We start from the raw sequence: 87,165 nt of genomic DNA, 5'->3' as shown, positions 1-87,165 counted from the left end.
CCCCCATGCTTGGGGCTTACCGCGCGGACCCGGCGCGCCCTTCCCTGCGCCGCGCTGCTCAGGCGCGGTGCGGCCGGCTGCCGGCGACGAACCTCCACCACTCTCCCCGCTATCCCGTCTGCGGCGGCCCCGGGCTCCCTGCCCTCCGCGCCAGCCGCCGGGCGTTCTGCGTGGCCGGAGCGGAGCGGCAGCGGAGTGCAGGCCGCGCGCCCTGGCGGCGGCGCGTGCGGCCCGTCTCGGGCCGCCTTGAAGACGTACAGAAACTTTGCACAACATCGCCGGCAGTCCGGCTGTCCCGTCACGGGAGATGCTTTACATCTGCGTCCCACCAGATGCTTGACATGATCGACTTCGGGAACCGTAGGTCAGAACAATCGGAGGCCGTACCCTGCCGACGTGATCACCCGCTTCCTCGCAGCCGCAGGGCGTCGCCGCCGGGCCATCCTGATCGTCGCCCTGGTCCTGTCCGTTGGTTACCTTCTGGTCCACGTCTGGGTGCCGTCCCTGGGACAACGCACGTTTCCGGCGATGGCGGCCGCTTCCGCGGTTTTCCTGATGCTGGGGATCGTCGCGTCGGCCTGGGACCGGCCGAAGGCCTTCCTGGTCCAACCACGCGTGCCGGCATTCAGCGCTCCGCCACAGCCCGCACTCGTCTTCATGGCGCTGGCTTTTCTCCCGATTGCCACCGGCATGGTTGGCAACGTCATCCGCGACTGGGGATCAGAGCCATTCCTGCCAGACCAGCTGCTCGAGCTGAGCTGGGCGGCTGTCCTCGTCCTGTGGATCGTCATCGCGTGGCGTGACACGAGCGTGCAGATTCGGCCCGACGGCCTGCGGCAGCGCGGCATCACGGGCTGGCTCGTCGTCCGCTGGGACGCCGTACCGACCGTCCCGACGCTGCCGCCATCCCCGACGGCCCGCACCGTGCGCCTGAACTACGGTCGGCCCGAGCTGGTGCGTCGACACGGCCTTCACGTGTACCGGCAACGGTTGCGCAGCGACGACATAGACCCACGGTTTCTCTGTGCCGCCATCCGGTACTACCTGGCCCATCCTGAGCATCGACCTGCGATCGGGACACAGGCTGAGTACGACCGCGTCGTGCCACACCTCCTTAACTCACTCGACTGGTCACCGTCATGCATGGCGACTGCGGAACCTGACTCCTAGGCCAACCGTCAAGCGACAGCTGGGACGGATCCGTCAAGCATCAGGTGGGACTAGACACGCCGGCAGTCCGGCCGTCATCGGCCCGGCTCTGGCTACTGAGCGATGCGCGCCGAACGGCGCGACACGGTCTGGTGAATCAACCGCGCCGCCTGATCTGGGGGGCAAGCCGCAGTGTCGATATAGACATCGGCCTGGTCGAGCGGCCGGGTCTGATCCCACGCCTTCATGCGGTCCTCTAGGTCACCCGTACCTCGGTCACGGGCGCGCTTCTCTGCTACCTCCCGAGGGCACCAGAGGGACGCTACGGTCCAACTCGTCGAGGGGTCGAAGGATCGGATGGCGTCAACCGCCTCGGCCTGGCCGAGGTGCACCACGGGAACATGCCGCGCTAATTCATTGATGAGGCCCGGTTGGTCAACGGCGTAGACAGCACCGTACCGACGGTTCTCCCACAGCAACTGTCCGGTTGCACGGAGAGCCGCTAGGTCCGTATCGGTGGTCATGCGGTAGCCCTCTGTCCGCCCCGGTCCGACTTTCAGCCGTTGGAACAGCCTGTACCGAGAGCCGAGCAGGTAAAGCGCTACGGTAACCGTGTCCTTGCCCGATTTATCGGCCCTGGCAGCGGCCTGCTATGCAGGTCAGAGGCCATGCCGTCGCTACTTCCAGCGGAAGTGGACGAAGAGTCGGCCGAAGTTCTTGGAGTCCTTCTCCACGCGGTGGTAGAGCTGCTTGACGTCCTTCTGGTCGAGGAACCGCAGCACCCGCTTCTTGAGCTGGCCGGAGCCCTTGCCAGGGATGATCTCGACGAGGGTGGCCTTCTTCGCCACCGCCTCGTCCATGATCCCGCGCAACGCGCGGTCGATGTCCTGGCCCTTGTTGAAGATCTCGTGCAGGTCCAGCTTGAGCTTCATGCCGCAGCCCCCGGCCGGTCAGGTCCCATGTCCGCCATCCTAGGCATGTCCGATGGGCCACCTGCCGGACGACGAAGGGGCGGCCCCGAAGGACCGCCCCTCACACGTCACCGCTCACGCTCAGCGTGTGCCGCCCACGCGGGTTTCCACCCGCTCCAGCGCGGTCCGGTAGTCGTCGTTTGTCGCGTACATGGCGGCGGCGATCCGCAGGTGCCGCAGCGCGTCGGTGTGTCGGTTCAGCCGCTCCAGCGTCCGACCGAGCACGTGGTGCGCGTAGTGGTCGCTCGGGTCCCGGTCGACCAGCTCCCGCAGGTGTTCCTCGGCCCGGTTGAGCTGGGCCGACTGGAAGTACGCCCGGGCCAGCAACTGCCGGACCGCCGCGTTACCGGGTTCGGCGTCGACGATCGGCTCCAGCAGTCGGGCCGCTCCGCTCGGGTCACCGGTTTCGAAGAACATGGTCGCCCGCCGGTAGTCCGCCAGAAGATCCATCTGCCCACCTCCTCGGGTCGCACCGTCACCTGTTCCGACGCTGGCACAACACTGGGCGTTTGGCGACTGTTCCCGGGAGTCGAGATCGGGTCAGTTCCGGCCGCGACGGGTTCAGGCGCGGGCGTCCCGACGTCCCACGGAGAGCTCCCAGGCGCGAACACCGCCGACGATCCCGGCGGTGTTCGGCACCACCACCACGTCGTCGCCCATCCGCGCCAGTTGCTCGGGCCGGATCAGTCGGGAGTTGCCCCCGCCCAGATAGAGCCGGTCCCAGCGGAACACCGGGCGAAGCCCGTCCACCACCTGCCGGATCCGGCGGGACCAGAAGGCGTCGCCGAGCCGCCGGCGTTCCGGCTCACCCACGTACGTGTCGTAGGTGGTGCCCCAGCGCACCGGCGCGTGGGACAGCTCCAGGTGCGGTGCGAGCACCCCGCCGTCGAAGAGCGCGCTGCCCAGCCCCGTCCCCAGGGTCAGCACCAGCTCGCAGCCGGTGCCGGCGACCACCCCGGCGCCGTGCACCTCGGCGTCGTTGAGCACCAGCGCCGGCACCCCGAACGCATCGGCCAGCGCGCCCCGCGCATCCCAGCCGGACCACTCGGCGAGCAGGTCCGGATCGACCCGGGTGCGTGGGCCGTTGCGGGTCACGTAGTGCGGTGTGGTCACCACCACCCCGTGCCGGATCATCCCGGGTACGCCGACCGTCAGCCGGTCCGCCGCCGGCAGCCGCCCACCCAGGTCCAGCAGGGTCCGGACGAACAGCGCGGGCGGCAGCGGATACGGGGTCGGCACCCGCAACGGCCGGGCCCGCATCGTCCCGGCCTCGTCAAGCACCGACGCCTTGATGCCGCCGCCGCCGCAATCGATCGCCAGTGTGGTCACCACGTCGTTGAGTCTGCCCGCTGCCGGCCGGTCGTATGCGGGCGGCCGGATAGGCTGCCGTCCTGATGAGCGCCACGATGATCGTCAAGGACCTGGCCGCCGGGCACGGTGACCGCCCACTCTTCGCCGGATTGGACCTGGTGGTCGCCCCCGGCGACGTGGTGGGGCTGGTCGGGCCGAACGGAGCCGGCAAGTCGACGCTGCTGCGTACCCTCGCCGGGTTGCTCCCGGTCGAGGCCGGCAGCGTGCGGCTCAGCCCGCCCACCGCGAGCGTCGGGCACCTGCCGCAGGAGCCGGAACGGCGGCCGGGCGAGACGGTACGCGACTTCCTGGCCCGGCGGACCGGCGTGACCGCCGCGCAGGCGGCGTTGGACGCGGCGACCGAGGCACTGACCGCCGGCGCCGCGGGCGCCGACGACGCGTACGGCGACGCTCTGGAGCGCTGGCTCGCCCTCGGCGGCGCGGACCTGGACGAACGCGCCGAGCAGGTGAGCGCCGACCTGGGGCTCGCGGTCGACCTGGACCACCCGACGACCGGGTTGTCCGGCGGCCAGGCAGCCCGTGCCGGGCTGGCGTCGCTGCTGCTCAGCCGGTACGACGTGTTCCTGCTCGACGAGCCGACCAACGACCTGGACCTGGCTGGGCTGGATCGGCTGGAGGAGTTCGTCACCGGGCTGCGGGCCGGCACGGTGCTGGTCAGCCACGACCGGGAGTTCCTGACCCGCACGGTGACCCGGGTGCTGGAGTTGGATCTGGCGCAGCAGCAGGTGCACCACTACGGCGGTGGCTACGCCGCCTACCTGGAGGAGCGCGAGGTGGCGCGGCGGCACGCCCGCGCGGACTTCGAGGAGTACGCCGACACCCGGGCCGGCCTGGAGGCGCGCGCCCGCACCCAGCGTGGCTGGATGGAGAAGGGCGTGAAGAACGCCCGTCGCAAGGCCACCGACAACGACAAGATCGGCCGCAAGTTCCGCAGCGAGTCGAGCGAGAAGCAGGCGGCCAAGGCCAAGCAGACCGAACGCCTGATCGAACGGCTCGACGTGGTCGAGGAGCCCCGCAAGGAGTGGGAGCTGCGGATGGAGATCGCCGCCGCCCCCCGCGCCGGCGCCGTCGTGGCCACGCTGCGAGGTGCGGTGGTACGCCGAGGCGGGTTCACCCTCGGCCCGATCGACCTCCAGATCGACTGGGCGGACCGGGTCGCGCTGACCGGGGCGAACGGCTCGGGCAAGTCCACGCTGCTGGCCGCGCTGCTCGGCCGGCTGCCGCTGGACGCCGGCACCGCCTCTCTCGGGCCCGGGGTGGTGGTCGGCGAGGTGGACCAGGCACGAGGGCTGTTCCTCGGCGACGCGCCGCTGATCGACGCGTTCGAGGCGGCCGTACCCCACTTGACGCCGGCGGACGCACGGACCCTGCTGGCCAAGTTCGGGCTACGTGCGGCGCACGTGCCCCGGCCGGCGGCCACCCTCTCCCCCGGTGAGCGGACCCGCGCGGCGCTGGCCCTGCTCCAGGGGCGCGGGGTCAACCTGCTGGTGCTCGACGAGCCCACCAACCACCTGGACCTGCCCGCCATCGAGCAGCTCGAATCGGCGCTGGCCAGCTACCCCGGAACGCTGCTGCTGGTCACTCACGACCGACGGATGCTGGCCGCCATCGAGACGAACCGACGGCTGCGGGTCGACGCCGGGCGGATCGCCGAGGATTGATCCGTGCCGGCGGGCCAGCGCGGGGTGAGAATGTCGCCATGCTCAAGTGGGAGTACGCCCTACTGGTCCGCCGCCGTCAGGCCGCGACCAACGACCTCGGCTGGGAGGTCGTCTTCGTCTGGTACGGCCCCGACGGCTCAATGGTCGACGTGACGCCGTACGGCGACACCGCGTTGGCCCACCTGAACCGGGCCGGCGACCAGGGCTGGGAGTTGGTCGCCATGAGCGAGGACCCGTCCCTGCCCGGCAACCATGAGCTGCACCGCTATCACCTCAAACGGCCGAAATCCGCCGCTCCGCCACCCCGCCAGCGGATGCGTGGAGGCCGCCGTACCCTCTCGGGCTGACCCGACCGCTCCAGGCACCCCGATGCGGCGCTGCCCTTGCGGCGCTGCCCTTGCGGCGCTGCCCTTGCGGCGCTGCCCTTGCGGCGCTGCCCTTGCGGCGCTGCCCTTGCGGCTCCGGCACGAGGCTTCGGCTCGGGGCCTGGCCCTCGCGGGTCCGGCACGGACCGGGCAGGGACCGGTGTCTCCGGTGAGACTTATGCCTGTGAGTCATTTTTATGCCTCACAGGCATCATGCTCGTCGAGGACCTGCCCCCGCCCACCCGCCGATCCCGCCCGATCCCGGCGGTCGTCGCCCTGGTTGGTGCGCCCGCGCCTGCTGCGACACGCCCAACAACGGCCACGCCGAGCGACCGACGAGGTCGACGAGGCGGGGCATACCGGGCGCGATTGCGGGTATCGCGCGGCGGGAGGTGGCCCGAATGGTCGCTTTGGCACAGACTCCGCCCTCGGCCGACCGGCTGCGGGCGATCGACGATTTCCTCGCTCGCGCATGGTCAGAGCAGGTCCGGCACGACGACCGGCTGCGGGACCTGGCGATCGAGGTGCGGTTCGACCGGGGGGTGGCCCATCTGAGCGGGGACGTCGCCGAACCCGCGCAGTTGCGGCTGGTACGGGACCTGGTGGGGCGGATGGCCGGCGTCTACGGCGTCTGGTGTCGAGTTGGCATCGACGGGCGGGCGCCGGTGGTCGTGGACCTCGGTTGCGGGCCGACCAAGCAGTGGTCGAGCAATCTGGGGCTGGACATCTACCCGGCGCCGGGGGTGAACGCGGTCGCGGACCTGTCCGGTTCGCTGCCGCTCGCCGACAACTCGGTGGACGTCCTCTTCGCGGTGCACATCCTGGAGCACCTGATCGACTTCCTGCCGCTCGTGGACGAGTGCCACCGGGTGCTCCGTCCGGGTGGCGTACTGCACGTGATGAGCCCCTGGTGGGGGCACGTGAACGCGGTGGCCGACCCGACCCATGTCCGGCTGATGGACGTGCAGACGTTCAAGGGGATCTGCCAGGGCCGGCCACCGGGCATCCCACGGTGGTACCCATTGCACGCCGGCTGCGACGGTGCCTCGATCTTCGCTGACCTAACCCCCCTACCCCCCGACGAGGACCCGGCACCCCAGTCCCACCTAGCCCGCTTCTTCGACTAACCCCGGACCGGACCGTTGATCATGAAGTTATTGCGGCGACACGCCGGCATCGAGGGCAATAACTTCATGATCAACGGCAGGTCGGGGCGGAGGGGGGCCAGGGGGGTGGGGGTTAGGAGGGTGGGGGTTAGGGGGTTTGGGTTGATTCGCGGAGTTCTAGGCGGTAGGGGGCGGAGAGCGCTTTGGCGGGGGCGGTGCGGTCGCCGTCCAGGCGGTTGGCGAGGAGCTCGACGGCCAGGCGGGCGATCTGCTCCTTGTCCGGGGCAACTGTGCTCAGGGTGGGGATGGAGAAGCGCCCGTCCTCGATGTCGTCGAAGCCGACCACCGCCACGTCCTCGGGCACCCGCAGGCCGGCCTCGTGCAGAGCACGCAGGGCGCCCAGGGCGAGCGTGTCGTTGAAGCAGAAGACGGCGTCGGGGCGTACCCCGGAGGTGAGCAGGTCCCGCATGGCGGCCGCGCCGTCGGCGCGATGCCAGGCCAGCGCGGGCGCCACCAGGGCCTCGTCGTAGTCGAGCCCGGCGGCGCGCAGCGCGTCGGTGTAGCCGGCCAGGCGCAGTCGGGCGCTGGCGCCCTCGTCGGTGCGCTGCGAGCCGATGGCCGCGATCCGCCGGCGGCCGAGCTGGATCAGGTGGCTGGTGATCTCCCGGGCCGCCGTCACGTTGTCGATCACCACGCGGTCGGCGGGGCCATGTTCGACCCGCTCGCCGAGCAGCACCATGGGGGTGCCGTCCAGGCCGGCGAGGTCCTCCGCGGTGAGCGCCAACGGGCTGAAGATGAGCCCGTCGATCAGGTGGTCGGTGATGCCGGACGCGACCACCCGTTCCTGCTCGCGCCGACCGCCGGTCTGGTCGATCAGCACCGTCCAGCCGTACTCGGCGGCGGCGGTGACCACGTAGCGGGCCAGCTCGGCGAAGTACGGAATGTCCAGTTCCGGCACGGCCAACGCGATCACCCCGGTGCGGCCCTTGCGCAGGTGGCGGGCGGAGAGGTTGGGCCGGTAGTTGAGCTCGGCGATCGCTTCCTCGACCCGCGCCCGGGTGTCCGGCCGAACGTGCACATAGCCGTTCACGACGTTGGAGACGGTCTTGACCGACACGCCGGCCCGTTCAGCCACGTCCTTGAGCCTTTGTCGCACTCCGCAACCTCCCCGATGTAACTGAGCGCACCATACCTCGTCAGCAACCCTTTACAACGTTGCCTACAACGTTGTAGAAACGTGGACACCGGGTGAACGGTGACTGCGCTCACCCGGCATCGGCACTGAGGAAAGGTGGCACCCTTGCGGACCGCGCAGCTGACGATCGACCCGGCCTTCTCCATCGGCCCGGCCGACCGACGCCTCTTCGGCTCCTTCGTCGAGCACATGGGGCGGTGCGTCTACGGCGGCATCTACGAGCCCGGCCACCCCAGCGCCGACTCCCGCGGCCTGCGCCGCGACGTGCTGGATCTGACCCGTGAGCTGGGCGTCTCGGTGGTCCGCTACCCGGGCGGCAACTTCGTCTCCGGCTACCGCTGGGAGGACGGGGTCGGCCCGGTCGGCGACCGGCCGCGCCGGCTCGATCTGGCCTGGAAGACGATCGAGACCAACGCGTTCGGGCTGGACGAGTTCATGACCTGGGCCGCCGAGGCCGACGTCGAGCCGATGATGGCGGTCAACCTCGGCACGCGCGGCGTCCAGGAGGCACTGGACCTGCTGGAGTACGCCAACCACCCGGGCGGCACCGAGCTCTCCGACCTGCGGCGCAAGCACGGCGCGGAGGACCCGTACGGGGTGCGGCTGTGGTGCCTGGGCAACGAGATGGACGGCCCGTGGCAGGTCGGCCACAAGACCGCAGACGAGTACGGCCGCCTCGCCGCCGAGGCCGCCCGCGCGATGAAGATGATCGACCCCTCGATCAGCCTGATCGCCTGCGGCAGCTCCAACCGGCGGATGCCCACGTTCGCCTCGTGGGAGGCGACCGTGCTGGAGCACACCTACGAGCACGTCGACTACATCTCGGCGCACACCTACTACGACCCGTCCGACGGCGACCAGGCCAGCATCCTGGCCTCGGCCGTGGACATGGACAACTTCATCACCGAGGTCGTCGCGACCGCCGACCATGTGGCCGCCAAGCAGCGACACAGGCGCAAGCTGAAGATCTCCTTCGACGAGTGGAACGTCTGGTACGAGTCCCGCCTCCAGTCCGACCTGGACCGGCGCGGTTGGGTCGAGGCTCCGGCGCTGATCGAGGACGACTTCACCGCGGTCGACGCCGTGGTCGTCGGCGACCTGCTGATCACCCTGCTGCGCCACGCGGACCGGGTCGGGGTGGCCGCCCAGGCCCAACTGGCCAACGTGATCGCGCCGATCCGCACCCGCAACGGCGGCCCAGCCTGGCGGCAGAGCATCTTCCACCCGTTCGCGCTGACCGCTCGGTACGCCCGGGGCACGGTGCTGCGCACCGACCCGGTGTCGCCGCGCTACGACACGAAGAAGTACGGGGACGTGCCGGTGCTCGACACGGTCGCCGTACACGATGAGCAGACCGGCGAGCTGACCGTCTTCGCGGTCAACCGCGACTCCACGGACCTCGCGTTGGACCTCGACCTGCGCGGCCTGCCAGGGCTGTCCGGTCTGTCCTTCCTGAGCCTCGCTGCCGGATCTGATCCGTCGGCGACGAACACCGAGGCCGAGCCCGATCGGGTGACGCCGCAGGAAATGCCCACCCCCACCCCCGACGGCGGCCGGTGCACCGTGCGCCTGCCCGCCGTGTCCTGGAGCGTGCTGCGCTTCGGCCCGCCCAGCGCCTGAATCCGCACCGGGTTTGACCAGGCACAATTCATTCCGTCCCCCTGCAAGGAGATACAGCATGATCCAGAACGACATGAGCCGGCGGCGCCTGCTCGGCCTCGGTCTCGGAGTCGGTGCCGCGGCCTCGCTGACCCTCGCCGGTTGCGGCGGCGGCGATGACAGCACCTCCGGGCCAGCTGCCGGCAACGGCGGCAAGGAGTACACCGGCCCCAAGGTGGACCTGAAGCTGTGGAACGGCTTCACCGGCGGTGACGGCGACATCTTCAAGGCGCTGGTGAACCAGTTCAACACCGAGCACAAGAACATCGCCGTGTCGGTGGCCACGTACCAGTGGGAGGACTACTACAACAAGCTCCCCGGTGCGGCCTCCAGCGGCAACGGCCCGGACATCGCGGTCATGCACATGGACCAGCTCGCCACCTTCGCCGCCCGCGGCGTGATCACCGAGCTGGACGACGTGGCCAAGAACCTGGAGCTCGCCGAGGGCGACTTCGCCCCCACGGTGTGGAAGGGCGGGCTCTACAACAACAAGCGGTACGGCATCCCGCTGGACATGCACCCGCTGGGCTTCTACTACAACAAGGCCGTCATGCAGAAGGCCGGCCTGGACCCGAACAAGCCACCGGCGACCAGGGAGGAGTACACCGCGGCGCTGACCGAGTTGAAGAAGGCCGGTGTGCAGGGCTTCTGGGTCAGCCCCTTCCAGTTCACCGGCGGCATGACCTTCTACTCGCTGCTCAACCAGTGGGGCGCCACCCTCTTCGACGCCGAGGTGGCCAAGGCCACGTTCAACTCCGACCCGGCGGTCGAGGCGTGCACCTGGCTGGTCGACATGGTCAAGCAGGGCTTCTCACCCGCCAATGTCGGTCAGGACGCCGACTACCTGGCCTTCAAGAGTGGCAAGAACGCCTTCACCTGGAACGGCATCTGGCAGATCAACGATCTGAAGAAGAGCCCCGAGGTCCAGTGGGGCGTCGCCCCGCTGCCGCAGATCGGTAGCAAGCCGGCGGCGTGGGCCAACTCGCACAACTTCACCATCGTGAAGCAGCGGGCCAACGACGCCAACAAGGTCTCCGGCGCGAAGGTCTTCATCAACTGGCTCAGCGAGCACTCGCTGGACTGGGCGAAGGGCGGCCAGATCCCGGCCCGCAAGGCGGTCCGCGAGGGCGCCGAGTTCAAGGCGCTGCCGGAGATCTCGTCGCTCGCCCCCGAGCTGGAGTACGCGGCCTTCCCGCCGGCGGCGCCGGGTCTCGGCGAGGTCATGACGACCTTCTACAACTCCTTCAACGAGGCCGCGCTGGGCAAGAAGTCGCCCAAGCAGGCGCTCGACGACGGTGTGGCGAAGGCCAACAAGCAGCTTGAGGACAACCGCAAGAAGTACGGGAGCTGATAACCCGTGGCGGACGTGATCGAGGTCGGGGCGGCGCGCGATGACGCGCCGCCCTCGGCGGCCAAGGCTCCCCGCCGGGGTGCCTCGGCGGGCCGGACCGGACGGGCGACGCCGTATCTGTTCCTCGCCCCCTACCTGATCCTGTTCGGGGTGTTCGGCCTTCTGCCGATCATCGTGGGCCTGTGGCTCAGCGTGCACCAGTGGGACTTCCAGCTGCCCAATCGGCCGTTCGTCGGGTTGGACAACTATAAGGAGCTCTTCTCCAGCGAATCCGCCGTCTACGGCGACTGGTGGGAGAGCATCCGGGCCACCGCGATCTTCACGGTGCTGTCGGTGCCGCTGCTGGTGGTCGTACCCCTCGGGTTGGCGCTGTTGCTGAACCGCTCCTTCCCTGGTCGGACCTTCTTCCGGGCGATCTACTTCGCGCCGTACGTGCTGGGCGTCGCGGTGATCGGCCTGCTCTGGCGGTTCCTGTTGGACGCCAACCTGGGCCTGGTCAACCGGCTCCTCGGCGCGGTCGGTCTACCGGCGGACACCCCGTGGGTGACCAACATGCCGTGGGCGTGGATCTCGCTGGTCGGGGTCACCGTCTGGTGGACGTCCGGCTTCAACGCGGTGATCTACCTGGCCGGCCTGCAGGACATCTCGCCGGAGCTGTACGAGGCAGCCCGGATGGATGGCGCCAACGCCTGGCAGCGGTTCCGCAACATCACCCTGCCCGGGCTGCGCCCGGTGCTGCTCTTCGTGATCACCACGACCGTGCTCGCCTCGGCGAACATGTTCGGCCAGTCGTTCCTGATCACCCAGGGGACGCCCGGCACGGAGACCCGCACGGTGGTGTGGTTCATCGTCGAGACGGGGCTGCGTAACAACAACGCCGGCAAGGCGGCCGCGATGAGCATCGTGTTCGCCCTGATGCTGGCCGTCGTGAGCATCGCCAACTTCCGCCTCTTCCGCTACAAGGAAGACTGAGGGGACCGCCATGACGACGCCCACGCGGACTTCCCGCGGTTCCACGGCCGCGAGCCGGGTCGTGCTCTACGCCACCCTGGTAGCGCTGGCCCTGATCTTCCTGATCCCGCTGGTGTGGATGGTCATCACCTCGCTGAAGACCTACACCGCCGCCCAGCAGATGCCGCCGAGCTGGCTGCCGAACCCGATTGCGGGCTACGGCTACGAGCAGGTCCTCAACAACACGGCCAACCCGGTGCTGCGCTGGTTCCTCAACAGCATGCTGGCCGCCACGCTGCACTCCCTGCTGGTGCTGGTGACCGCCTCGATGGCCGCGTACGCGCTGGCCCGGCTGAAGTTCCGGGGGCGCGGGGTGAGCTTCGCGCTGATCGTCGGAACGCTGTTCATCCCGCCGACCTCGCTGATCATCCCGAACTTCCTGATCGTCGACCAGCTCAACTGGATCGACACCCTCGCCGTGGTGGTGGTGCCCGGCGCGGCCAGCGCGTTCGGGGTGTTCTTCCTGCGGCAGTTCTTCCTCTCACTCCCCAACGAGTTGGAGGAGGCCGCCACGCTGGACGGCGCCAACCAGTGGCAGATCTTCTTCCGGGTGGTGCTGCCGCTGTCCAAGCCGGCGCTGGCCACCCTGGCCGTGCTGTCGTTCCTCACCAACTGGAACGACTTCCTCTGGCCGATCTTCGTGCTGTTCAGCCCGGAGAAGCTCACCCTGCCGCCGGGCCTGGGCCTGCTCCAGGGCTCGTACGTCACCGACTACCCGGTGATCATGGCGGGGGCGGTGCTGGCCAGCGTGCCGGTGCTGATCCTCTTCGTGCTCGCGCAGCGGCACATCATCCAGGGTGTCTCCCGCAGCGGTCTGAAGGGATGACGCGCACCACCACCCGGCGACGCGGCGCGGCGGCGATCATCGCCGCCGCGTTGCTCGTCGCGGGCTGCACCGAACCCACCCCCACGAGCAGCGGGAGCGACTCCAGCATGTTCACCAACCCGGTCGTACGCACCGACGCCCCTGATCCGCAGTCGATCCAGGTGGGCGACACCTGGTACCTGTTCCACACCAACTCGGGCGGCCGAAACGTCCCGGTGCTCACGTCGACGGACCTGGTCGACTGGGCCGAATCCGGGGATGCCCTGCCGGCGCTGCCGGACTGGGCGGACGCCGGCAAGACCTGGGCGCCGGAGGCGATCCAGTTGGCACCGGACCGCTTCCTGCTCTACTACACGGTCGCCGGGCGGGAATCCGGGCGGCAGTGCGTCGGCCGGGCGGTGGCCAGTGCGCCACAGGGGCCGTACCGGGACGACGCGGCCGGCCCGCTGATCTGCCAGGCCGACCTGGGCGGGGCGATCGACGCCAGCCCGTTCCGGGACACCGACGGCAGTCTCTGGCTGCTCTGGAAGAACGACGGCAACGCGATCGGGGTGGACACCTGGCTCTGGTCGCAGCGCCTCTCCGAGGACGGCCTGACCCTCGTGGGCGAGCCGACGAAGCTGCTCAAGCAGACCGAGCCGTGGGAGGGCACCCTGATCGAGGGGCCGTTCTTCCACCGCCAGGACGGTCGGCTGCTCCTCTTCTTCGCCGCCAACGCCTACGACCGGGCGGAGTACGCCGAGGGCTACGCGATCTGCGAGAGCCCGACCGGCCCGTGTGTGAAGGCCGCCGAGAACCCGATCCTGAAGAGCACCGAGGCCGCCTCAGGCCCCGGCCACGCCTCGATGGTGGTCAAGGACGGCCGGACCTGGCTGCTCTACCACGCGTGGCCACCCGGCCAGGAGGGCAGCACCGACCCGGGCCGGCAGGTCTGGCTCGACGAGGTGACCTGGGTCGACGGCAAGCCAGTGGTCAAGGGCCCAACCGCCACACCCCAACCCCGCCCCTAACCCTGCCCCCACCGCGTGCCCCTCACTCCCCGCCGCGTCGATCTAGGGCATATCGTCGCTAGTGGATCTCTGATCACGACGATATGCCCTAGATCGACGACGTGGGGGGCGGGAGGGGAGAGGGCGAGGGGGGTCAGCTGTCGGCGGACGGCTCGCGGGGTGCCGGGGCGACGGCGGGCTCGTGTTGGGCCAGCCGGTTGCGGCGGTAGCCGTAGCCGAAGTAGATGAGCGCGCCGAGCAGCATCCAGGCCAGGAACCGTAGCCAGGTCTCCACCGATAGGTTGAGCATCAGGTAGAAGCAGGCGAGCGCGGAGACGACCGGCAGCACCGGCGAGAACGGCACCCGGAACGGCCGCTCCAGGTCCGGGCGCTTGCGGCGCAGGATCGGCACCGCCATCGAGACCAGCACGAACGCGCAGAGCGCGCCGATACTGACCAGGTCGGCCAGCGCGGACAGCGGCAGGAAGCCGGCCAGCAGCGCGACCGCCACCGTCATGATCGCCGAGATCCGGTACGGGGTGCCCCAGCGCGGGTGCACCTTCGCGATCGAGGGAGGGATCAACCCGTCCCGGGCGATGGCGAAGCCGATCCGGCCCATCGCCACCAGGTCGACCAGGATGACGCTGGTCAGACCGGCGACCGCGGCGATGGAGACGAGCACGGCCGCCCAGCCGGCGCCGACCGCCTCGAAGGCCGACGCGATCGGGGCACCCCGATCGATCTCGCTGTACGGCACCATGCCGACCAGCACCAGCGAGACGCCGACGTAGAGCACGGTGGAGATGAGCAGCGTGCCGAGCAGACCCAGGGTGAGGTCCCGCTTGGGCTTGCGCGTCTCCTCGCCCAGGTTGGCGACCGCCTCGAACCCGGTGTAGGCGAAGAAGACCACGGCGGCGGCGCTGAGCACCCCAACGAAGCCGAAGACCGACGGTTCCAGCCCGAAGAGCGCCTGCGTGACCGGTTGCTTGATGCCGTCGTCGCCGCTGCCCGCGGGCTCGGCCGGCGGGATGAACGGGGTGAGGTTGGCGGCCTTGACGAAGAACAGCCCGGCGACCACCACGAAGACGCAGATGGCCACCTTGACCAGCACCAGGAGGTTGGTGATCCGGGCGGACTCCCGGATGCCGACGATCGCCACGACGCCGAGGATCAGCACGATGGCGATGGCACCGACGTTGACGGTGCTGCCCTCCTCACCGAACCACCGGGTCGGCAGGTCGAGCAACTCGGCCAGGTAGCCGGACCAGCCGCGAGCCACCACAGCCGCGCCGAGCGCGAACTCCAGCAGCAGGTCCCAACCGATGATCCAGGCGACGATCTCGCCCATCGTGGCGTACGCGTAGGTGTAGGCGCTGCCGGCGGTCGGCACGCTGGAGGCCAACTCGGCGTAGCAGAGCGCGGCGAGCAGGGCCACCACGCCGGCGATGGCGAAGGAGATCACCACGCCCGGTCCGGCGCTGTCCCGGGCCTCGATTCCGGTGAGGGTGAAGATGCCGGTGCCGATCACGATGCCGATGCCGAAGCCGGTGAGGTCGACCGCGCCGAGCCGTCTCTTCAGCCCCAGCCCGCCGTCGGTGCCGTCCGCCTCGCTCTGGGCTATCACGTCCTTGATCGGTTTGGTTCGCAGCACGGACACGCGGTCACCCCTTCCACCGTGCGACCACCCGCGTGGCCGCCGGTAGCCGGCGTTGCTACCCAGCGGCGGTAATGGTCAATCGCATCGATCGGGCGCGAACCCTTGCGGCAGTGACCCGAGTGTGAAAATTTTCTACCTGCGGCCGACAGTCAGCGACGAATCTTGCCGGCAGTGCCGTGCTGAACACCGGTAGCCCCAACGAAGGGACACACCGCATGAAGGCCATACGACTCGGAGCCGCCGGGCTGGTCGCAGTCCTGCTCGGCACACTCGTCACCATCACCCCCGCGAGCGCCGCGCCCAGCGCGGCCGGCACCACCACCGCCACCTGCACCACCGACCCGGCCACCCCGAAGCGGCAGTTCCGGGCCATGTGGATCTCGTCGGTGGTCAACATCGACTGGCCCAGCAAGGCGTCCCAGACCAGCCCGGATCGGGTCGCCGCCCAACAGGCCGAATACCGCGGCCTGCTCGACCTCGCTCAGCGGCTGAACCACAACGCCGTCGTGGTGCAGGTCCGGCCGACCGCGGACGCCCTCTGGCCCTCGCCGTACGAGCCCTGGTCGGAATACCTGACCGGCGTACGCGGCCAGGACCCAGGCTGGGATCCGCTGGCCTTCCTGGTCGAGGAGGCACACCGACGCAACCTGGAGTTCCACGCCTGGTTCAACCCGTACCGCGTCTCCATGCCGGCGCCCGGCGGTGCCGGCGCCGACCTCAACCTGCTCGCCCCCGGCCACCCGGCCCGGCAGCATCCGGACTGGACCTTCGCCTACCCACCGGCCGGCGTGGCCGGCAGCCGGCTCTACTACAACCCCGGCATCCCGGAGGTCCGCGAGTTCGTGCAGACCGCGATGATGGACGCGGTCAGCAGGTACGACATCGATGGCGTGCACTTCGACGACTACTTCTACCCCTACCCCAGCGGCAGCCACCAGGTGCCCGACGACGCCACCTTCGCGGCCCACAACCGGGGCTTCACCGACCGGGCGGACTGGCGGCGGGACAACATCAACCTGCTGGTCCAGGAAATGAACGGCAAGATCAAGGCGGCCAAGCCGTGGGTGAAGTTCGGGGTCAGCCCGTTCGGCATCTGGCGGAACAAGGCCGTCGACCCGCTGGGCTCGGACACCACCGGCAGCCAGTCGTACGACATCATCTCCGCCGACACCCGCAAGTGGGTCAAGGAGGAGTGGATCGACTACGTGGTTCCGCAGCTCTACTGGTACATCGGCCAGTACCCGGCGGCGGACTACGCGCGGCTGGTCCCGTGGTGGGCCGAGACGGTGCGCGGCACCCGCGTCCAGCTCTACATCGGCCAGGCCGACTACAAGAGCGGCGATCCGGCGTACGGGCAGTTCTGGCAGAACCCGAGCGAACTGTCCGACCACCTGACGCTCAATCGGGCGTACCCGGAGGTGCAGGGCAACGTGCACTTCTCCGCCGTCCAGGTGCGGGCCAACCGGCTCGGCGCCACCGACACCTACGCCGCCGAGCACTACTCCCGTCCGGCGCTCGTGCCGGCGATGTCGCACCTGCCGGCCCGCCCACTGCTCTTCCCGGTGGTCACCAAGGCAGCGCGGCAGGCCGACGGAGTACGGCTGACCTGGCGCCAGCCGGCTGACGGCGTCGGGCCACTGGGCGCTGCCGCCTCGTACGCGATCTACCGGTTCGATGGCACCACGCTGCCCGGTCGGTGTGGCACCGCGGACGCCGCCCACCTGGTCGGCACCGTCCGGGCCACCTCCGGCGGCGCCCAGTCGTGGGTGGACACGTCAGCCGAGCCCGGCCGGCGCTACACCTACCAGCTCACCGCACTGGACCGGTTGGCCAACGAGAGCCCGACGAGCCCACCGGCCTTCGTCCTGCGCTGACCCGTCCACCCTGCATCGAATGCCCCGGGCGCCCCGCGCGTCCGGGGCATTCGTGTGTTTCGACGCATGTCATCAATAGTTGGCGATACGCATACCGCCTAGTTGATCAGTTGATCGAGACTCATCGACATCCGGTAACCCGCCGGTAACTTCCGTCCCACCCGCTCACCCCGCGGAGGTAACCCGTGCCCCGACGTCTCGCCACCCTGATCGCCTCGGGCGCGCTCGCGCTGCTCGCCACCCTCGCCATCGCCTCCCCCGCCGCCGCCGTCACCCCCGCACAGCGACTGTCGGTGCTCTCCAGCTGGACCCAGACCAGCGCGTCCAGCTACAACTCCTGGAACAACGCCCGGGTCAACCGGGCGCCCTGGGCCGAGTACAACTTCAACTGGTCCACCGACTACTGCTCGTCGAGCCCCGACAACCCGCTCGGGTTCACCTTCAACCTGGGCTGCTACCGGCACGACTTCGGCTACCGCAACTACAAGGCGGTCGGCCAGTTCCCCGCCAACAAGTCCCGACTGGACAGCGCCTTCTACGAGGACCTGAAGCGCGTCTGCACCACGTACAACGCGGTCGTCCGGCCGGCCTGCTACAGCCTGGCCTGGACCTACTACCAGGCCGTCAGCATCTTCGGTTCCGTGGCGGCCGTGCAGCAGGCCGACATCGACCGCGCCGCCCAAATGAAGGCCAAGGCCGAAGCCGCAGCCGCCGCCCGCACCTAAACCCCAACCCCAACCCCCGCCCCGCCCCGCCCCGCCCCGCCCCGCCCCGCCCCGCCCCGGTTGATCATGAAGTTATTGCCCGCCCGCCCGGCGTGTCGGAGCAATAACCTCATGGTCAACAACGGCGGTGGTGGTGGTGGGGCAGGGGTGGGGTGCGGTTAGGCGCGTTCGGTTCTGGTGGCTGGGTGGTGTTCCGGGTCGGCGGGGCGGCGGGGGATTGGCTGGGACAGGCCGGTGCTGAAGCGGGTCGAATCCGCCGCCAGGTCCGGATGTTCCACGTCCAGTGCCAGCGCCGCAGCCTCGTCCAGCCCCAACTCGGCACCCTCGCCGTACGCGTCGTCGAAGGCCGCGTCGCCCAACGCCGCACGCAACTCCACCTGCTGATCGGCCCAGTAGCCGCCGAAGATGCCCGGCGTCGCTCGCATGCTCGCCCGGGTGGCCTGTGCCGCCCCGAACAGCCGGGCGGCGGTCAACCGGTCCCCTCCGATCGCGCAGCGGACCGCGACCGCGTTCAACGTGTCGCACGCCCGACCGTGGTAGCCGTGGCCCATCCGGGAACGCAGCGCCACCAGCAGGTGCTCGTGTGCGGCGATCACGTCGCCCCGGGCCAGCGCGACCATCCCGAGCAGCATGTCCACCGAGCGCCGGCCCCGCTCCACCGGCCGGGCCGCCTCCACCGGACGGACCGCCCCCAGCAGATCCGCTGCCTCCTCCAGGGCGCCGCGCCGCCAGAGCAGCTCGGCCAGGCTGAACACCGCGAACAGCGCGTCGCCGACCACGTCCTGCCCGTGCGCCCAGTCGATGACCTCTCGGCACACCCGCTCGGCCTCGACGAACTGCCCCATGTCCACCAAGGGCGCGGCCCGGCCGGCGAGCACCCGGGCCAGCAGCCCGGCATCACCGGCCTGCCGGGCGGCCGCCTCCGCCCGCTGGGAGTAACGCAGCTCCTCGGCGAACTCGCCGTCTGCGCCGGCGTGCAGGGAGTGCATGTGGTAAACCGCCGCCAGCTCCGCCTCGGGGATCCGCTCGCCCGTTTCAGCGATCCGCCCGTACAACCGGAACAGCCACAGCCGCCCCTCCCGGGCCAGGCCCCGCTCAAGCCACCACTGGTCCAGGCCGCCAGCCAGGCCGAGACCGGCGCGGGCGCTGCCCCCGGTGGCGCACCACCGCAGCGCGGCGCGCAGCTCCCCGGCCAGTGGGTCAAGGGCATACAGCGACAGCGTCACCGGCCGGCCGTCCTGGCCCAGGTGTGCCCGGTCCAGTGCGTGCGCCGACCAGGCCACATGCCGGTTCCGGGCGGCCTGTTCCTCGCCCGCCTCGGCCAACCGCCGCGCCGCGTACGCCCGGATGGGGTCAAGCATCCGGTAGGTGCTGCCGGCAGCACGCGGCTCGGCCAACACCATCGACTTGTCCACCAGCACCGAGAGCGGATCCAGCGGGTCGTCGCCCAGCAGCCACTCCACCGTCGCCAGGTCCACCGGCCCGGCGAAGACCGCCAGCCACCGCAGCAGGCGGGCGGCCCGTGGCCCCAGCGTCCGGTACGACCAGGTGACGGTGGCCTGCATGGTCAGGTGCCGCTCGGTGGCCGAGCGCTGCACCGCCCTGCTCGCCGGGGTGGGCGGCGACGACCCGGCCGCCGCGGCGACCAGGTCCACGGTGTCCTGCTGGTTGCCGGACCAACCCCGCTCCACCGGCGGCGGCTCCGGGTCCTCCCGGCCTGCGTCCAGTGTGCCGAGCACATCGTCCAGCCGCTCGGCGAGCTGGCCGACCGAGAGCACCCGCAGCCGGGCGGCGGCCAGCTCGATGGCGAGCGGCAAGCCGTCCAGCCGCTGCACCACCCGGCGCAGATCGGCCGACTCGGCCGGGTCCGGTTGCCGGCCGCCGCGCGCCGCCGCCGTACGGTCCAGCAGCAACGCCACCGCGTCACTCTCCGCTCCGTCCGCCCGCGGGTCGACCGAGAGCGGCGGGATCCGCCAGACCACCTCGCCGGGCAGGCTGAACGACTCACGGGTGGTCGCGACGACCCGCACGCCGCCCCCGCCGGACAGCAACCGCGCGATCACCTCCGCACAGGCGGCCGGCTGCGTGTCACAGGTGTCCAGCACGACCAGCATGCGGCGACCGGCCGCGTACTCGACCAGGGTGTCCAGCATCGGCCGGCCCGGCTCGGGTCGCAGGCCGAGCACCGCGGCGATCGCGAACGCCACCAGCCCCGGGTCGGTCACCGCGGCGATGTCCACGAACCAGACCCCGTCCGGGTACGCCTCGACCACCCCGCTGGCCAACTCCACCGCGAGCCGGGTCTTGCCCGCGCCGCCCGCGCCCAGCACCGTGACGAGGCGGTGCTGTTTCACCAACAGGCCCAGCTCGACGCGCTCGGTCTGCCGACCGACGAACGAGGTCACCTGGGTTGGCAGGTTGTGCGGCACCGCGTCGGCGGTACGGGGTCGGGGGAACTGCCGCTCCAGGCCCGGCGCGACCAGTTGGAACAGTCGCTCCCGGTCGTCGAAGCCGCGTAGCCGGTGAAGGCCCAGGTCGAGCAGGGTCGCACCGGGCGGCAACGGCTCGGCCCGACGTGCGGTGGACGCCGAACAGAGCACCTGCCCGCCGTGCGCGGCGGCGGCCACCCGGGCGGCCCGGTGCACCTCGGGGCTGATGTACTCGCCGTCGCGCGGCTCGGCGTAGCCGGTGTGCAGGCCCATCCGTACCCGGGGCGCGGCTTCGGTGGTGGGCCAGTCGTGGCTGGACAATGCCCGCTGGGCGGTCAGGCACGCGGTCAGCGCCGCCGCCGCGTCCTCGAAGGCCAGGAAGAACGAGTCGCCTTCGGTCAGCAGCTCCGCGCCACCCGTGCTGGCCAGTGTCCGGCGCAGCAGCCGGCGGTGCTCGGCGAGCACCGGCCGGTAGTCCGGGCCGAGCAGCTGGGCCAGCCGGGTCGAGCCCTCGATATCGGTGAAAACGAAGGTCACCCAACCGCTCGGGAGCTGGATCCGTGGCGACATGCGTGGAACCTCCGCCCGTGACGTCGGATTCATGCTGCCTGAGTCCGAGCGGTCACGCATCGTGAGAACGGCCGGGCAGGTGCCGCCTCAAGGTGCCACTCGGACCCGCTCCCGGCAAGGCAAGCCCACCAGGCGGCGGCGAGTTGGCCCGATCAGCAGCCGCAGGCGCCGCCGCAGCACCCACCACCGGCGGGTGCCGGGGCACCACCGGTGGCACCACCCCGCCCGGTGACCGCGACCGCGGAGAGCAGCTTGACCGTGTCGGCGTGTCCCTGTGGGCAGGCAGCCGGCTCACCGGCCGCCGCCATCGATCGGTTGACCTCGAAGGTGTCGCCGCAAGCGCGGCAGCGGAACTCGTACCGGGGCATGGCACCCAGACTACGTGGATCTGGCGTCCGGCGGAGTATGGGTGATACTCGACGGGTGGTGGACGGCGAGGACGACACGCGTGTGCAACCGTTACGACCGGCCGCGCCGATGGACGGGCCACTCGAAGGCCCGGGGGCGGCGCCGGACCCGGTGCGCGCGGTGCCCCGCCCCCGCCGACCCTGGCTGAGCGGCCGATCCGGGACCAAGCCGACCACACCAGCGGAGACGGCCACCCCGACCACCCCCGCCGGCTCCGATCCGGACGCGAGCGCCACCGCCCCGGCCCCGTCCGATCCGGACGCGAGCGCCACCGCCCCCGGCACGAACCCTCCGACCGAGCCCGAGTCGTCCCCGACTGCCGACGCGTCGGTTGACGATGCGAAGACCGTCACCGTGGTCGACGCCGCGGATCTGACGAAAACCACTGTGGATGAATTGACCGTCGTGCCGGCAGCCGACCCCGCCCGGCGACGGCGGATGCCGTTCGCGCACGCGGTACGGCTGCCGCCGCGTCAGGCAGCAGCCTCCGCCGCCCGCGCGACCCGCGCCTGGGCTCACCGGCCAAGTGGCCGGCTCACTCTGCCCGGCGTCTTCCTGCTGGCGATGGTGGCCGCGACCGCAGCGGCGGGGGCGCTGCTCGTGCCGGCCACGATCCGCGCACCCCGCACGGTCGCGGCCGACTCCTCCGCCACGCCGACCGCAGTCGCACCGCCGGCGGTGCCGTCCGGCCTACCCACCGGCCCGCTGCCCACCGGGCCCGTCCCGACCGGCCCGGTGCCCGGCGGCGGGCTGCCCACCGGCGGGCTACCCACCAACGGGCTTCCGACCGGGCCGGTGATCGGAGGTCGGCCGTCGGACGCCCTGGCCGGCTGGGCTCAGCAGGTCGGCTCCAAGGTCGGCGTCCCCGCTGTCGCCATGCAGGCGTACGGCTATGCCGAGCTGGTGCTCGCCCAGACCAACCGCAGCTGCGCGCTGAGCTGGACCACGCTGGCCGCGATCGGTCAGGTCGAATCGGGGCACGGCTCGGCCAACGGCGCGCGGCTGGGGCAGGACGGCAAGGCGCTGCCAAAGATCATCGGACTGCCGTTGGACGGGAAGGACGGCCGGATGCGGATCATCGACACCGACCGTGGGGTGCTTGACGGGGATACGACCCTCGACAAGGCGATCGGGCCGATGCAGTTCATCCCGACCACCTGGCAGGAGATCGGCGCGGACGCGGACAACGACGGGGTCAAGGACCCGCACGACCTGGACGACGCCGCCCTGGCGGCGGGCAACTACCTCTGCAAGGGCGGCCGCAACCTGAGCATCCCGGGCGACTGGTGGAACGCGATCCTGTCGTACAACGACGTGCGACGGTACGCCCAGGAGGTCTACGACACCGCGAACCGGTACGGACGGGCCAGTCGCCCGTGAAGTGATCGTTTAGATACGTTGGAGAACTGGACACTTCCCCCGGGCAGCTGTTAGCGGCAAGCTAGACGGGTGATGGTGCGCGAGTGGGACCCCAGGACCGCGTCGTCCGCCGAGATCGCGTCGCTGGTGGCCACGCTGAACGCGGTCCTGGCGGCCGATCTGCCGCAGGACCCGCCGTGGCGGGAGACCTCGCTGCGGGAATACCTCGCCGAGGTGATGCCCGGCGAGCGGCGGATCTCCTGGATCGCTCAGGCCGAGCCGACCGCCCCTGGCGACCCGGGGGCGGTGCTCGGCCAGGTTCACGTGCTGCTCCTCGGTGACATCGGCGTGCTCGAGGTGCTGGTGCACCCGTCCGTGCGGCGCAGCGGCCTCGGCCGTGACCTGGTGTTGCGTGCCGCCCGCCGGGTCTACCAGGAGGGCTTCCGGTCGATCGGGGTCGAGGTGGTCGGCGACACGCCGGCGGTGGCCTTCTACGAGGCGCTCGGCTTCACCCGGGAGTACGTGGAGACGCGCAGCGTGCTCGACCTGACCTCGGTCGACTGGGCCGAGCTGGCCCAGATGGCCACCGGCATCGGGGCGGGCTACCACCTGGAGTTCTTCCCCGGTGGGCCACCGGATGACCTGATCGAGGCGTACGCACGGGCCAAGGCCGAGGTGCGCGACGTCGACGATGGTGAGCTGCGGCCCAGCTCCTACGACCCGGAGCGGCTGCGCGACAGCCTCGACACCCTGCACCGGCGGGGCATGAACCCGTACATCGTGCTCGCCCAGCACGAGCAGAGCGGCGAGGTGGCCGGCCTGACCGAGGTGGTGGTGCCGGCGCAGCACCCGACCCGCGCCGACCAGTACGACACGATCGTCGCGCAGGACCACCGGGGCTACGGCATCGACCGGGCGATCAAGGCCAGGATGCTGCTGGAGCTGCGTTCCGCCGAGCCGGAGCTGATCGAGGTGCAGACCTGGAACGCGCAGGCCAACGAGGCGATGCTGAAGGTCAACGCGGAGCTGGGCTACCGGCCCGACCGGGACTGGTGCGAATACAGCGTCGACGTCGCTGAGCTGGTGCACCGCCTCGACCCGCCGCGCTGAGGAATTCACGAAACTGTCCATTAGGGGATGGACGGTGGACAGTCGCGCACCTTAACGTGCGTTGACCCCATCCACCCATCGTGGAGGCCCTATGCGCCCGCGCCGCACAATCGCCGCGCTCGCGACCGCCACCGCCGCCGTGACCATCACGGCGCTCGGCGTCGCTCCCACCGCGGCCAGCGCCGCGCCCACCGACCTGTTCATCTCGGAGTACGTCGAAGGGTCGTCGAACAACAAGGCAATCGAGCTGTTCAACGGCACCGGTGCCCCCGTCGACCTCACCGCCGGCGGCTACCAGCTCCAGCTCTACTTCAACGGCTCCACCACGGCCACCGCGATCGCGCTGAGCGGGACGGTGGCCGCGGGTGACGCGTTCGTGTTCGCCAGCGCCTCGGCCGGGGCCGCCATTCTCGCCCAGGCCGACCAGACCACCGGGGCGAGCCTGTTCAACGGTGACGACGCGATCGTGTTGCGCCGGGGCACCACCGTGCTCGACTCGATCGGGCAGGTGGGCGTCGATCCGGGCACCGAGTGGGGTGCCGGTGCCACCAGCACCGCGGACAACACGCTGCGCCGACTGCCGACGGTGGCCGCTGGCGACACCGACCCGTCGGACGCGTTCGACCCTGCCGCGCAGTGGGCTGGCTTCCCGGTCGACACCTTCGACGGGCTCGGCACGCACACCGTGGACGACGGCGGCCCCGTCGACGCGCCGGCCACGCTGACCTGTGGCGGCCCGCTGGTCACCGCCGCGGGCACGGCGGCGGCCCGGGAGGTCACCGCCACCGACCCCGATGACACGATCGTCGACCTGGCGGTGACCGCGGTCAGCCCGACTCCGGCCACCGGCTCGATCACCCGCGACGCGTTCACCCCCGCCGAGGGCGTGGGCGGCACCGCCCGCGCCACGGTCGGCGCGAGCGCCGACCTCTCCGCCGGGGCGTACACCGTCACCGTCACCGCGACCGACGCGGGCGGCGGCACCGCCAGCTGCGCGCTGGTCGTGCAGGTGACCCGGGAGTTGACCGTCGGTGAGGTGCAGGGCCCGACCACCGACGCCGAGTCCGGTCCGAGCGACCGCTCACCGCTCGCCCCGGCGAGCGGCAACGGCACGAGCAGCACGCTGTACGACGTACGCGGCGTGATCACCCAGTTGACCCTGGCCCGCACCTCGGCCGGGGCGGAGCAGCACGGCTTCTTCCTGCAGAGCCGGACCGGCGACACCGACGGCGACCCGACCAGCTCCGACGGCATCTTCGTGTTCATGGGCGCGTTCACCTCGCTGATCGGCGGCTACGTCCCGACGGTTGGCGACGAGGTCGTCCTCCGGGCCCGGGTGTCGGAATACTTCACCTTCACTCAGCTCTCCGGCGCCTCGCTGGTCCGCCGGATCGCCACCGGCCTGGCCGTGGACACCGCAGTCGAGGTGGCGGACGCGGTGCCGCCGGTTGAGTTGACCGACGCGCAGCGCTTCTGGGAGCGGCACGAGGGCAGCCGGATGCGCGTAGGCGCGGGCAGTGGCGCGGTGAGCGGACGGGACGTCTTCTCCTCCACCGCCGACGCCGAGCTGTGGGTGGTCGACCGGGACGACCCGCTGCTGGACCGCGCCGACCCGTACGCCCGGCGGGTCTTCCGTGATTCGCACCCGCTGGACAACGACCCGACCCGCCGCTTCGACGACGGCAACGGCCAGCGAGTGCTGCTCGGCAGCATGGGCGTGAAGGCCACCGCCGGGGACAGCACGGCGCTGCTCCCGCCGGCACACACCTTCGACACGCTGCGCGCGGACGCGCTGGGCGCGGTCTACTACTCGTTCGAGAAGTACGGCGTCCAGGTCGAGCGGGCGGAGTTCGACGCCGGGGCCGACCCGTCGAAGAACAACCCGCCCAAGCCGGCCGACCGGTCGCAGGAGGTGGCGGTGGCCACCTACAACGTGGAGAACCTGTACGACTACCGGGACGACCCGTTCGACGGCTGTGACTTCGCCGGCAACGCCGGCTGCACCGGGGTCAGCCCGCCCTTCGACTACGTGCCGGCCAGTGAGGCGGACTACCGCGAGCACCTGACCTCGCTCGCCGACCAGATCGCCAAGGACCTGCACGCACCGGACCTGATCCTGGTGCAGGAGGCCGAGGACCAGGACATCTGCGCGGTCGCCGGAACGGCACTGACCTGCGGTGCCACGGACAACGCCGACGGCGCTCCGGACAGCATCCAGGAGTTGGCGCTCGCGGTGGCGGCGGCCGGCGGGCCGGCGTACGCCGCTGCCTATGACCGGACCGGCGCGGACGCCCGCGGTATCACCGCGGCCTTCCTGTACCGCACCGACCGGCTCTCGCTGGCCACGGCGACGGCCACGGACCCGCTGCTCGGCTCGGCGCCGACCGTCCAGTACCGGGCTCCGGGGTTGCCGGGCAACGCCGACGTGCAGAACCCTAAGGCGCTCAACGCGGTGCTGCCGGCGGACGTGGACACATCGACCGGCAAGGACGGCAACAACGTCTTCACCCGCGCTCCCCAGCTGGGCAGGTTCAGCGTGGCCGCGGCGCCCGGCTCGGCCGAGCGGTTCACCCTGTACGCGCTCAGCAACCACTACTCTTCCGGGCCGGACAGCCGGGTCGGGCAGCGGCGGGAGCAGGCGGCGTACGGCGCGGCGATCGTCACCGCGATCGAGGCGGCGGACCAGACCGCCCGGGTGGTCTACGGCGGGGATCTGAACGTCTTCCCCCGCCCGGACGATCCGTTGCCCTTCGGGAACCAGCAATTCAGCGCCACGGGCAGCCAGCCGACCCCGTCGGACCAGTTGGCCCCGCTCTACCAGGCGGGTCTGCACAACCTGTGGGACAACCTGGTCGCGGACGTGCCCGCGTCCGCCTACTCGTACAGCTTCGAGGGGCAGGCGCAGACGCTCGACCACCTGTTCGTCAACGAGGCGCTCTACGGCGACCTGGTGCAGGTACGGGCGGCGCACATCAACGCCGACTGGCCGGCGGAGTTCACCGGTGACGGGTCGCGGGGTTCCAGCGACCACGACCCACAGGTGGCCCGGTTCCGTTCTCGGGCGTCGCTGACCGTCGCCGACACGACGGTGGTCGAGGGCAACCAGGGCCCGCGGCAGCTCACCTTCACCGCCACCGTGTCCCGTCCGCTGTCCCAGCCGGTGCTGCTCTGCGCCGCCACCGTCGGCGTCACGGCGGAGGCTGGCTCGGACTTCGACCCGTACGCCGGCTGCAAGGTGCTGGCCGCCGGGCAGACGTCGGTCGTCTTCCCGGTGACGGTGCGGGGTGACCGGAAGCGGGAGTCGGACGAGAAGCTGACGCTGCTGGTGGCAGGCGTGCCCGGGTTGCGACTGACCGATCCGCTGGCAGTCGGCACGATCACCAACGACGACTGACCCTTCGGCCCTCCACGGGTGTCAGCGGCCCACCGTCCAGGTTTCCCGGACGGTGGGCCGCTGCCCTTCGCCCTCGGCCGCACCCCGCCCGGGTCAGTAGTAGTGGTGGCTGATCGGTGGTGGTGGCAGATGGCGGTGCTGAGCTACCCGCACCTCCCACTGGCTGCGTCGGCGTCGCGCCTCCCGATCTGCCGAGTCGCGGTGGTAGGTCTCCGGGGGCCGAGCCAGCCCGTAGACGTCCCCCCACCACTCCCCCGGCTCCGGGTCGAGGATGGTGTCGAGGTGTGACGGGTAGCGGCGGCCGGCACCGTCGTGAATGTCCTCCCGATCGGCCATCGGGTGGATGACCCGGCCGTCCTGGTCGACCACAACCAGATAGAGCCCGGATGCGGCGAGCAGGCGCTGCAGCACGGCCACACTTGGCGTCAGACTGCCCGCCTCAACCCGCCCCACTGTCGAGGGTGTGACTTTGGCAAACCGGGCCATCTGGCGCTGGCCCAACCCCTTCATGCGCCGGGCCCGACGAACGAGACCGGCGATGGGGAACGGACCGATGGTGGGACCCACAGAGGGAGGAGGATCGAGCGCCGAAGCCATGCGTCCACGATCCTCGGCCCGGACACGCGGCTCAATCCCTGTGGCAAAACCTGTGGATAACTGGCGGGGTCGGAGGCCAAGGGTGTCCCACGCCCCCTTTGCTCTGCTTCAACGGACGCAACAGTTCAGGGCTCTGAGTGTTGCGTCCGTTGAAGCAGAGCAAAGGGGGGAAAGGGCACCCGACTGCCTCCCTTGAGGCACACAGCGTAGAGACCCCGGGCATGGCCGAGGAGCGCGCAGGGAACGGCTCAGGAAGCGCAGGCTACGGACAAACGAGACCAGGCGCGACGGCCGGCGATGACCGTCAGTAGCGCTGGCGGAGCAGCCCGGCGGCCTCGACGGCCCAGTAGGTGAGGATGATCTGCGCGCCGGCCCGCTTGATCGAGGTGAGCGTCTCCAACATCACCCGCTCCCGGTCGATCCAGCCGTTCGCAGCGGCCGCCTCGACCATCGCGTACTCGCCGGAGACCTGGTAGGCAGCGACCGGGACGTCCACCGCGGCCCGCACCGCCGCCACCACGTCGAGGTAGGGCAGCGCCGGCTTGACCATCACCAGGTCGGCGCCCTCGGCGACGTCGAGCGCCACCTCGCGCAGCGACTCGCGCAGGTTGGCCGGGTCCTGCTGGTAGGTGCGCCGGTCGCCCTCCAGCGCCGACTCCACGGCGTCGCGGAACGGGCCGTAGAAGGCGGAGGCGTACTTCGCGGCGTACGCCAGCACGGCCACGTCCTGGTACCCGGCGGCGTCGAGCGCCCGGCGTACCACGCCCACCTGGCCGTCCATCATCCCGGACGGCCCGACCATGCCGACCCCGGCGGCGGCCTGGGCCACCGCCATCTCGGCGTACGCGGCCAGGGTGGAGTCGTTGTCGACCTCGCCGTCTGCGGTGAGCAGCCCGCAGTGCCCGTGCGAGGTGAACTCGTCCAGGCACAGGTCGCTCATCACCACCGTGGCGTCACCCACCTCGGCCACCACGTCGCGGATGGCGACGTTGAGGATGCCGTTCGGGTCGATGCCGCCGGAGCCGGTCGGGTCCCGTCGTTCCGGCACGCCGAAGAGCATGATCCCGCCGACACCGGCCCGGACCGCCTCGGCCGCCGCCTTGCGCAGCGAGTCCCGGGAGTGCTGGAGCACCCCCGGGAGCGACGCGATGGCCCGGGGCTCGGTCAGCCCCTCCTTGACGAACATCGGCACGATCAACTCGGCCGGGTCGACCCGGGTCTCGGACACCAGCCGGCGGATCGCCGGGGTGCGGCGCAGCCGGCGGGGCCGGATCTCGGGGTACGACATGGGAGGCCCTCCTCGAACGACTACCGGAAACGCAGGGCGGTCGGCCCCTGCACCTTCGAGCCGCGGCGCTGCTTGGCCGGCATGGCGGCCAGCTTCTCGCGCAGCTCGACGGCATAGGCGGCGAGCGCCTCCACCAGGTCGGGCACCGAGGCGTGCGGCGGCTGGACGTCGACCCGCAGGCCGAACTCCGTCGCGGTCTCCGCCGTCTTGGGCCCGATGACGGCAACAACGGTCCGGGCGTGTGGCTTCCCGGCGATGCCGACCAGGTTGCGCACGGTGGAGGACGAGGTGAAGAGCACCGCGTCGAACCCGCCGGACTTGATCGCGTCCCGGATCTCGGCGGGCGGCGGCGCTGCCCGCACCGTCCGGTACGCGGTCACGTCGTCGACCTCCCAGCCGCGCTCGGTGAGCCCGGCGGCGAGCGTCTCGGTGGCGATGTCGGCGCGCGGCAGCAGCACCCGGCCCACCGGGTCGAGGATCTCGTCGTGCGGGGAGAACTCGGCCAGCAGCCCCTCGGAGGACTGCTCCCCGGCGGGGATCAGCTCCGGCTGGATGCCGAACGCGCGGACCGCGTCCGCGGTCGCCTCACCGATGCAGGCGATCTTGACCCCACCGAAGTGCCGGGCGTCCAGACCGTGCTCGGCGAACTTCTCCCAGACCGCGCGGACCGCGTTCACCGACGTGAAGATCACCCAGGCGTACCGGCCGTCGACCAGGCCCTTGACCGCCCGCTCCATCTGCGCCGGCGTGCGCGGCGGCTCGACCGCGATGGTCGGCACCTCGCACGGGATCGCCCCGTACGCGCGCAGCCGGGCGCTCATCGCGCCAGCCTGCTCCTTGGTACGAGGTACGAGCACCTTCCAGCCGTACAGCGGGCGGTTCTCCCACCAGCTCAGCTTGTCGCGCTGACCCACCCCGACACCGACGGTGAGCACCACCCGGCCGGTGAAGCCGAGCGCGGCGGCCACGAAGCTGTCCACGGTCGACGTGGTCGTGTACTGGGTCTCGCCCGTGCCGTCGCCGGTCACACCGACGCCGGTGGTGCCGTCGACCCCGGCGGCGAGCAGCCCGTCCCGGACCGCGGCGAGGTCACCGGCGTCCACGGCGAGCGCGAGCGAACCCCGGCCGACGGCCGCGGCCAGCGCCTCGAAGTCCAGCACGCTGACGTCCTCGACGTCGGCAGCCGTACGCACACCCGGCAGCGGGACCCCCGCGTAGGTGGCCACACCCTCGGCCTGGCCGACGCCGGGCACCACCTCGAAGTGGGCGGCGGTGCGGGCCACCGCCTGCACCTCCTTGACCACCGAGTCGTGGCCGAACGGGTCGCCGGCGACCAGGTGCACCGCGTTCAACCCGGACCGGGCCGCGGAGATCAGCACCTTCGCCACGTCCCCCGGCGCGCCTTCGGCCGGGGTGAACTCGGCATCGTCCCTGGCTTCGGCGCGAACGACGGCGAGCAACGACTCCGGGACTCCCCGGTCGTAGATCACCTGGTCGGCGTCGACCAGGGCGTCGTGCGCCCGACGGGTCAGCAGGCCGGGGTCACCGGGGCCAGCGCCGACGAACGCGATACGGCCGACGGGCTTACGGGTGCGGGTCATTCTGTGCTCCCAAATTGCTGGGTCCCCGGGCCGGTGTGTCCTTCGTGGCCGAGGATCGAGTCGGCGCCGAGGTCGAGGAGTTCGGCGGCGAGTGCCTTACCGATCTCCGCCGCGTCGGCGGGCGTTCCGGTGCGGGACAGCCGGAGGTCACGAGTGCCGTCCGGGCTGATCACCGCCCCGCGCAGGTAGATCTCATCGCCGCCAACGCCAGTGGCGTTCGAGCCGGTCGGCTCGCCTTCGGCGATGATGGCGTAGGCGGCGACGGGTGCGCTGCACCCGGCCTCCAGGGTTGCCAGCAACGCGCGCTCCGCGGTGACCGCGGCGTGCGACGGTGCGTGGTCGAGCACCGCGAGCAGCTCGACCAGGTCCTGGTCGTCGACCCGGCACTCCACGGCCAGCGCGCCCTGTGCGGGCGCGGGCAGCATCAGCATCGGATCCAACGTCTCGGTGATCACGTCGACCCGACCGAGCCGGGCCAGCCCGGCCCGGGCCAGGACGACGGCGTCGAGGTCGGCCTCGGGGCCGAGCACCCGCGCCAGACGGCTGTCCACGTTGCCGCGGATCGGGGTGACCTCCAGTTGGAGGCCGAGCGCGTGCAGCTGGGCGATACGGCGCAGCGCGCCGGTGCCCACGGTCGCCCCGGGCGGCAGCTCGGCGAGCGTCCGGCCGCCGCGGGCGACCAGCGCGTCGCGCGGGTCCTGCCGGGCCGGCACGGCCGCGATGTGCAGCCCGCCGGCCTCAGCCGTGGGCAGGTCCTTGTAGGAGTGCACCGCGAAGTCGATCGTCCGGGCGGTCAGCGCGTCGCGCAGCGCGGAGACGAACACCCCGACGCCGAGCCGGTGCACCGGTGCACTGGAGCGGTCGCCGGCCGTGACCACCTCGACCAGCTCGACCGGGCGGCCGGTGGCGGCGGTCAACGCCTCGGCGACCTGGCCGGACTGGGCCATCGCCAGGGCGCTGCCCCGGGTGCCGAGGCGCAGGGGGGCGGTCATCGCGCACCTCCGGTGGGCGGGGTCGGGTCGGTGGCGTCGGCGCCGAACAGCGGGTCGATACCGCCGAGCGCCGCGCCGAGGTCGGGGGTCAGAACGTCCGGGACGGTGTCCACCGGCGAGGTCTGCGGCACCTGGAGGTCGAACAGCTCGCGCAGCAGAGCCGCGTACTGGTCGCCGCCGGGCTCCGCGGCCAACTGGCGGACCTTGACGGTGGGCTGGTGCAGCAGCCGCTGCACGACCCGGTGCACCGTGCGGGCCACCTCGGCCCGCAGGTCGTCGCCGAGGTCGGGGCGACGCTGAGCCAGTCGGCGCAGCTCGGCGGTGACCACGTCGTCGGCCCGGCCGCGCAGCGCGGCCACGGTGGGTGCCACGTCGGCGCCGCGCAACCAGGTGAGGAAGCTCTCCACCTCGCCCAGCACGATCCGTTCGACGGCGGCGGCGTCCGCAGCCGCCGGACCGTCGGCGAGCAGCGCCGCCATCCGGTCGATGTCGATCACCTCGACGCCGGGCAGCTCGGCGACGCCCTCCTCGACGTCGCGCGGAACAGCCAGGTCGAGAAGGACCAGCGGGCCTCGGGCCAGGTCCCGTCCGGCCAGCGCCGTGGTGACCACCGCTCGGGTGAGGACTGGTTCGGTGGACGCGGTGGCGGCCACTACGATGTCCACTGTGGAAAGGGTGTCGGCCAGCTCGGTCATCGGCGCGGCACTGGCCCCGTACGACTCAGCGAGCCGGACGGCGCGGTCGGCGCCCCGGTTGCTGACGGTGAGTGGCCCGGCGCCCAACCGGGACAGCGTGGCCACCCCGAGCGAGCCCATCGCGCCGGCACCGACCACCAGGGCCGGGTGGCCGACGAGGTCGCCGTCGAGGTGCCCGGCGGCCAGCTCCAGCGCGGCGGTGACGACGCTCTGGCCGGCCCGGTCGATGCCGGTCTCGGCGTGGGCCCGCTTACCGACCCGCAGCGCCTGCTGCATCAGCTCGTGCAGGAGGCGGCCGGCCGAGTCGGCGCCGGTGGCCCAGTGGTAAGCGTCACGCAGTTGGCCGAGGATCTGCGCCTCGCCGACCACCATCGAGTCCAGACCGGTGGCGACCCGGAAGACGTGGTCCACGGCGGCGGTGTCGTAGTGCACGTACAGGTTGCTGGCGAGAGCCGCCGGCGAGCTGCCGGCCTGCTCGGCCAGTACGGCGCAGACGTCGCCGAGCCCGCCGTGGAAACCGGACACGGCGGCGTAGACCTCCACCCGGTTGCAGGTGGAGACGATGACAGCCTCGGTCACGTACGGCTGGGCGACCAGGCGGCCCAGGGTGCGGGTGAGGTCGGCGGGGGGCACGGCCAGCTGCTCCAGCGTGGCGACCGGGGCGGTCCGGTAGGACGCGCCGACGACGAGCAGTTTCACGTGCCGATCGCCTCCTGGGTGTCGGTGGCCGCGAACCCGCCCGGCAGGGCGGTGAGAGCGGACCCGCCGGTGGCGGGCAGCGCGGTCAGCGACGCCTTGCGGTGCTCGTGGAAGGACAGAATCTGCAGCTCGATGGCGAGGTCGACCTTGCGCACGTCGACCCCCTCCGGAACCGAGAGTACGCACGGCGCGAAGTTGAGGATGCTCGTCACGCCGACCGCGACCAGCAGATCGGCGACCCGCTGGGCCGCTGCGGCCGGGGTCGCGATCACGCCGATCGCGATGGACTCGGCCTCTGCGACCGCTGGAAGCTCGTCGACATGCCGCACAACCAGGCCGTTGATCTCTTCACCCACCCGGGAGGGATCGGCGTCGAGCAGTGCGGCGATCCGGAAGCCCCGGCCGGCGAAGCCGTCGTAGCCGGCCAGAGCGTGACCGAGATTACCCACGCCGACCAGGGCGACCGCCCGACGTTGAGTGAGCCCGAGCACATACTCGATCTGCTCGATCAGCAGCGCGACGTCGTAGCCGACGCCCCGGGTGCCGTACGAGCCGAGGTGGGAGAGGTCCTTGCGGAGCTTGGCGGAGTTGACCCCGACGGCGGCGGAGAGACCCTCGCTGGAGATCGTCTCGTGCCCGGCGTCGGCAAGGTTGTGCAGCGCACGCAGGTATTCCGGGAGCCGAGCGACGGTCGCCTCGGGCAGATCCGGGAGTGCCGGTACGGCACCGGCACTGCCGGGCGCGCCTGGGTGACGGTGCTGACTCATGAGACTCCGTGCGGTGCGATCCTCGGCCAACTCCGCTGGTCGGCCGCTTATGGACTCCCGCTGGCGACCGAGGTTGCCGGCTGTGCTAGCAGGGCGCGTCGGAGTCACAGAGTAGGCGCTTGTGAAGACGTGCACAAATCGCGATCTTGTCGCTGCGTCACGCAACCTCACCAGCACCTCCATTCCGCAAGATCGATCCGACGGGTTTCCACCCGCACCGCCCGGGCGATTATTACTCAATCCCGACTTCTCTGACCAATCCCGCGCCGGGCCTCCCGCGGACCGTCCCGGAAGTGGTAGGGGCAGCACTACGAGGGAGAGGCGGGGCTTCGGGATGGGGATGGGAAGCCCGGATGCCTAGCCTTTGCGCATGACCACCGTTGCCGCCACCAGCGACCAACCGACGCTGGCACCGAGCATCCCCCGCCAACTCTTCGTCGACTCCGGGTACGTGCTGCTCGGCCTGCCCCTGGCGGTGGCCAGCTTCATCGTCCTCGTCGTCGGCCTCGCGGTCGGCATCGGCCTGGTGGTCACGGTGATCGGCCTACCGATCCTCAGCGGCACCCTGTACGCCGCCCGTGGGCTGGCCGACATCGAGCGGCTGCGACTGCCCGCCGTGCTCCGGCAGCCCCGCATCCGGCCGCACTACCGGCTGCCCGAGGCGGGAGCGAACGCCTGGCGGCGGATCTTCGTACCGATGCGGGACGCGCAGTCCTGGCTCGATCTGGCGCACGGGATCCTGCGGCTCATCGTGGCGGTGGGCACCTTCGTGGTCGCCGTGTCCTGGTGGGCCGCCGCGATCACCGGCTCGCTCTACTGGGCCTACGACTGGGCACTGCCCCGAGCCGACGGCGAGGGTGACAGCGACCTGGCGCAGCTGCTCGGCCTGGGTGACTCGACCACCGCCCGGATCGGTCTGTACACCGCGCTCGGGGTGTTCTTCCTGATCACGCTGCCGATCGTGGTTCGGGGCTGCGCGCTGCTCCAGGGCAGCTTCGCCAAGGCCATGCTGACCGGAGTGGCCGAGATGCGCGACCGGATCACCGTGCTGGAAGAGCAGAAACGAGCCGCCGTGTCCGCCGAGGCGTCCGCGCTCCGCCGGTTGGAACGCGACATCCACGACGGCCCCCAGCAGCGCCTGGTCCGCCTCGCGATGGACCTCAGCCGGGCCCGGATGCAGCTCTCCTCCGACCCGGAGGCGGCCGGCAAGACCATCGACGAGGCGGTCACCCAGACCCGGGACACGCTTGCCGAGCTACGGGCGCTGTCCCGGGGCATCGCCCCGCCGATCCTGGTCGACCGGGGCCTGCCCAGCGCCCTGGCCGCGATCGCCGCACGCGGGCTGATCCCGATCGAGCTTCAGGTGGACCCGCAGCTCGGCACCCCGGGCGGGCGGCTCGACCCGGCGGTGGAGAACACCGCGTACTTCGTGGTGTCCGAGGCGCTGACCAACGTCGCCAAGCACAGCCGGGCCACCGAGGCCATGGTGGCCGTTGCCCGGCAGGGCACCCAGCTCCAGGTGCGGGTAGGCGACGACGGACAGGGCGGCGCGCACCTGGCCAAGGGGCACGGGCTGGCCGGCATCGCCGACCGGGTGCGGGCCGCCGGCGGTGAACTGGCGGTGGTCAGCCCGGCCGGCGGCCCCACCGAGATCCGCGCAGAGCTTCCGCTGTGAGCCGTCGGGCCCTCGCGACGGGCCGGGCATGGTAGACAACACAGCCATGCGCATAGTGATCGCCGACGACGCCGTCCTGCTCCGGGAGGGGCTGGTGCGGCTCCTGACCGAGAGCGGGCACCAGGTGGTGGCCGCCGTCGGGGACGGCGACGCTCTGGTCGAGGCGGTGGTGGAGCACCGGCCGGACGTGTCGATCGTCGACGTCCGGATGCCGCCGTCGCACACCGACGAGGGGCTGCGGGCGGCGGTGGAGGCGCGGCGGCTGGTGCCGCGTACCCCGATCCTGGTGCTCTCCCAGTACGTCGAGGTCTCGTACGCCGATGATCTGCTCGCCACCACCGGCGGCGCCGGCGGCGGAATCGGCTACCTGCTCAAGGACCGGGTGGCCGCGATCGACGAGTTCCTGGACGCGTTGCGCCGGGTGGCGGCCGGCGGCACGGTGCTCGACCCGGAGGTCGTCGGCCAGCTCTTCGCGCGGCGGCGCCGGGACGACCCGCTGAGCGAGCTGACCCCCCGCGAGCGCGAGGTGCTGGCCCTGATGGCCGAGGGGCGCTCGAACATCGCCATCGCCCGCACCCTCGTGGTCAGCGACGGCGCGGTGGAGAAGCACGTGCGCAACATCTTCACCAAGCTCACCCTGCCGCCGGACACCGAGCAGCACCGGCGGGTGCTGGCCGTCCTCACCTATCTGCGGAACTGACCCCCCGGGCCAGGGCGACCGCGCCGGTGAGGGTGTCGGCCACCGGGTGACCGGAGGCACGCAGTCGGGCCGGGTCGGTGAACCCGCCGGTGTAGAGCACCGTACGGCCGCCCACCGCCAGCGCCGCGTCCGCGTCGTCGATGGAGTCGCCGATCAGCACCACCGAGGCGCCGTCCACGCCCAGCTCGGCCAGGTGCACCTGGAGCGACTCGGCCTTGCGGCCACCGCCGACCGTGGCCCGCAGCCCGTCGACCCGGGTGAAGTGGCCGGTCAATCCGTACGTGTGCACGGTGGGCACCAGCTCCTCGTGGAACCACATGGAGAGCAGGCTCTGGCTGCCCGGCCAGGCGGCCATCGCGGTGCGCGCGTCGGCGGCCAGCTCGCAGGTGGTCAACCCGGTGCGGTACGCGTCGTGGAAGATCCGGTCCAGTCGGCCGAACTCGTCGTCGTCCACGGCCTGCCCGAGCACCTCGGCGTAGTACTCGGCGATCGGCCTGCGGAACCGCACCCGATGCTCATCGGGGGTGACCGTCGGCCCACCCAGGCTCGCGAACACGACGTTGGTGGCGGACACCACCAGGCTGAGGTCGTTGAGCAGGGTGCCGTTCCAGTCCCACACGAGGTGGGGGTGCGCAGGGGTCATCAGAGCACCATAGGCACCGCTCAGAGCTGTGGCGTGGTCAGGTCCCGCAGCAGCCGGTCCTCCTCGACCCGCCAGTAGCCGTGCTCCTTGCCGTCGAGCATCACCACCGGCAGCCGGTCGCCGTACTCGCGCTCCAGCCCGTCGTCGCCGGTGACGTCCCACTCGACCCACTTGTCGCCGGTGACCGCCACCACCCGGTCGAGCGCCGCCTTGGCGTCGTCGCACAGGTGGCAGCCGGGCCGGGTGATCAGGGCGAGCCGGGCGTCAGTGGCCATCGGTTACCTCCGTGCGGGTGTCGACGTCGGTCGGCGTCGCCGACCGGAGCAGGGTCTTGCGTACCTTGCCGATCGCCGAGTGCGGCAGGGCGTCGACGAACTCGACGGCGGTCGGGCACTTGAACCGGGCCAGGTTCCGCGCGCAGTGGGCGAGCAGCTCCTCGCTGGTCACCGGTGGCCCTTGCGCCGGCACCACGTACGCCCGCACAGTCTCGCCGGTCCGCGGGTGCGGCACACCCAGTACCGCCGACTCGGCCACCCCGGGGTGCCCGGTGAGCACCACCTCGACCTCGTGCGGATAGACGTTGAACCCGTTGACCAGGATCAGCTCGCCGAGCCGGTCGACCAGGAAGAGATCGCCGTCCTCGTCGGCGTACGCGATGTCGCCGGTGCCCCACCAGCCCTCCGCGTCCGGGCCGCCCCGACCGTCGGGCCAGTAACCGGAGAAGAGGTTGGGGCCGCGCACGACGATCTGCCCCGGGTCGGTGCCCGGTGCCACGTCGGAGATGTCCAGCTCATCCGGGTCGTCGTCGGGAACGGCCAGCCCGTCTCGCCACAGGTCCACCCCGTCGGCGCCGAGCAGGCGTAGCCGCACACCGGGCAGTGGCCGGCCGATCGAACCGGCCTTGGCCACGCCGCCGACCAGGGTGGAGGTGAGCACCGGCGCGGTCTCGGTGAGGCCGTACCCGATGTGCGCCTGATGGCCGGTGACCTCCGTGAAGCGCGCCGCGACCGCGGGCTCCAGCGGTGCCGCGCCGCACACCGCCACCCGCACCGACGCGGTCGCCGCGCGGGCCGTGGCCGCGCCGGACCAGGCCAGGAACATCGACGGTACGCCGACCAGCACGCTGACCCGGTGCCGGGCGATCTCGTCCAGCCCCGCCGTCGGGCCCAGCTCGTCGAGCAGCACGCCGGTCGCGCCATGGTGGACGACCGCGCCGAGCCCCGAGTTGAGCCCGTACGCGTGGAACAGCGGCAACGCGAGAAGAACAGTGTCCGCCGGCCCGACCACCGGTGGCTCGATCTCCTCGACCTGCTCGTGGTTGGCGAGCAGCGCCTGGTGGGAGAGCATCGCCCCCTTGGGTCGCCCCTCGGTGCCGGAGGTGTAGAGCAGTACAGCCAGGTCGGCTCCGCCTCGCTGTGAGCGGGGTGGCGGTCCGGGTGCCTCGGCGGTCGGCGGCGTGCCGTGCACGGCGGTGAGCACGGGCAACTCGGCGGCCACCTCGGCGACCAGGCCCCGGACCCGATCGGTGCCGATCAGCACCGACGCGCCGGAGTCGGCCAGCACGTGCCGCAACTCCGGGGCGGTGAAGCCGGGGTTGACCGGTACGGCGACCAGCCCGGCGCGCAGAGCGCCGAGCCAGGCGATCACGAAGTCGGGGGTGTTGGGCAGTGCGATCGCGACGCGTGGCGGCGTACCGCCGGGGTCGGTGGGCGGCGCGGCGACGGACAGGCCCCGCGCGGCGGCATCCACCGCGGCGTCCAGTTCGGACCAGCTGAGCGTCTGGTCGCGCCAGTGCAGCGCGGGCCGGTCTGCGCGGTCGAGGGCCGCCCGGCGGACCCGGTCGGCGAGGTTCGGCGCGGGGTTTTCCGAGACGTCCTGCACGGTGATCGAGTCTGGCACAGCGGGCGGCGACAGGCCACGCCCGACGGTCGGGCCCGCGCCCGGACGGCGGCGTCGCAAAAGTCCCGTCAACGGGACTGTCCAGGGTGGCACCGGCCATCCGTTCAGGTCCTGCCGATGGGACGGGTAACGCCGTTCACAGACGGCTCGGCGGCGTCCGCGCGGCCACCCGGCATGGCGGGTCGGCCGAACGGGCAATGCGCCTCCGACCAGGGGCTCCATCCTGGATCACCGGGCCGGCGGAAAGTCAATCGCACACGACGGACAACCGGTCCGCCATTGGTGCGACGGAGCGGGAAATACTTCCGCCTTGTGTAACGGACTTGCCACGCGCGGGTGACGTTGGCCCTATCATCACTCGGGTCGGCTCACCCCATTTGCCGTGAGTCGACACCCCTCAGCCCGAGGAGGCCCCCGTGCCTGTGAGCGCATTGGACCAGCACCTCAAGGGGAATTGCCGCCCGTCGGCAACCCCCGCAACCGTCCTGCCCGACCGGAAGCCCGGTCGGTCCGCCCCGACGACGCACAGACCGGCCCGCCGGGCAACCAACGGGACGGGGGCAACTCGGTGACCACCTTCGGTTACGCGGAACGTCCGGTCGGCCTGACCGGTCAGGCGGCCCGTGCCCACGTCAACGAACGGCCGGCTGCCCGCGCCCCGCTGGACGAACCGCACGGCAACGCCGTGCGGGGCGACGGCGCGGCGCAGCGAATCCGCAGCCGGCCACACCACAACGAGCCGCCGCCGCGGCCCGCGGTGCCCGGCGGGAACGCGAAGCCGGCCGGCGGCCGGGTCGCCGTACCGGCTCGACCGACCATGCCAGCACAGAGTCGTCGGGTCACCGACACACCGGCGGTGACCACCGACCCGGCGGCGGGTGAAACAGCGGTGATTCCGGCAGTGCCGGCCAGCACCGCCATCACCCCGACCGGTTTCCCGAGCCGTCCGGACCCGTCCGACCCGGCCACGGAGGTCTGGACGCTGATCGAGCGGGCCCAGGCCGGTGAGTCCGAGGCGTTCGGTCTGATCTACGACCGGTACGTGGACACCGTGTTCCGGTTCGTCTACTTCCGGGTCGGCAACCGCCAGCTCGCCGAGGACCTCACCTCGGACACCTTCCTGCGCGCGCTCAAGCGGATCGGCAGCTTCACCTGGCAGGGCCGCGACCTCGGCGCCTGGCTGGTGACGATCGCCCGCAACCTGGTCGCCGACCACTTCAAGTCGGGTCGGTACCGGCTGGAGGTCACCACCGGCGACGTGCTCGACGCCGACCGGGAGGACCGGGGCCCGGAGGGCAGCCCGGAGGCGGCGGTGGTGGAGCACATCACCAACGTCGCGCTGCTCACCGCCGTGAAGCAGCTCAATCCGGAGCAGCAGGAGTGCATCGTGCTCCGCTTCCTCCAGGGTTTCTCGGTCGCCGAGACGGCTCGTGCCATGGGCAAGAACGAGGGTGCCATCAAGGCCCTCCAGTACCGGGCCGTCCGCGCACTGGCCCGACTCCTGCCCGACGGCTTCCAGCCGTAGTTTCTTCCGGCGGGACCGATGGACGTCGATCAACGTCCGTGCAGCTCACAGTCGGTCCCGCCTGGTGACGACGATCACTTTCTGTGATTTCCGCCCCGCCGGGCCCGTAACCCGTGCCCGGTCCGCGACGTTTCTCCGGGTGCGACCGGTGGTTGTCCCGGCAGACCCGGGTCACCGAGGTCCGACCGGCACGCCGGCGGCACCTCACCTCCGTGGTGTCACACTGCCGCCCGGTCGCTGGCAAGGACGGCGGCCGACCGGCCGTGACCAGCGAGAGGAGGTGCCTGCGGTGGACAACACCCTCTTCTCCCGCCGGCGCGCCGAGCGCTTCGCGCAGCTTCTCGACGAGGCCAACGGCGCTCGGCGACACCACGTGCGATCCCGGGTGGACGGGCAGCTCGCGCCGCTCGTCGCAGTGGGCCAGCGGCTCAGCGTCGACCCCCCGGCGGTCGAGGTGGCCCCCGACTTCCGTACCGGCCTGCGGGCGATGCTGCTCGCGACCGCCGAACGGGAAGGGGTGGGCACCACACCGGCGGCCAGCGAACCGGCCGCCACGCGTCCCGCCGCGACCGCCCGCGGGCGGCTGCTGCCGGCGGCCACCGCACGGCGGGCCCGAGCCCGGGGCGCGATCCTGGTCGGCATCGCCGCCGGTGCCATCGCCGTCTCCGGCATCTCCGCCGCAAGCGAGGACGCGGTGCCCGGCGACGCGCTGTACGGCATGAAGCGTTCGACCGAACGGGCTCAACTCGCCCTGGCCAGCTCGGACATCAGCCGCGGCCAGCTCTTCCTGGACTTCGCCCGGACCAGACTCGGCGAGGCCGCCAAGCTGCGCGGTGACCGGATCGGCTACAGCGCGGTCCTCGACGACATGGACGCCGACACCCGGCAGGGTGTTCGCCTGCTGACGACCGCCGCGGCCCAGCGGGCCGAGGCGGGCAGCCTGGACACGCTCAACATCTTCGTCTCGGGGCAACACCGGGCGGTGACCGGTCTGCTCGACGGGAGCACCCGCGCCGACCGGGAACGGACCCGGCGGTCACTGCTGTTGCTGGACAGCATCCGGGAGCGCTCGGACGCGCTGCGCGCGGCGATCGCCTGCGGCCTACCGGCACCGACCGCCAGCGACGCCCTCGGCCCCGACCCGAGCGCCTGCCCCGGGGCTCGCTGACCCCGCGCTCCTATACCGCATGTCCGACCGGCCGCGCCACAGTTCGTTGTGTGCCCGGCCGGTCGACCGCGTCCGGCGGCTACCCTCGCTGAAGGCATTCGTCGTACCGGTGAGGAAGGGGGTCGCGTGGCGCGTAGCAGCCATAAGGTGACGGTCAGCACCGACGCCGAGGGGCACACCGCGGGCTGGGCCGAGACCGACCTGGCCCCGGTTACCGCACCCGACCCGACCGCCGCGGCGTTCTTCGACGTGGACAACACGATGATGCAGGGCGCCTCGATCTACTGGTTCGCCCGTGGGCTCGCCTCCCGGAACTACTTCACGACAGCCGACCTGGCCCGATTCGCCTGGCAACAGCTCCGGTTCCGCTTGCTGGCCCGGGAGCACGCCGGTGACATGTCCCTGGCCAAGGAGGCCGCGCTGGCCTTCGTCGAGGGCTGGCGGGTCAACGACGTGGAGCGCCTCGCGGAGGAGATCTTCGACGAGATGATGGCTCCCCGGATCTGGGCCGGCACCCACCAGCTCGCCCAACGTCACCTGGACGCCGGCCAGCGGGTCTGGCTGGTCAGCGCCGCCCCGGTGGAGATCGGCCGGGTGATCGCCGCCCGGCTCGGCCTCACCGGTGCCATCGGCACGGTCGCCGAGGTGGTGGACGGGGCGTACACCGGGCGGTTGGTGGGCGACCTGATGCACGGGCCGGCGAAGGCCGAGGCGGTCACCCAGCTCGCCGCGGTGGAAGGGCTCGACCTGACCCGCTGCGCTGCCTACAGCGACTCGGCCAACGACCTGCCGCTGCTCTCCATCGTGGGCAGGGCGGTGGCCGTCAACCCGGACGGCACCCTGCTGCGACAGGCCCGCCAGCACGGCTGGGAGGTGCGGGACTTCCGCACCGGCCGTCGGGCGGTCAGGATCGCCGTACCGTCGACGGCGGCAGCCGGGCTGGTCGCCGGCGCGGTCACCGCCGGCCTGGCGTTGCAGCGCCGCCGCCGCGCCGGCTGACTCAGGGGCCGAACGGGTCCGGCCGCCGCTCCAGCAGCCTGTGCAGGGTCTGCTGGACGGTCTCCCGCACCTGGTCGGCCAGGTTGAAGACCACCAGCGGGTCGTCCGCTGAGTCGGTCAGATGGGCGGTGGGGATCGGTGGGCAGAACTCGATCAGCCACTTGCTGGGCAGCGGCACCATGCCCAGCGGCCCGAGCCACGGGAAGGTCGGCGTGACCGGGAAGTATGGCAGCTTGAGCAGCCGCGCCAGGGGCTTGATGTCGGCGAGCATCGGGTAGATCTCCTCGCCGCCGACGATGGCGACCGGCACGATCGGGGTGCCGGTGCGCAGCGCCGCCGAGACGAATCCGCCCCGCCCGAACCGTTGCAGCTTGTACCGGTCGGCGTAGAGCTTGCCGATGCCCTTGAAGCCCTCGGGGAACACACCGACCAGGTCGCCACCGCCGAGCAGCCGCTCGGCGTCCGGGTTGCAGGCCACCGTGCCGCCGGTCTTGCGGGCGATCTCGGAGACCACCGGCATCCGGAAGACCAGGTCGGCGCCGAGCAGCCGCAGGTAGCGGTGGGCGGGGTGCTTGTCGTGCAGCGCCGCCGAGAGGATCAACGCGTCCAGCGCCACCGTCCCCGAGTGGTTGCCGACCACCAGGGCGGGCCCATCGACGGGCAGGTGCTCCACCCCACTGACCTCGGTGCGGAACCAGTCCCGGTAGAGCAGCCGCAGCAGGGGATGGAAGACCGCGTCGGTCAACTCCGAGTCGAAGCCGAACTCGTCGACCTCGTAGTCGCCGGACAGCCGCCGGCGCAGGAACGCCAGGCCGTTCGCGACCTTACGGTCCCAATGGTCGCCCGGTTGGTCCGGCACCGCCGGCTCGGTGCCACCCGACTCCCCGCCGGTGACTGGGTCGCCCACGTGTGCGCTGACAGGCTCGTCGGTGGCCGCGGTGTCGACCTCGTCGGCCGGGGTCGGGGTCGGGGTCGGCGTGACCTGAGCCGCCGGTCGGTGTCCGTTGCGCCGCGCCGGCTCCGCGTCCGGGGCGGGAGACTGCTGCGGTACGTCGAAACGGCCGACCCCCTGCGGGTCGAGCCCCTCCCCCTGCGCGCTCACGGCGACACCTCTGTTCGCGACTGCGGGGCTCGCAAACCCGGCTCACTCCTCGCGCTCACGGCGACACCTCCCGCACTGCGGAGCGGACCTGCCTAATGCCGTCCAGGACGAGTTGCTCGGCGGCGGCCAACTGATCCCGGGTGACGACCACCCCACCGTGGTGGGCGCGGATGAAGTCCTCGAACGCTGCGGCGGTGGAGCGGGGCGTGAAGCCGAACTCCTGCTCAAGGCGGGTGGTGTCGACCACCCGGCCGTGCACGAAGAGGTCGACCTGGTCCAGGCCGTAGCCGCCGAAGCCCATGCTCCGGGCCAGCGCGGCGGCACCGGAGAGACCCGGCTCCAGCACCGGCACGGCCACCCGGCCGGCCCGCCGGATCGCCTGGGACAGTGACAGCACCCCCGGGCCGGCGACGTTGTAGGTGCCGGGGTGGTCCTCCACGATCGACCGGTGCAGCACCTCCAACGCGTCGTCGAAGTGCAGGAACTGCAGACGGGGATCACGGCCGAAGACGGTTGGCACGAACGGCTGCGCGAAATAGCGGGTCAACGTGGTGTCGGCGGTCGAGCCGATGAACGGGGCGAAGCGCAGCACCGTCGCGGTGACGTCGGATCGGCGGCGCCGGAAGCCACGGACGTACCCCTCGATGTCGAGGATGTCGCGGCCGAAACCGCCGCGTGGCACCTCGCGGGGTTCGGTCTCCTCGGTGAAGACCGCCGGATCCCGGAACGACACCCCGTAGGCGGCGGTCGACGAGCGGACCACAAGCTTGCGCAGCCGGGGCGCCCGTTGGCAGGCGGCGAGCATCTGCATGGTGCCGATGACGTTCTGGTCCTTCATGGCCGACCGGCCACCGTGCTGCTGGTCGGGGGCGCTGACCAGAGCGAGGTGCACCACCGCGTCGACGTCCAGGTCGGCGAGGAGGCCACCGAGCGAACCGGTGTCGACGCGGATCCGTTCGACCCGGTCCAGCAGGTCGGTGAACTCGGCGCCGGAGTCCGGCGCGTCCACCCCGATGACCCGTTCGATCCGCGGGTCGGCGGCCAGCCGGGCCGCCACGTGGGCGCCCAGATAGCGGCCCACCCCGGTGACGACGACGACCCCCGGAGCACCTGAGGTGCCACCGGGGGTCATCTGACGCACCTACCCCGGCAGGGAGGATCGAGCCGGGACGACCACGGCCTGATCACCTGAGCCTCCGGAGGTCGACAGTTTGGCAAGTGATGCCGAACGCCGGGCCATGAGCCCGGCGGCGATCACTTGCCGAGACGGCGACGCTGGACGCGGGTCTTGCGCAGCAGCTTGCGGTGCTTCTTCTTAGCCATGCGCTTACGGCGCTTCTTGACCACCGAGCCCATACGACAGCCTTTCGATACAACGTGCGGGGCGGACCGGATGACACCACGCAGGTGGCGACGGCGACCGCTTGCGGACAACGGACCGGACCAGTCTGGGCGGCGGGGCGCACCGGTGGGGTCTCGGTCGGGCTCCAGGGTAGCCGGAGAGCGTCAGCCGGACCAACGCGCCCCCGTCGGTACCGGTTAGGGGGCACCCGGGGGGCGGTGCGGTGGCTCAGGCAGTCTCCTGAAAAGCACCGCGGAGATATTCGTGCACCGCATGCTCAGGCACCCGGAATGACCGGCCGACCCGGACGGCGGTGAGCTCACCGCTGTGCACGAGGCGATAGACCGTCATCTTCGACACCCGCATGACCGTCGCCACCTCCGCGACGGTCAGGAACTTGACCTCCGACAGCCGCCCGTCGGACTGCGACCCGGCCATGGCTCACCGACCCATCCCATGCCCGGCGCGTGCCAACCCGACGGATGCTCCGGGCCGGGCCGGCGACGCGCGTGTTACCAGTACGGTAGCGGGGCGGCTGTGACCGGCGCGATCCCTTCGTACAACTGATCATGTTTCGATCGCTGGTTCACCCGGTCCGCGCTCCCGATATTCGCCCGCGTGCTCCCGCCGTCCGGTTGCTCCGACGCTGCTCACTCGGCGCGCAGCGCGACCACCGGGTCGAGCCGGCCGGCGCGCTGCGCGGGGACGACCCCGAAGACGATTCCCACCACCGCCGATACGCCGAAGGCGAGCGCCAACGACCACCAGGTGATCGCGGCCGGGATCGGCGACAGCGCGTCCACCAGCAGGGCGGTTCCCACGCCCAGCGCCATCCCGGTCAGCCCACCGATCGTGGTGAGCAGCACCGCCTCCAGCAGGAACTGCACCCCGATGTCGCGGGGGCGCGCGCCGACTGCCTTGCGCAGCCCGATCTCCCGGGTCCGCTCTCGGACACTGACCAGCATGATGTTGGAGACACCGACCCCACCGACGAGCAACGAGATACCGGCGATGGCAGCCAGCACGCCGGTCAAGACGCCGAGGATGTCTCCGAGTACGCCAAGGATCTGCTGCTGGGTGACCGCGCTGAACTCGGTGTCGGGATGGCGGCGGTTCAGCTCGGCGACGATTCGCTGGCCGAGCTCGTCGATCCGCTCCCGGTCCGGTGCCTTCACCGCGATGCCGTCCACCCGCTGGGTGCCCCAGAGCCGCTGGGCGGCGGTCACCGGTATGTGTACCTCGTCGTCCCGGTCGACGCCGAGGCTCTGCCCGAGTGGCGTGAAGACGCCGATCACCCGGAACCGCACGCCGGCCAGCGCCACCTGCTGGCCGAGCGGGTCCCGGTCGGGGAAGAGCGCGCGGGCCACCGAGTCGCCGAGCACCGCGACCCGCCGGCTGGTGTCCACGTCGGTGGCGGTGAGGTAGCGGCCCCGGGCCAGCGACCGCGTGAACACCGCCGGGGTGGTCTCCAGCACTCCCTGCACGGTGGTGAAGTCGGAGCGGGCGCCGGCCCGGGCGGTCGCGCCGGAGGCGACGGTGACCGCCACCCGGTCGGGATCGCCGACGACCCGGGAGACGGCGTCCACGTCCTTGAGGGTCAGCGGCGAGACAACCGGCGCGTTGCCCACCTCGATCCGGCCGGGGACGACCAGCAGCAGGTTGGAGCCGAGGCCCTCGACCTGTTGCTCGACCTTCTGTTTGGTGCCGGTGCCGATGGCCACCAGCAGGACCACCGAGGCCACCCCGATGATCACCCCGAGCATGGTCAGCGCACTGCGCAACCGGTTGGCCCGTAGGGCGTCCAGCGCCACCCGCCACGCCTCGGCGACCCTCACGCCGCACCTCCGGGCCGCTCGGCCTCGGGCGTACCCGGGTCGGGCTCGGGTACGGGTTTGCCCTGGTCGGCCTCTCGCGGAAGGCGTCCGGTGGCTCCGGCGGCGCCGCCGGAGCCACCGGACGGGTGCCCCGGGCCGCTTCCGGACGCGGACCGGGGCTCCGCGCTGGGAGCGGGGACCAGTGTCGCAGGTCGACCGTGATCAACGGACAGCGGTCGATCATGAGGCTCGTCGCTGTCCGCCACGACCACACCGTCGCGCATCGTGATCCGACGCTGGGCCCGGGCCGCCACCTCCTGGTCGTGGGTGACCATCACCAGCGCCACCCCCGACTCCGCGTTCAACTGCTCCAACAGCTCCAGCACCGCCGTGCCGGTGACGCTGTCCAGGTTGCCGGTGGGTTCGTCGGCCAGCAGCACCGTCGGCTCGGTGACCAGCGCGCGGGCAATGGCGACCCGCTGCTGCTCACCGCCGGACATCTGGTTGGGTCGGTGGTCCAGCCGATGCCCGAGGCCGACCCGGCCCAGCATCGCCGCCGCCCGCTCCCGACGCTGTCGGGCCGACACGCCCCGGTAGACCAGCGGCAGGGCCACGTTCTCCACCGCCGAGGTACGCGGCAGCAGGTGGAACGCCTGGAAGACGAAGCCGATCGTCTCGTTGCGCAGGGTGGCCATCTCCGGCGGGGCAAGGGTGCTGACGTCCCGCCCGCCGATCACCAACCGGCCACCGGTGGGACGGTCCAGCCCACCGAGGAGGTGCATGAGGGTGGACTTGCCCGAGCCGGACGGGCCGACCAGGGCAACGTAGTCCCCCGGTTGCACGACCAGCGACACCCCACGCAACGCCTCGACGGACACCCCGTCCAGTTGGTACGTCCTGGACACGTCCACCGCCTCGATCGCTGGTGGGGTGCCGGTCACCGCACCTCCTGGCCGTCGCGCACCTGGTCGGTGCCGCGCACCACGATCCGGTCGCCGGGTTGGACACCGTTGAGGATCTGCACCAGATCCGACCCCTGGACGCCTACGGTGACGGCCGCCCGGCCGGCCTTGCCGTCACGGACCACCCAGACCGCGTCCCGCCCGTCGGCGGAGAACACCGCCGAGGCGGGGACGGTCACCGCGTCGGCGGCCTCGCGTACGCGCAGGTGCACGATCGCGTTCATGCCTGGCCGGGGGCTCGGGGCCGGCTCGTCCTCGGCCAGCTTCCCGACGCCCAGTGCGAGGCGTACCCGGTAGGTGACCCCGCCCTGGGCAGAGCTGGTGGGCAGCACGTCCACCGAGCGGACCGTGGCGTCGTAGCTGGCACCGGTGACGGCATCCAGCTCGACCGTGGCGGTCACGCCGGCCTTGACCAGCAGCACGTCGGTCTCGTCGACCTCGGCGAGCAGCCCCAACTGCCCGGTGTCCACCACGGTCAGCACCGGCGTGCCCGCGGTGACCTGGCCACCGACCGCGACCGCGTCGTCCACCCCGGCGGGCGGCCCGCCCTGGCTGGGGGCCAGCACGGACGGGTCGATGCCGGCCGCCTGGGCGCCACCGGCCTGCTCCAGCAGCCCGGCGAGGCCACCGGTCGAGCCGCCGCCGGCCCGGGTGCCACCCGGCTGCACCACCCCGGCGATCGGGGCGCGCAGGGTCAGCGCGTCGACGGTCGCCTTCGCCAGGTCGTACGCCTGCTGGGCCTGTAGCCGTTGCGCCGCGGAGAGCGCGCCGACGGCGGAGCTCAGCCCGTTGATCCCCCGCTGCACCGCGCGGACGGCCTGGTCTGCGCTGCGCGCGGCGGCGGCGTACTGCCGCTGCGCGGACGTCACCTGGGTCAGCAAAGCGTCCCGGAGCTGCGGGTCGGCGATCTTCTCGGCGGCCTTCCGGGCGGCATCGAATGCCTCGTCGGCGGCCTTGTCGGTGCCGCGCCGGCTGCTGGTCAGGCTGCCCGTTCCGATGCCTCGGCCGGCGCGCTTCGCGGCGGTCAGCGCCTCCTTCGCCTGACGGAGACGCTGCTGGGCGGAGGGTGAGTCGACCACGGCGAGCACCTGGCCGCGCTTCACGGCCTGTCCAGGGTGGACACGCAGGCTCGCCAGGGTGCCGTCGGCGGGAGCGGTCAGGGTGGCGGCAGCACGGGCGGTCACCGTCGCCGGCGCGTCGAGCACCTCACTGACGGGATTGCGGGCGGCTGAGGCGAGCGCGACAGACGGCTCGTCGTCACCGCACGAGGCGGCGGTGGTGGCGGTGAGGACGGCGACGGCGGTCAGGGCGACGAGCAGGCGGGGCCGCGTGGTGCTGGCGGGCCGCGGCGACTGGAGGCGGCGCACCCGCCCGATGCTACGAGCGGTGCGCCGCAACCACCATGGGACGAGAACAGTTACATCAACCACATTTGATGAATTTGACCCTGTCCATGATTTGGACAGGGTCAGCCCTCAGCCGACGGCGGCCCGGACGTACGCGACGCACTCGTCGTGCAGCGTCGACCACTGCTCGCCGAACGCCTTCTCCGCGGCCGCGTCGAGGGTCCTGCGATCGTGCACCACGGTCTTGAAGAAGGTGAGCAACCGCAGCGGCCCGTACCGGTCGACGAGGTGCCGGACGGCCAGGTAGCCGATGCCGTAGCTGCCGCCGACACGCTCGGCGGAGGCGTCATCGGCGGGGTTGATGCCCTCCAACTGGCCATCCCAGCCGCCCCGGACCAGTTTCCGCACCTCGGCGATCCCCTCGTACCGGTCGACCGTCTGGCCGCCGGCACCGGCGAACTCGGCCAGCCCTTCCACCAGCCACCAGGTGTCCTTGCCCGGGTAGCCGCGCTCCGGCAGGGAGGCCGCGTGGGTCAACTCGTGGCGGAGCAGGTCATCGGTGCCGCTGCTGGAGAGCCCTTCGGCGTTGAGCACCACCTCGTGGTGCCCGCCGCCCACGGTCACCGCGTAACCGCCGGTCCATTCTGGTCGCTCGCCGCCGTACCAGCGCTGCCACTCCGTGCGGCCGGCGTAGAAGATCCGGTAGCGGTCCGGCCGCGATCCGGCTACCGCGTACCCGTCGGCGACCTTGGCCGCCGCCTCGGCCTGAGCGAGCAGGCCGGGCAGTTTGCCGCGCAGCGCCGGGGTGGTGGCGACGATGGTCCGCTCGCCGATCGCGACGGCCAGGTCGCTGATCTCCCACGGTCGGGTGCCGGTCTCCACCGACTTGGATTCCTCCATGGCGACCAACCGGGGCTGATCGCCGTTCTCCCGCCAGCGGGTGCCGATCAGCACCGGGCTCGGCCGGCAGTTCGGTGTGACGAAGCAGTACTGGAAGCGCACCAGAAGACGCCACTCGCCGGGCTTGCCGATGATCGGCGCGGGCAGACCGCTCGGCTCGGCTCGCCAGCCGGTCACCTTGAGCTCGCGCAGCGCGGCGAAGCGTCGGCGCAGGTCGGCGTGCGCGGCTGGGTCGGCGATGGCGAGGAAACCGGCGCGATCGCCGCCGAGCAGCGCCGCGGACTGCCGGTGGAGCTGGGCGGTCATCCGGTCGGCCAGCCCTCGGGCGACCGCGGTGGCTGGGTCGTCAGCCGCTGCGGCACCGACCCGGCTGACCGTGGGCTGGGCACCGCTCTCCCGGATCACCCCCACGACGAGCAGCGCGGGCAGGCCGCAGCCCAGCAGCAGGACGACCACTACGAGCACCGTCCACAGCGGCCAGAGCCGCCGCACTGCTGGCTGCTGCACCCCGTCAGTCACCCGCCGAAGGGTACGACCTGTGGACCGATCGGGCGAGGCCGGCACGACCCTATTTCACCTGAGAGAGGCTGAGCAGGATGGTGACGACAGCCCAGACGACGACCAGGGCGAGGCCGAGCCACGGCTTCCCGAGCAGTGCGAGCATCCCGCCACCCAGCACGAACCAGCCGACCTGGAAGGTGTGCTTGGCCAGCGAAGGCAGCGGAACCTGGGCGTGCGGTGAGCCGAGAACGCCCCAGAGCCCGGCAAGGAGCAGCGGCACGCCGACGGCGGCGAGCAGTCGGCCGGCGGTGGGCGCGTCCAGGGACCAGCCCCACCGGGCGCCGACGCCCAGCACGACCAGCTCCAGCAGGAAGACCAGGAGCAGCCCGAGTGCCCGGATCACGGCTGGTCCGGTTGGTCGGTGGCGCGACGAGCGCGCGGCCAGGAGCGGAGCGAGCTGTCCATGCTGGCGACCAGCTGATGGTACGAGCGGTCGACCTCGCGGGGCAGGCCGAAGCCACCCGCGGCCTCCAGGGAGACGAAACCGTGCAGGGCGCTGCGCACCACCCGGGCGGCGTCCACCAGGTCGTCATCGGTGAGCCCGTACCCGCGCAGCACCGCGAAGATGGCACCGACCGCGCGCTCGCCCGCCTCGACGTGCTCCGGGTCGGTCGGGTCGGGCACCTGCTGGGTGGCCGGGTAGCGGCCGGGGTGCCGGTGGGCGTAGTCACGGTAGGCGTCGGCCATCGCCCGGAGCGCGTCGCCGCCGGCCCGGCCTGCGGCGGCGGTGGTCAGCTCGGTGGCCAGCTCGGCGGTGACCAGAGCGGAGAGCTTCTGGGCCAACGCGTCCGCTCCCCGCACGTGCTTGTAGAGGCTGGGCAGCGCGACGCCGAGCCGGCCGGCGAGCGCGGCCAGGGTGAGCTGCTGGTAGCCGACCTCGTCGGCCAGCCGGGCCGCCTCCCGCACGACGGTCTGCTGGTTGAGGCCGACCCTAGGCACCGGTGCACACCGCCAGGAAACCGAGCAGCTCGTCGGCGGTGCGCTGCGGCCGGTCGGCGTGGGGGTAGTGGCCGGACTCCTCGATCATCCGGGCCTCCGCGGTGCGGAAGAGGCGACGGGCGGCTCGCGCTTCGGCGCCCGGGTCGGGGAAGTCCGGGTCCTTGGCGCCCATCAGCACCAGCACCGGCTGCCGGACCTGCGGGGCGCGGGCGGTCCAGTGCGGCTCGACCGGCACCTGCACGCCGCGCAACGCGGCCATCCGGCCGGGCTCGCGCAGCTTTGCCACCATCGACCGGCGGTACGCCGCGTCGTCGGCGGGCCGGTGCACCGGGAAGAGCGTCTTGTGGAACATCCCGAACAGTCGAGGGCTGCGGAGCACGGCCGCCAGCCCCATCCGCATCAGCGGGTTGAGCTTCGCCGCACCGACGAACGCACCGATCTGCACGATGCCCGCGACCAGCTCGGGCGCGTCGGTCGCGGCGAAGACCACAGCCGCCGCGCTGGACGAGCTGCCGACCAGCACGGCCGGCCCGCCGTCGAGGTCGCGAACCACCGCCAGCAGGTCCGCGCCGACCTCCGCCGGGGCGTACGTGGGCCAGCCGACGCTGGACTCCCCGTGGCCCCGGACATCGACCGAGGCGACCCGGTGGCCGGCCGCGACCAGCAGTGGCACCAGGTGCCGATAGCTCGCCCGGTTCTCACCCATGCCGTGCGAGAGGACGACCAGCGGGCCCTCCCCGTGCACCTCGTACGCGATGTGTCCGCCGTCCCGCCGCACCTGGCTAGTTGTCATAGCCATAAAGCTAACCTCATTAGCCAACATCGTCAAGCGCGTACGCGAACGGGCCGGCGGGACCACAGAGGTCACCGCCGGCCCGTCGACCGGGTTCGGGTTACTTCTTGGAGATCAGGGCACGGCCGAAGAAGACCAGGTTGGCCGGGCGCTCGGCGAGCCGGCGCATCAGGTAGCCGTACCACTCGTCGCCGTAGGGGACGTAGGTGCGCACCGTGTAGCCCTCGCCCGCCAGGCGGGCCTGCTCCTCGGGCCGGATGCCGTAGAGCATCTGGAACTCGAATCGCTCCGGCCCCCGGTCGAACCAGCGGGCCCGGTCCTCACCGATGGCGATCATCCGAGGGTCATGGGTGGCCAGCATCGGGTAGCCGTCGCCGGACATCAGGATGTTCATGCAGCGGACGTAGGACTTGTCCACCTCACGGGCCGACTGGTACGCCACCGACTCCGGCTCCCTGTAGGCGCCCTTGCACAGCCGCACCCGCGACCCGGCCGAGGAGAGCTCCCGGCAGTCCGACTCGGTCCGGCGCAGGTACGCCTGGAGCACAGCCCCCGTCGACGGGAAGTCCTTGCGCAGCCTGCCCAGCACCTCCAGCGTCGAGTCGGTGGTGGTGTGGTCCTCCATGTCCAGGGTGACCGTGGTGCCCGCCGCGTCGGCCGCCGCGCAGATCGCCCGCGCGTTGTCGTACGCCAACTGCTCGTCGAACATCTGGCCGAGAGCGGAGAGTTTCACGCTCACCTCGGCGGCCGGGGTGAGCCCCGCACCGGCGAGCATCTTCAGCAACTTCAGGTATTCGTCGCGGGTCGCGGTGGCCTGCTCGGGGGTGACAGTGTCCTCACCCAGGTGGTCGAGGGTGACCGCCAGACCGTCGTCGACGAGTTCGCGGGTCGCGCGCAGCGCGTCGTCGGTGGCGGCGCCGGCGACGAACCGGCGGACGACGTCCCGGGTGAACGGGGCAGTCGCGACGAGCCGCTCGACCTGGGATGACCGGGAGGCGGCGAGGATGACGGAACGGAGCATGAGCCGAGCGTATCGCCCCTGCCAGGACCCCCGCCGAGGGGCGGCCGGCCCACCCTTGACTTGGGGGCGGGGCGGCGGCGGTGGCGTCGATCGGCTACAACGATGCCGTGGACCAACGCCCCCGCCGCCGGCTCCGGTCGGCCTCCGTGCAGCTCGGCGCGCTCACCGCTCTCGCGCTCGCCCTCTCCGGCTGCAACATGACCTCGGACGACGACGATGACGATGACTGCGCCCTCGGGCCGGTCGGCGGCGGTGAGACGGTCGCGCTGGCGATGCGGGTCCCCGACCCGGCCACCGGACGCGCCGCACCGGAGCCGACGACCGCTGCCCTGCCCGAGCGCGGCGGGTTCGGCACCCACCTCGCCGCCTGCGGCGGCTGAGGTGCGCCGCGAGACGGTCGCGCCGCGACCCGACTGGGACGCCACCATCCGGGCGCAGGGGCTGGTCTACGTCGACACCGAGCTGCCCGACGGCGGGATCATGTCGTACTGGGACGAGACCGCCGCGTACGCCTTCGAGCTGGACGAGGTGCTGCGGCTGGAGGAGGCCACCGAGGAGCTGCACCGGATGTCGGTGGCCGCCGCCGAGCACGTGGTGGCCCACCGGCGGTACGCCGAGTTCGGCATCCCGGCGTGGGCGGCCGACGCGGTTGCCCGGTCGCTGCGCGAGGCGCCACCCACCCTCTACGGGCGCTTCGACCTCGCCTACGACGGCACCTGGCCGCCGAAGATGTTGGAATACAACGCGGACACCCCGACCGCGCTGGTCGAGGCGAGCATCATCCAGTGGTACTGGCTGGAGCAGACCCGGCCGGAGCTGGACCAGTGGAACAGCCTGCACGAGCGGCTGGTTGGCGCCTGGGCCAAGATCGGGGCCGGGTTGCACGACCCTCGGGTGCACGTGCTCTGGTCGAACGAGGAGGAGTCGGGCGAGGACCACATGACCGCCGGCTACCTCGCCGAGACCGCCCGACAGGCCGGCCTGGACGTCGAGTTGCTCCCGATCCAGGAGATCGGCTGGGACGGCCGGCGCTTCGTCGACGCCGCCGACAGCCCGGTGACCACCTGCTTCAAGCTCTACCCGTGGGAGTGGATGCTGGCCGAGCCGTACGGGCCGGCGGCGCTCGCTCCGGGCACCCCGACCACCTGGATCGAGCCAGCCTGGAAGCTGCTGCTGTCCAACAAGGCGCTGCTGGCGGTCCTCTGGGAGTTGTACCCCGGCCACGAGTACCTGCTCCCGGCGTACCTCGACTCGCCGCGCGGCATGTCGGAGTACGTGGCCAAGCCGCTGCTCGGCCGGGAGGGCGGCTCCGTACGCATCGTGACCGCGGAGGAGGAGATCACCAACCCGGGGATCTACGGCGACGAGGGCTGGTGCTACCAGGAATTCCGGGCGCTGCCACAGTTCGCCGGCAATCGGATGGTGCTGGGCAGCTGGATCGTCGACGGCGAGTCGGCCGGGGTGGGAGTGCGGGAGAGCGCCAGCCTGATCACTGACGGCTACGCCCGATTCCTGCCGCACTACATCGACGCGCCGCGCACCCCGTGAGTCGTCTACCGTTGGGGGCGTGAACTTCGACGCGTACGCCCGGACCGGTGTTGACCTGGTCAACGCCCGCCTGGACGACCTCGACGACCTGCGGGCCCTCTTCCCCGACGACAACGCCTGGATGCGCGACGAGGTCGCGGACCGGGACGTGGCGATCTTCCGGCGGGCGCAGAAGCGGTTACGCGACGTCTTCGAGTACGGCACCTCGGGGCGCGACGCCCAGGCAGTCACCGAGCTGAACACGCTGCTTGAGGCGTTCCCGGTGCAGCCGCGCATCTCCGGGCACGACTCCAGCGACTGGCACATGCACGTGACCAGCCGGGGCGCCTCGGTCAGCGCGGAATACCTGGCCGGCGCGGTCTGGGGGCTGTCGGTCTGGCTCTGCGAGTACGGCAGCGCCCGGTTCGGGGTCTGCGCCGACGAGCGGTGCGGCAACGTCTACCTGGACACGTCGTCCAACTGCTGCCGGCGGTTCTGCTCGGAGCGTTGCGCCACCCGCTCGCACGTGGCGGCGCACCGGGCCCGCAAGCGGGCGGCGATCGGCGAGCAGGTGACGGTCGCCGCGCAACCGACCGCGGGCGCCGACTCGCTCACGCCGGTCAGCTGACGCCGCTGCCGTCCTGTCACGCGGGGCGGACGGGTCAGGCGTCGACCGGCGACGGCGCGGTCAGGTGCTGGTGGGCGAACTCCAGCGCGGCGCGCAGGTCCGCCTCGCGCACCGTGCGACTCTTCGCGCCCCGGGTGGCGACCTCAACCGCCACCGACCCGGTGAAACCGCGGCCGGCCAGCGAGGAGAGCAGCTCACCGCAGGGCTGGGTGCCGCGCCCGGGCACCAGGTGCTCGTCGCGGCCCTCGCCGGTGCCGTCACCGAGGTGCACGTGCGCCAGCCCGGCGCCCATCCGGTCGGCCATCTCCAGGGGGTCGCTGTGCGAGGCCGCGCAGTGCGACAGATCCAGCGTGTACGACGCGTAGCCAGTGTCGGTGGGATCCCAACCCGGGACGTACGGGACGAACTGCCGACCCGCCATCCTTACCGGGTACATATTCTCCACCGCGAAGCGCAACCCGGTGAACTGGTCCGCGACCGTGGCCAACCCCTCGGCGAAGTTGCGGGCGTAGTCGCGCTGCCAGGTGAACGGTGGATGCACCACGACGGTCGGCGCCTCCAGCGTCTCGGCCAACTCGGCGGCCTTACGCAGCCGCTCCCACGGGTCGGGGCTCCACACCCGCTGGGTGACCAGCAGGCAGGGCGCGTGCACCGAGAGCACCGGCACGTCGTAGTGCGTGGAGAGGCCGCGCAGCGCGCCCGCGTCCTGACTGACCACGTCGGTCCAGACCATCACCTCGACGCCGTCGTAGCCGAGTGCCGCAGCCAGTTGGAACGCCGCCGCGGTCGGCTCGGGAAAGACCGACGAGGTGGACAGGAGCACGGGAACGCGAGAAGTCACATCAATCAGCGTAGCCCGGCAGCGCCGGGGCCATCGTGACGAGCGCTGGCAAAACGGCCGAAACTGGCCCTCCGGTCAGATCGGCTCGAGTTGATCCAGCCGGCGGAGAATGACACCCTCGCGCAGCGCCCACGGGCAGATGTCCAGCGAGTCCAGATCCAGACGGCGCATCACCGCCTCGGCGACCACGGCGCCGGCCAGCAACTGGTGGGCCCGGCCCGCGCTGACCCCCTCCAGCTCCATCAGCTGGGCCGGTGGGATGTGCCGGATGAAGCCGATGACCTGCCGCAGGCCGGCCCGGGTCAGGCTGCGTCGCACCCAGAGCCCGGAACCGGACGGCGCCGCCCCGGCCAGGCGGGCCAGGGTGCGGAACGTCTTCGAGGTGGCCACCGCCCGATCCCAGCCCACCTCGGTCATCTGGTCGACGACCTTGTCCAGCCGGCCGTCCACGTACTCCCGGAGCTTTTCGACGGCCTCGGCCGACGGCGGGGCGGCGGTGGCCGGATCGACCCGCAGCCGCTCCCGAGCCAGCCGGCCGGCGCCGAGCGGCAACGAGACCGCGACGTCCGGGTCCTCGTCGATGCCGGCGGCGATCTCCAACGAGCCCCCGCCGATGTCCAGCACCAGCAACCGCCCCGCCGACCAGCCGAACCAACGCCGCACCGCCAGGAACGTCATCCGTGCCTCGTCGGCCCCCGAGAGCACCGCCAGGCGTACGCCGGTCTCGTCGCGCACCCGGGCGAGCACCTCGGCCGCGTTGGTGGCGTCGCGCACCGCGGAGGTGGCGAACGCGATCAGGTCGGCGGCTTCCAGCCCGGTGGACGCCGCCTTGGCCATGCCCACGGCCTTGACCAGGCCGTCCGCGCCCGCCTCGGTCAGCGCGCCGTCGGGGCCGATCTGCTCGGCCAGCCGGAGCACCACCTTCTCGGAGTGCGCCGGCCACGGGTGCGCGCCGTGGTGCGCGTCAACCACAAGAAGGTGCACCGTGTTGGATCCGACGTCGAGGACACCCAGTCGCATGGTGAAGACCCTAGGTGCAACACGTTTGCGCGGCTCGCCGGCCCGCAGACGTCACCGCGCGTACGCTGGGCCGGGTGACGATGGAGCTCCGTGTGCTGGTGGACGACCCGGGCGACCCGCGTAGCCGCGAGGTGCCACTGGACTTCCCCCGGGAGTGGATCGAGTTCACCGACCCGGCTGACGACACGCACCTGATCCGGGCCGACCTGACCTGGCTGCTCTCCCGCTGGACCTGCATCTTCGGCAAGGGCTGCCACGGCATCATCGCCGGCCGGGCCGCCGACGGTTGCTGCTCGCACGGGGCTTTCTTCACCGACTCGGACGACGAGAAGCGGGTCCGCAACGCCGTCAAGCGGCTCACCCCGTCGACCTGGCAGCACTTCCAGCGCGGGTTCAAGAACTGGACCGACCAGGACACCATCGACGGCAAGAACCCGGCCCGCCGCACCGCCACCCAGGGCACCGAGGGCCCGTGCGTGTTCCTCAACGACGCCGACTTCGTCGGCGGGGGTGGCTGCGCTCTGCACGCCCAGGCGCTGCGCGACGGGGTGCACCCGTTGGAATACAAGCCGGACGTCTGCTGGCAGCTGCCGATCCGCCGAGATCAGGACTGGGTCAAGCGGCCGGACAACAGCAAGGTGCTGGTCTCCACTCTGTCGGAGTTCGACCGGCGGGGTTGGGGAGCCGGCGGGCACGACCTGGACTGGTGGTGCACCTCCTCGACAGACGCGCATGTCGGTGCCGAGCCGATGTACCTGTCGTACTCCCCGGAGCTGACCGCGCTGATCGGCGCTGCCGCGTACGAGCGACTGGCCGAGTTGTGCGCGGCCCGAACGAAGCAGGGCCTGGTCGCCCCGCACCCCGCCGACGAGATCTGACTCGGGTCACCGCCATCGAGGACTACCTCGCACGGCGGAACGCCTCGGAGTTCGGCGACCTCCCTGACAAGATCATCGAACGGCACGCCACGCTGCTGGCTCGCCTGGCCGAGTGATGGCGGAGGTCTACGACCCCACGCTCGCCGACGTGGCCGGCATCGCCCGTAACCATCCGTTTGTGGACGGCAACGAGCGGATCGGTTGGATCGTGGCCATCACCTTCCTGCTGCAGAACCGCGTCGCCACCATCGCTCAGCTCGACGAGGCCGACCAGGACGTCGCGTACGACCTGGTCATCAGCGTGGCGGAGAGTCGACTGACGGAAGTCGCCGAGATCGCCGCTGCGTTGCGCAAGCTGTTCTGACCGCCTGGCGCGTGCCGGTCAGCGGAAGTCGCCACTGGCGCTGAGCTGGTGGTCAATGCCACCGAGGGAGGCCCGCAACGAACGCAGGCCCCCTTCGGGCGAGCCGATCACGGCTCGAACTTGTAGCCCAGGCCCCGGACGGTGACGATGAAGCGCGGCGCGGACGGCTCCGGCTCGATCTTGGAGCGCAGCCGCTTGACGTGCACATCCAGTGTCTTGGTGTCACCGACGTAGTCGGCACCCCAGACCCGGTCGATGAGCTGACCGCGGGTGAGCACCCGACCCGCGTTGCGCAGCAGCAGCTCCAGCAACTCGAATTCCTTCAACGGCAGCTGTACGGCCCCGCCGTCAACGGTCACCACGTGCCGCTCGATGTCCATCCGTACGGGCCCGGCGGACAGCGTCGGGGCGCCCGCGTCGGCCACCTCCGGGCTCTGCCGGCGCAGCACCGCCCGGATCCGGGCGACCAGCTCCCGCGGCGAGTACGGCTTGGTGACGTAGTCGTCGGCGCCGATCTCCAGCCCGACCACCTTGTCGATCTCGCTGTCCCGGGCGGTGACCATGATGATCGGCACGGCCGACCGCTGCCGAAGCTGCCGGCAGACCTCGGTCCCCGACATCTCGGGCAACATCAGGTCGAGCAGCACGATGTCAGCGCCGGTTCGGTCGAACTCGGTGAGGGCGTCGGTGCCGGTCGCAGCGACCGAAACCTCAAAGCCCTCCTTACGGAGCATGTACGACAAGGCGTCGGAGAACGACTCCTCGTCCTCGACCACCAGAACGCGGCTCAACGGGGATTTCCTTTCCATCTGCTGTCAGACCTGCCGTAGCCCAGCCGGACCGGACTCGATCCCAACCGGCGGCAGTGTCGCCAGCAGGTCGTCCGGTGGACTGGCGGGCAGCCGGAGGGTGAACGTCGATCCGCCACCAAGAGTGCTCGACACCTCCACCCGTCCGCCATGGTTGCTCGCAATGTGTTTCACGATTGCCAGGCCGAGCCCCGTGCCGCCGGTGGCACGCGAGCGGGCCTGGTCTGCCCGATAGAACCGTTCGAAGATCCGGCCCACGTCGGTGGGGGCGATGCCGATGCCCTGGTCGGCGACGGCGATCTCGACGTACTCGTCGTCACCGCTGAGGGTGACCCGCACCGTGGTGTCCTCACCCGTGTAGTTGATGGCGTTCTCCACCAGGTTCGCCACCGCCGTGGCGAGCTGGGAGTCGCTGCCGTACGCGGTGAGGCCACGCTCACCGTCCACGGTCACCTCGACCCCTCGGGCGGAGGCCGTGGTGCGGGTCCGGTCGACCACCTCGGCGATCACCCAGTCCAGCGCGACCGGCTCCGCTGGCGGCTGCGGTTCGGCGCCCTGCAACCGGGTCAACTCGAGCAACTCCTGCACCAGCCGGCCCAGCCGGGTCGACTCGTGCTGAATCCGTTCGGCGAACCGGCGGGCGGCCACCAGGTCCTCGGAGAGGTCTGGCGCCGCGGCGTCAGCCGGTTCGGTCGCGTCCAGCAACGCCTCGGCGAGCAGTTGAAGCGCCCCGATCGGGGTCTTCAGCTCGTGGCTCACGTTGGCGACGAAGTCGCGTCGCACACGGGTCAGCCGGTGCGACTCGGTCACGTCGACCGCCTCGACCGCGATGAAGCCGTTGCCGAGGCCCATCGCCCGCAGGTGCACGCCGAGCGGGTTCTCCCCCGCGCTGTCGCGACCTCGGGGCAGATCCAGCTCGATCTCACGCCGCACCCCGGTGCGTCGCACCTGGCCGGCAAGGGTTCGGATCAGCGGGTGTGCGGCGATCGAGCCGGGGGTGCTGCCGGTACGCAGAAGCCCCATCGCGCGGGCGGCCGGGTTGATCAGCACAGGCACGTCGTCGTCATCCAGTACCACGACACCGGCCCGGAGCGAGTCGATCGTCCGGCGGCCGAGCCCGGCCTGCTGCTCGTCGGCTATCGCGGGCCTCCCCCTGCTCCAGCGGGAGCTCGCGCTCCCCGTCGACGTGGAGCGACCGTCCCGCGCCGGCAGGAACCGGGGCAGCAGGAAACCGGCGGCCAACCCGGCCACCAACGCCACGGCCACCACGACCGCCACTGCCCACTCCACCCGGCGATCGTAGGGTCATTGTTAACCTGGCTACCACACAGACCGGGACGAAACACCCTCACTTTCGCGAATGTTCACCCCTACGTCCGGCGTCGTTCACCGTGGTTCATCCGGGGTCCGTCCGGGCCCCCTACCGTTGGCGTCGCACCTGCTCAACCCCCTGCGCCGGCACCCGTTGGCGGCGACCGACCACAGGACGTGATGATGCGCGACGAGTTCCGGGCCGACCTCCAGATCGTCAGCCAACTGCTGGTGGACATGGCGGAGGGCGTCCGCGCCGCCATGCGCCAGGCCACCCGGGCCCTGCTCACCGCCGACCGGCAGGCCGCCGAGACGGTCATCGAGCGGGACGCCGAGATCGACGACCTCTACCGGCACGTCGAGGAGCGGGTCTGTGACCTGCTCGCCCGACAGGCGCCGGTCGCCTCCGACCTCCGGGCGATGATCACCGCGCTGCACGTGGCCGCGGATCTGGAGCGGATGGGCGACCTCGCCGAGCACGTGGCGAAGACCGCGCTGCGCCGGCACCCCTCCCCCGCCGTCCCGGCCGAGCTGCGGACGGTCTTCACCGAGATGTCCGAGATCGCCGACCGAATGGCCGTGAAGATCGGTTCGGTGCTGGCGAAACCCGACGCCGACCTCGCCGGCGAGTTGGACCACGACGACGACGCCATGGACGAGCTGCACAAGAACCTGTTCGCGGTGCTGCTCGGCGACGACTGGCCGTACGGGGTGGAGACCGCGATCGACGCCACCCTGCTGGGTCGCTTCTACGAGCGCTTCGCCGACCACGCGGTCAACGCCGGCGAGCACGTGATCTACCTGATCACCGGGGAGAACACCCCCACCGCCAACTGACGGGCAAGGAAGGGCCCCTTGTTATCGCTTTTTGCACAACAAGGGGCCCTTCCCAACGTCTCAGCGGCCCTGGTTGGCCACCGCCGCTGCGGCTGCCTTCGCCGCCGTCGGGTCGAGGTAGGTGCCGCCCAGGCTGAGCGGTCGCAGCTGCGGGTCGAGGTCGTAGCGCAGCGGGATGCCCGTCGGGATGTTCAACTTGGCGATCGCCTCGTCGGAGATCTGGTCGAGGTGCTTGACCAGGGCGCGCAGCGAGTTGCCGTGCGCGGCCACCAGCACCGTCCGGCCGGCCAGGATGTCCGGCACGATCGAGTCGTACCAGTAGGGCAGCATCCGGTCGACGACGTCCTTGAGGCATTCGGTACGCGGCATCAGCTCGGTCGGCAGCAGCGCGTAGCGAGGGTCACCCACCTGCGACCACTCGTCGTCGTCGGCGATCGGCGGCGGTGGCGTGTCGTACGACCGGCGCCAGAGCATGAACTGCTCCTCGCCGTACTCGTCAAGGGTCTGCTTCTTGTTCTTGCCCTGCAGGGCGCCGTAGTGGCGCTCGTTGAGCCGCCACGACCGGCGCACCGCGATCCAGTGCCGGTCGGCGGCGTTGAGCGCCAGCTCGGCGGTGCGGATCGCACGGCGCATCACGCTGGTGTGCACGACGTCCGGCAGCAGGCTGTGCTCGCGCATCAGCTCGCCGCCGCGCCGCGCCTCACCCTCGCCCTTCTCGGTCAGGTCGACGTCCACCCAGCCGGTGAAGAGGTTCTTGGCATTCCAGTCGCTCTCACCGTGCCGCAGCAGGACCAGCGTCCCGATGGTGGGCCCTTCGCTCGCAGTCATGCGGATCATCCTGCCTCAACCGCCCGGGGGACACGCGGGCAGCCGTCGTGACGACCACCACGTGAAAAAGCGGGTGACCAGTGGATCTGCCCGCCACTAGGGTTGTAAGGCACAACAGTCACATCGGTCATTACTTGCAAGCGGGGGAACCACGTGCGGACGATGCGGAGCTGGTTCCGGGACACCACCGGCGGCCTGCCGACCACCTTCTGGTACCTGTGGTCCGGCACCCTGATCAACCGGCTCGGCTCGTTCGTCCTCGTCTTCCTCGCCATCTACCTGACCCAGGAACGCGGCTTCTCGGCCTCCCAGGCCGGCCTGGTGATCGGCCTGTGGGGCGTGGGCGGCGCGTTCGGCACCACCGCCGGCGGCACCCTCGCAGACCGGTGGGGCCGCCGACCGACGCTGCTCACCGCGCACGTGGGTGCGGCCGCCATGATGCTCGCGCTCGGGCTGGCCCGGGACATCTGGGCGGTGGCGCTGGGTGCCCTGCTGCTCGGCATGTTCGCCGAGGCGGCCCGGCCCGCGTTCGGGGCGATGATGATCGACGTGGTGCCGGCGAAGGACCGGCTGCGCGCCTTCTCGCTCAACTACTGGGCGATCAACCTCGGCTTCGCCTGCGCGGCTGTCCTCGCCGGCCTCGCCGCGCAGGCCGACTACCTGCTGCTGTTCGTGGTCGATGCCGCCACCATGCTGATCACCGCGCTGATCATCTTCGTGAAGGTGCCGGAGACCCGGCAGACCGGTCCTGTCACCGCTGCCGCGGCGAAGGCCCCGGGCGGTGCCCTGCGCACCATCCTCAACGACCGGGTCTACCTCGGCTTCGTGGCACTGAACCTGTTCTCCGCGCTGGTCTTCCTCCAGCACATCTCGATGCTGCCGATCGCGATGGGTGACGATGGTCTGAGCCCGGCCACCTACGGATCGGTGATCGCGCTCAACGGCGTCCTCATCGTGGTCGGCCAACTCTTCGTGCCGCGACTGATCCGGGGCCGGAGCCGCTCCCACGTGCTCGCGCTGGCCTCCGTGGTGATGGGCGTCGGGTTCGGGTTGACCGCGTTCGCCGGCACCGCCTGGTTCTACGGGCTGACCGTGCTGATCTGGACGGTCGGCGAGATGCTGAACTCGCCGTCCAACTCCACGCTGATCGCCGAGCTTTCCCCGGCCGAGCTGCGAGGCCGCTACCAGGGCGTGTTCTCCCTCTCGTGGCAGATGGCCGGGGCCAGCGCGCCAATCCTCGGCGGCCTGGTGCGCGAGCACGCCGGCAACGACACGCTCTGGTACGGCTGCGCCGTGCTCGGTGTCCTGACCGCCGTGGCCCACCTGGTGTCGGGACCGGCCAGAGAGCGGCGTGCCACCGCGCTGCGCCGCTCCGGCGAAGCACTGGCACCGGTCAGCACCACTCGGGGGCCACAGCCCGTCGAAGCAGTCTGACGCCCAAGATCAGGACGCCGGCTGGCGCGACCCGGCCCGAGTTTTCTACCGTGCACGGGAAATGGTTAGGAAACTGAACTGTCGGGAGGTCGGGTGCACGCCCTGCGACGCTGGTGGCACGACACCGCAGGCGGGCTCCCCGCCACCTTCTGGTACCTCTGGGCCGGCCTGCTGATCAACCGGGCCGGCGCGTTCGCCATGCTGTTCCTCTCGCTCTACCTCACCGACGTTCGCGGAGCAAGCGTTGGGATGGCCGGCACGGTCGTCGGCGCGTACGGGGCCGGCGGGGCGGTGGGCGTACTGCTCGGCGGGGTGCTTGCCGACCGGTGGGGCCGTCGGGCGACCCTGCTCGTCGCACACCTGGCCACGGCCGGTCTGATGGTGGCGCTCGCCTTCAGCCGGCCCCTGCTCCTGATCGCGGCACTCTCCGCGCTCGTCGGCGTGGTCCACTCGATGCCCAGCCCGGCGTTCGTCGCGGCGATCGTCGACGTGGTGCCCGCCGAGCGCCGCTCGCGCGCGTTCAACCTCCAGTTCTGGGCGTTCAACCTGGGAATGGCGGTCGCCTCGTTGCTCGCCGGGGTGCTGGCCGAGGCGAGCTTCACCGCACTGTTCCTGGTCGACGCTGGCGCCACACTGACCGCCGCCGCCGTGATCGGCTGGAAGGTGCCGGAGACCCTGCGCCTGGCCGCTCCGACCGCCGACCTCCCGCCGGCCACCCGCCCGATGCCGAAGTCCCTCCGGCCCCGCCGACCAGGACTGCACACCGCCCTCAGGGACCGCACCTTCCTGGTCTTCGTCGGGCTCACCTTCGTGCTGGCCGTGCTCACCATGCAGACCTCGACGATCATGCCGCTGGCCATGCGCGCGGACGGCCTGGGCCCATCGGCGTACGGGCTGGTGGTGGCGCTCGGCGGCGCACTGATCGTGGTCGGGCAACTGTTCGTGCCCCGGCTGATCGACCGGCATCGTAAGGACGTCGTGCTGGCCGCCTCGACCGCACTGCTCGCGCTCGGCTTCGGGGTGCTCGCCGTCGCCGACGAGCTGGCCATCTACCTTGGTGCCGCAGTGGTCTGGACGGTCGGCTCGATGCTCGCCGCCCCGCCCAACGCGCAGATCAATGCCGACCTGGCACCGCCGCAGCTGCGCGCGCGGTACCAGTCGGTCTTCTACCTGACGTTCCCGGCCGCGGCCTTCATCGCTCCCACGCTCGGCGGGGTGAGCCTGCAGCACCTCGGCGACCGGCACTGGCTGATCGTGGGCGGGCTGGGCCTGCTGGCCGCGCTCGGGCACCTGCTCGCCGGGCCACCCCGGGAGCGGCACGTCGCCGCGCTGCACCGGGCCGCCGGCCGGGAGCCGACCACAGCCACGGACCGCGTGCCGACCGCGTAACCGCCAAACCCGGGTGCCCGGGACTTCCGGTAATCGCGGTCGGGTCATGCCCGCGGGTCGTTGGTCCGCCGGAGGTATGGCCACCCACACACACTGGCCAGGAGTGCCGCCCCGCAGACCCATTTCGCGCGTGTCCCATTGCTCGGCTCTGCTTCAACGGACGCGATACCACGTGTCCGGAAATCGAACGTCGGGTGTCGCGTGGGTGAAACAGAGTAAAGGATGCGGCGCAGGGTGGCCGCCTCGCGCCTCGACCCACAACCGCGTCCGAGCCCACGCCCCATCCATTTGCGGTTTCAGGGCGTGACCCGCGCCCCAGATGTGGGGCAGGTCTACATGCGCAAAGCGCCCACCACGTCCCGAAGGCCGTGGTGGGCGCCCGCCGGCGGGGCCGGCGGCGGCGGGCAACACTCACCCCCGTAAGCATCGCCCGCTCACGCCGCCGGTCCAAACAGGTGGGCACCGTCCCCCAACGGTTAATCCACCCGTCCCCTCGCGCCTCGCCTGGTGCACGGATCTGATCGATCCGCCGCTCCCCCGAACGTTTCCAAGCGTGGCGCGGTGCAATAAAGTTAGATCGCCCGGATTCTGGATTCAACCCAGAACGCTGTCTCGCCGGTCACAACTGGCGAGTATCCGCTGCTCGGGCCTCGGTCTTTGTTAACAGCGGCGTACCCGTCATCCATTCCCGCAAACACCTCAACCGTCCTCCCGATCAGGTGACTCGGTCCGGAAAAAGTTGCTCTGCCGGCCGTCGCGCATCTGTTCCTGATAAATCAGGTTCAGGCGGCGCAGGTCAAAGGTGTGGAACCACTCATCCCAGGTGATCTCGCGTATCCGGCTGCTTTCCCGGTAGCCGGGGATGTTAAAGGTCAACACACCCGCCCGGCCGTCCCGCTCGGTGCCGGCGATGGTCGCCGGCTTCGCCCCGCGCTCCCGGGCCCAGCGCTGGATCACCTCGTGATTCGCGGTGATCAGACTCCGTCCCGGCCGCTCGGGCCGGTCCATCACGGATGAGATCACCTGCGAGCTGCGGACCGACCGTCCGGTTCCCCGTCCGGTCCGGATCCCGCTGGCCGCCGTGCCGCTACCGGCCGACCGCGGCGCCGCGCGCTTGGCGGGCGTCGCGCGCTTCGCCGTGGTGCGCTTCGCAGGCGCCGCGCGCTTCGCCGTAGCGCGGCTTGCGGGTGCTGCCCGCTTCGCCGCCGGCCGCGCCGATGCCTTCTTCGCCGGGGCCTTCCGCGCGGGCGCGGTACGGGCCGTCGCCGTCTTGCGCGCGGTCGCCGTCTTGGGCGCGGTCGCCGTCTTGGGCGCCGTCGCCGTCTTGCGCGCGGTCGCCGTCTTGCGCGCGGTCGTCGACGTCGCCGCCGTCGTCCTCTTCGCTGCCGTCGACTTACGCGCGGCGGTCGCCTTCTTCGCGGCGGCCCGCTTCGCGGGTGCGCTCTTGTTCGCCGGCGCGGCCTTCGCGCGGCTCGGCGCCGCCCTGGCCGCCGACTTCTTCGTGGCGGCGGCCCGACCCGCCGACGCCCTGGTGCCGGTGGCCCGGCCCGTTGGACCGGTGCTGCTCCGACCTGCGCCGGCCCGCATCGAGCGCACCAACTGCTTCACCAGGTCGGGCTTGCGCAGTGCGGAGATCCCGGAGACCCCGCGTTTGCGTAGCTGCCCGCGGATGTCGTCCACCCGCATCCGGGAGATCTCCGACTCGGAGACTCCGGGAGTACCCGGCGTCTGGTTGCCGGCCTGTCGCTTCGTCCTGGTCGCAGTTGCGCCGCGACCTGAGCTGTTCCGCTGAGCCATGGGATGCTCCGCTCCTTGACACTCCGTCCTCGGCGCGCGGGGGTCCCTTGCCGCACCGCGCGGGGCGGCATACCCGTCAGGAGCAGTCCGAACCACCAGCCGACAGGCCGGGTCGGGGCCGAGCGGTCAGGCCGGGTCGGGGCCGGAGCCGGAGGGCTCGAAGAGATGGGCGAACGCGGCCAGGTTGGCGGTCGACTCGCCACGCTTGACCCGCCACTCGTACTCCCGCCGGATCGAACTGCCGAAGCCGATCTCCAGCATCGTGTCGAACGACTCGTCGGAGTAGGTGAGCACGGAGCCGAGCAGCCGGTCCAACTCGTCGGCGTCCACGCCGGCCGGGTTGACCCGACCGGTCAGATACACGTCGCCGACCGCGTCGGTGGAGAAGGAGACCCCGTACATCCGGGCGTTGCGCTGCAACAGCCAGGCCCACAGCTCCTCACGGCGCTCGTCCGGCTGGCGCATCACGAACGCCTCGATCCGCAGCGCGTGCTCACCGACGATCAGGTTGCAGACCGTCTTGAGCTTGTGGGTGCCCGGCAGGGTCACCGCGTACGAGCCGGGACCGGTCGACTCCCAGGCCAACTCCCGCTCGGCACAGACCGACTCAATCAGGATCGCAAGATCGCTCTTCGGGCTCACCGGACCCACTCTACGACCGACCCGGCCGGCGCACCGGTTGGCGACCGGCGCCCGCAGTCACCAGGAGCAGGAGAGCGCCGGGTCGCACGCCAGGTCGGCCGCGAGGCGAGCCCGGTGCGCGGCGGTCGCCTCGCCGTAGACGCCAAGCAGGCCGGCAACCGTCCGGTCCCAGGAGAAGTGCCGCGCGTGCTGCTCAGCGCCGCGGGCCAGCACCGCCCGGCGGGCCCGGTCAGGCAGCAGGCGTCCCAGCGCAGTCGCCCAGTCGACCGGGTCGTGCCCGTCGATGAGGACGCCGCTCACCTGGTCCCGCACAGCGGTGACCAGCCCGCCGACCGCGGCGGCCAGCACTGGCGTACCGCAGGCCTGCGCCTCGAGGGCGACCAGCCCGAACGATTCGTTGTGCGACGGCACCGCGACCAGATCGGCCGCCCGGTACAGGGCCGGCAGGTCGTCCCCGGTGAGCGGCGGCAGGAATCGCACCCCGTCGGTGACCCCGAGCCTGGCGGCCAGCTCGATCAGCGCGGTCGGCCGGTCCAGCCCACTGCCGCTGGGCCCGCCGCAGATCACCACGGTCACCTGGTCGGCCAGTGCCGGGTCGCGCTCCCGCAACGCGGCAACCGCGCGGATCAGCACGTCGGGGGCCTTGAGCGGCTGGATCCGACCGACGAAGGCAACGACGTACCCCTCGGCCGGCAGCCCCAGCCGGCGGCGCGCCTCGCGGGCAGCCGCGGACCGATCGCCCGACGCGGGTCGGAAGCGATCCAGGTCGACGCCCGGCTGCACCACGGAGACCCGGGTCGGGTCGGCGTCGTACCGATCGAGAAGGTCGGTGGCCTCGACCCGGGTGTTGGCGACCAGCCGGTCCGCCTCGGCGACCACCTGTTCCTCGCCGATCACCCGGGCCTTGGGCTCTGGCCGGTCGCCGGCCGCGAGTTGAGCGTTCTTGACCTTCGCCAGGGTGTGCGCGGTGTGTACCAGCGGCACTCCCCAACGCTCCTTGGCCAGCCAGCCGACCTGGCCGGAGAGCCAGTAGTGGGAGTGGATCAGGTCGTAGTGCCCGGGCGGGCGGGACGCCTCGGCGCGCAGCACCCCGGCGGTGAAGGCACAGAGCTGGCCGGGCAACTCCTCCTTGGTGAGGCCCTCCAGGGGGCCGGAGGTGATGTGCCGGACCTGCACGCCGGGTGCCATCTCGACCACCGGGGGCAGGTCACCGGAGGTGGCCCGGGTGAAGATCTCCACCTCGACGTTGGCCTCGGCGAGTCGCCGGGCGACCTCAAGGATGTAGACGTTCATTCCGCCTGCGTCGCCCGTGCCGGGCTGGTGCAGGGGGGAGGTGTGCACCGACAGGGTGGCGATGCGGCGAGGCCGGGGCCACGGTTGGGCACCGCGCTGACGACCGACACCGGTGTGCATTTCCGCCACATCCGCTCCTCTGTCACGGTAGATGCCGTCTCGCACGACCGGCGCTTCTCGGTCAACCCGTACGCCGGATGTCATCTTCCCCATCGGGCTTCGGAAATTCCCCAGCGCGCCCCCCCGGGGTGACGGACCTCATCACCAAACGCCCGTCAATCCGCCCCGACCGCCCGGTCGGGGTCGGCCGGGCGGTCGGGGTGACAATGTCGGGATGACCTCTGTCGCCATCGTCACCGGAGCGTCCAGCGGGATCGGCGCAGCCACCGCCCGCCGGCTCGCCGCCGAGGGCTTCCACGTGCTCGCCGCCGCCCGTCGCGCCGAGCGGCTCACCGAACTGGTCGGCGAGATCACCGCCGCTGGTGGGCAGGCCACCGCAGTGACCTGCGACATCACCTCGGACGAGTCGGTGGCCGGGCTGGCCGAGGCCGCCGCCCAGGCACCTGGGCCGGTCACCCTGCTGGTCAACAACGCCGGCGGAGCGCGCGGGCTGGACCCGGTGGAGTCCGGCTCGGTCGCCGACTGGCAGTGGATGTACGACGTCAACGTGCTCGGCACGCTGCGGGTCACCCAGGCCCTGCTGCCGGCGCTGGAGGCCTCCGGCTCCGGCACCATCGTGGTGGTCTCCTCCACCGCCGGCCTGACCGTGTACGAGGGCGGGGGCGGCTACGCCGCGGCGAAGCACGCGCAGACCGCCATCGCCGGCACACTCCGTCTGGAGCTGTGCGGCCGACCGCTGCGGGTGATCGAGATCGACCCCGGCATGGTGAAGACCGACGAGTTCGGGCTGGTCCGCTTCGAGGGTGACACGGAACGGGCGGCCGCCGTCTACGCCGGAGTGCCGGGGCCCCTGGTCGCCGACGACGTCGCCGACTGCATCGCCTGGTGCGCCACCCGCCCCGAGCACGTCAACGTCGACCGGTTGGTGGTCCGGCCACGGGCGCAGGCCGCCCAGCACAAGGTGCACCGGGTCAGGCAGTGAAGCGCGAGGAGTGAGCCGGGTTTGCGAGCCCCGCAGTCGCGAACATTGACTACGCAGTGAAGCGCGAGGAGTGAGACGGTATGAGCGGGGCGGCACGGCACCGGCCGCTCGGCGTGGTCACGAGGGGCACGACCAACCCGAACCGGCTGCGTCGGGTGGACAACTGGATTGTCGCCACCTGCGGCGACCGGCTGCTGGCGGCGGCCGACCCCCTGGTGGTCGACCTCGGCTACGGCGCCACCCCGGTAACCGCGGTGGAACTGCGCGCCCGGCTGGCGGCGGGGGTTCGTCCAGACGTACGGCTGGTCGGGCTGGAGATCGACCCGGCCCGTGTGGCCGCCGCGACGCCGGCCGCCGACCCACCCGGCCTGACGTTCGCCCGGGGTGGGTTCGAGCTGGCCGGGCTCCGTCCGGTGCTGGTCCGTGCGTTCAACGTGCTGCGCCAGTACGACGAGAGCGAGGTGCCCGACGCCTGGCGGACGATGACCGCCGCGCTCGCCCCGGGCGGGGTGCTCGTCGAGGGCACGTGCGACGAGTTGGGTCGGCTCGCCAGTTGGTTGCTGATCGACGCCGATGGCCCTCGGACGCTGACCCTGGCCGCGAAGCTCACCACGCTGGGCAGCCCTGCCGAGCTGGCCGAGCGGCTGCCCAAGGCGCTGATCCACCGCAATGTCCCCGGTGAGCCGGTGCACGATCTGATCCGCGCCCTGGACGACGCCTGGCAGGCCGCCGCCCCCTACGCCACCTTCGGCCCCCGCCAACGCTGGCTGAGAGCCGTAACCCGTCTCCGCGAGACCGGCTGGCCCATCCTCAACGGCCCCACCCGCTGGCGCCAGGGCGAGTTGACCCTCCCCTGGCCACCTCCCAGCACTTAGAGGGCGCAGTTGATGAGGACGGGTTCGGGGTGAAGGGTCACGCCGAAGCGGGCGTGCACGGTGTCGCGGATGGTGGTGGCGAGGGCGAGCAGGTCGACGGTGTGCGCTGTGCCGCTGCGGTTGGTGAGGGCGAGGGTGTGTTTGCTGGAGATGGCCACCCCGTCCGGCCCGGGGTGGCCCTTGGCGAAGCCGGCCTTGTCGATCAGCCACGCCGCGCTCACCTTGACCATGCCGTCGGCTCCCGGCCAGGCGGGCGGGTCGCCCAGCTCGGCGGCGCGCTCCAGGAACAGCTCGTACGTCGCCCGGTCGAGCACCGGGTTGGTGAAGAAGGACCCGACCGAGCGGGTGTCTGGATCGGTGGCGTCGAGCACCATGCCCTTGCCCGCACGCAGCCGCAGCACCGCCGCTCGGGCGTCGGCCAGTGGCACCTGGTCACCCACCTCGACACCGAGCGCCCGGGCCAGCTCCGCGTAGCGCACCGGACCGGAGAGCGGGGACGGGGTGAGCCGGAAGTCGACGGAGAGCACCACCCAGCGGTCCGCGTGCTTGAAGATGCTGCCCCGGTAGGCGAACCCGCAGTCGGCGGCGGGGATGACCTGGCGGGTGCCCTCGGCCCGGTCGTACACCTCGACTCCGGTGATCGTCTCGGCGACCTCCTGGCCGTACGCGCCGACGTTCTGGATCGGGGTTGCGCCGGTCGAGCCGGGGATGCCGGAGAGGCACTCCAGGCCGGCCCAGCCGTTGGCCACGGTGGCGGCGACCAGGTCGTCCCACGGCTCGCCGGCCTCGACCCGTACGGTGACCGACCCGGCGTCCTCGGCGACGACCCGCAGCCCACGGGAACGCACCAGGACGACGGTGCCGGGGAAGCCGGAATCGCCGATCACCACGTTGCTGCCGCCGGCCAGGATCAGGACCGGCTCGTTCGCGGCCAGGACCGCCCGGACGATCTCGTCGGCAGTGCCGGCGGCCACGATCCGCTCGGCCGGCCCACCCATCCGCAGAGTGGTGTAGCTGGCCAGTGGACCAGGGATGGCACGATCGGTTTCGGTTGTCGGCTGGGCGTAGGCGTCGGGCACGCCTTTCACCTTAGGCTGAGTGATAGCCGTGGCACCCACTGGTCGCCCGGCACCCCCGGGAGGATGGCGATGAGCAGACTGCAGGGCAGCAAGGATTTTTGGATCGGGGCGCTCCGGGCGGAGGGTCCTGCTTTCGCCGCGGCGGTGGCAGAGGCGCCGCCCGAGACACCGGTGCTGTCCTGTCCGGGCTGGACGGTCAACGACCTCACACTGCACCTCGCTGGCATCTACCACTGGGTTTCGTCGTTCGCCGGCTCCGGCCTGACCACCCGGCCGGCCCCCCGGGAGCGGATCGAGGCGGACCCGGGCGTCAGCCCGCTCCAGCTGTGGCAGCAGGGGTACGACAAGCTGATGACCCTTTTCGACGGGCTCGACCCGGAGGCCCCGGCGTGGAACTGGGCCCCGCAGCCGAAGAAGGCTGGTTTCTGGCCGCGTCGGATGGCGCACGAGACGGCTGTGCACCGCTGGGACGCCCAGCTCGCCATCGGCGCCGGCGACCCGGTGGAGGCGAAGCTCGCGGCCGACGGGGTGAGTGAGGTGCTGGACACCTGGCTGCCTGCGGGCCGGCGGCGGGTGCCGGGCGACTGGCACGGGGTGGTGCAGCTCTCCGCGACGGACGCGGCCCAGGAGTGGTATCTGCGGCTGCGCGGCGAGGGGGTGGCGCTGCTCGACACCGCGACCATCTTCGACCACGACGACCACCACGCGCGAGCACAGGTCAGCGGCACCGCGAGCGACCTGCTGCTGGCGCTCTGGGGTCGGGTGAGCTTCGAGACGCTGGACGTCGCCGGTGACCGCACCCTGCTCGACGGTCTGGGCACCGGCTGATCGTCGCCCGGAGCACGCGAACGAGGGCGTCACCCCCACGGGTGGCGTCCTCGTTCGCGTCGATGCCTTCATAACGAATCAGAACTGAGAGAGCGCTCTCTTGACAGCGCGGAGAGGATTCAGCACCCTGTCGAGAGAGCGCTCTCACATGCCACTCGCCACCACCCGACCACCCTGAGAGGGGTCCGAATCCCATGGCTGTCTTCCCGCGCCGCCGCCTCGCCGCGGTGGCCCTCGCCGCCGCCACCACCCTGCTCGTCACCGCTGGCTGCGGCGGTGCCGACGAGGCGGACGGGGACGGACCGGTCACGCTGACCGTCGACGTCTTCGGCCAGTTCGGCTACGAGCAGCTCTACCAGGAGTACATGAGCGCGCACCCCGACGTGAAGATCGTCGAACGCGGTGCCGGCACCAACCTCGACGAGTACTCACCGAAGCTGACCCAGTGGCTGGCCGCCGGCCGAGGCGCCGGTGACGTGGTGGCCATCGAGGAAGGCCTCCTGGTCGAGTACAAGGCCAACCCCGGCAACTTCGTCAACCTGCTCGACCACGGCGCCGCCGACCTCAAGGGCAACTTCCTCGAGTGGAAGTGGAACGCCGGCCTGACCGCCGACGGCAAGCAGCTCATCGGCCTCGGCACCGACGTCGGCGGCATCGCCATGTGCTACCGCACGGACCTGTTCGCCAAGGCCGGCCTGCCCACCGAGCGGGGCGCGGTCTCGAAGCTCTGGCCGACCTGGCAGGACTACATCGCCACCGGGGAGCGGTTCGTCGCGGCCAAGACCGGGGCGTCCTTCCTCGACGCGGCGACCAACACCTTCAACACCATCCTGCTGCAGACCGCCGGCAACACGACCGGCTACAGCTACTACGACACCAACGGCAACGTCGTCGTCGACAGCAACCCTGCCGTACGGCAGGCGTGGGACACCACCATGGACATCGTCGACTCGGGCCTGTCCGGAAAGTACGGCTCCTGGTCCGAGGAGTGGGTCTCCGCCTTCAAGCAGTCGAAGTTCGCCACCATCGCCTGCCCCGCCTGGATGACCGGTGTCATCGAGAGCAACTCCGGCCCGACCGCCCAGGGCAAGTGGGACATCGCCCAGGTGCCCGGCAGCGGCGGCAACTGGGGCGGCTCGCACCTCGCCGTGCCGAAGCAGAGCAAGCACCAGGCCGAGGCGATCGAGCTGGCCAAGTTCCTGACCAGCGCCAAGGGCCAGATCGGGGCGTTCAAGGCCAAGGGCCCGCTGCCCTCCTCGCCGCAGGCGCTCGACGACCCGGCGATCACCGGCGCGACCAACGCGTACTTCTCGGGGGCACCGGTCGGCACCATCTTCGGCACCGGCGCGAAGAGCCTGAAGCCGGTCTACATGGGCCCGAAGAACCAGGCCGTCCGCACCGAGGTGGAGAACGCCGTACGCACCGTGGAGCTGGGCCAGCGCAACCCCAGCCAAGGCTGGACCGACGCGCTAACCAACGCGAAGAAGGCCGCCGCGAAGTAGCCCCTTCCCCACCCCCGCGCCGATCTAGGGCGAATCGTCGTGATCAGAGATCAACTGGCCGCGATATGCCCTAGATCGGCGCGGGGGTGGGAGGGCCGAAAGGAGTTTTTCGGGCATGACCGTTCAGCTTGACGCGCGTCCGCCGGTCGCACCGGCATCCGGTGGCCACCGCCGATCGCTGGGTCGGTTCAGCCGGCTCGACAACCGGCTCTCGCCGTACCTCTACATCGCCCCGTTCTTCCTGCTCTTCGCAGTCTTCGGGGCCTACCCGCTGGCGTACACCTTCTGGGTTTCGCTGCACGACTGGGATCTGCTCGGCACCGACCACCCGTTCGTGGGCGCGGCGAACTACACCCAACTGCTGGCCGATGCCGACTTCTGGCACGCGGTGGTCAACACGCTGGGCATCTTCGTCATCTCCACCGTTCCGCAACTGCTCGCCGCGCTCTGGCTGGCCAACCTGCTCAACCGAGGGCTGCGGGCCCGGACCGGCTGGCGGATGGCGGTGCTCGTCCCCAACGTGACCTCCACCGCCGCCGTGGCGATCGTGTTCGGGGTGCTCTTCGGCCGCGAGTTCGGCATGATCAACTGGCTGCTCGACCTGGTCGGGGTGGACCCGATCGGATGGAAGACCGACCGGTTCGCCTCCTGGGTGGCCATCTCCGCCATGGTCGACTGGCGGTGGACCGGCTACAACGCGCTGATCCTCCTGGCCGCGATGCAGGCCATCCCCCGCGACCTGTACGAATCGGCGGCGATCGACGGCGCCAACCGGGTCCGGCAGTTCTGGGCGATCACCGTGCCGCTGCTCAAGCCGACGATCATCTTCTGCGTCATCATCTCCACCATCGGCGGGTTGCAGCTCTTCACCGAGCCCCGGCTGTTCCACTCCGGCACCAACCCGATCCGAGGCGGCTCGCTCCGGGAGTCACAGACCGTGACCATGTACATGTTCGAGAACGCCTTCGCACCGCACTACAACTTCGGGTACGGCTCAGCCGTGGCCTGGCTGCTCTTCGCGCTCATCGCGATCGTGGCGGCGGTCAACGTGCTGGTCCTGCGACGCATGGGCGGCGGATCGGGACCGAATTTCGGGAAGGGAGCGGGACGATGAGCCGGCTCTGGCGGGCCAGCCCGCTGACGTACCTGGCCCTGGTGATGGCCGTCGGGATGTCGGTCTTTCCGATCTGGTGGATGTTCGTGGTGGCCAGCCGGTCCAGCGACGCGATGGGTCAGCTGCCGCCGCCGATGACACCGGGCGGGAACCTGGGAGCCAACATCGCCCGGCTGTTCGACAACGCCGACGCGTACTTCCTGACCGGCCTGATCAACTCGACGATCGTGGCCGGCACGGTGACCGTCTCCGTGGTGTTCTTCGCCAGCCTGGCCGGCTTCGCCTTCGCGAAGCTACGGTTCCGCGGCCGCAACGCGCTGCTGTTGGCGGTCATCGCGACAATGATGATCCCGACCCAGCTCGGTGTGATCCCGCTGTACATGCTGATGACCCGACTGCAGTGGAACGACCGGCTGCCCGCGGTGATCGTGCCGGCTCTGGTCACCGGGTTCGGGGTGTTCATGATGCGGCAGTACGCCGGCCAGGCGGTCAGCGACGAGCTGATCGAGGCCGCCCGGATGGACGGCTGCGGCACCGCCCGGATCTGGTGGCACGTGGTGGTACCCGCGCTGCGCCCCGCCGCCGCCGTGCTCGGCCTGCTCACGTTCATGACCACCTGGAACGACTTCCTGTGGCCGTACGCTGTGCTGAACGATCCGGCAAATCCGACCGTGCAGCTCTCCCTGCGGGCACTGTCGGACGGGTACTACCAGGACATGTCGCAGGTGTTCACCGGGACAGCCATCGCGACGCTGCCCCTGCTACTGGTCTTCGTGTTGTTCGGCCGGCAGATCATCGGCGGGATCATGGAAGGTGCGGTCAAGGCGTGAATGGGCTCCGTTTTCCCGAGCATTTCCTCTGGGGGGCGGCCACCGCCGCGTACCAGATCGAGGGCGCGGTCCGCGACGACGGTCGCGGTCCGTCCATCTGGGACACCTTCAGCCGTACGCCGGGCAAGGTGTACCAGGGCCACACCGGCGACGTCGCCTGCGACCACTATCACCGGTACGCCGATGACGTGGCGCTGATGGCCGAGCTGGGGCTGCGGGCGTACCGTTTCTCGGTCGCCTGGCCGCGGATCCAGCCGGACGGCACCGGCCCGGCCAACCCGCGCGGGCTGGACTTCTACGACCGGCTCACCGACGCCCTGCTCGACCGGGGGATCGACCCGATCGTCACCCTCTACCACTGGGACCTGCCCCAGACCCTGGGCGACCGTGGCGGCTGGACCAACCGGGACACCGCCGAGCACTTCGCCACCTACGCCACGGCGGTGTACGCCCGCCTCGGCGACCGGGTGGACGTGTGGACCACGCTCAACGAGCCGTGGTGTGCGGCCTACCTCGGTTACGGCAACGGGGTGCACGCTCCGGGCGAGCAGGATCCGGCGGCGGCCTTCACCGCCGTACACCATCTGCTGCTCGGGCACGGCCTGGCGGCGCGGGCGCTGCGGGCGGCCGGCGCGCGCAGCGTGGGCATCACCCTCAATCCGGCCGACGTGCGGCCGGCCGACCCGCAGAGCGCGGCCGACGCCGCCGCGGTCCGCCTGGTCGACGGTCTGCACAACCGGATCTTCCTCGACCCGCTGCTGGCCGGTGGTTACCCGGACGACGTCCGCGAGCATGTGGCACGCATCGTCGAGCCGACGTTCATCCGGGACGGCGACGAGAAGCTGATCGCCGCCCCGATCGACCTGCTCGGCATCAACTACTACGCCCCCGGTTACGTGGCAGGCCGGCCCGACGGTGCCGGTAACGACGCGTACCCGGGCACCGAGGGCGCGGTGCACTTCCTCCCGCCGACGGGGCCACTCACCGACATGGGCTGGATGATCGAGCCGGCCGGGCTGACCCGGCTGTTGGAGCGGATCGCCACCGACTACCCCGGGGTGCCGCTGCTGATCACCGAGAACGGTGCGGCGTTCCCCGACAAGCCGGGCGCCGACTCGCCCAACGGGCCGACGCAGGTCATCGATGCCGATCGCATCGCCTACCTCGACGGGCACCTCCGTGCCGCACACGAGGCGATCTCCCGGGGCGTGGACCTGCGCGGTTATCTCGTATGGTCATTCCTGGACAACTTCGAGTGGGCGGAGGGTTACCGCAAGCGGTTCGGGATCGTGCACGTCGACTACCTGACCCAGCGGCGCACACCGAAGGCCAGCGCCCGGTGGTACCAGGAGGTGATCTCCCGGAACGGGCTGTGACGAGCGGGGGGGGGAAGGCGCGATGACGACAGCGCAGCGGCCGACGCTCGAGGCGGTGGCGGCACGGGCCGGGGTGTCCCGGGCCACGGTGTCCCGCGTGGTCAACGGCTCCACCACCGTCGCCGAGCCGATCCGGGAGGCGGTCACCCGGGCAGTCGCCGAGTTGGGGTACGTCCCCAACCTCGCCGCCCGCAGCCTGGTCACCCAGCGCACCGACTCGATCGCCCTGGTCATGCCAGAGGCGGCCACCCGGGTCTTCTCCGACGACCAGGTCTTCCCCGGCATCATCCGTGGCGTCAGCCAGGAGCTGGAGGCGGCCGACAAGCAACTGGTCCTGATGCTCGCCGGTTCGCCGGCCGGGCATCAGCGGGTCGAGCGGTACACCACCGGCCGGCACGTCGACGGGGTGCTCTTCGCCTCACTGCACGGCGCCGACCCGCTGCCCGGCACGCTGGCCCGGCTCGGCATCCCGGTGGTGTGCAGCGGCCGGCCGCTCGGCGACGTGCCCGTGCCGTACGTCGACGTCGACCACGTGGGCGGGGTGACCGCAGCCGTACGACACATGATCGACAGCGGTCGCCGGCGGATCGCCACCATCGCCGGGCCGCAGGACATGGTCGCCGGAATCGAACGGCTCAGCGGTTACCGCACCACGGTCGCCGACGCTGGGCTGCCCGAGATGATCGCCGTCGGCGACTTCACCCGGGAGTCCGGCTCGGCGGCGATGCACCGGCTGCTCACCGAACACCCTGACCTGGACGGGGTCTTCGCCGCCTCCGACCTGATGGCGCACGCCGCTATGCGGGCGCTGCGCGAGGCCGGTCGGCGGGTGCCGGAGGACGTCGCGGTGGTCGGCTTCGACGACATCGAGACCGCCGCGTACACCGAGCCGCCGCTGACCACCGTCCGGCAGCCGATCGTGGAGATCGGCCGCCGGATGACCCGCCAACTGCTCCGGCTGGCCGCCGGGGAGACCATCGAGCAGGCGGTCATGCTTCCCACCGAGCTGATCCGACGCGACTCCGCCTGAGCGTGGTCGTCGATGGGCGGACGCGGCACTGCTCCGCTCGACGCTTTATTTGCGTCGCTCTGGCGTTCCATCGTCGTTAGCCTCGCGGTCATGCCGGATCCCGTCGCGCTGCTGCACGTCCCTGTCCTCTCCGATGTCGCCGAGTACGCGTACGCGGCCACTGTCGAGCCACCCGCCCGGCTGGTCTTCACCGCTGGCGCGTGCCCGCTGGACGCCGAGGGTCGCGTCGTCGCACCGGGCGACCACGTCGCACAGGCCCGGCAGGTGACCGCCAACCTGGAAACCGCCCTCGGTGCGGCCGGCGCCCGACTGACCGACGTCGTCAAGACCACCGTCTACGTGGCGTCGTCCCAGCAGGCCGACCTGGTGCAGGTCTGGGAGGTGGTGCGGGACTTCTTCGGCGACCACGACCCGCCCAGCACGCTGCTCGGGGTCGCCGTGCTCGGCTACACCGAGCAACTCGTCGAGGTCGAGGCCGTCGCCGCCGTCCGGATGGAGGCCTGACATGCGGATCCGTGTGGCGCAGCCCGACGACGCCCCAGCCGTGGTGGCGCTCCGGACGATGGTCTACCCGTACCTGGTGCGCGGGGTCGAATCGACCCGGAAGATGATCGCCGAGCCGGTACCGGGCAGGGACTGGGCCGCCTTCGTGGCCGAGGTCGACGCCCAGATCGTCGGATGGGTGACGGCGCAACGCAACGATTCGACCTCGACCGCGGGTTTCGGCGACATCTCCCTGCTGCACGTACACCCCGAGCACCGGCGGCGCGGCATCGGCACCGCGCTGCTGACGACCGCGACAGGTCACCTAGCCCCGCTGGGGGTCCACCGGCTCCGCGCCTTCGCCCAGCCGGAGGCGCTGCCGTTCGTCCGTCGGCACGGCTACGAGCCCAGTCGCGAGCTGCGCTTCTCGGCGCTCGACCTGAATCCGGCACCCGCGCTGCCCGACCCGCCACCGGGCGTACGGCTGCGTCCGATCGCGGAACTGGACCCGCACCGGCTCTACGCGGCGGACGTGGCCGCGGCGCTGGACGAGCCGGGCGACGTACCGGTCGACTCGATCAGCTACGAGAACTGGCTGTACGACGCCTGGGACAACCTGGGCCTGGACAAGGAGGCCAGCACCGCCGTCGAAGTCGACGGGGAGGTGGCCGCGTTCAGCCTGGTGAAGCGGGACGGGGACCGGATGTGGTCGGACTTCACCGCCAGCATCCCGGCGTACCGGGGGCGTGGCCTGGCCCGACTGGCCAAGACGGTGGCGCTGCACCGGGCCGCCGCGAACGGCGTGCGCGTCGCGTACACCTCGAACGACGAGGCGAACGGGCCGATGCTCGCGATCAACACCCGGCTGGGCTACCGCCCGGTGGCAGCCGAGTGGTCCTGCCTGGCAGACCTGACCTGATCAACAGGCGAGAGTGGACCTCCGCCAGGAGCCCGTTCCTCAATAGCGATCGGCCCGGCGCGAGCGGCGGGCCAGGGAGAGCCACCCGAGAAAACGGGTGTGCATCACGGCGAGATCCGGACGGCCACCCAGGCCGTACATGTCGTCGACAGCCTCCTGCACCGAGCAGGCCAGGTAGAACGCCAGAGCGATCGAGTGACCGTAAAACTCGATGACGCACGGGCAGCGTAGTCGCACCGACTGGGTTCGCTGGTGCGCGAGTAACGCCCGTCGACGCGGTGCCGCTCCGGCAAGCGATATACCTCTGAGGTATGAATATGACTCCCTGGTATACGGCTCACCAGCGACACTCTTACCCGAGAGGGCACCGAGGCCGCGACCGCCACCAAATGATCAAGCTAGAAGATCGGTGCCGACGAACACCAGGGCGATTTCCATGTCAGCTCTCGTCGATCGGTTGGCCGAGCGATCGACGGGCCAGCAGGGTGGCACCGGCGACCGCCGCCGGCATGATCAGCACCGCGCCGAGCGGAATGAGGAAGCAGAGGAAGACCGCCACCCCGAAGCCGAGCGCGGTGGGCCGGTCGGCCTTCAGGATCGTCCGGCGCTGCGGCAGACGCATTCCGCGCCGGTAGAACGGGGCCCCGACCAACTCCACGGCGAGAAACCAGCCGCCCACCGCCGCCCCGATCACCGGAACGACCGTCTGGCCGATCACCGGGATGAAGCCGGCGAAGAAGAGCGGGATGCCGACCAGCACCGTGAGCGCCACCAGGCGTAGCGAGTCGGCGACGCTACGGCGTAGCGACGACCAGAAGGGCACGTCCACTGCGCCCGGCGTGCCCCCGTACCGCTGCTCGACCTGCTCGGAGATCTTCTCGTAGAACGGGTCGCCGATGACCAGGGTGACCGCGGTGAAGGTGAGCACTCCGAGCAGGCCGCCGACCCCCAGGAAGGCCAGCCCGGCGATCACCCGGACCAGGCCGCGGGTGGTGCTCGACCAGTCGTCGGCGAACGGGGTGACCAGCGCGGCGAGGTCGTCCACGAAGTACACCAGGGTCGCGAGCGCGGCCACGAAGAGCGCGCCGGAGATCAGTGCCGGCACGACGCCGAGCAGCATCAGACCGGGGCTGCGAACATAGAGACCCAGCCCTCGCAGGAGCAGCCCCGCCCCGGCGAAGAAGCGTCCGACGACCCCGGTCACCGGGCTGGCGATTCTGCTGACGTCCACGATCGAGCAGCCTAGCGAGCGGTGATCGGATCCGCCGGGCGGAGCGCTAGCAGCGACTCGTCTCGTCCACATCAACCGGTTGACGGACGGACACGATCAACCGGGGACGCCGGTGATCTTCGCCGACCGGTCGATTCGCCGCCGGGCCACCTCGACAACCCTTGAGGGGTACGAAGCCAGCGGCGGAAGGGCGGCGCGATGCCGGTCATCGAGGTGACCAAACTGCACAAGCGGTACGGCGATCTGGTGGCGGTGGACGACGTGTCGTTCGCGGTCGAGGCCGGGGAGATCTTCGGTGTCCTCGGCCCCAACGGTGCCGGCAAGACCACCACCGTGGAGTGTGTCGCCGGGCTGCGCGTCCCCGACGGGGGCGGGGTGTCGGTCCTCGGGATCGACCCCCGAGGGGACGCGGCCCAACTCCGGCAGCGGGTCGGGGTGCAACTTCAGGAGAGCCAACTGCCGGACCAACTCCGGGTGGCTGAGGCCCTGGAGCTGTACGCGTCGTTCTACCGCCGCCCGGCCGATCCGGCCAGGTTGATCGAGAGCCTGGGCCTCGGCGAGAAACGGAACACCCCGTACAAGAAGCTCTCCGGTGGTCAGAAGCAGCGGCTGTCGATCGCGCTGGCGCTGATCGGCAACCCGGAGATCGCGATCCTCGACGAGCTGACCACCGGGCTGGACCCGCAGGCTCGGCGGGACACCTGGGGCCTCATCGAGCAGGTGCGGGACACCGGAGTGACGATCGTGCTGGTTACTCACTTCATGGAGGAGGCGGAGCGGCTCTGTGACCGGATTGCGGTGATCGACAGGGGCCGGGTGGTCGCGCTGGACACCCCGGCGGGCCTGGTGTCGGCGGTGGCGCCGGAGCAGCGGGTTCGGTTCCGGCCGTCCGCCCCGGTCGACGACCGGCTCCTCACCGACCTGCCCGAGGTTTCCGGTGTGAAGCGCACCGGCAGCCAGGTGGTGGTGACCGGGACCGGTGAGTTGCTGCACGCGGTCACCTCGGTGCTCGCCCGCAACCAGATCGTCGCCGCCGACCTGCGGCTGGAGCAGTCCACCCTCGACGACGCGTTCGTCGAGCTGACCGGGCACCGGCCCAACGCCTGAGGGAGAACGGACATGCACGCCTTCGGGCAGATCCTGAAGATCGAGACACGGCTCTTCCTGCGGGACTTCGGCTCGCCGCTGACCACCATCGCGTTGCCGCTCGCGCTGCTGGTGGTGTTCGGGCTGATCCCGTCGACACGTCAGCCGGAGACGCAGTTCGGCGACCTGTCCTTCATCCAGTATTTCGCCCCCTCACTGCTGGTGATCACGCTCGCCATGTCGGCGGTCAACATCCTCCCCACGGTGCTGGCCACCTACCGGGAGCGTGGGGTGCTGCGCCGGCTGGCCACCACCCCGGCCAGCCCGGCCGCGCTGTTGGCCGCTCAACTGCTCATCTCGCTCGCCACCATCCTGGTCAGCGCCGTGCTGCTCGTCGCGGTGGGCCGGTTGGCGTTCGATGTGCCGTTGCCCCAGAACCCGCTGGGCTTCACACTGGCCCTCCTCCTCGGCACGGGGGCCCTGCTGGCGCTCGGCCTGCTCGTGGCGGCGGTGGCGCGGACGGCAAAGTCGGCACAGGCGATGGCCGTGCCGCTGTTCATGGCGGTCATGTTCTTCGGTGGCGTCTACGTACCCCGGTTCCTCCTGCCGGACTTCCTGGTCCGGATCGGCGACTACACGCCACCCGGGGTGCAGGCATTGCTCGATGCCTGGACCGGGGAATCGCCACACCTGTCGCACCTCGGGATAATGGCGGCGGCCGCCCTGCTGGCGGGTGTGGTGGCGGCGAAACTGTTCCGCTGGGAATGAGCGGGGGTCCGATGGTCACCACCGTCGAGCAGGTCGACCGTCTGGCCGCCTGGGAGACCCGGGAAGCGGGCCTGCACCGGTTGGCGCCGTACCTCGGGCTGGCCGTCGGAACGCTGCTCACCACCGCCGCGCCAGCGCCGGGGGGCGTCTCGTTCGTCCCCCACCTGTTCGTCGCCGCGGCGACAGCGGCCTGGATCGCCTGGTTCGTCACCCTGCACCCCGGCTGGGCGATCCGGCGCGTGCTGATGGTGGTCTACTACCTCGGTTTCCTCACGTTCAGCGCCATCCTGGTGCTCGACAGTCCGTGGTACGGCTTCCTCGCGTGGAGCGGTTTCCTGCACGCGTTCGCGCTGCCCGGCAACTGGCGGTTCGCCGGGGTGGCCGTGTCGGCCGTGCTGGTCACCACCGCGCAGAGCGGGGGCCTGCCGTCCACACTGCCGCACTGGCTGCTCTGGGGTGTGCTGGCGTTGTTCAATCTGGGTCTGGCCGGTGCCGTGACCTGGTTCAGCACCGTCAACGACCGGCAGCACGCCTACCGCAAGCAGTTGGTTGAGGAGTTGGCCGAGACGAACCGCCGGCTGGCCGAGACGATGCGGGAGAACGACGGACTGCACGTCCAGTTGCTCACCCAGGCCAGGGAGGCCGGGGTGACCGACGAGCGGCAGCGGATGGCCCGGGAGATCCACGACACCCTGGCGCAGGGTCTCACCGGCATCATCACTCAACTGGAGGCGGCCGGGGTGGCTCGGGACCGGCACGCCGACTGGCAGCGGCACGTGTCGAGGGCCGTCACCCTGGCCCGGGAGAGCCTCACCGAGGCGCGTCGCTCGGTGCGGGCAGTCCGCCCCGAGGCGCTGGAGGGCACGCGGCTGCCCGAAGCGCTGGCGGAGCTGACCGAACGCTGGTCGACGATCAACGAAATCCGCGCCGAGGTCAACGTCACCGGCGACGCCCGCCCGCTGCACCCGGAGGTCGAGGTGACCCTGCTGCGGACCGGCCAGGAGGCGCTGGCCAACGTGGGCCGGCACGCCAAGGCGACCCGGGTCGGGCTCACCCTGTCGTACATGGGGGACGTCGTCACCCTGGACATCCGGGACGACGGGGTGGGCTTCGCCGTCGACGACCTCACCGCGCTGGACCGACCCGACGGCGGGTACGGACTGACCGTCATGCGGCAGCGGGTGGCCCGGGTCGGCGGCGAGTTGGCCGTCGAGAGCGAGCCGGGCATCGGCACCGCCGTCTCAGCCTCCGTGCCCGCGCTCGCCGGGAGCGCCGGATGAGCGGGCCGATCCGGCTGCTGATCGTCGACGACCATCCGGTGGTGCGCGACGGGCTGCGGGGGATGTTCACCGGCGACCCGGGGTTCGAGGTGGTCGGTGAGGCGGCGGACGGGTCGGAGGCGCTGGCGCTGGTCGCAACGCTCCGGCCGGACGTGGTGCTGATGGACCTGCGGATGCCCGGGATGGACGGGGTGACCGCCATCCGGCGGCTTGCTCGCTCCGGCAGCGCCGCCCGGGTGTTGGTGCTCACCACGTACGACACGGACGCGGACGTGCTGCCGGCCATCGAGGCCGGTGCCACCGGCTACCTGCTCAAGGACACGCCCCGCGACGACCTGGTCCACGCGGTACGGGCCGCCGCCCGGGGTGAGTCGGTGCTCGCGCCGAGCGTCGTCGGGCGGCTGATGGGGCGGCTGCGCGCGCCGGTCGAGGAGGCGCTCAGCCAGCGTGAGTTGGAGGTGCTCACCCTGGTGGCCCGCGGTGCCTCCAATCGGGAGGCCGCGGCTCGACTGTTCATCAGCGAGGCCACCGTCAAGACGCACCTGCTGCACGTGTACGCCAAGCTCGGGGTCAACGACCGGGCCGCCGCGGTGGCCACCGCGTACGACAGAGGGCTGCTGACCCCCGGCGGGCGGTGAGCGGGGCCGGGCAGGATGGGCGGATGCGCGCGTCCCGATTGATCTCGCTGTTGTTGCTGTTGCAGACACGCGGGTCGATGACCGCGGGCGAGCTGGCGCGGGAGCTGGAGGTCTCCGAGCGGACCGTCTACCGGGACGTGTTGGCCCTCTCCGCCGCAGGCGTGCCGGTCTACGCCGACCGGGGTCGGGCCGGTGGCTACCGCCTGCTCGGCGGCTACCGAACCAGACTGACCGGGCTGACCCGGGACGAGGCGGAGGCGCTCTTCCTCGCCGGGCTACCCGGGCCGGCCGGCGACATGGGGCTCGCCGACGCGGTCGCCGCCGCCGAGCTGAAGGTGCTCGCCGCGCTGCCACCGGCCCTGCGCGACGCCCCGGCCCGCGCGGGGCAGCGGTTCCACCTGGACGTGCCGGGCTGGTTCCGGGAGACCGCGCCACCACCCCGACTCGCCGGGTTGGCCCGCGCGGTCTGGGGGGATCGGGTGGTGGAGTTGCGCTACCGACGCGGCGACCGGGAGGTGACCCGCCGGGTCCACCCGTACGGGCTGGTCCTCAAGAGTGGTGTCTGGTATCTGGTCGGCCGGGTCGGCGACAACGGGCGCACCTACCGGGTGGACCGGATCACCGGTGTCGAGGTGAGCGAGGAACATTTCGAGCGTGACGAGGGCTTCGACCTGGCCGGGCACTGGCGCGAGCAGGCCGGGTCGTTCCTGCGGACCATGCTGCGGGCCGAGGTCACCGTGCGGCTCAGCCCGGCCGGCCTGCGCCAGCTCCGGCACCTGGTCGATGCACCCTTCGTGTACGACGAGGTGGTCGCCACCGCCGACGAGCCCGACGGGCAGGGGTGGGTCGTAACCCGGCTGCCGGTCGAGTCCGTCGAGGTGGCGTACCACCAACTGCTGGCGCTCGGCCCCGAGGTGGAGGCCCTCGATCCACCCGAGCTGCGGCAGTTGTTCGCCGAGGCGGCCGACCGCCTCCATGCGCTCTACCGGTAACCGGTGACGTCCGACGGCTTGCCCGCGTCGACCACCTCGGTGATGTACCGGAAGCCCTCGGGCTGGCTGCCGTCGACATCGGTGAACCCGTACACCTTGGACAGCGTGCCCGCGTCGACAGACTTGCCGTTCCAGCGGGCCTTCTCCTCGTCGGCGGCGAGCGCGGCCACCGCGCGGCCGACGAACGCCGGGGTCTCCGAGATGAGGAAGTTCGGATCGGTGGCCCCGCCGTCGCGCCAGTTCTCCTCGGTCACGCCGAAGTGCTCCAGCATCGCCTCCGAGCGGATCCAGCCGGGGGTGAGCGCCACCGCCGTGCAGCCGTGCGGCTTCAGCTCGTGCGCCTGGCTGAACGCGAGCCGGGTGACCGAGACCTTGGCCAGGTCGTAGAAGACCGAGAGCCGGTAGTTGTCGTCGTTGTACGCCTTGGTGCCGTCGCCCATCTCCACCACGAGGCCGCCGGGCTTACGGATCAGCAGCGGCAGGGCGAAGTGACTGGTGATGATGTGCGTGTCGATGGCCAGTCGCAGGGTGCGAAAGCCGGCGTCCAGCGGCTGCTCCCAGACCGGCTTCTCCCAGGTGACCAGCGGGTCGCCGCCCCAGATGTCGTTGACCAGCACGTCGAGTTGGCCCTGCTCGGCGTCGATTCGGGCGACCAGGTCGCGGACCTGTTCGGGCACCAGGTGATCGACCTGAACGGCGATGCCCGTGCCGCCTGCCGCGGTGACCAGCTCGGCGGTCTCCTCGATGGTCTCCGGCCGGTCCATCTCGGAGCGGCCGGCCCGGGTGCTGCGGCCGGTGGCGTAGACGGTGGCTCCGGCCGCGCCGAGCTGGACGGCGATCTGCCGCCCGGCACCCCGGGTAGCGCCGGCGACGAGCGCGATCTTTCCGATTAGCGGTTGTGTCATGCCAGCGACGTTGTCAGGAATACCTGACAACCGCCGTCCGAATTCCGGACCGGGCTGGCACAGCTCACCGCATCATGGCGAGGAGCTTCTCCACCGTGTTCCAGTTACGCACAGTGCTGGGTGGACCATCCTTGATCTTGCCCAGGGCCTTCATCAACGGGCTGTCCCGCAGCCCGGCCGGGCACCAGATGTACATCTCGGTGCCGTCGACGGCATATCGGTCCGCGCCGCGTTCGGCGCCGGCCAGCTCGTCCTCGATCGGCCTGCCGAGCGATCCGCCGAGCCCTGCCGAGGTTGATGCCCCGAAGAAACACCGCGTAG

83 protein-coding genes are annotated in these 87,165 nt (G+C 71.3%); 42 read left to right on the top strand and 41 right to left on the bottom strand.

All coding sequences use genetic code 11. The annotated features are described in order from the left end of the window. The first annotated feature begins 396 nt into the window (after positions 1–396). Positions 397–1,170 (top strand): hypothetical protein, encoded by a 774-nt coding sequence (locus ABZT18_RS13510; RefSeq protein WP_354996784.1) that lies wholly within the window; start codon positions 397–399, stop codon positions 1,168–1,170. Between the two features lie 656 nt (positions 1,171–1,826). On the opposite strand, the gene ABZT18_RS13505 is transcribed toward ABZT18_RS13510, so the two are convergent. From ABZT18_RS13505 to ABZT18_RS13495, 3 genes are all read right to left on the bottom strand, one after another. After that, entirely contained in the window at positions 1,827–2,081 is a 255-nt protein-coding gene (locus ABZT18_RS13505) for a Smr/MutS family protein (protein ID WP_007465523.1), read from the bottom strand. Positions 2,082–2,201: 120 nt separating this feature from the next. Further along, positions 2,202–2,570, bottom strand: coding sequence for a tetratricopeptide repeat protein (locus ABZT18_RS13500; RefSeq protein WP_354996785.1), 369 nt, complete (start codon positions 2,568–2,570; stop codon positions 2,202–2,204). A gap of 111 nt (positions 2,571–2,681) precedes the next feature. Then, positions 2,682–3,452: an ROK family protein gene (locus ABZT18_RS13495; RefSeq protein WP_354996786.1), complete on the bottom strand. Its 771-nt coding sequence runs from the start codon at positions 3,450–3,452 to the stop codon at positions 2,682–2,684. A 62-nt stretch (positions 3,453–3,514) separates the two neighbouring features. Between ABZT18_RS13495 and ABZT18_RS13490 the strand changes: the two genes are divergently transcribed. From ABZT18_RS13490 to ABZT18_RS13480, 3 genes are all read left to right on the top strand, one after another. Further along, on the top strand, positions 3,515–5,152 hold the full coding sequence (locus ABZT18_RS13490; protein ID WP_354996787.1) for an ABC-F family ATP-binding cassette domain-containing protein: 1,638 nt from the start codon (positions 3,515–3,517) through the stop codon (positions 5,150–5,152). Positions 5,153–5,190: 38 nt separating this feature from the next. Continuing rightward, entirely contained in the window at positions 5,191–5,499 is a 309-nt protein-coding gene (locus ABZT18_RS13485) for a hypothetical protein (RefSeq protein WP_354996788.1), read from the top strand. 419 nt (positions 5,500–5,918) lie between these two features. Beyond that, complete coding sequence (locus ABZT18_RS13480) at positions 5,919–6,644, top strand: methyltransferase domain-containing protein (protein ID WP_354996789.1); 726 nt, start codon at positions 5,919–5,921, stop codon at positions 6,642–6,644. A gap of 127 nt (positions 6,645–6,771) precedes the next feature. On the opposite strand, the gene ABZT18_RS13475 is transcribed toward ABZT18_RS13480, so the two are convergent. After that, the gene (locus ABZT18_RS13475) at positions 6,772–7,779 is read right to left on the bottom strand and encodes a LacI family DNA-binding transcriptional regulator (protein ID WP_354996790.1); all 1,008 of its coding nucleotides are present in this window, start codon (positions 7,777–7,779) and stop codon (positions 6,772–6,774) included. Positions 7,780–7,923: 144 nt separating this feature from the next. Between ABZT18_RS13475 and ABZT18_RS13470 the strand changes: the two genes are divergently transcribed. From ABZT18_RS13470 to ABZT18_RS13450, 5 genes are read left to right on the top strand one after another with little or no spacing between them, the layout of a single operon-like run. After that, positions 7,924–9,438 (top strand): alpha-N-arabinofuranosidase, encoded by a 1,515-nt coding sequence (locus ABZT18_RS13470; RefSeq protein WP_354996791.1) that lies wholly within the window; start codon positions 7,924–7,926, stop codon positions 9,436–9,438. 58 nt (positions 9,439–9,496) lie between these two features. Beyond that, entirely contained in the window at positions 9,497–10,828 is a 1,332-nt protein-coding gene (locus ABZT18_RS13465) for an ABC transporter substrate-binding protein (protein ID WP_354996792.1), read from the top strand. 6 nt (positions 10,829–10,834) lie between these two features. Continuing rightward, the gene (locus ABZT18_RS13460) at positions 10,835–11,800 is read left to right on the top strand and encodes a sugar ABC transporter permease (RefSeq protein ID WP_354996793.1); all 966 of its coding nucleotides are present in this window, start codon (positions 10,835–10,837) and stop codon (positions 11,798–11,800) included. A gap of 10 nt (positions 11,801–11,810) precedes the next feature. Beyond that, positions 11,811–12,665 (top strand): carbohydrate ABC transporter permease, encoded by an 855-nt coding sequence (locus tag ABZT18_RS13455; RefSeq protein WP_354996794.1) that lies wholly within the window; start codon positions 11,811–11,813, stop codon positions 12,663–12,665. Further along, the gene (locus ABZT18_RS13450) at positions 12,662–13,675 is read left to right on the top strand and encodes a glycoside hydrolase family 43 protein (protein WP_354996795.1); all 1,014 of its coding nucleotides are present in this window, start codon (positions 12,662–12,664) and stop codon (positions 13,673–13,675) included. The genes ABZT18_RS13455 and ABZT18_RS13450 overlap by 4 nt, the downstream gene beginning before the upstream one ends. 133 nt (positions 13,676–13,808) lie before the next feature. Here ABZT18_RS13450 and ABZT18_RS13445 read toward each other — a convergent pair whose 3' ends face one another. Continuing rightward, positions 13,809–15,311 carry an amino acid permease gene (locus ABZT18_RS13445; RefSeq protein ID WP_354996796.1) on the bottom strand — a complete coding sequence of 501 codons (1,503 nt, stop codon included), beginning with the start codon at positions 15,309–15,311 and terminating at the stop codon, positions 13,809–13,811. 215 nt (positions 15,312–15,526) lie between these two features. Here ABZT18_RS13445 and ABZT18_RS13440 point away from each other — a divergent pair, with 215 nt between their 5' ends. Together ABZT18_RS13440 and ABZT18_RS13435 are read left to right on the top strand one after the other, a co-directional pair. After that, positions 15,527–17,185, top strand: a complete 1,659-nt coding sequence (locus tag ABZT18_RS13440) for a family 10 glycosylhydrolase (RefSeq protein WP_354996797.1) — start codon at positions 15,527–15,529, stop codon at positions 17,183–17,185. Between the two features lie 185 nt (positions 17,186–17,370). Continuing rightward, positions 17,371–17,910 carry a phospholipase gene (locus ABZT18_RS13435; protein ID WP_354996798.1) on the top strand — a complete coding sequence of 180 codons (540 nt, stop codon included), beginning with the start codon at positions 17,371–17,373 and terminating at the stop codon, positions 17,908–17,910. 158 nt (positions 17,911–18,068) lie between these two features. Here ABZT18_RS13435 and ABZT18_RS13430 read toward each other — a convergent pair whose 3' ends face one another. Beyond that, on the bottom strand, positions 18,069–20,909 hold the full coding sequence (locus ABZT18_RS13430; protein ID WP_354996799.1) for an adenylate/guanylate cyclase domain-containing protein: 2,841 nt from the start codon (positions 20,907–20,909) through the stop codon (positions 18,069–18,071). Positions 20,910–21,061: 152 nt separating this feature from the next. After that, the gene (locus ABZT18_RS13425; RefSeq protein WP_354996800.1) at positions 21,062–21,277 is read right to left on the bottom strand and encodes a zinc ribbon domain-containing protein; all 216 of its coding nucleotides are present in this window, start codon (positions 21,275–21,277) and stop codon (positions 21,062–21,064) included. 55 nt (positions 21,278–21,332) lie between these two features. On the opposite strand from ABZT18_RS13425, the gene ABZT18_RS13420 reads away from it, so the two are divergent. The 3 genes from ABZT18_RS13420 (at position 21,333) to ABZT18_RS13410 (ending at position 27,180) form a co-directional block, all read left to right on the top strand. After that, positions 21,333–22,697 (top strand): lytic murein transglycosylase, encoded by a 1,365-nt coding sequence (locus tag ABZT18_RS13420; protein ID WP_354996801.1) that lies wholly within the window; start codon positions 21,333–21,335, stop codon positions 22,695–22,697. A 72-nt stretch (positions 22,698–22,769) separates the two neighbouring features. Beyond that, positions 22,770–23,786 carry a GNAT family N-acetyltransferase gene (locus ABZT18_RS13415; protein ID WP_354996822.1) on the top strand — a complete coding sequence of 339 codons (1,017 nt, stop codon included), beginning with the start codon at positions 22,770–22,772 and terminating at the stop codon, positions 23,784–23,786. 91 nt (positions 23,787–23,877) lie between these two features. Next, entirely contained in the window at positions 23,878–27,180 is a 3,303-nt protein-coding gene (locus ABZT18_RS13410; protein WP_354996802.1) for a lamin tail domain-containing protein, read from the top strand. 93 nt (positions 27,181–27,273) lie between these two features. Here ABZT18_RS13410 and ABZT18_RS13405 read toward each other — a convergent pair whose 3' ends face one another. The 6 genes from ABZT18_RS13405 to ABZT18_RS13380 form a co-directional block, all read right to left on the bottom strand. Continuing rightward, positions 27,274–27,777: a helix-turn-helix domain-containing protein gene (locus ABZT18_RS13405; RefSeq protein ID WP_354996803.1), complete on the bottom strand. Its 504-nt coding sequence runs from the start codon at positions 27,775–27,777 to the stop codon at positions 27,274–27,276. A 304-nt stretch (positions 27,778–28,081) separates the two neighbouring features. Next, on the bottom strand, positions 28,082–29,065 hold the full coding sequence (gene hemB / locus ABZT18_RS13400) for a porphobilinogen synthase (protein ID WP_354996804.1): 984 nt from the start codon (positions 29,063–29,065) through the stop codon (positions 28,082–28,084). A gap of 20 nt (positions 29,066–29,085) precedes the next feature. Then, positions 29,086–30,666, bottom strand: coding sequence for a uroporphyrinogen-III synthase (locus ABZT18_RS13395; protein ID WP_354996805.1), 1,581 nt, complete (start codon positions 30,664–30,666; stop codon positions 29,086–29,088). Further along, the gene (hemC, locus tag ABZT18_RS13390; RefSeq protein ID WP_354996806.1) at positions 30,663–31,658 is read right to left on the bottom strand and encodes a hydroxymethylbilane synthase; all 996 of its coding nucleotides are present in this window, start codon (positions 31,656–31,658) and stop codon (positions 30,663–30,665) included. The genes ABZT18_RS13395 and hemC overlap by 4 nt, the downstream gene beginning before the upstream one ends. Further along, the gene (locus tag ABZT18_RS13385) at positions 31,655–33,052 is read right to left on the bottom strand and encodes a glutamyl-tRNA reductase (RefSeq protein ID WP_355251415.1); all 1,398 of its coding nucleotides are present in this window, start codon (positions 33,050–33,052) and stop codon (positions 31,655–31,657) included. Before ABZT18_RS13385 ends, hemC begins: the two co-directional genes overlap by 4 nt. Continuing rightward, complete coding sequence (locus ABZT18_RS13380; RefSeq protein ID WP_354996808.1) at positions 33,049–33,819, bottom strand: redox-sensing transcriptional repressor Rex; 771 nt, start codon at positions 33,817–33,819, stop codon at positions 33,049–33,051. The genes ABZT18_RS13385 and ABZT18_RS13380 overlap by 4 nt, the downstream gene beginning before the upstream one ends. 370 nt (positions 33,820–34,189) lie before the next feature. Here ABZT18_RS13380 and ABZT18_RS13375 point away from each other — a divergent pair, with 370 nt between their 5' ends. Together ABZT18_RS13375 and ABZT18_RS13370 are read left to right on the top strand one after the other, a co-directional pair. After that, complete coding sequence (locus tag ABZT18_RS13375; protein ID WP_354996809.1) at positions 34,190–35,494, top strand: sensor histidine kinase; 1,305 nt, start codon at positions 34,190–34,192, stop codon at positions 35,492–35,494. A gap of 46 nt (positions 35,495–35,540) precedes the next feature. Next, positions 35,541–36,194 carry a response regulator transcription factor gene (locus ABZT18_RS13370; RefSeq protein WP_354996810.1) on the top strand — a complete coding sequence of 218 codons (654 nt, stop codon included), beginning with the start codon at positions 35,541–35,543 and terminating at the stop codon, positions 36,192–36,194. On the opposite strand, the gene ABZT18_RS13365 is transcribed toward ABZT18_RS13370, so the two are convergent. The 3 genes from ABZT18_RS13365 to ABZT18_RS13355 are packed head-to-tail and all read right to left on the bottom strand — an operon-like array spanning position 36,175 to position 38,718. Beyond that, positions 36,175–36,837, bottom strand: a complete 663-nt coding sequence (locus tag ABZT18_RS13365; RefSeq protein ID WP_354996811.1) for an HAD hydrolase-like protein — start codon at positions 36,835–36,837, stop codon at positions 36,175–36,177. The genes ABZT18_RS13370 and ABZT18_RS13365 overlap by 20 nt on opposite strands. Positions 36,838–36,857: 20 nt before the next feature. After that, entirely contained in the window at positions 36,858–37,112 is a 255-nt protein-coding gene (locus ABZT18_RS13360) for a glutaredoxin family protein (RefSeq protein ID WP_088987465.1), read from the bottom strand. Next, positions 37,102–38,718 carry an AMP-binding protein gene (locus ABZT18_RS13355; protein ID WP_354996812.1) on the bottom strand — a complete coding sequence of 539 codons (1,617 nt, stop codon included), beginning with the start codon at positions 38,716–38,718 and terminating at the stop codon, positions 37,102–37,104. The genes ABZT18_RS13360 and ABZT18_RS13355 overlap by 11 nt, the downstream gene beginning before the upstream one ends. A 586-nt stretch (positions 38,719–39,304) precedes the next feature. On the opposite strand from ABZT18_RS13355, the gene ABZT18_RS13350 reads away from it, so the two are divergent. The 3 genes from ABZT18_RS13350 to ABZT18_RS13340 all read left to right on the top strand — a co-directional run bounded on the left by ABZT18_RS13350 (position 39,305) and on the right by ABZT18_RS13340 (position 42,428). Beyond that, complete coding sequence (locus ABZT18_RS13350) at positions 39,305–40,261, top strand: ECF subfamily RNA polymerase sigma factor, BldN family (protein WP_354996813.1); 957 nt, start codon at positions 39,305–39,307, stop codon at positions 40,259–40,261. A 289-nt stretch (positions 40,262–40,550) separates the two neighbouring features. Continuing rightward, positions 40,551–41,429, top strand: coding sequence for a DUF5667 domain-containing protein (locus ABZT18_RS13345; RefSeq protein WP_354996814.1), 879 nt, complete (start codon positions 40,551–40,553; stop codon positions 41,427–41,429). A gap of 126 nt (positions 41,430–41,555) precedes the next feature. Continuing rightward, the gene (locus ABZT18_RS13340; RefSeq protein ID WP_354996815.1) at positions 41,556–42,428 is read left to right on the top strand and encodes an HAD-IB family hydrolase; all 873 of its coding nucleotides are present in this window, start codon (positions 41,556–41,558) and stop codon (positions 42,426–42,428) included. Position 42,429: 1 nt separating this feature from the next. Here the strand turns inward: ABZT18_RS13340 and ABZT18_RS13335 are convergent, their stop codons facing one another. From ABZT18_RS13335 to ABZT18_RS13280, 12 genes are all read right to left on the bottom strand, one after another. After that, positions 42,430–43,287 (bottom strand): lysophospholipid acyltransferase family protein, encoded by an 858-nt coding sequence (locus tag ABZT18_RS13335; RefSeq protein WP_354996823.1) that lies wholly within the window; start codon positions 43,285–43,287, stop codon positions 42,430–42,432. A gap of 298 nt (positions 43,288–43,585) precedes the next feature. Beyond that, positions 43,586–44,662, bottom strand: coding sequence for an NAD-dependent epimerase/dehydratase family protein (locus tag ABZT18_RS13330; RefSeq protein ID WP_354996816.1), 1,077 nt, complete (start codon positions 44,660–44,662; stop codon positions 43,586–43,588). A 122-nt stretch (positions 44,663–44,784) separates the two neighbouring features. After that, entirely contained in the window at positions 44,785–44,886 is a 102-nt protein-coding gene (locus ABZT18_RS13325) for an AURKAIP1/COX24 domain-containing protein (protein WP_007465623.1), read from the bottom strand. Between the two features lie 214 nt (positions 44,887–45,100). Next, entirely contained in the window at positions 45,101–45,310 is a 210-nt protein-coding gene (locus ABZT18_RS13320) for a helix-turn-helix domain-containing protein (RefSeq protein ID WP_007465625.1), read from the bottom strand. Positions 45,311–45,522: 212 nt separating this feature from the next. Continuing rightward, positions 45,523–46,707 carry an ABC transporter permease gene (locus tag ABZT18_RS13315; protein WP_354996817.1) on the bottom strand — a complete coding sequence of 395 codons (1,185 nt, stop codon included), beginning with the start codon at positions 46,705–46,707 and terminating at the stop codon, positions 45,523–45,525. After that, positions 46,704–47,627, bottom strand: coding sequence for an ABC transporter ATP-binding protein (locus ABZT18_RS13310; protein ID WP_355251412.1), 924 nt, complete (start codon positions 47,625–47,627; stop codon positions 46,704–46,706). The genes ABZT18_RS13315 and ABZT18_RS13310 overlap by 4 nt, the downstream gene beginning before the upstream one ends. Next, positions 47,624–49,024: an efflux RND transporter periplasmic adaptor subunit gene (locus tag ABZT18_RS13305; protein WP_354994680.1), complete on the bottom strand. Its 1,401-nt coding sequence runs from the start codon at positions 49,022–49,024 to the stop codon at positions 47,624–47,626. Before ABZT18_RS13305 ends, ABZT18_RS13310 begins: the two co-directional genes overlap by 4 nt. Positions 49,025–49,123: 99 nt before the next feature. Beyond that, a complete protein-coding gene (locus ABZT18_RS13300; protein ID WP_354994396.1) occupies positions 49,124–50,413 on the bottom strand; it encodes a hypothetical protein in 1,290 nt (429 codons plus the stop codon). A 49-nt stretch (positions 50,414–50,462) separates the two neighbouring features. Next, positions 50,463–50,798 carry a DUF2568 domain-containing protein gene (locus ABZT18_RS13295; RefSeq protein ID WP_354994397.1) on the bottom strand — a complete coding sequence of 112 codons (336 nt, stop codon included), beginning with the start codon at positions 50,796–50,798 and terminating at the stop codon, positions 50,463–50,465. After that, on the bottom strand, positions 50,795–51,394 hold the full coding sequence (locus ABZT18_RS13290) for a WHG domain-containing protein (RefSeq protein WP_354994398.1): 600 nt from the start codon (positions 51,392–51,394) through the stop codon (positions 50,795–50,797). Before ABZT18_RS13290 ends, ABZT18_RS13295 begins: the two co-directional genes overlap by 4 nt. Beyond that, positions 51,387–52,187, bottom strand: coding sequence for an alpha/beta hydrolase (locus tag ABZT18_RS13285; RefSeq protein ID WP_354994399.1), 801 nt, complete (start codon positions 52,185–52,187; stop codon positions 51,387–51,389). Before ABZT18_RS13285 ends, ABZT18_RS13290 begins: the two co-directional genes overlap by 8 nt. 100 nt (positions 52,188–52,287) lie before the next feature. Then, positions 52,288–53,208, bottom strand: a complete 921-nt coding sequence (locus ABZT18_RS13280; protein ID WP_354994400.1) for a proline dehydrogenase family protein — start codon at positions 53,206–53,208, stop codon at positions 52,288–52,290. A gap of 107 nt (positions 53,209–53,315) precedes the next feature. On the opposite strand from ABZT18_RS13280, the gene ABZT18_RS13275 reads away from it, so the two are divergent. The 3 genes from ABZT18_RS13275 to ABZT18_RS13265 are packed head-to-tail and all read left to right on the top strand — an operon-like array spanning position 53,316 to position 55,363. Next, positions 53,316–53,588 carry a hypothetical protein gene (locus ABZT18_RS13275; protein WP_354994401.1) on the top strand — a complete coding sequence of 91 codons (273 nt, stop codon included), beginning with the start codon at positions 53,316–53,318 and terminating at the stop codon, positions 53,586–53,588. Between the two features lies 1 nt (position 53,589). Beyond that, positions 53,590–54,756, top strand: coding sequence for a glutathionylspermidine synthase family protein (locus ABZT18_RS13270; protein ID WP_354994402.1), 1,167 nt, complete (start codon positions 53,590–53,592; stop codon positions 54,754–54,756). A 19-nt stretch (positions 54,757–54,775) separates the two neighbouring features. Beyond that, a complete protein-coding gene (locus ABZT18_RS13265) occupies positions 54,776–55,363 on the top strand; it encodes a CGNR zinc finger domain-containing protein (protein ID WP_354994403.1) in 588 nt (195 codons plus the stop codon). 34 nt (positions 55,364–55,397) lie between these two features. Here the strand turns inward: ABZT18_RS13265 and ABZT18_RS13260 are convergent, their stop codons facing one another. Beyond that, entirely contained in the window at positions 55,398–56,204 is an 807-nt protein-coding gene (locus tag ABZT18_RS13260; RefSeq protein WP_354994404.1) for a sugar phosphate isomerase/epimerase, read from the bottom strand. 75 nt (positions 56,205–56,279) lie between these two features. Beyond that, entirely contained in the window at positions 56,280–57,224 is a 945-nt protein-coding gene (locus ABZT18_RS13255; protein ID WP_354994405.1) for a Ppx/GppA phosphatase family protein, read from the bottom strand. Between the two features lie 80 nt (positions 57,225–57,304). Here ABZT18_RS13255 and ABZT18_RS13250 point away from each other — a divergent pair, with 80 nt between their 5' ends. Then, a complete protein-coding gene (locus ABZT18_RS13250) occupies positions 57,305–58,102 on the top strand; it encodes a hypothetical protein (RefSeq protein ID WP_354994681.1) in 798 nt (265 codons plus the stop codon). A 115-nt stretch (positions 58,103–58,217) separates the two neighbouring features. Next, entirely contained in the window at positions 58,218–58,466 is a 249-nt protein-coding gene (locus ABZT18_RS13245; protein ID WP_354994682.1) for a Fic family protein, read from the top strand. A 107-nt stretch (positions 58,467–58,573) separates the two neighbouring features. On the opposite strand, the gene ABZT18_RS13240 is transcribed toward ABZT18_RS13245, so the two are convergent. Beyond that, positions 58,574–59,257 (bottom strand): response regulator transcription factor, encoded by a 684-nt coding sequence (locus ABZT18_RS13240; RefSeq protein WP_354994406.1) that lies wholly within the window; start codon positions 59,255–59,257, stop codon positions 58,574–58,576. A gap of 24 nt (positions 59,258–59,281) precedes the next feature. Beyond that, positions 59,282–60,565: an ATP-binding protein gene (locus tag ABZT18_RS13235; protein WP_354994407.1), complete on the bottom strand. Its 1,284-nt coding sequence runs from the start codon at positions 60,563–60,565 to the stop codon at positions 59,282–59,284. 204 nt (positions 60,566–60,769) lie between these two features. Here ABZT18_RS13235 and phoU point away from each other — a divergent pair, with 204 nt between their 5' ends. Beyond that, positions 60,770–61,423, top strand: coding sequence for a phosphate signaling complex protein PhoU (gene phoU / locus ABZT18_RS13230; RefSeq protein WP_354994408.1), 654 nt, complete (start codon positions 60,770–60,772; stop codon positions 61,421–61,423). Positions 61,424–61,483: 60 nt separating this feature from the next. Here the strand turns inward: phoU and ABZT18_RS13225 are convergent, their stop codons facing one another. Then, positions 61,484–62,251 carry a phosphoglyceromutase gene (locus ABZT18_RS13225; RefSeq protein ID WP_354994409.1) on the bottom strand — a complete coding sequence of 256 codons (768 nt, stop codon included), beginning with the start codon at positions 62,249–62,251 and terminating at the stop codon, positions 61,484–61,486. A gap of 153 nt (positions 62,252–62,404) precedes the next feature. On the opposite strand from ABZT18_RS13225, the gene ABZT18_RS13220 reads away from it, so the two are divergent. Continuing rightward, entirely contained in the window at positions 62,405–63,685 is a 1,281-nt protein-coding gene (locus ABZT18_RS13220) for an MFS transporter (protein WP_354994410.1), read from the top strand. Between the two features lie 93 nt (positions 63,686–63,778). After that, positions 63,779–65,074, top strand: a complete 1,296-nt coding sequence (locus tag ABZT18_RS13215) for an MFS transporter (protein ID WP_354994411.1) — start codon at positions 63,779–63,781, stop codon at positions 65,072–65,074. A 699-nt stretch (positions 65,075–65,773) separates the two neighbouring features. Here ABZT18_RS13215 and ABZT18_RS13210 read toward each other — a convergent pair. The 3 genes from ABZT18_RS13210 to mshA all read right to left on the bottom strand — a co-directional run bounded on the left by ABZT18_RS13210 (position 65,774) and on the right by mshA (position 69,040). Next, on the bottom strand, positions 65,774–66,760 hold the full coding sequence (locus ABZT18_RS13210) for a hypothetical protein (RefSeq protein ID WP_354994683.1): 987 nt from the start codon (positions 66,758–66,760) through the stop codon (positions 65,774–65,776). Between the two features lie 237 nt (positions 66,761–66,997). Then, the gene (locus tag ABZT18_RS13205) at positions 66,998–67,513 is read right to left on the bottom strand and encodes a YbjN domain-containing protein (protein WP_354994412.1); all 516 of its coding nucleotides are present in this window, start codon (positions 67,511–67,513) and stop codon (positions 66,998–67,000) included. Between the two features lie 57 nt (positions 67,514–67,570). Further along, entirely contained in the window at positions 67,571–69,040 is a 1,470-nt protein-coding gene (gene mshA / locus ABZT18_RS13200; protein WP_354994684.1) for a D-inositol-3-phosphate glycosyltransferase, read from the bottom strand. Between the two features lie 100 nt (positions 69,041–69,140). Between mshA and ABZT18_RS13195 the strand changes: the two genes are divergently transcribed. Continuing rightward, the gene (locus tag ABZT18_RS13195; protein ID WP_354994413.1) at positions 69,141–69,908 is read left to right on the top strand and encodes an SDR family oxidoreductase; all 768 of its coding nucleotides are present in this window, start codon (positions 69,141–69,143) and stop codon (positions 69,906–69,908) included. 80 nt (positions 69,909–69,988) lie between these two features. Beyond that, positions 69,989–70,783 (top strand): class I SAM-dependent methyltransferase, encoded by a 795-nt coding sequence (locus ABZT18_RS13190; protein ID WP_354994414.1) that lies wholly within the window; start codon positions 69,989–69,991, stop codon positions 70,781–70,783. Here ABZT18_RS13190 and ABZT18_RS13185 read toward each other — a convergent pair. Further along, positions 70,780–71,817: a UDP-N-acetylmuramate dehydrogenase gene (locus ABZT18_RS13185; protein ID WP_354994685.1), complete on the bottom strand. Its 1,038-nt coding sequence runs from the start codon at positions 71,815–71,817 to the stop codon at positions 70,780–70,782. The genes ABZT18_RS13190 and ABZT18_RS13185 overlap by 4 nt on opposite strands. A 114-nt stretch (positions 71,818–71,931) precedes the next feature. Between ABZT18_RS13185 and ABZT18_RS13180 the strand changes: the two genes are divergently transcribed. The 8 genes from ABZT18_RS13180 to ABZT18_RS13145 all read left to right on the top strand — a co-directional run bounded on the left by ABZT18_RS13180 (position 71,932) and on the right by ABZT18_RS13145 (position 79,944). Then, the gene (locus ABZT18_RS13180; protein ID WP_354994415.1) at positions 71,932–72,690 is read left to right on the top strand and encodes a maleylpyruvate isomerase family mycothiol-dependent enzyme; all 759 of its coding nucleotides are present in this window, start codon (positions 71,932–71,934) and stop codon (positions 72,688–72,690) included. A 194-nt stretch (positions 72,691–72,884) separates the two neighbouring features. Next, positions 72,885–74,192, top strand: a complete 1,308-nt coding sequence (locus ABZT18_RS13175) for an extracellular solute-binding protein (protein WP_354994416.1) — start codon at positions 72,885–72,887, stop codon at positions 74,190–74,192. Between the two features lie 115 nt (positions 74,193–74,307). Next, on the top strand, positions 74,308–75,306 hold the full coding sequence (locus tag ABZT18_RS13170; RefSeq protein ID WP_354994417.1) for a sugar ABC transporter permease: 999 nt from the start codon (positions 74,308–74,310) through the stop codon (positions 75,304–75,306). Beyond that, entirely contained in the window at positions 75,303–76,136 is an 834-nt protein-coding gene (locus tag ABZT18_RS13165; protein WP_354994418.1) for a carbohydrate ABC transporter permease, read from the top strand. Before ABZT18_RS13170 ends, ABZT18_RS13165 begins: the two co-directional genes overlap by 4 nt. Next, positions 76,133–77,512, top strand: coding sequence for a GH1 family beta-glucosidase (locus ABZT18_RS13160; RefSeq protein WP_354994419.1), 1,380 nt, complete (start codon positions 76,133–76,135; stop codon positions 77,510–77,512). The genes ABZT18_RS13165 and ABZT18_RS13160 overlap by 4 nt, the downstream gene beginning before the upstream one ends. A 22-nt stretch (positions 77,513–77,534) precedes the next feature. Continuing rightward, positions 77,535–78,542 (top strand): LacI family DNA-binding transcriptional regulator, encoded by a 1,008-nt coding sequence (locus ABZT18_RS13155; RefSeq protein ID WP_354994420.1) that lies wholly within the window; start codon positions 77,535–77,537, stop codon positions 78,540–78,542. A gap of 90 nt (positions 78,543–78,632) precedes the next feature. After that, entirely contained in the window at positions 78,633–79,046 is a 414-nt protein-coding gene (locus ABZT18_RS13150; protein WP_354994421.1) for a RidA family protein, read from the top strand. Between the two features lies 1 nt (position 79,047). Further along, a complete protein-coding gene (locus ABZT18_RS13145; protein WP_354994422.1) occupies positions 79,048–79,944 on the top strand; it encodes a GNAT family N-acetyltransferase in 897 nt (298 codons plus the stop codon). A gap of 39 nt (positions 79,945–79,983) precedes the next feature. On the opposite strand, the gene ABZT18_RS13140 is transcribed toward ABZT18_RS13145, so the two are convergent. Together ABZT18_RS13140 and ABZT18_RS13135 are read right to left on the bottom strand one after the other, a co-directional pair. After that, positions 79,984–80,181 (bottom strand): hypothetical protein, encoded by a 198-nt coding sequence (locus ABZT18_RS13140; RefSeq protein WP_354994423.1) that lies wholly within the window; start codon positions 80,179–80,181, stop codon positions 79,984–79,986. Positions 80,182–80,383: 202 nt separating this feature from the next. Beyond that, positions 80,384–81,175, bottom strand: coding sequence for an EI24 domain-containing protein (locus tag ABZT18_RS13135; RefSeq protein WP_354994424.1), 792 nt, complete (start codon positions 81,173–81,175; stop codon positions 80,384–80,386). 198 nt (positions 81,176–81,373) lie between these two features. Between ABZT18_RS13135 and ABZT18_RS13130 the strand changes: the two genes are divergently transcribed. Genes ABZT18_RS13130 through ABZT18_RS13110 form a run of 5 tightly spaced genes read left to right on the top strand, consistent with a single transcriptional unit; the run spans position 81,374 to position 85,939 of the window. After that, positions 81,374–82,282: an ABC transporter ATP-binding protein gene (locus tag ABZT18_RS13130; protein ID WP_354994425.1), complete on the top strand. Its 909-nt coding sequence runs from the start codon at positions 81,374–81,376 to the stop codon at positions 82,280–82,282. A 12-nt stretch (positions 82,283–82,294) separates the two neighbouring features. Beyond that, positions 82,295–83,029 carry an ABC transporter permease gene (locus ABZT18_RS13125; RefSeq protein WP_354994426.1) on the top strand — a complete coding sequence of 245 codons (735 nt, stop codon included), beginning with the start codon at positions 82,295–82,297 and terminating at the stop codon, positions 83,027–83,029. Next, positions 83,026–84,309, top strand: coding sequence for a sensor histidine kinase (locus tag ABZT18_RS13120; protein ID WP_355251408.1), 1,284 nt, complete (start codon positions 83,026–83,028; stop codon positions 84,307–84,309). Before ABZT18_RS13125 ends, ABZT18_RS13120 begins: the two co-directional genes overlap by 4 nt. Continuing rightward, a complete protein-coding gene (locus tag ABZT18_RS13115; RefSeq protein ID WP_354994428.1) occupies positions 84,306–84,947 on the top strand; it encodes a response regulator transcription factor in 642 nt (213 codons plus the stop codon). Before ABZT18_RS13120 ends, ABZT18_RS13115 begins: the two co-directional genes overlap by 4 nt. 23 nt (positions 84,948–84,970) lie before the next feature. Beyond that, a complete protein-coding gene (locus tag ABZT18_RS13110) occupies positions 84,971–85,939 on the top strand; it encodes a YafY family protein (RefSeq protein ID WP_354994429.1) in 969 nt (322 codons plus the stop codon). Here ABZT18_RS13110 and ABZT18_RS13105 read toward each other — a convergent pair. Both ABZT18_RS13105 and ABZT18_RS13100 read right to left on the bottom strand, forming a co-directional pair. Then, entirely contained in the window at positions 85,930–86,844 is a 915-nt protein-coding gene (locus ABZT18_RS13105; protein WP_354994430.1) for an SDR family oxidoreductase, read from the bottom strand. The two genes, ABZT18_RS13110 and ABZT18_RS13105, sit on opposite strands and share 10 nt — an antisense overlap. 64 nt (positions 86,845–86,908) lie before the next feature. Beyond that, on the bottom strand, positions 86,909–87,040 hold the full coding sequence (locus tag ABZT18_RS13100; RefSeq protein ID WP_354994431.1) for a hypothetical protein: 132 nt from the start codon (positions 87,038–87,040) through the stop codon (positions 86,909–86,911). Positions 87,041–87,165: the final 125 nt, after the last annotated feature.

Source organism: Micromonospora sp. NPDC005291, assembly GCF_040607415.1.
In the GTDB taxonomy this organism is placed as follows: Bacteria; Actinomycetota; Actinomycetes; order Mycobacteriales; family Micromonosporaceae; genus Micromonospora.
The sequence above is the reverse complement of the archived record's forward strand: the minus strand, read 5'-3'. Positions and strand labels throughout refer to the sequence as shown.

Coding starts and splice junctions, on each gene's coding strand:
- hemC (WP_354996806.1), bottom strand. CDS start 31,658: ATGACCGCCCCCCTGCGCCTCGGCACCCGGGGCAGCGCCCTGGCGATG.
- ABZT18_RS13280 (WP_354994400.1), bottom strand. CDS start 53,208: ATGCTCCGTTCCGTCATCCTCGCCGCCTCCCGGTCATCCCAGGTCGAG.
- ABZT18_RS13210 (WP_354994683.1), bottom strand. CDS start 66,760: ATGCGGGTGGACGACATCCGCGGGCAGCTACGCAAACGCGGGGTCTCC.
- ABZT18_RS13410 (WP_354996802.1), top strand. CDS start 23,878: ATGCGCCCGCGCCGCACAATCGCCGCGCTCGCGACCGCCACCGCCGCC.
- ABZT18_RS13180 (WP_354994415.1), top strand. CDS start 71,932: ATGAGCAGACTGCAGGGCAGCAAGGATTTTTGGATCGGGGCGCTCCGG.
- ABZT18_RS13320 (WP_007465625.1), bottom strand. CDS start 45,310: ATGGCCGGGTCGCAGTCCGACGGGCGGCTGTCGGAGGTCAAGTTCCTG.
- ABZT18_RS13505 (WP_007465523.1), bottom strand. CDS start 2,081: ATGAAGCTCAAGCTGGACCTGCACGAGATCTTCAACAAGGGCCAGGAC.
- hemB (WP_354996804.1), bottom strand. CDS start 29,065: ATGTCGTACCCCGAGATCCGGCCCCGCCGGCTGCGCCGCACCCCGGCG.
- ABZT18_RS13175 (WP_354994416.1), top strand. CDS start 72,885: ATGGCTGTCTTCCCGCGCCGCCGCCTCGCCGCGGTGGCCCTCGCCGCC.
- ABZT18_RS13425 (WP_354996800.1), bottom strand. CDS start 21,277: ATGCCCCGGTACGAGTTCCGCTGCCGCGCTTGCGGCGACACCTTCGAG.
- ABZT18_RS13125 (WP_354994426.1), top strand. CDS start 82,295: ATGCACGCCTTCGGGCAGATCCTGAAGATCGAGACACGGCTCTTCCTG.
- ABZT18_RS13225 (WP_354994409.1), bottom strand. CDS start 62,251: ATGACTGCGAGCGAAGGGCCCACCATCGGGACGCTGGTCCTGCTGCGG.
- ABZT18_RS13395 (WP_354996805.1), bottom strand. CDS start 30,666: ATGACCCGCACCCGTAAGCCCGTCGGCCGTATCGCGTTCGTCGGCGCT.
- phoU (WP_354994408.1), top strand. CDS start 60,770: ATGCGCGACGAGTTCCGGGCCGACCTCCAGATCGTCAGCCAACTGCTG.
- ABZT18_RS13150 (WP_354994421.1), top strand. CDS start 78,633: ATGCCGGATCCCGTCGCGCTGCTGCACGTCCCTGTCCTCTCCGATGTC.
- ABZT18_RS13405 (WP_354996803.1), bottom strand. CDS start 27,777: ATGGCTTCGGCGCTCGATCCTCCTCCCTCTGTGGGTCCCACCATCGGT.
- ABZT18_RS13325 (WP_007465623.1), bottom strand. CDS start 44,886: ATGGGCTCGGTGGTCAAGAAGCGCCGTAAGCGCATGGCTAAGAAGAAG.
- ABZT18_RS13120 (WP_355251408.1), top strand. CDS start 83,026: ATGAGCGGGGGTCCGATGGTCACCACCGTCGAGCAGGTCGACCGTCTG.
- ABZT18_RS13370 (WP_354996810.1), top strand. CDS start 35,541: ATGCGCATAGTGATCGCCGACGACGCCGTCCTGCTCCGGGAGGGGCTG.
- ABZT18_RS13100 (WP_354994431.1), bottom strand. CDS start 87,040: ATGTACATCTGGTGCCCGGCCGGGCTGCGGGACAGCCCGTTGATGAAG.
- ABZT18_RS13255 (WP_354994405.1), bottom strand. CDS start 57,224: ATGCGACTGGGTGTCCTCGACGTCGGATCCAACACGGTGCACCTTCTT.
- ABZT18_RS13360 (WP_088987465.1), bottom strand. CDS start 37,112: ATGGCCACTGACGCCCGGCTCGCCCTGATCACCCGGCCCGGCTGCCAC.
- ABZT18_RS13465 (WP_354996792.1), top strand. CDS start 9,497: ATGATCCAGAACGACATGAGCCGGCGGCGCCTGCTCGGCCTCGGTCTC.
- ABZT18_RS13285 (WP_354994399.1), bottom strand. CDS start 52,187: ATGACAACTAGCCAGGTGCGGCGGGACGGCGGACACATCGCGTACGAG.
- ABZT18_RS13375 (WP_354996809.1), top strand. CDS start 34,190: ATGACCACCGTTGCCGCCACCAGCGACCAACCGACGCTGGCACCGAGC.
- ABZT18_RS13145 (WP_354994422.1), top strand. CDS start 79,048: ATGCGGATCCGTGTGGCGCAGCCCGACGACGCCCCAGCCGTGGTGGCG.
- ABZT18_RS13110 (WP_354994429.1), top strand. CDS start 84,971: ATGCGCGCGTCCCGATTGATCTCGCTGTTGTTGCTGTTGCAGACACGC.
- ABZT18_RS13105 (WP_354994430.1), bottom strand. CDS start 86,844: ATGACACAACCGCTAATCGGAAAGATCGCGCTCGTCGCCGGCGCTACC.
- ABZT18_RS13130 (WP_354994425.1), top strand. CDS start 81,374: ATGCCGGTCATCGAGGTGACCAAACTGCACAAGCGGTACGGCGATCTG.
- ABZT18_RS13245 (WP_354994682.1), top strand. CDS start 58,218: ATGGCGGAGGTCTACGACCCCACGCTCGCCGACGTGGCCGGCATCGCC.
- ABZT18_RS13195 (WP_354994413.1), top strand. CDS start 69,141: ATGACCTCTGTCGCCATCGTCACCGGAGCGTCCAGCGGGATCGGCGCA.
- ABZT18_RS13430 (WP_354996799.1), bottom strand. CDS start 20,909: ATGTCGCCACGGATCCAGCTCCCGAGCGGTTGGGTGACCTTCGTTTTC.
- ABZT18_RS13250 (WP_354994681.1), top strand. CDS start 57,305: ATGGAGCTCCGTGTGCTGGTGGACGACCCGGGCGACCCGCGTAGCCGC.
- ABZT18_RS13365 (WP_354996811.1), bottom strand. CDS start 36,837: ATGACCCCTGCGCACCCCCACCTCGTGTGGGACTGGAACGGCACCCTG.
- ABZT18_RS13500 (WP_354996785.1), bottom strand. CDS start 2,570: ATGGATCTTCTGGCGGACTACCGGCGGGCGACCATGTTCTTCGAAACC.
- ABZT18_RS13455 (WP_354996794.1), top strand. CDS start 11,811: ATGACGACGCCCACGCGGACTTCCCGCGGTTCCACGGCCGCGAGCCGG.
- ABZT18_RS13330 (WP_354996816.1), bottom strand. CDS start 44,662: ATGACCCCCGGTGGCACCTCAGGTGCTCCGGGGGTCGTCGTCGTCACC.
- ABZT18_RS13170 (WP_354994417.1), top strand. CDS start 74,308: ATGACCGTTCAGCTTGACGCGCGTCCGCCGGTCGCACCGGCATCCGGT.
- ABZT18_RS13485 (WP_354996788.1), top strand. CDS start 5,191: ATGCTCAAGTGGGAGTACGCCCTACTGGTCCGCCGCCGTCAGGCCGCG.
- ABZT18_RS13165 (WP_354994418.1), top strand. CDS start 75,303: ATGAGCCGGCTCTGGCGGGCCAGCCCGCTGACGTACCTGGCCCTGGTG.
- ABZT18_RS13415 (WP_354996822.1), top strand. CDS start 22,770: ATGGTGCGCGAGTGGGACCCCAGGACCGCGTCGTCCGCCGAGATCGCG.
- ABZT18_RS13450 (WP_354996795.1), top strand. CDS start 12,662: ATGACGCGCACCACCACCCGGCGACGCGGCGCGGCGGCGATCATCGCC.
- ABZT18_RS13155 (WP_354994420.1), top strand. CDS start 77,535: ATGACGACAGCGCAGCGGCCGACGCTCGAGGCGGTGGCGGCACGGGCC.
- ABZT18_RS13380 (WP_354996808.1), bottom strand. CDS start 33,819: ATGAGTCAGCACCGTCACCCAGGCGCGCCCGGCAGTGCCGGTGCCGTA.
- ABZT18_RS13115 (WP_354994428.1), top strand. CDS start 84,306: ATGAGCGGGCCGATCCGGCTGCTGATCGTCGACGACCATCCGGTGGTG.
- ABZT18_RS13190 (WP_354994414.1), top strand. CDS start 69,989: ATGAGCGGGGCGGCACGGCACCGGCCGCTCGGCGTGGTCACGAGGGGC.
- ABZT18_RS13440 (WP_354996797.1), top strand. CDS start 15,527: ATGAAGGCCATACGACTCGGAGCCGCCGGGCTGGTCGCAGTCCTGCTC.
- ABZT18_RS13490 (WP_354996787.1), top strand. CDS start 3,515: ATGAGCGCCACGATGATCGTCAAGGACCTGGCCGCCGGGCACGGTGAC.
- ABZT18_RS13480 (WP_354996789.1), top strand. CDS start 5,919: ATGGTCGCTTTGGCACAGACTCCGCCCTCGGCCGACCGGCTGCGGGCG.